Source organism: Arthrobacter sp. UYCu723 (assembly GCF_054059215.1).
In genome coordinates this window covers 689,954-802,056 of the sequence record NZ_JBSSBW010000001.1, presented here as the reverse complement: position 1 = coordinate 802,056, position 112,103 = coordinate 689,954, and the positions used below count along the sequence as shown (strand labels likewise).

Here is a 112,103-nt window from a genome sequence, read left to right as displayed (position 1 = left end):
CCAACGTCTGGGTGGGGGTGCTGCTGGCCCTGGCGGTCTCGCTGTCGATCGGCTTCATCAACGGCTGGATCCTGATCAAGACCAAACTGCCCAGCTTCATTGTGACGCTGGCAAGTTTCCTGATGCTGACGGGCCTGAACCTGGGCCTGACACGGCTCATCGGCGGCTCGGTCTCCTCCCCTTCGATTTCCACCATGGACGGCTTCAAATCGGCGCAGGCCATTTTCTCGTCCGCGGTCAACATCGGCGGCGTCGAGGTCAAGAACACCGTCTTCATCTGGATCGTCCTGGTGGCCGTGGCCTCGTGGGTACTGCTCCGGACCAAAGTGGGGAACTGGATCTTCGCCTCGGGCGGCGATGCCAATGCTGCCCGCGCTGTGGGGGTTCCGGTCACCAAGACCAAGATCGGCCTGTTTATGGCCGTTGGTTTCTGCGGCTGGATCCTGGGCATGCACAACCTGTTCGCCTTCGATGCCGTGCAGTCCGGTGAAGGCGTAGGCAACGAATTCCTCTACATCATCGCTGCCGTTATCGGTGGCTGCCTGCTCACCGGCGGCTACGGCTCGGCGGTGGGCGGGGCGATCGGCGCCTTCATCTTCGGTATGGCCAATAAGGGCATTGTGTACGCCCAGTGGAACCCGGACTGGTTCAAGTTCTTCCTGGGCCTGATGCTGCTGCTGGCCACCATAGTGAACCTGATCGTCAAGCGCCGCGCAGAACTCAAGTAAGGGGCTGAACCCATGAACTCCAAACAGATAGACCAGCAAACGCTGCTCAAGGATGAAAAAGACCCGCTGACCCACACACCCGTTCACCTGCTCTCCCTGGATCAGGTGGGCAAGCATTACGGCAACATCATCGCGCTGAGCGATGTGACCCTGGCGGTGGACAACGGCCGGGTGACCTGCGTCCTGGGCGACAACGGTGCCGGCAAGTCCACACTGATCAAGATCATTGCCGGCCTGCACCAGCATGATGAAGGCGTCTTCAAGATCCTGGGCGAGGAGCGGAAACTCAGCAGCCCCCGCGAGGCGCTGGATTCCGGCATTGCCACGGTTTACCAGGACCTTGCAGTGGTCCCCCTGATGCCGATCTGGCGCAATTTCTTCCTTGGCTCGGAAATCACTGTTGGCTGGGGGCCGTTCAAGCGCATGGATGTCCAGACGATGAAGGACATCACCAAAAAGGAACTGGCCGACATGGGCATAGACCTGCGCGATGTCGAACAGCCGATTGGCCAGCTGTCCGGCGGTGAGCGCCAGTGTGTGGCAATCGCCCGTGCCGTGCACTTCGGGGCGAAGGTCCTGATTCTGGACGAACCGACGGCCGCTCTTGGCGTGAAGCAGTCCGGCGTGGTGCTCCGTTACATCCTGCAGGCCCGCGACCGCGGGCTCGGCGTCGTCTTCATCACGCACAACCCGCACCATGCCTTCCCTGTCGGTGACCGGTTCCTGCTGCTCAAGCGCGGCAAATCGATCGGCTACTACGAGAAAAAGGACATCACCATCGAAGAACTGACGGCGCAGATGGCCGGCGGCGCCGAACTGGCAGAACTCGCCCACGAGCTCGAAGAGCTCGGCGGCCACGGCGAGGTCGTCAAGGAGGTAGAGGCCGAGTTGGCCGGAACCACCGGCCAACAGCCCGGCTAAGAATCCCGCAGAATCCCCGGCTGATGGCCCACCACCAGCCGGGGGTTTTCCTTTGACCGAAGATCGGACGGGCACTTGTCAATCAGGGTAGGTGTCATTGGCGCCGGAATCATGGGTGCCGACCGAATCCGGCCGGAACACGAACCTGCACAACTTCACGCCGACGACGGCGGCCTTGGTGGGTACCGCTGGGCTGTTCAACATGCCGGGCGGATTCAGCGTCCGCCTTCCGCACGGCAGGGAGCTTCGCTACGACGAGCCGGCAGGGGCCGCGGTGGTGCCGCCGATTTCCAGGAACGGAGGCACCAGCACGTGTTCGGCCGTGCCGCCGCCCAGCCGGGCGACGGCCGCACGGACGGCCGCCGCGGCCAGCTCCGGACCATTTTGGCCGATCGAGGTCAGGTTGATGTGCTCAAGCCGCGCCAGCCGGGAGTTGTCGTAACCCACCACGGAGATGTCCCGCGGGACGCTTAGCCCGGCCTTGCCGAAAACATCCAACACGCCCAGGGCGCAGCGGTCGTTGAAGACGACGACGGCGCTGGGCCGTGCGGCGCCGCCGGGCCGTCCGGCCGCGTCGAGCAGCTCGCGGGCGGCCCGGGACCCATCCGCCTCACTGGGGCCGCCCGTGAAGACCGAGGCATGCCCCGCGAGCCCGGCATCGGCCATATAGCCGAGGTAGGACCGGCGGCGGGCCGCAGAACCGATCGCGGTGCCGCCATCGATATGGGATATCCGGGAGTGCCCCAGCCCGCGAAGGTGCTCCATCGCGAGCCTGATTCCCGCATCCTCGTCGCTGGAGACACTGCCGGCCGCGTCGCCGCGAACCGGGCGGAGCATGGAAATCACCGGAAGTGGCAGCTGCGCAAGCCCTGCCGCCGGCGTCGAGGGGGCGATCAGGACCAGGGCCTCGGTGCCAAGGTCCAGCAGGGATTCAACGGCCCGCTGCTCGCTGCGCCGCGGACCTGCCGCGCTCAGGGTCACGCCGTAGCCGGCAGCCTCACCGGCCTCGTAAAGTAACTCAACGAGCTCGGCATGGTAGGGCTCGGTCACGTTGAAAACCACGCCAAGCAGGCGGGAACGGGTGCTGCGCAGAAGCCTGGCCCGCGTATCCGGACGGTAGCCGAGTTCCCGGGCGGTATTGAGGACCCTCTCTCGCGTGGCCAGGCTGGCGCCGGCCGCCCCACGGATCACGATCGAAACCAGCGCCCTTGAGACCCCAGCGGCCGCCGCGACGTCCGCCATGGTGGGGCGGGGGCTCGCTGTCATGGGGTCTCCTGAGTCGTCCGGAAAGTACTGGCCCCAGTCTACTAGATCGATCTAGATTTTCTGCCGATGCTGTGCAAAACTCATTAGCAGCACATCTTCTAGATCGATCTAGAAGATTTCAGCACGAGGAAAGGACGGGCCCATGGCCTACATTGAAAACCAGGCAGGGACACCCGCACGAGGCATCCGGCTGGGACTTATCGGCGCCGGCTGGATGGGGGCATTCCACGGGGAAAGCATTGTCCGGCGCATTCCCGGAGCCGTCCTTGAGGCCATCGCTGACCCAGCGCTGGACGCCGCCGCCGAGCTGGCCGGCCGGCTGGGCGTCGCCAAGGTGACAGCCGATGCTGCAGACTTGCTGGCCGATCCGGAGATCGACGGCGTCATCATCGCCAGCCCGGCCCGTTTCCATTCCGCACTGATCACCCAGGCGGCCCGCGCCGGTAAGCATATCTTCTGTGAAAAGCCGGCCGGGCTGACGCTTGCCGAACTTGATGCGGCCCTGGCAGAGGTGGACAAGGCCGGGGTGCACTTCCAGATCGGCTTCAACCGCCGTTACGCCCCTGATTTTGCTGCCGCGAAGCGCGACCTTGCCGCCGGTGTGGCCGGGCAGCCACAGCTCCTGCGCTCCCTGACCCGGGATCCCGGCACGGGCAGCATCGGCAACGCTGCCCGGATCCCCGCGTGGACCATCTTCCTGGAAACGCTGATCCATGACTTCGACACCCTGAACTGGTTCAACGAGGGCGCCGAGCCGGTGGAAGTCTACGCCGTGGCCGATGCCCTGGTGGAGCCAGATTTCAAGGAACACGGATTACTGGACACCGCCGTTGTGACCATCCGCTACAGCAACGGTGCGCTGGCAGTCGCGGAGGCGAACTTCAGTGCGCTCTACGGCTACGACGTCCGAGGCGAGGTGTTCGGGTCCAAGGGCATGGTCCAGGCGGGGCAGAGCACCGCGTCCTCGGCCCGCCGGTACACCGCGGACGGTGTTTCCGCCGACACACCGCGGCTGAATGTCGAACTTTTTCGCCAGGCCTACACTGATGAACTGGCCGACTTTGCTGACAATGTCCGGGCATGGCGCGACGGCGGGACGGCGCCGCAGGCCGGGTTCACGCTGACCCCGGGTGCCGCCGACGCCCGCCGGGCTCTGGCGATGGCGCTGGCCTGCATCGAGTCGGTCAAACTCGGTGCGCCTGTGGCTCTGCCCGGAGCTCTTCTGAAGGCAGCGACGAAGGCCGGCAACTGATGCGGCTCGCGGTCTGCGCCGAAATGGTGTTCACGGAGCTGCCGTTCATCGAACGGGTCCGGCGCATCCACAACGCCGGATTCGACGTCGAACTCTGGGACTCGCGCAGCAAGGACCTCGCGGCGCTTAAGGCAACCGGGGCGGTGTTCTCCTCGATGACCGGCTACACCGCCGGCAGCGTAGTTGACCCGGCGACGGCCGATGACGTGGTCCGGACAGCCGCGGAGCTCATCCCTACGGCTCTGGAACTGGGCATCAGCCGGATGGTGGTGCATTCGGCGGAACTGGTGGATGGCGCAGCCGCCCGCCCTGTCTTCCGCTCAACGGGCAGGATGTGGACCACTGGACTTCGCACTCTGCAACGGCTGGGGGACCTCGGCGAGAAGTATGGGGTGACATTCTGCCTCGAGAATCTCAACACCATTCTTGATCATCCCGGGATTCCGCTGGCGCGGGCCAAGGACACCCTGGCGCTCGTGGAGGCCGCCGGGCACCCGAACGTCAAGCTGATGCTGGATCTCTACCATGCGCAGCTGGGCGAGGGGAATCTGATCGGGCTGGTCCAATCGGCCCTGCCACACATCGGTGAAATCCAGGTGGCAGATGTGCCGGGCCGCTGCGAACCCGGCACAGGGGAGATCAACTACAGAGCCATCGCCGGCGCACTGGCCGATGCGGGCTATGACGGGACCGTGGGCATGGAAGCCTGGGCGAGTAACGACAGCGACGACGCCCTGGCCGCATTTCGCGATGCGTTCACTCTTCAGCGCTGAATTCCTGTCTGGGGGCTGAAGCTGCCGGATCACCTGTCCGGGGCGGCTGTGCTGCCCCGGACCTCCAGCACGGGCGGCAGTAGTTCGTCGCGAGGAAGTGCGGCGCCCGATTCCAGCCTCACAATCAGCAGCTCCGCTGCGCGCTGGCCGGCAGCGAAGCTTGCCGTGTCCACGGACGTCAGGCTGATCCTGCGAAGCCTGGCCAGCGGAGTGTTGTCGTAACCGGCAACGGAGAGATCAGCGGGCACGGAGAGCCCGCGTTCCTCCGCCGCTGACATGACTCCCAGGGCCGCCATGTCGTTGACCGCGAAGACCGCCGTTGGCCTGTCCGCACCGCTCAGCAATTCCAGGCCGGCGCTGTAGCCGGCTTCTTCCGTGAGATCCCCGGGCATTGTCCGGATGAAATCCGCAAGGCCGGCGGCCGCCATCTCCGCTGCGTAGCCGCGCTGCCGGGCGGCCCCGACTGCGGTGGCCGGTGCCCCAACATATGCAATATTCCTGTGGCCCAGAGACACCAGGTGTGCCACCGCGAGGCGGGCGCCGGCGTCGTCGTCGTTGGTCACGACTGTCACGTTCGGGCCGGGGCCTGACGGCGCGCCCAGGGCCACGGTTGGTACCTGTGCGGCGGCAGCGGTCAGCCCCGGACTGTCCGGCATGGTCCCCACCAGAACCAGTCCCTCGATGTTCATTTCGAGCAGTTTCTTCAGCAGGGACTCACCGCTGCGGCTGTCCAGCCGGAAGTCTCCCATGACCATCTGCAGGCCGTGTTCGTTGAACCGGCCGTTGAGTCCTTCCACCGCGCTGACAAACCAGGGATTCCGCATGTCATTGAGGACTACTCCCACGGTCCGGCTCCGGGACTCGCTGAGTGCCCGGGCGGCGGCGTTTGGCCGATAGCCGAGCTCAATCACGGCCCGCTCCACCGCTGCTCTTTTGGCTTCACTGACATACCCGGTGCCGCGCAGCACCAGCGAAACGACCGACTTGGACACTCCGGCTGCGGCGGCTACGTCGAGTATTGTGGCGGCGCGCTTTCGCATGGGATCGGACACGGCATCCTCCAGCTGTTGGGGCAGTTTGTTAATACAAAGTCTTGACCCGGAACGGTGATCTCCCATACTCTAGCAACCAGATGTTGGAGCGTTCCAACATTGCCAGCTTTCCTGTTCATTGCCCGGGGTCCGGGCTCGGTATTTTTGTAAAGGACACTATGAAGGATGTAACTCTCGGTCTGGTCGGGGTGGGGCGCATTGGCGTTATGCACGCCAACAACATTTCCGCTCTGAACGATGTGCTGAACCCGCAGGGGATCAATGTCCGGCTCAAGCTGACTGACGTTGCTGCGGACCATGCACGCAGCGTGGCGGCTGGGATCGGCGCCGAGTTCCTGCCATCGGTGCAGGAGCTGATTGCGTCCGGCGTGGACGGGCTGGTCATAGCCACCGGCACGGGCACGCATCCGGATCTGATCAGGACGGGCGTGGACGCCGGCATTCCGGTCTTCTGCGAGAAGCCTGTGGCCATGAATGTTGCGGACTCCGCGCCGGTGCTGGACTACATCCGGGACAACGGCGGAACCGTGCAGATCGGCCACCAGCGCCGCTTCGACGCCGGGTACCTGGAGGCTAAACGCTCTTTTGAAGCCGGTGAACTGGGCTGGATCCATTCACTGCGCGCCGTCACCTGCGACATGACACCCCCTCCCGTGGAGTTCCTGGCGGGCTCCGGCGGGCTGTTCCGAGACTGCTCCGTCCACGACTTTGACATCCTGCGCTGGCTGACCGGCCGCGAAATCGTGGAGGTCTACGCCAAGGGCTCCAACAACGGCGATCCCGCCATCGGGGAAGTGGGCGACGTGGACACGGCCCTGGCGCTGGTGACGTTCGACGACGGCACGCTGGGCACCGTCAGCGCCTCGCGCTACAACGGGGCCGGTCATGATGTCCGGCTCGAAATCCAGGGCTCGGCCGGCTCGCTCCTCGTGGGGCTCGATGAGAAGTCCGCCCTTGCATCGGCCGAGACGGGCGTTATGTTCCCGTCCGGGGAGTCCCACCGGACCTTCGCAGAGCGCTTCGACCAGGCCTACCGCTCCGAACTGGCGGCCTTCGTGGAGCTGATCCTGGGCGAGCGGGACAACCCGTGCACACCGGAGGACGCGGTGGCGGCCTCCCGGGTTGCCGACGCCGCCCAGGAATCACTCGAAACAGGGCTGCCGGTCAGTGTTGCCCTGGCAGCCCGGGACCACGGGAGCCGCAGCTAGCCCTGCTTCCGGACCCGGCACACTTCGACAAAGGCCCTGAAGGGCGCCGCCCGCTCCTCGGCGGACAGCTCCACGGCCTCGGGATGCCACTGGACGGATGCCACCCAGCGCTCCGGATCCTCCAGCGCCTCGATGGTTCCGTCCCCGGCCACGGCTGTCACCACGAGCCCCTTGGCTACCCTTGCCACGGCCTGGTGGTGGCCGGAGGCAATCTTGACCGTGACGCCGTCGGAGCTGTTCCCTGGGCCGCCGTTCCCTCCCCTGCTGTTCCCGCCGCCGTACAGCCCGGCAACCTGGGTTCCGCCCTGCACGTCGACCTCGTGCCAGGCCCAGGGGCCGGCCCCGTGCACCGGCGCGGGTTCGTGGTGCACCACCGTGCCGGGCGCCATGTCCTGGATCAGCGTTCCGCCGTAGAGGACGTTGAGCAGCTGGTGGCCCCGGCAGATTCCGAGCACCGGAATCCCCGCGTCGATCGACTGCCGCGCAACGGCCAGATCCAGCTCATCCTGGGCGTGGTTGACGTCGTAACACGCGCCGCCGGGCTCCTCGCCGTAGAGTCGCGGGTCCAGGTCGCCGCCGCCCGGAAGGACGACGCCGTCGAGCTCCTCGAGCGGCTCATCCGGTGCGGTGAGCAGTACCGGTTCGCCGCCGCCGTCGCGCACCAGATCCACGATGTAGTCGAACAGCTCGTTGGCCTCCGCCACCCGCGGATCCGCGTCCGTGGAGCTGCTGAGCCGTATGGGAATGCCGATACGGGGCCGGCTGCTGCGGGGGAGGGGCGGAGTCTGCATGCTTTATTCTGCAACACAACTTCCGTATCACAACGCAGGGCTAGGATTGCCGGATGACGAACAGATATCTCGTGTCCCGCAGCCGCTTCATCGCGGCCGCTCCGGAAGCCATTTTCGAGCTGCTCGCCACCCCGGCGCTGCACAGCGTGATCGATGGCTCGGGCACGGTCAAGGGCGCCCAGCCCCGCGGTCCCGAACGGCTGGCCCTCGGTGCGAAGTTCGGCATGGAGATGAACGTGCGGGTGGACTACAAGATCCTCAACACGGTCTGCGAGTTCGAGGAAGGCCGCCGGATCGCTTGGCGGCACTTCTACGGCCATGTCTGGCGCTACCTCCTGGAGCCCGCCACGGACGACGCCGGCAGGACCGGCACCATGGTCACCGAACAATGGGACGCCCGCCAGGTCCGCGGCAAGTTCTTCCTGCGCCTCGCGGGCTACCTGCGCCGGCACCCTGCCAACCTGGACAAGACCCTGGCCAAGCTTGAGGCCCACCTAGCGGCCTCCGGGCGGCGCGAAGCCGGCGACGCGGGGATTTCCTGATACTCGATGGCCAACGTGGGTAGGTGCCCGGCAATGCGGTCCTTGCAACCCTTCCGGCCCGGGGCGGCTCCCGCCCACTAGCGGGAATTCTGTAATGTGGATGGCACCGGGAGCAAAAGGCAAGACTGAAGGTGGGAAGCGCGATGGGCCGCAGGACACTCGTTGACGACCTCGTCGACGGCCTGCTCGACGACATCCTTGACGGCAAGCTGCAGCCCCACGAAGCCATTCCGCCGGAAGCCGACATCGCCAAGGCCTATGACGTCAGCCGGCTCACGGTGCGCGAGGCGCTGAAGGCCCTGCGGGCGCAGAACATCCTCTACGTGAAGGCCGGCCGCGGAACCTTCGTCAACCCAACTGACAACTGGACCGGGCTGGATGCGATCTTCAAGGCCGCTTCGCACGGCAACGGGGCGGAGCAGGTCGCAGTGGGGCTGATCGAGATGCGTCGCATGGTGGAAACCGGGGCGGCCGCGCTTGCCGCCAAACGCCATACTCCCGGGCATGCCGAACAGATGCGTGAGTGCATCGCGGACATGAAGCGCTTCCATGATTCGGGCGACCTGGATGGCTTCGTGGCAGCGGACATCGGCTTCCACGACGCAGTGCTGAAGGCCTCCGGCAATCCTTTTATCCGGGCACTGTTCGCCCAGCTGGGTCAGCTGCTTTACGTGAAGCGGCGCGAAACGTCCGCCGTCGAAGAGATCCAGCTGCACGCCATCGAGTACCACCAGAAAGTCATGGACGGCATCCTCAGCGGCGACGCGGAGCTGGCCCGCCGCGCCATGGACGAACACATGGACCAGACGTACCGGGACTACGAACGCTACGTGCACAACGCATCATCCTGACGTCACAGCGCGCACCAGCCAGGGCTTGACGTAATCCGCATCACTCTTCTATGCTTTTCCTCGTGTTCTTCAGTCAGATGTCTGACATCTGACTCAAACCGTATCGGACCCAGTTGCAGTTGGACTGGGCCTCCCAAATATCCCCACGGATTCCCGCCACCATCGCAGGTGGCCGGCTTCCGTTAGACAGAAGGTCGAAGATGACTTCACTCTCCTTAAAGTCCGCAGGACTCGGCGAGCTTGGCGAGCGTACGCTCCGCAAGGTCCGCCGCCGCGTTATGCCGCTGATCGTCCTGCTCTACTTCGTTGCCTACCTTGACCGCAACAACGTCGGCTTCGCCAAACTCACCATGAGCGAGGACATCGGCCTGAACGCCGCCGCCTACGGACTGGGTGCCGGCATCTTTTTCCTCGGCTACGCGCTCCTCGAGGTCCCGAGCAACGCCGGCATGTACCGGTTCGGCGCACGCAAGTGGCTGGCCCGGATCCTCATTACGTGGGGCATCTTCGCCACGGCCATGTGCCTGGTGAACGGTGAAACCACCTACTACATCATCCGTTTCCTGCTGGGTGCGGCAGAGGCTGGATTCTTCCCGGCCATCCTTTTCTACCTGACGCTCTGGTTCCCCGCCGCACAGCGTGTGTCGGTGCTCGGCATCTTCATTCTGGCCCAGCCGGTGTCCAATGCCCTTGGCGCTCCGGTCTCCGGGTTGCTCCTGCAGATGGACGGCGTCATGGGTCTTCAGGGCTGGCAGTGGCTGTACATCATCGAAGGCATTCCGGCCATCCTCCTGGGCTTGCTCACTCCCATCCTTATGACCGACCGCCCGCGGGACGCCAAATGGCTCAACCCGGACGAGCGCGAATGGCTTGCCAGCACCATGGACAAAGAACTGGCCGTCAAGTCCAGCTCCGGCAACCACAACTTCCTGGCCGGCCTGAAGGACAAGCGCACCCTGATCTACTCTGCCCTCTACTTCGGACTGGTCTGCGGCATCTATGGACTGGGCCTGTGGATGCCCACCATCGTCGCCGCCCTTGGCAAGTTCTCCACGGCCCAGATCGGCTTCATCGTCTGCGTCCCGTACACCGTGGCCGCCGTGTTTGTGTACTTCTGGAGCAAGCGCGCAGACCGGACCGGCAAGCGTGCCTGGCACACCGCCGTCAGCATGGTGCTGGCCGGTATGGGCCTGCTGGCCGCAGGATACCTGCTGCCCGTCAACCCGATTCTGGCCATGATCGGGCTGACGGCCTCGGCCATGGGTATCTACGGCGCCATCGCACCGTTCCTTTCCATGCCCTCTGCTGCACTGACGGGGGCGGCTGCTGCCGCCGGTTTGGCCCTGATCAACTCACTGGGCAACCTGGGCGGGTTCGTTGCCCCGTACGCAGTCGGACTCCTGAACGACGCCACGGGCAGCAACCAGAGCGGCCTGCTGTTCCTGTCCCTCTGCCTGTGCATCACCGCGGTGGCAACCTACCTCTACGCCCGCAAACGCCCCGAAGGCGACGCCGCGCTGGATCCCGCCGTTGCCGCGACTGCCGCAGAGACCCCTGACTCCACTGCCCCCGCCAAAATCTCCTAATCGCGAATTCCCTGAAGGAAAAACTCATGACTTCCAGCACCTTCCCCTCCGAACGCACAGTTGTCCTGACCGGCGCCGCGTCGGTTCGCGGCATCGGCCGCGCCGCCGCTGACCGTATGGCCAGCGAGGGATGGTCCATCGCCATCCTTGACATCAACGCGGAGGACGCCAAGGCTGCCGCCGCGGAGATCGGCTCCAACCGTGCCGTCAAGGCCATCGGCGTCGGAGCCGACGTGTCCGACGAGGCGTCCGTTGATCGCGCGATCACCGAGATCGAAGCCTCACTCCCGCCGATCGTTGCCCTCGCCAACCTCGCCGGGATCAGCTCGCCGACGACGTTCATGGAAACTACCGTGGCGGAGTGGGACAAGGTGTTCGCCATCAACATGCGCGGAACCTTCATCGTTTCCCAGCGGGTCCTCAAGGGCATGATCGAGCGCAAGCTCGGACGGATTGTGAGCATCTCGTCCATTTCCGCCCAGCGCGGCGGCGGCACGTTCTCGAAGGTTGCCTACAGCGCGACCAAGGCCGGAATCCTCGGATTCACCCGCGCCTTGGCCCGCGAAGTCGGCGAGTTCGGGATCACGGTCAATGCGATTGCCCCCGGCCCGATCGACACCGACATCATGGGTGGAACCCTCACCGATGAGCGCAAGGCCCAGATGTCCGAGGGCATCATGATGGGCCGGGTCGGCACCCGCGAGGAAGTAGCGGCCTTGATCTCCTTCCTGCTCGGCGAGGACTCCGGTTACATCACCGCCGCCACCTATGACATCAACGGTGGCCTCCAAGTCTCCTGACCGAGGTCTGGACCAGACAGGGGGTGCCTCCGCCGGTTTTCCGGCGGGGGCACCTTCGATTTACCGGCGGCCCAGCGCCTGCCGGGCGTCTGCGCATGCCGGGGCGGAGCCTAAGCCGCCGCCGTCTAGGCTGGCTCCATGAGCGCCGCCCGCAGCCTTCACCCCAGCCCCCGCACGTTGGAGGTCGAGAGCCTTGCGGGTTTCGACCGGCTGGTCGCCGCGGGGGCGCGCAGCATGCACGGTTGGCATGTCCAGTCCCTGGACCTGCGGGGCCGCCGGGCACAGCTAGAGGCACTGGAGGTCCAAGGCGCGGTCTTCCTCGGCTGCACCTTCGACGCCGGCGTGGAGGATTCGCTGCGCGGCCGCGGCGCCCTCATTTTCCCCCGGCTCCAGGCCGTGCCGTTCAACCCCTACCGCGGCCAGTTGTACACCCCGCAGGAGCTGTATGCAGGCATCTCTGATTCACGCTACGAGGACACCCTGGACGCGAAGGTGTACCAGTGGAGCATCCGGCCCGGCCAGCGCCATCGGCTGGACGCCACCCTGGCCGCCTCCCTGCATGACCACTCAATCGGCGACGCCCTCGACGAGCTGACCCGCTCGGAACCGTTCCTCGGACGCACCGTGGTGGGCGTTATGGGTGGCCATGCCGCGCGTCGCGGGTCTGCGGTCTTCGAGGAGGCCGCGCTGCTGGGGCGGCTGTTGGCGCGGAACGGAAGGGTGGTTGCCACCGGCGGCGGCCCCGGGACCATGGAGGGCGCGAATCTGGGCGCGTACCTCAACGAGATGCCGGACCAGCACTTCCGGCAGGTTCTGCAGGGGCTTGCCGCCGTCCCCGGCTTCCGCCCGTCGGTATCGGCGTGGGCGCGCGCGGCGGCCGCCGTCGTCGAACGCCATCCGGACGGCACGCCGTCCCTGGGCATCCCCACCTGGTTCCACGGGCACGAGCCACCCAACTTCTTCGCCACCCACATCGCAAAATATTTCGCCAACTCCATCCGCGAGGCCATCCTGTTGGAGCTGTGCCATGGCGGCATCATCTTCCTGCCAGGCTCCGGCGGTACGGTGCAGGAGATCTTCCAGGACGCCTGTGAGAATTACTACGGCGCCCCCGAGACCATCACCCCGATGGTGCTCGTGGGCCAGGAGCACTGGCTGCGCCGCTACCCGGCATGGCCACTGTTGCAGAGCCTGGCCGCTGGCCGGCGGATGGAAAGCAGGATCTTCCTGGTGGACACCGTGCAGGAAGCGCTCGCGGTCCTCGACGCGTAGCGCCGCTCTGGACGAATGACGGCGCCGGCCGCCGCGCCGGACGAATGACGGCGCCGTAGCGCCGCTCTGGATGAATGACGGCGCCGCCGGTCACTGACGCCTGCGCCTTAACCGCAGGGGACGGGGAACGGGCTACAAATCCTTGCGGCACTGGGCACGGCCCAGCTCGTGCAAGCCGTTCAGGTCGCCGTCGGCCAGGCCATCAGGGGTGCCGATCTCCGGGTACATGAGCTGCGCCGGGTCATCCACATGTTCCAGCCCCATGACATGGCCCAGTTCATGCAGGATCACGGCGGTGGCATAGGCAGCACCGGCCGGCCGGCGCAGGTCCTCGGTGATCTGCGGGGCGTCGAGTTCGAGGCTGCCGGTGACGAAGCTCTTGGGGCCGTCGCCGAAGCTGAAATGGGTACTGCCTCCCGTGCCGATGACGGGACCCTTGAGTTGCGGCGCCTGTTCCGGGGTGGTCCAGGCGATCAGCAGCGGGGCCCACCGCGCGCCGTAGACGTCCTTCTGATACGGCGCCCGCGACTGGGAGGGGGCCTCGGCCGTGGGGCCGTCGTTGATGAATTTGATGCCGGTCGCCCGGGACACCGTCCCGATCGCGTCCTCGACGAGGCGCTCCGCCCCTTCCGGTTCGAGTCCGGCGTTGACCACGTAGTGCAGCGGGCGGCACGGCGAATAGCCCACCGGCGTGCCATCCTCATTCGTGGCCAGGAATTCATAGGAATCGCTCGCGACGGCCGGTGTCCTTGGCCGCCCGAGCGGCTCGTCCTGTTCCTCCAACCCCGGTGGGGGAGCGTCGTTCCGCGTGCCCTCGGCGGGAACGCCCGGCTGCTGCCCGGGTTGTCCTGGTTGTCCGGTGCCCGGCTGGCCGGGTTGCCCTGATTGTCCTGTGTCCGGGGCCGCAGTCCGTCCGTTCAGCCCCGCGCCGCGGCTGACCTCGAACAGCCCCACGAAGCGGGGATCGCCATACACAAAGCCGGCGGCCAGGAAGGCGGCGCCGGCAATGACTGCGGCAGCGGCGAGGTTGCGGAAAACCCGCCCGGCGGTTCGGGAGCGGCTGTGCCGCGGTGTCCGGTCCCGGAACTCCGGACCGTCCACTAAGCGACCACGGCGCCGAACGCCAGCCCCAGCAGGTAGGTCACGCCGGCGGCGCCCATGCCGATGGCGAGCTGCCTGAACCCGCGGGATGTCGGGGACGTGCCGGACAGCAGCCCGACGATGCCGCCGGTGAGCAGGAGCGCCAGGCCCACCAGGACGGCGGAGACCACGAGGGCGGCGATCCCGGTCATGCCCAGGAGGAAGGGGATGATCGGCACGATCGCGCCGGAAGCGAAGAAGCAGAAGCTCGACGCCGCCGCGCCCCAGGCGGTGCCGACAGCCTCGTGCTGGTCCTGGCTCTCGGGCAGTTCGGGCCGCAGCGAGAGGCTGGGATCGCAGTCGCAGTCCAGCAGGCCCATCCGCTCGGCCACGCGGTGCTCGGCGGCGTCCCGGGACATGCCGCGGGCCAGGTACACGAGCAGGAGTTCATTGTGCTCGATGTCCAGGGCGGGTGCCGCGGCCAGGGTGATCTGGGTGGGGCGGGTCGCGGCCAGCAGCTCCCGCTGGGACCGCACAGAGATGAACTCGCCGGCGCCCATCGACAGTGCACCGGCCAGCAGCCCGGCGACGCCGCTGAGGAGAACCACCGAGCTTCCCACCCCGGAGGCGGCCATGCCCATGACGAGGGAGAGGTTGCTGACCAGTCCGTCGTTGGCCCCGAAGACGGCCGCCCGGAAGGTGCCGGCGAGGCGGTTGCGGCCCCGGGTGGCGAGTCCGCGGACCACCTCCTCGTGGATCTGTTCGTCGGCGACCATGGCCGGCGTGGCGGACGGGTCGGCGGCATACGGTGAGCGGCTTTCGGCGCGCTGGGCCAGGGCCAGGACAAACACCGAACCGAAGTGGCGCGCCAGGAATCCCAGGATCTGGCTGCGGACGGACGCCGGCCGGGACCGGCCGGCCTTCTCGCCCAGCAGTTGGAGCCAGTGTGCTTCATGGCGTCCCTCGGCCTCGGCCAGGGCGAGCAGGATCTCGCGTTCCTCGCCGCTGCGGTTCTGCGCCAGGTCACGGTAGACGGCGGCTTCGGCCCGCTCGTCGGCGAGGTACTGCCGCCACCTCTTGATGTCTGCAGCGCCAGGCGAGGATGCCGGCGCCTGGGCGGCTCGGCTGGTCCCGCCAGCGGCGGATTCAGGATGGTGGGGGTCAGGGTTGAGCGGGTCAGATGTGGCGTGCTGAGACACGGAATCTCCTGGGCTTGACGGGGCATGGTCCGGCCCCATTTGCGTACCCAGCCTACCCCGTCTTTCCGCGCATTTCCGGCTGGCAATCCTCAGTGGAAAGTTTAGGCAAACCGTAAATCCCCTGCCGCCGGAGTGCGTATCAGTCCCGGGTCTTTCCGGCTGCGCGCGGACCCTTGACCGGCCGGGTTCCCGGTGTTCGAATGAAACTCAGGGCGGGTTCCCCGGAGCCACTGCCGCCACCCCAGGCACACGGAGGTTGCACCATGTCCAACACCGGATCACATCCCATCCAGCCAGCCCGGGAGTCCCTCGAGTCCGATCCCGCTTATGACTACGCCGAGGATGCGCCCGTGAGTGATGCTGTGGAGACCGAGGAAGAGGAGCTGCTCGAAGAGGCCGATCGGCTCGTTCCCTTGGACGCGGAGGACTTCCTGGGCGACGAGAAGCCGGTAGTGCCCCTGGAAGGGGAAGAATTCCTTGAGCCTGAGGAAAATGAGTGATTCTCCCACCCGCTTCTAAGTTCCATAAAGGTCGACGGCGGCGCCCCCAGAAGGGGAGCGCCGCCGTCGACCTTTAACTCGCCGTCAGGACCCTAATGGGTCAGGGCCGGGCGCTGTTCTTCCTCGACGGCACCGCCGGCGACCCGCCGGCGCCAGTTCGCCATGACCGCGGGATCCGTCGGCTTGGTGAGCAACGACACCGCGATGTACACGGCTGCGGAGGCCACGAGGCCGTAGTAGATCGGCTCGTTGGCGTAGATGCCGTCCAGCGGAACCTCGGCGTTGATCTCCAGGACGATCATGGTGCCGAGCGTGATCACCGAGCCCACCGCCATGGAGGCCGCGGCGGCCACACCGGTGCCGCGCTTCCAGATCAGGCCGCCCAGGATGGCGACGAGGAGGCCACCGACGAGGATGTCGTAGGCGATGGTGAGGGCAGCGACGACGTCTTTGGTGATGATGGCGATGACGATCGCCACGATCCCCAGGCCCAGGACCCACATGCGGTTGGCCTTGATGTCGTGCTCCGGGTTGTCGGTGTCGTCGGTGTTGATGTCCTTGCCGAACCAGCTGGCGACGAACGGCAGGACGTCGGCGCGGGCCACCGTGGCTGCGGCGATCAGGGCGCCGGAGGCCGTGGACATCATTGCCGCGACGGCTGCGGCGAGCACGAGCCCGCCGATGCCGACCGGCAGGAGGTTGGTGGCGACCTCGGCGTAGACAACATCCTTGCCGAGCTTGGCGACGTCGATGTCCGGCAGGGCAACCCGGGCGCCGAGGCCGATCAAGGCACCGGCAGCACCGTAGAGGATGCAGTAGACGCCGGCGGTGGCGCCACCCCAGCGGGCGACGGTGGGGGTCTTGGCGGTGAAGACGCGCTGCCAGATGTCCTGGCCGATCAGCAGGCCCAGGGTGTAGACCACGAAGTAGGTGATGATGGTCTGGATCCCGATGCCGTCGATCTGGAAGAAGCTGGCGTCGACGCGGGCCCGGATCCCCTCGAAGCCGCCGGCGGCGTTGAGTGTGAAGGGCAGCATCAGCAGGAAGATGCCGATGGTTTTGATGACGAACTGGACCTGGTCCGCCAGGGTGATGGACCACATGCCGCCGATGGTCGAGTAGACCAGCACGATGGCGCCGCCGACGGCGATCGCGAGCGCGCGGTCCCAGCCGAAGAGCACCACGAAGATGGTGGCGTACGCACCGGTGGACGTGGCGCACAGCATCAGCGTGTACGCCAGCATCACGATGCCCGAGGTCTGGGTGGCCCGGCTGCCATAGCGAAGGGTCAGCATCTGGGAGACCGTGTAGATCTTCAGCTTCTGGATGGTGCCGGCGAAGAGCAGGCTCAGCAGCAGGACGCCGGATCCGATCGCGACCACGAGCCACATGCCGGAGATGCCGAACTTGTAACCGAGGCCGACGCCGCCGACGGTGGACGCGCCGCCGAGCACGACGGCGGCCATGGTTCCGGTGTAGAGGAACGGCCCGAGACGGCGGCCGGCGACCAGGAAGTCGCTATTGTTCTTGGTGCGGGATTTACCCCACCACCCGAACGCCAGCATGGCGACCAGGTACACCACCAATGGCGATGTTGAGAAAAGTTGCGTCCATAAAGGGGCTCCTTGGAGCTGTGCGGAGCAGGGCCGAACCCGCCGCAGCGCACGAGCACGAACGGTGATTCCGCTGCTTCTTAACGGATGATGTGGGAGATCCCTCTGGGGTCACGGTGCATGGAGTCGCACTACCTTGACTCGCATTGAATTGTTTCGGTGATTGCCAGGTGATTCCCTGGGGTGATTGCCCAATAGACAACACTTGTTGCCACAAGAGTAGGTTGTGAGCCCGGTAACAGTCAAGACGCAGTGCGTGCCGGTGCCGCTTCCCGCGTCACAGGACCTCTCGCCCGCTAGTATGGCTCCAATGATGGGGCCGAGCGGCCGGCCGTGAAAGGTTCCATAATGAAGGCTCTACCAGTAGAACCGAGCAATGTTCCTGTTGCTATCGGTTCCCGGATCCGTGCCGCGAGGCAGTCGCAGCGGCTCACCATCGAGCAGGTTGCGGATGCCACCGGCCTGACCAAGGGGTTCCTCAGCCGGGTGGAGCGGGACCTGACCTCGCCCTCCGTCGCCTCCCTCGTCACGCTGTGCCAGGTGCTCTCCATCTCGATCGGCGATCTCTTTGCCGCCCCGGAAACGCACCTCACCAAGCAGAATGAGGGACCAAGGATCTCCCTCGGCGGCGAGGGGATCGTGGAGCGGCTGCTCACTGCCCGCTCCGAGCGCCGCGTCCAGATCATCCAGGCCGTGATCGAGCCGCGCGGCCGCGGCGAATCCGAACTGTACGCCGTGGACTGCGACGTTGACGTGCTGCATGTGATCAAGGGCCGGATCCGGCTGATCCTCACCAACGAGGAGTTTGAGCTCCATGCCGGAGACACCGTGACGTTCCCCGGCAGGGAGCCGCACACCTGGGTGAACTCCACGGACGACGCCGTCGAAGTGCTCTGGGTGCTGGTCCCCGCCGCGAGCCGCTAGTGCCCCGCCGCGAGCCAGCCCAGCCAGCTGTCCGGCCCCGGCCCGACTGTCTTCAGCCCACCTTTTCAGACCACTGGGGGATCCAAATGAACAAGCGCAAGATCGTCTTCGTGTCGGTGGCACTTGCCGGGGCAATCGGCCTCAGCTCGTGCGGCGCCGCCACCGGGCAGAACTCAGGGCAGGCCGCCGGGCAGAATTCAGGCCAGAATTCGGGGCAGACAACCGCCGGGCAGACCACCGCACCGGCCGATGCGTCCAGCGCCGCGGCTGCAACCTCCTCCCCGAAACAGCCGGCCGCCCCGACGGCGTCTGCCCCGGCGTCGGCCGCCCCCTCGGCAGCCAAGCCGACGGAGACTGGCAGTCCGGATGCTGCGGCCGGACTGGCGTCGTTTACCTTCCCGGACGGGCACCTGTCCTTTGCCTACCCCAAGGATTGGACGGTCCGGGTGGTGAAATCAGACCCCGAGGCCGATGCGCCCGACGGCGTGGACCCGGTCCAGGCCGTCCTGGCGGACCAGACCGGCAACGAACTGCTCGTGATCACCAGCGGCGCCTACGGCGGCGGCGCGTCCGGGCCCGTGCTCCGCACCGTGCTGGATGCCGCCCCGGTGCCGGGGCTCATGGACACTGCCGGCGAGCAGCTCGACTTCGGTTTCGCCTTTGACTCCTTTGCCGGCCACCCGGAGTTCCACATGGGCATCCGGCGGAGCCGCGACTTTGAGCCCTCCCCGGAGGATTCCGGATCATCCCAGGTCAACCTGCCGCACGGGATCATGGAGACCCGCGTCGTCTTCGGCACTCCTGCCTTCGCCTCGATTGACTCCGCGAGGGCCTGGATGGCCACCGAGCAGTACCGCCAGCTGAAGCGGCTGTTGCTCAGCCTCAAGTACTCCTAAGTTCCGCTCCTCGGGCTGCGTTCCTGCCCGGTTACTGGGCCCCGGGCGGCCGCTGAGGCTCGGCGAACCCCGGAAATCCGCGGGCTGCGAGCCGTGGGTGACGAAGCAACTGGGCGGGAGCGTCGCGCGGGGCTAGCCCGCAACCCCTGGCCGCCGGCTCAGCGCGGCTCGTATCTCGGCGACGACACGCTCCGGCTCAAACCAGATGTGCTCGGGCATGTACCGGAGGACGGCAAAACCACTCAGTGTCGAGGCATTGTTCCTGCCCAGGTCCCGGCGCAGGGCCTCACGGCTGGAGTGGAACGCGAAGCCATCCACCTCAACGATCAGGTAACCCTCGATCAGGAAGTCCACCCGGCCAATTCCTGGAAGCTGGACCTGGGTCTCGAAGCCGATGCCGTTGGCGTTGAAGACGTATTGGGCGTCGACCTCCACGATCGACTCAGCCCGCAGATCGAGCTGATTCAGCGCCTTCAGGGCCGGGCCGGACCGGTCGCCGGCCAGCTGGTCCTTCAGTAACTCCAGGGGCACGCCGTACAGGCGTATCGCCGACGTTGCGAGCGCCGTCGACGTGGGCGGTGCCAGGCAGGACATAGCATGCAGCACCACGTCCTCGATCGCGGCCAGCGGCAGCGAAGGATGGCCTTCGAATCTGACCGTCCGGTGACGGATGAAGCCGGTTCCGTGGCCGTGGTTGCAGGCGAGATGGTGTTGCCCTGGCGGTTCCCGGAGCCACAGGCCGTAGTGCCCGGCCGCGCTGGCGCACGTAATGCGGGCGTTGTGTCGGATCGCAGCCGCGAGATCGGGGCGGCAGTCCGGAAGCATGAAGATGCCGCGCCGGGGCTGCTTCACTGCATTGTTGGCCAGATGCGCGATATCCGTCCGGGAAAAGCCGGCGGCCAATAATTGCGCGGTCCGCGCAACGCCGCCCAGCTGGACCAGATAGTTGATGGGCTCCATGTTGCCAGTTGATATCCGAAGCCGTGCCGGGGAAACGGGGCCGGCCGCCCATGTGGGAAAGCATCCTGGGAATTCTCGCTGGACTCTGGCCGCGCTCCTTCCCAGTTGCCCGCGGCGGCACCGCACCTGGCCTGCCTCTGCACGCCGGATTTTCGCGGTTCTGCAGGGCGTTGGCCCGCTGCTTGGGAAAGCAAATGGGCTGGAACGCCGGGAACCACCCGCACTGGCCATTTCTTGTAAACAAATGATGCGCATTGCGAAACTTCAAGTGTATGATGGCTGTCACACCCGTCGGTCAATCCTCGAAGGAGAGGCTTCTTTTGGAAGAGCTGCGCATCGAGGCCAATGGCAACCTTGGCCCCATCGATTCATCCCGCATCCCCCGTTACGCGGGAGCCGCCACCTATGCGCGCCTGCCGCGGCTGGACCAGGTGGCCAGGGCCGACGTCACGGTGGTCGGCGTGCCCTTCGACTCCGGCGTCTCCTACCGCCCCGGTGCCCGCTTCGGGTCCAACCACATCCGCGAAGCCAGCCGCCTGCTGCGCCCGTACAACCCGGCGTGGGACGTCAGCCCCTTCGAGAACATCCAGGTGGCCGACGCCGGGGACATGGCCGTCAACCCCTTCAACATCAATGACGCCATCGAGACCATCCAGCAGAACGCGCTGGACCTGACGGCCTCCGGCAGCAAGCTGCTGACCCTCGGCGGGGACCACACGATCGCGCTGCCCCTGCTGCGTGCCGCCGCGGAACGCGCCGGCGCGCCTGTCGCCATGCTCCACTTCGACGCGCACCTGGACACGTGGGACACCTACTTCGGCGCCGAATACACCCACGGCACGCCCTTCCGCCGCGCCGTCGAGGAAGGCATCCTGGACACCGAGGCGATCAGCCACATCGGCACGCGCGGCCCGCTCTACGGCAAGAAGGACCTCGACGACGACCACCGCTTCGGCTTCGGCATCGTCACCTCCGCCGACGTCTACTACCAGGGCGTGCTGGAAACCGTCGCCAAGGTCCGCGACCGGATCGGCAACCGCCCCCTCTACATCTCGGTGGACATCGACGTCCTGGACCCGGCGCATGCACCGGGCACCGGAACGCCCGAGGCCGGCGGCATCACGAGCCGCGAGCTGCTGGAAATCATCCGCGGCTTCCGCGGCATGAACCTCGTGGGCGCCGACGTCGTCGAGGTAGCCCCCGCGTACGACCACGCGGACATCACCGGCGTCGCCGCCAGCCACGTTGCCTATGAACTCGTCACGCTGATGGCGGACCGCGCCGTGCCGGGGGACAGGCACGGCGCGGTCAGCGGCTACGCGGCCCAGGCCCTGGGCCAGGAATCCCGCCGGCCGGCCGGCTTTGCCGCCCCGGTGGCCACCCAGTGAGCGGCGTGCGCAACGGCGGGGACCTCGTCGTCGAAACCCTTGAGGCCCTTGGTGCAAAAACCGTCTTCGGCATCCCGGGCCAGCACGCGCTGGGACTTTTCGACGCGATGGGCCGCGGGAACCTGCACTTCGTCTCCTCCCGGGTGGAAAACAATTCGGCTTTCGCCGCGGACGGCTACTCCCGCGCCACCGGCGAGGTCGGCGTCCTCTTCCTGTCCACCGGTCCGGGCGCCCTGACCTCCCTGGCCGGGCTGCAGGAGGCCTACGCCACGGGTGTGCCGATGGTGGTCATCGCGAGCCAGATCCCGCTCGAGGGACTCGGCGCGCGCCGGAAGGGCATGCTGCACCAGCTCGATGACCAGAAGGCCTCGGCCGCGAACGTCACCAAGAGCCAGCGGCTGATCCAGCACGCCTCGGGCATCCCCTCGGCCATCCAGGACGCCTGGACCGAGGCCATTTCCTCACCGCAGGGCCCCGTGTGGCTGGAAATCCCGCAAAACGTCCTGCTGGACCCCATCATGGTGCCACCCGTGGAGGATGCCCTCGCCGAAGCGGCGGACAACCCGCCCCGCGTGGAACTGGTCCGCGAAGCCGTGAAATGGCTCTCGACGGCGGAACGTCCGGCGATCATCGCCGGCGGCGGCACGCGCCGCGGCCGGGCCGAGAAAGCGCTGCTCTCCATCGCGGAGAAGCTGCGCGCCCCGGTCATCAGCACCCCCGGCGGCAACGGGGCGTTCCCGTGGAACCACGAGCTCTCGCTCCAGTCCTGGATCGAGGACCAGTACATGACGGAGCTGCTCGAGGACGCCGATGTGCTGATCGTCATCGGCTCCTCGCTCGGCGAAGTCACCTCGAACTACTTCACCTTCGAGCCCCGCGGCCGGATCATCCAGATCGACGCCGAACCCCGCGTCCTTGAGTCCAACCGTCCGGGCCTTGGCATCCGAGCGGACGCCGGGCAGGCGCTCGCCGCCCTCGACTCCGCCCTGGATGCTGCCCTGACCGGGACGCCAGGCCAGCGCGCGGACTGGCACGGCACCTCACCCGAGGCCCTGGTCAAGGAAACCCTGGCCAAGGTCAAGGCCCGCCTCGAATCCCAGGATCTGGCCAAGGAACAGACGTTCATGGCGGATATCCGCGAGGCCGTTCCCGCGGCCATGCAGACGTTCTGGGACATGACAATCTCCTCCTACTGGGCCTGGAGCTGCTGGGATGCCCGCGAGGGCCAGTTCCACTCCGCCCAGGGCGCCGGCGGGCTGGGCTTCGGCTTCCCCGCGGCCATCGGCGGTGCCGTCGGCCTCGAAACCGCCGGCACGCCCGGCGGTTCGGCCCGCGTGCTGGCCGTCTCCGGCGACGGCTCCGCGATGTACTCGATTTCCGAACTGGCCACGGCCAAGCAGCACAACGTACCGGTCACCTGGCTGATCGTGGACGACGGCGGCTACGGCATCCTGCGCGAATACATGGTGGGAGCCTTCGGCAAGGCGACCGCCACCGAACTCGCCCGCCCCGACTTCGTCAAACTGGCCGAGGCCTTCGGCGTCCCCGCCGTCCGGGTGGCGCCGGAGGATGTGGGGGACGCGCTGAAGGCGGGCTTCGCCGCGGACGGCCCGAACGTCGTCGTCGTCGAAACCCTGCTCCAGATGTTCGCCCCGACCCATCTGGACGTCTAAGCACACCCGGCCCCGTCCCGCCCACCCCTCCCGCAACCCTTAGCGCGCTCTCGCAACCCTTAACGCGCTCCCGCAACCCTTAGCGCGAACGTACACTTAAGGCCCTGAATCCCTCGGATTCGGGGCCTGACGTGTACGTTCGCGCTTCCTTTGTGGGGGAGGGGAGTGCGGGGGAGGGGAGCCTCTCCGATGTTCCTTCCCCGCCTGCTTAGTTTCCCAAAGCAATCAATTTAGCGTATTGTTGCCTAAGGCAAGCAAAAAGGGGTCACCATGTCAGTTGCACCGAACACCGCAGCCAAACTCGTCTACCAGATCTTCGATCTCCAGCGCGCCGTCCGTTGCGTCGCCGCGATCAATACCCGAGGCCAGGACACCGGAGCGGCGTTGCAGGGAGTCCTGCGCTTCGTGGGGGAGGGCGAGTCGCGGGCCACGCACCTGGCCGAGCGCCTCGGCGTCAGCGCCCCCGTCCTCAGTCGGCACATCGCCGAGCTGGAGGAGCAGGGCTATGTGGTCCGCCGCCCGGACCCCGGGGACGGGCGGGCCCAGCTGGTGGCGCTGTCCCCGTCGGGCGTCGAGAAATTGCGCTCCATCGAGCACCACCGCACCGCCACCCTGCAGGGGCTCCTGCAGGACTGGACCGAGGACGACGCCGAAGACGCCGCGCGGACCCTGAACAAACTTGCTGAGTCCCTCCGGACCACAGCCCGGGCGAAGACGGCCGGATCCACCACTACGACCACCGTTGCTGAGGAGTAAACACATGGCAAGCCACGCTGCCGCCACCGGGCCGTCGCCGGCCCCGTTGCCGGCCCCCACACCACATTCGCAACCCGCTCCCGCGGCAGCAATGACCCACCGCCAGATCATGGAGGCCCTCACCGGACTGCTCGCCGCGTTCTTCACCGCGATCCTGAGCAGCACCATTGTGGCCAACGCGCTGCCGACCATCATGGCCGAGCTCAAGGGCACGCAGACGGACTTCGCCTGGGTCATCACCGCGGCGCTGCTCGCCAACGCCGCGACCACGCCGATCTGGGGCAAGCTGGCGGACCTTTTCGACAAGAAGGTCCTCGTCCAGCTGAGCATCGTGATCTTTGTGGCCGGCTCCGTCATGGCCGGCCTGTCCGAGACCATCCCGCTGCTGCTCACCGCGCGCGTCATCCAGGGTATCGCCATGGGCGGACTGACCGCCCTGGCCCAGGCCATCATCGGATCCATCATCCCGCCACGTGACCGCGGAAAGTACTCCGGCTACATGGGCGGCGTCATGGCTGTCGGTACTGCGGGCGGCCCGCTGCTTGGCGGCTTCATCGTGGACAGCCCGCTGGGCTGGCGCTGGACCTTCTTCGTCTGCGTCCCTCTCGCCGTCGTCGCGCTCATCCTGCTGCAGATCACGCTGAAGATTCCGCACATCAAGCGACCGGCCCGGATCGACTGGCTTGGTTCCATCCTGCTGACCTCCGGCGTGAGCCTGCTCCTGATCTGGGTTTCCTTCGCCGGCAACCCCGACTATTACGACTGGTGGTCGTGGCAGACCGCCGCCATGGTGGGCGGCGGCGTCGTGCTCCTGGCCCTGCTCGTCGTGGTGGAATCCCGGGTGGCGCAGCCCATCATTTCGCTGAAGATCATCTCGCAGCGGACCACCGCCCTGGCCGTCCTGGCCTCGGTTGCCGTCGGCGTGGGCATGTTCGGTTCTTCCGCGTTCCTGGGCCAGTACTTCCAGGTGGCCCGCGGTGCTTCCCCCACCGAAGCCGGGTTGCTGACCCTGCCCATGATCGCCGGCAACCTCATCGGCTCGGTCCTGTCCGGTCAGCTCATCAGCCGCACCGGAAAGTGGAAGCGCTACCTCGTTGCCGGCGCGGTCCTGCTGATCGGCGGCCTCGGCCTGGCCGGAACCATCGACCACACCACCGAACTGTGGCTCACCGGCCTCTACACCGGCATCCTGGGCCTCGGCCTGGGCCTGCTCATGCAGAACCTGGTCCTGGCCGTACAGAACACGGTCCGGGCAACCGACATCGGCACAGCCAGTGCCTCGGTGGCGTTCTTCCGCTCGGTCGGCGGCGCCATCGGGGTTTCGGTCCTCGGCGCCATCCTCGGCAACCGGGTCAAGGAACTTGCCACTGAGGGGCTCGCCGCGGCCGGGATCCCCGCGTCCGGCGGATCCGCCGGGGCAAGCATGGACCTCACGGACATGCCGGCTCCGGTCCGCGACATCATGCGGGCAGCGTACGGTGACGCGACGGCGGAGATCTTCCTGATCTCGGCAATCATCGGCATCGTGGCGCTGGTTGCGATCCTCTTCATCAAGGAACAGCCGCTGCGGCGCACCGTGGACATCCAGCCCGAGGCTACCGCCGCCGTGACCGGTTCCGGTGCGGACAACGACGCCGGCGCTGCCGCACTGGCCGCCAGCGGGACGGTCGACACCCGCGGCAACAGGGTCGACGCCGCGGCGCCGGCTGGTGGTTCGACGGCGGGTGGTTCGCCGGCGGGTGGTTCGACGGCGGGTGGCGCCGGGAATTCCGGCGATGTCCCGGTGCCGGGAACCGGCATCGTCGATCTGGACCGGGAGTTCATCGAGGTCCTCAGCCGCCAGCGCGCCGCCGAGACCCGGGCACCCGAGACCCGGACACCCGACCGCGACGGTGTCCGGCTTCGGGCGCGCACCATGCTGGCGGAAGCTCGAACCGAAACGGCCGACGTCGTTCCCGTGCTGCTTGAGACCCAGAAGCTGCTCGCCGAACAACAGCTCCAGCTATCTGTTGCACTGCGGGCGGTCCACCAGCAGGCAGAAGTGCAGCGGGAAATCGCCGCCGAGCAGGCCAGGGTCAGTGCCGAGCTGACCACCCTGCGCCGGCAGCTGGGGAAAGAACGGAAGCTGCAGCGTGCTGCGGCCGATTACATTGCAACGCACGGCCGGCACCGCGGCGCATAGGGGCCGCGGCGCGTAGAGGCCGCGGGCCTGGCTGGCGTCAAGCCTGAAGTCTGTACACCGTTTGGATGATTTTTGGTGTCGGTGTTCCCGGCCTGCAAGGGATTTCGTAGAGTTGGATGGCTAAGGCTGTCAGACCCATCTGCTAATACTGGGAGCATCACTTCGAAGTTCCCTCTTCAGTCTTCTCTCCAGCCTCATTTATTCGGTATTCCTAAGGACTCGTGGGCATGCTCGTCACCCTCATACGGCGCTATTCCAAACCGTATCTGCCGTATATCGCGGCAGTCATCATCTTCCAGCTGGCCTCGACCATCGCGGCCCTGTACCTCCCCAGCCTCAATGCGCAGATCATCGACGAGGGCGTCTCCCGCGGCGACACCGACTACATCTGGCGTACCGGCGGGCTCATGCTCGTCGTCGCCCTGGTCCAGGTCGCCACCGCGATCGCCGGGGTGTACTTCGGCTCCAAGGCTGCGATGGCGTTCGGCCGGGACCTGCGCCGGGGCGTGTTCCGCAAGGTCAGCAGCTTCTCCGCCAAGGACGTCAACGTCTTCGGCGCGCCCACGCTGATCACCCGCGGCACCAACGATGTCCAGCAGGTCCAGATGCTCATGCTGATGGGGCTGAACTTCATGGTGGCCACCCCCATCATGTGCATCGGCGGCATCTTCATGGCCCTGCGCGAGGACCTCAGCCTTTCCTGGCTGGTCTGGGTTTCAGTGCCCGTGCTGGTGGTTGTGGTGGGCTACCTCGTGGTCCGGCTCATGCCGCTCTTCCGCTCCATGCAGACGAAGATTGACAGGATCAACGCCGTCCTCCGCGAGCAGATCATCGGCATCCGCGTGGTCCGTGCCTTCGTGCGCGAACCCCACGAAACGGAACGGTTCGGCGCCGCGAACAAGGAACTGACGGACGTCTCGCTGAAGATCGGCGCCCTGTTCGTGCTGATGTTCCCCGCCATCGGCATGATCCTGCACGTCTCCACCGCGGCCGTGCTGTGGTTCGGCGGCCAGCGGGTCGACGCCGGGGACATGCAGGTGGGCTCGCTGACGGCGTTCCTGCAGTACCTGCTGCAGATCCTGATGGCCGTCATGATGGGCACGTTCATGGCGATGATGATTCCGCGCGCCTCCGTCTGTGCGGACCGCATCGGTGAGGTGCTCGACGTCGAACCCTCCATCCACGAGCCGCTCACGCCCGTGGCCCCGGCCCGGAATGCCGGCCGGGTGGAGTTCCGGAACGTGTCCTTCGCCTACCCGGGCGCCGAGGCGCCGGTGCTGAGCGACATCAGCTTCACAGCCGAACCCGGCCAGACCGTGGCGATCATCGGCTCCACCGGTGCCGGCAAGACGAGCCTGCTGGCCCTGCTTCCGAGGCTTTACGACGCCGCCTCGGGTGAGGTGCTGCTCGACGGCGTTCCCGTCACCAAGCTTGACCGCTCGGAGATCACCCAGCGCGTCGCCATGGTGCCACAGCGTGCCTACCTGTTTTCCGGGACCATCGCGCACAACCTCCGCTTCGGCAGCCCCGAGGCCACGGACGAGGAACTGTGGGACGCCCTGACCGTGGCACAGGCCGCGGACTTCGTGCGGGACAAGCAGAACGGACTCGGTTCACGCATCGCCCAGGGCGGCACCAATGTCTCCGGTGGCCAGCGGCAACGGCTCTGCATCGCGCGGGCGCTCGTCACCGAACCCAAGGTGTTCCTGTTCGACGACTCGTTCTCGGCCCTCGACGTCGCCACCGATGCCAGGCTCCGACGCGCACTGAAGGCAAAAACCGTGGACGCCACAGTCATCATCGTCGGCCAGCGCGTTTCCACCATCGCCGACGCGGACCAGATCCTGGTGCTGGACAAGGGACGGATCGTTGACCGCGGCACCCATGAAGAACTCCTGGAGAGCTCCAGCACCTACCAGGAAATCGTCGAATCCCAGCTGAGCGCGGAGGCAGTGGCATGAGCACCAACGAAAAGATCGCCACCCAAACCACCGACGCCGCTCCCGACGACGATTTCCATGAGGAGGAATTCACTCCCGGCGAGGCCGACGGCGGCATGTTCGGCGCCATGCCGGCCAAGAAGGCCCAGCATTTCTGGCCCTCGGCGAAGCGCCTCATGGGCCTGCTGAAACCCGAGCGGGCAGGAATCGTCCTGGTGCTCGGGATGGTGACGGTCGCCGTCGTCCTCAACGTCATCGCGCCCCGGATCCTAGGGCAGGCCATGGACGTGATCTTCGGCGGAGTGGTGGGCAAACAACTGCCCGCCGGGATCACCAAGGATGAGTTCGTCGAGGGCCTGCGGGCCCAGGGCGAGAACAACTTTGCCGACATGCTCTCCAAGATGGAACTCATCCCCGGCGTCGGCATCGACTTCCAGAAACTCGCCTACCTCATCAGCGTGGTGCTGGTGATGTACTTCGTGGCCAATATCTTCCTCTGGCTGCAGGGCTACGTCCTGAACGTCCTCGTCATGCGCGTGGTCCGCCAGCTGCGCGATGACACCGAGAAGAAGCTGAACAAGCTGCCGCTGAACTACTTCGATACGAGGCAGCGCGGCGACATCCTCTCCCGGGTCACGAACGATGTGGACAACATCCAGCAGGCGCTCCAGCAGGCCTTCGCGCAGCTGGTGAACTCGGCACTGACCGTGATCGGCATCGTGATCATGATGTTCATCGTGTCCTGGCAGCTGGCCCTGATCGCCCTGATCGCGCTGCCGCTCTCCGGCGTCGCCGCCGGCATCATCGGCTCCCGCAGCCAGAAGCTCTTCGCCTCCCAGTGGAAGAACACCGGCGAGCTCAACGGCCAGATCGAGGAGTCCTTCTCCGGGCACGACCTCGTCCGGGTCTTCGGCCGCGACGCGGACATGCTGGCCCGCTTCGACGAACGCAACGAAGCCCTCTACAAGGCAAGCTTCGGTGCGCAGTTCGTCTCCGGCATGATCATGCCGGTCATGCAGTTTGTGTCCTACCTCAGCTACGTGGGCATCGCCGTCGTCGGCGGCCTGCGAGTCGCCTCCGGCGGCATGAGCCTAGGCGACGCCACCGCGTTCATCCAGTACTCCCGCGAGTTCACCCAGCCGCTGGGCCAGATGGCAGGCATGGCCAACATGCTGCAGTCCGGCGTCGCCTCCGCGGAGCGGGTCTTCGAATTCCTCGACGCCGAGGAACAGGATGCCGAGACCGCCACCGAGCACCTCCCGGCCAAGACGGACGGCCATGTCGACTTCCGGCACGTCACGTTCAGCTACACCCCGGACAAGCCGCTGATCGAGGACCTCTCCTTCACCGCCGAGCCCGGGCACACCGTGGCCATCGTCGGGCCCACCGGCGCGGGCAAGACCACCCTGGTGAACCTCGTGATGCGTTTCTACGAACTCCAGGGCGGCAGCATCACCCTGGACGGCGTGGACATCACCCAGCTGAGCCGCGCGGAACTGCGCGCCAAGGTGGGCATGGTCCTGCAGGACGCCTGGCTGTTCGGCGGCACCATCTACGAGAACATCCGCTACGGCAAGCTGGACGCCACCGAGGATCAGGTGATGCAGGCTGCGAAGGCCACCTTCGTGGACCGCTTCGTCCGTGCCCTCCCCGACGGCTACAACACGATCATCGACGAGGAAGGCAACAACGTCAGCGCCGGCGAGAAGCAGCTGATCACCATCGCCCGGGCCTTCGTGGCGAACCCCTCGCTGCTAATCCTGGACGAGGCCACGAGCTCGGTGGATACCCGCACCGAGGTGCTCGTGCAGAAAGCCATGGCGGCGCTGCGGACCGACCGCACCAGCTTCGTGATCGCCCACCGCCTCTCCACCGTCCGCGACGCCGACACCATCCTGGTGATGGAGGCCGGCCGCATCGTGGAGCAGGGCAGGCACGCGGAACTGCTGGAACTGAAGGGCGCCTACTACCACCTGTACATGTCCCAGTTCGCCGGTGAGGACGCCGAGGCGGCCTTTTCGGAGAACACGGCAGACGATGCCACGGCGGTGCACAGCTGAGCGCCGCCGGGCCGGCCGCGCGCGCCGCGGCCGCCGAGCCGTCATCCGCCGCCGGGCCGTCCGCGTCCGCGCCTGGAGCAGCTGCAGAGGAGCCGCGGCGCATCGAAGTGCAGGTGCCGATGCGCTGGGGCGACATGGACGCCTACGGCCACATCAACAACGTGCAGATCGTCCGCATCTTGGAGGAAGCCCGCATCGCGGCGTTCGGCCCGCCCCGCGGGGCCGGCCTGCCCGGGATCGAGCCGCCGGTGCCGCTGTTCAGCGAGATCCCGGAGGGCACCCTGGCCTTGGTGGTGGAGCACAAGATCCGCTACGTCAGGACGCTCGAATACCGCAACGTGCCGGCGCCGGTCCAGCTCTGGATCGGCGCCGTGAAGGGCGCGAGCTTCGACATCCATTATCTGCTGCGGGATCCCGTGACCCGGGAGGACTGTGTCCGCGCCACGAGCCACCTGGCCTTCGTGGAAGAGGCCACCGGGCGGGTGCTGCGGCTGACCCCGGAGCAGAAAGTGAAGCTCGCGCAATTCACTCCTGCCCACACGGGCTCAGGCCACCCGGCCCCATAGCCTCTATCTCGGCCCACGGATCGCCCCTAGAATGAACCACCCCGAAGGCAGTCAGCCCCGGAAGCAAGGAGCTCAGATCATGGTGAACAAGAGCAAGAAGAAGAACGCCCGAAAGAAGGCCTGGAAGGAACTCTCGCCGATGGCGAAGTTCGGAACCATCACGGCGGCAGTCGTCCAGCTCTCGCTCCTGATCGCGGCCCAGCGGGATATTTCGCGGCGCCCAGCCGAGCAGATCCGCGGCAGCAAGGCACTGTGGCGGGTGGCCACCCTGGTCAACTTCGTCGGCCCGGGCAGCTATTTCACCTTTGGCGTCAAGCGCCGTCCCGCGGTCAAGTAACCGCGGCCAGCTAGCCAATCGGGCCACCCCCTAGCACTTACTTGGCAGTAGCTTCGGGGCGCCCCATGATGCGGGCGTTCAGCTTAACCCTGTAAATTGAAGGCATGACCCCATCCCCAAAGCCTGCCATGCACCGCGCCCTCGGCATCTCCAAGGAGATTGAGGACGCTGCGTGGTTTGTCTTGGGGCCGGGGCTGCTAGGCAAAGCGTCGGCGCTGGACGGCCGCACCAAAACCTGGTCGGTGCAGGCTGCCGCGGAGTTGCTGGAACGCCTTGAGCGCGGCGTTGCGGACCCCAAAGCGCCCATGATGACAAACCTCCGGGAGAACCTGGCGGATGCCTCGCGGGGAGCCAAGCAACTGGCAGTTGAACTGCTGTTTCTCCAGTCCCTGCCGCTGGCGCACGAGGTGAAATCCCTCAAGGTCAAACGCGCCCGGGTGGCCGAGGCGGCATCCTGGCTCGAACCGCCCCTGGAGCTCCCGGGCGAGCTGTACGCGGGCATGACGGACCACGGCGTGATCCGGGACCGCACAGCGGAATTCAACTGGACCATCTGGGATCACCTGAAATGGCTCTGCCGCTTTGTCCAGCACGTTGCCCGGCGGCCTGCAGGCGTGGTCTCGGCTGCCGTCAGGGATCCGCTGGCATTCCACCAGTTGGTTGCGGGCACCCCCGACGACCAGCCGGCAATCCGCCGCAGCATCGAATTCCTCGTCTGGCCTAGCTACTTCGAGCCCGTCGTAGCCGACGTCGAACGCCAGGAAATCCGTGACGCCTTTGCCTCCCTCGTGGGCGGGGCCAAAGGGGACAGCGACGAGGAAATCTCGGCGGACATCCACCGCATCCGCCTGCACCTTGACGAGCAGGCGGGCCAGCGGATCGACTGGTACTCCAGGCAGCTCGTCAGCCAGTGGCGAAAGGTGGGGGACCCCGGCCGCCGCGCGTGGCTGCTGCGTACCCACCAGGACAACGCCGACCTGCTTGGCACCTGGCAGACCAAGGAAACAGTGACGCTCGACGTCGAACACCTCCGCCTGCTTGATCCGGGCGTCACTGCCGGGCTGGTCCAGCACGCAGTGGACGAGGACTACAAGCACCTCGGCTATGTGGAACGTGAGGACACCAAGACCGCCGTCTTCGCGTTCCTGACCGTGATGAAGCCCGGCGACCTGACCCTGTACCAGCACTCCGGCACCGTCCGGGTGGGAGTGGTCCTGGGGGAACCGGAGCACCACGAGAACAACCGCCGGCTGGCCCGCAAGGTCCGCTGGTTCGATGAAACCCACAACATGACGGAGCTGCCCCGGCACGTGCAGCGCCAGCTGGCCACCTCCGGCATCATTGTGGACATCACCCGCGTCATCCAGGCGCTCGAGGCGCTCCTGCCGACCGAAGCGGAAGCCGACGCCGGCGACGGCACCGAACCGGACGCCGTCGTCGAACCCGCCTGTGAGGGTTTCCGCCCCCTGACGCCGGACTTCGCCGCCTCCCTGCACATGGACCTGGATCCGCTCCAGGAGATCGCCGAACTGCTGGAGGAGAACCGGCAGGTGGTGCTTTACGGCCCGCCCGGTACGGGCAAGACCTACCTCGCCAAGCACCTGGCGGCCCAGCTGGCTGGGGACACCACGGACGAGCGCGTCAAGCTTGTGCAGTTCCACCCCTCGTACGCCTATGAGGACTTCTTCGAGGGGTTCCGCCCGGACAAGACGGATGAGGGCCAGGTGTCCTTCAAGCTCGTGGCCGGTCCGTTGCGCCGGATCGCCGAGGAGGCCGCCAAGCCCGGCAACGAGAGCAAGCCGTATTTCCTGATCATCGATGAGATGAACCGGGCGAACCTCGCGAAGGTCTTCGGTGAGCTGTACTTCCTGCTCGAATACCGTGACGACAGGATCTACCTTCAGTACAGTCCCAACGAGCCGTTCACGCTGCCGGACAATCTGTACATCATCGGCACCATGAACACCGCGGACCGGTCCATCGCGATGATGGACGCGGCCATCCGCCGGCGCTTTTCCTTCATTGAGCTGCACCCGAAGACCGAACCGGTAAAGGGCTCGCTGCTGCGGTTCCTGCAGGCCCGCGAGCTGGACACGACGCCGGCCCTGCTGATGGACGCACTCAACGACGCGATTGACGAGTGGGACCGCGACCTCATGATCGGGCCGTCCTACTTCATGAAGAAGTCTGCCCAGACGCCCAAGGGCCTGCGCCGGATCTGGAAGTACGAGCTGATGCCGCTGCTCGAGGAGCACTATCACGGTCAGCTCAACCGGGCCCAGCTGGAGGAACGGTTCGGACTGGACCAACTGCTCTCCCGCCTTGCGCACGCCTAGCCCGGGTGCGGCCAGGAAGCGGACTCCGGGCCCGGGTCCGGGCGCCGTGCCGGGCGCCGTGCCGCTGCGCCGCATCGTGCTGGATGAGCTCTCCGTCGGCGTGGCGGAGCGGCTCGACCCGCCAAGCGCCGCCTACATCAACGGAAGCGGCCTGGCGAAAGCCTCGCCGATGGGCATGGGCCTGTACCGGATCGAACCCGTCGGAAGGGTGGGTTCCGTGCGCACCCCGACGGTGCAATTGGAGGTACGGCCCAAGGAGCGGCTCGGTCTGGGACGGCTGCTGTTCATGCTCGGCTACGCGGGGGACCAAGGTTTCCGCGAAGATTCCGTCGCCGCCGTCGAGGACACGGATCTGTGGAGTGCACTGGCAGAATCGCTGGCGCAACTCGCGAACCGCGCTCTCAGCCGAGGGGTGCTGCAGGGCTACCTGAACGTGGACGAATCACTCCGGACGGTCAAGGGCAGGATCCGCATCTCGGACCAGATCTCCCGCCGGCCCGGCATGCTGGTTCCGCTCGAGGTTTCCTATGACGAGTTCACCGAAGACATCGCGGAAAACCGCATCCTGCGGGCCGCTTTGGAGCGGATGTCCCAGGTGCCGGGTGTCCGGCCGGCAGTACTCAGCCGGCTGCGCCAGCTGAAGGGAAAGCTGGCGGCCGTGACCCGGTTGCAGTCCGGTGCGCCGCTGCCGGCATGGCGGGCCAGCCGGATGAACACCCGCTACCACGCAGCCCTGCGCCTCGCCGAGCTGATCCTGCGCAACGCCTCCGCGGAAGCCGGCGACGGAAAGCAACAGTCGGCGTCGTTTGTGGTGGACATGTCCAAGGTGTTCGAGGACTTCGTCGGCACGGCGCTGCGGGAGGCCATGGCGGCCTTCCCCGGTGAGATGCGCCTGCGGTACAACGCTTTGCTCAACGAGGCTGTCCGGGACTCGGACCGGATCGTGGTGCAGCCGGGTGCCGTGCACCTGTTGGGCGGGCGGCCGGTGATGGTCTATGACGCCAGGTATCAGGCGGCGGCCGACGTCGGCGCCTCACTCTCCGGCGACCATTACCGGATGCTGGCCTACTGCACCTCACTGCGGGTTCCGACGGCGTGGCTCATTTACCCCGGCGCCGGCGAAATCAAGTTGCGTCGGATCCTGAACACTGACATCGACATTGTGGAGTTTCCGGTGGATCTGTCCAAGCCGCCGTCGGAGATCCTGGCATCGGTGGCGGACCTCGCGCAACAGTCCTGGGGCGAAGTCGTGCGACAGGCAACCATCAGCCGCTGACGGTGACGGTGGCGTGTGCCGCACCTGACTCTTGTGCGCGCGGCAATTGACTGTGTCCGAACGCCACTGCACGCCAGGTGCTAGTTGCGGGCGGAAGTTACCCCGCTGCCTCCCGCCGGGCTGACATTGAAAGCAAGTGGCCCATGAGCGCCTTCTCCGGCCTACCGGGATTGCGGGCGACATGCCAGCGAAGTTTTTCTCGTACCTCCGCCTCTTCCGGCGTGTTATCAGCGAGAATCGCATCAATGATCGTCGACACCTGCCTGCGCAGGGGTTCAAGATCAGGGTCGACCTCGTGGGCCCGCCGGTAGTCCTCCAGCCGGGTGGGGGAGGACGGCACGGAGCGTGGCGCGTCGGTACCGGGCAATTCATTCGACGTCAGCAAGTGCGGCATCTGGCGCTCTCCCGTGGGTGTAGTAGTAGGAACAAGTACGGTCTGAATCCCCCAAAATCCCCCCGGACTCGAATTTTACCCGAGACAGACCATTCTGTCTCGCAACCCGCTAGAATATTTTTTGATGTCTCTTTCAACGAATCCCGCTGCGATATCGCCTCCGCCTGTTGTGGCGAACGGCGACGCGCTGCCCGTATCCGGAGTGCGCGAACGGATTCTCGACGCTGCCTATGACTTATTCTCCCGGCGGGGAGTCCGCGATGTCGGCGTTAACGAACTGATCAGCCGTTCCGGAGTGGCCAAGGCAAGCTTTTACCGTCATTTCGCGTCCAAGGACCAGCTGGTGCTGGCCTTCCTGGAACGCCGGGACCAGCAATGGACCGTTGACCAGGTCGTCTCCGAGGCCCGGCGCCGGGGTGAGACCCCGGAAGAGCGGCTGCTCTCCATCTTCGACGTCTTTGCCGACTGGTTTGCGCGCGATGACTTCGAGGCTTGCTCCTTCGTCAACATCCTGCTCGAAATGGGGCCAGGCCATCCTCTCGGCCAGGCCAGCATCGACTACCTCGCCAAGATCCGTGGCCATGTGGAGCAACTGGCCGAGGAGGCTGGACTGCGAGACCCGGAGAACTTCTCCCGTTCCTGGCACATCCTCATGAAGGGATCAATCGTTTCGGCAGCGGAGGGGGACCGTGCCGCCGCAGGCCGCGCCCGCGAAATGGCCGGTTGGCTGACTGCCCAGTACCGCGGCTAGTTTCCTGGCCGGCTTTCTGTTGCTTGGGCCAGCAGGAATGCATCCAACTGCCGCTCCAGCGTGGACGGATTCTTGAGCTCGCACTCCCAGACGGTAAGCACCTTCCAGCCTAGGCTTTCAAGCTGTCGAAGCTGCTCGGCGTCGCGGTTCCGGGTGCGCGTACGCTTGGTTTCCCAGAACTCGGCGTTGGCTTTGGGTGCGTGTTGCCCCACCCGGCAGTCGTGGAAATGCCAGAAACAGCCGTTGACAAAGATGACTTTGTGGCGGCTGGCGAAGACCAGGTCCGGGCTGCCGGGGAGTCTGCCTCCGCGGGCCGTGCCGTGCAGCCGGTAGCGGTAGCCCTTGGAATGCAGCAACTTTCGAACCAGCAATTCAGGTTTGGTGTTCTTCCCCCGGATGCGGGACATGTTCCAGCTGCGCCGCTCCGGTGTCAGCTTGTCCGCCATGGTTTAAGTCTAGGCGGCGGCTGAGGTTGCTCTGATTAGAGTTCCCGCTCCGGGTGTTCGGCGAACTGGAAGTGGCGGCCGGTGACCGACGTCGGCTCGATCTCAACGTAGAAGTCCTTCAGCGTGGGAACCCAGGGGTTGAGCCCCAACGATTCCGCCGCGGCGATGTCCGCGGACTGCTCCAGCACGCGCGCGGTGCCGCGCAGGACCACGGACCAGGCCTCCGCTGACAGGATGCCGTCGGTTTCGAACAGCACCTTGGGGTTGATGGTCAATTCGGCCAGTTTGTTGCCAGGCGCGGTGCGGAGGTACAGCATCCTGCCACTGACCACGTAGTTCACCGGGAAGATGTCTGGCTCCCCGGCCACGGTGACAACCAGCCTGCCGTGCTGAGTACCGTCAATCAGTTTCCAGCTCTGGTCATCGTCCAGATTGAGGATGGGGTTACCGTCGGCATGTTCGAACATCATGGCTTCATTGTTCTGTCGCCGGCAGGCAAACGCTAGAGGCCAAGGGGTCTGTCTGCACGCAGGGAGTGGGAGCTTCCGCCTGTGGACAACCCTGACGAGCAAAATGTGACGTCAGTTACCCTTAAGCCATTGTTTGGCTTAATGCGTCTTGATTTTCTATCGGGGGAGTAGCTGACCATGACATCCCGCACTTCGATCTCCACCAGCAGGCGAATTCGCGCGGCCGCCCTCGTTGCCGCGCTCCTGATGTCCGTCACTGCCTGTAATGGGGGAGGGGCCGAGCCGAACGCATCGCCGTCCGCTGGAAACCAGAGCCAGTCGGTGTCGACCACGCCCAGTGCCACCCCGAGCCCCATCGCCAGTTACAAACCGGCCGACGCCTCAGGGAGAGCCCAGAACGTCCCGGTTCCGGTGCTACCCGAGGCCGCGAAGCTGGAGACGAAGGAAGGGGCTGTAGCTTTCGCCTCTTATTGGTTTAGCTTGCTCAGCTACGGGTACGAGACTGGAGATCTGGCGCCATTGGATAGTGTCACCTCACCCGCATGTGCCCCTTGCATTACGGCCAAAAAGGTCATAGCCGCGTGGCACCAAGAAGGGCGGTGGCTCATCGGCGGTCAGATCACCACGCCTGCAGTAGAAACTACATTTTCAATTGGCGCCGACGGAACCTACAAAGTGGCGGTTCAGGCCCACCAAGTTCCATTGACCTATTTGAGGGCCGACGGGAGCGTCGCCCAGAAGGGTAATCAAGAAGACGATACTGGCAATCTTCTCCTCATCGCTTACCGCAATCATGCTTGGCACGTCGATGATGTCGGAAACATAGTCGGCTAGATAATGAGAATCCTTCGAGATAGCGTGTTTAGGCGAATACTCCTCACGGTTGGCGTGCTGATATGTGTATCCGTGTCCCCGGCCCTAGCGGACGGAGCTGTGGACCCACCTATTTCCGGCGGATGGGGACCCAAAGACGTGCACGTCGGAGGGTGGGATTGGGACCCGGCATTAAATGACTTCGTTCGGGCTCAGCCTGGAGTTCCAAATCACGACCCCTTCCAATATAAGTACGAGCTCCAATGTCACTTGGGCGGAGGTGACTTCGACACCGACTGTCTGGCAGTCCTTGTCGATTGCAAGAACGGGCCAGACGGCAAAGAGGGGATTCCTGTCGTTTGGCTAAAGGCACCAGTCGGAATGGCGAACCCCTCGTGGACCTTCCATTCCGGCCCTACCTGCCTCTTTGATGCCAGGCCAGAAGACTTGCTGCCTCGAATCGCGGCCATGATCCAAACCGAGTTCCAGCGACTTCCCATCGCGGCAGGAACCGTGACGGCCCAGCCAAGCCCGCACACCCTACGGGGAGCGGAGACCAACTTCTTCGGGGATGCGGCGGAACAGCAGTTCGATGTCACCATTCTGGCTCAGAGGGTGCACGTCGTGGCAAAGCCCGTGGAATACACCTGGACCTACGGCGATGGTGGTTCGCTCGGTCCCCAAGCGGCGGCGGGCGGCCCGTTGCCGCAGGAGCGATGGGGAGAAAAGACCCTCACCAGCCACGCGTACACCCAGACCGGGGACTTCTCAGTGGTGCTGACCACGCATTTCCGCGGCACCTACTCCGTGAATGGCGGCCCGCCCCTGCCCATCCCGGGTCAAGGCTCCTTCAGCTCGCCGCCGCAGCTTGTCAGCGTGTGGCGGTCCATTACCAAGAATTACGCGGACGATTGTCTCCGGAACCCCCAAGGCCAAGGGTGCCCAGGCGGCTCTCCGCCCAATCCCTAGTGTGGAGTTCCACTCGCAGTGATCCGAGTCTCACATGGAATAGTTGCAAACGCTGCGCAGTTACCGCCAATGAACCAATCCATTGTGAAAGGAACTGCGCATGCTGTTTTCCCCGATGACCCTCGGCGAGCTGGAACTGCCCAACCGACTCGTGATGGCGCCGCTCACCCGCGTCCGCTCCGGCAACGAAGGAGTCCCCGGCCCGCTGGTGGTCGAGCACTACCGCCAGCGCGCCTCGCTCGGCCTGATCGTCAGCGAGGGCACGTACCCCAGCCACGCAGGCCGAGGCTTCCCGGGCCAGCCCGGGCTCGTGACCGACGAGCAGCTCGCGGGCTGGGCCAACGTCACAGCCGCGGTTCATGCTGAGGGCGGCCGGATCTTCGCCCAGGTCATGCACGCCGGCCGGGTTACCCACCAGGACACCACCGGTGGCTACGAGGTAGTCGCACCCAGTGCCATTGCCATCGACGGCGAGACCCGCACGTACGAGGGCAAGAAGGCGTTCCCCGTACCGCACGCCCTGACCACAGGGGAACTGCCGGGCATCGTCCAGGAATTCGTGACGGCCTCCCGCAACGCGGTAGAGGCAGGCTTCGACGGCGTTGAGCTGCACTCCGCCAACGGTTACCTGCTGCACGAATTCCTTGCTCCGTCCGCCAACCAGCGCGACGACATCTACGGCGGCTCCCCGGAGAACCGGGCGCGTTTCGTCATTGAAGTGACCCGAGCCGTCGTGGATGACCTTGGCGCAGACCGCGTCGGCATCCGTATTTCGCCCGAGCACAACGTCCAGGGCACAACCGAAGTTGACGCAGCAGATGTCCAGGAAACCTACGCCCACCTCGTGGATGCCTTGGCACCCCTGAAGCTCGCCTACCTGAGTGTCCTGCACAAGGAGCCCACCAGCGAGCTGGTGCAGGGTCTGCGCGCCCGCTTCGGCGGAACCTTCCTACTGAACACGGGCTTCGGCGTCATCACCACCAGTGAGGAAGCCAAAGCGCTGATCGCGGACGGCCACGCTGACGCCGTCGTCGTCGGACGCCCCGCCATTGCCAACCCGGACCTGGTCCGCCGCTGGCGTGAAGGACTCCCGGTCAACGAGCCGGACCAGTCCACCTTCTACAGCGACGGCGCACAGGGCTACACCGACTACCCGGCCTACCAGAACTAGGACTCCCGGAACTCACCAACCGCCGCTGGACATGTCCAGCCGCAGCCGCGAACAGTGGGCAGAACACGATTCTGCCCACTGTTCGCGTTTAAGAATGGGCATGTCCCGCGGGCCGGGAACTTAAGAATGGGCATGTCCCGCGGGCTGGGAATTAGAGAAACGGGCATGTCCCGCGGGTCTTGCCCGAGAGCTCCACGGCAGCCCGTCCTATAGGATCTGAACATGCAACTAGCTTCCCCCGGGAGTCGCCCTGAGGGCCACTACGCGGGCCGTCCCGTCAGCCGCCAGGTCCTCGCTGACCACGTCTACGAAGAGCTGCTGGCGTCGCTGATGGACGGTCGGCTGGCACCTGGAACCGCGGTAAGTATTGACGGGACCGCCAGGGAACTGGATGTGTCCCCGACGCCGGTACGGGAAGCGCTCGCGCGTCTGGAGCACACCGGAATGGTGCGCCGCGTGGCGCTCAAGGGTTACCGGGTTGCGCCGGTCTTCACCCGGGAGGATTTTGCCGAACTCATGGAAGCGCGCCTCGCGATCGAGCCCGTGAATGCCCGGCTCGCGTGCGCGCGGCTGACGCCGGAGCACCTTGCCGAGCTGGGGCAGGCAGTCGTCGATCTCAGGAAGGCGCCAAGGGGCCCGTCGTTCGCCGAATACCGTGACTATCTGGAGGCAGACGAGAGGTTCCACCGGCTGATCGCGGAACAGACCGGCAACCAGTTCATGGTTGCCGCCTACGCCGCCCTCGGCGGACAGGTCCAGCGCTTCCGCTTGTTTGGGGGAGTGGGCATCACCGACGCGGAGCATGCCATCGCCGAGCATCAGTCCGTGCTGGACGCATTCTCGTCCGGCGATCCGGAGAAAGCGGCCGAGGCCATGGCCGAGCACGTGCAGAATGTCCGCGGCCGAGCCATCGCGGACGCACCGGCAGAGTAGATTCACCCCGGCTCGCAGCCTTAATACAGACCCGTAATAACTTTCTTGTGACCCCCTTCACAAGCACATCAAACACCCTATAGGATCTTCGATTGTGGCGGTTGTGTGCCGGCATCGGGAATCACAAGGGAGTGAAGTGTGCAGACAGATACTTTGGCCGCTGGGCCCAAGGAATCAGCGACACGCCGCACCATCAAGAATCTGCGGTGGTGGATCCTCGGCTGGGCGCTGGCCGCCGGCATCATCAACTACATGGACCGCAGTGCGATCTCCATCGCCGCTCCGCAGCTGATCAAAGAATTCGGCATGACCCGGACAGACATTGGGCTCCTGGGCACCGTGTTTTCCTGGACCTACGCCTTTTGCCAGTTGCCCGCCGGCTGGCTCGTGGACAAACTCGGCGCCCGCCGGATGTACTTCCTCGCCATCGCCGGCTGGAGCATTGCTACCGCGCTGATGGCCATGGGCGGCAAGATGTGGCAGTTTGTCACCTTCCGATTCCTGCTCGGCGTCACCGAAGCACCCAACGGACCGGCATCGGCCAGGCTCACCGCTGACTGGTTCCCCCGTGCGGAGCGCGGACAGGCCACCGCGATCTGGGACAGCGGATCCAAGTGGGGACCCGCCATCGCGCCGCCCGTCCTGACTGCCATCATGCTCGCCTTCGGCTGGCAGGCCATCTTCCTCTTCCTCGGCGTCGCCGGCCTGGTGCTCGCCGTTGCCTTATTCCTCTACTACCGCGCTCCGGAAGAACACAAACGCATCAGCGCGAAAGAACTGGAATACATCGAAAGCCAGCGCGCCACCCAGCTCCTGGCTGCCAAGAAAGTCTCCTGGCTGGGCCTCTTCAAGCACCGCCAGATCTGGGGAATGATGGCCGGGTTCTTCTGCGTCATCTGGATCTGGAACATCTTCATCGTCTTCCTGCCGCTCTACCTGCAGGAAGAGCGCGGCGCGAGCATCGCAACCTCCGGGTGGCTGGCGGCCGTCCCGTACCTCGGCGCAGCCATCCTCGGCATCACCGGCGGCTGGGTCATGACGCGCTACTCAAAGAAGGCAGGCCGCGATCCGCTCCTGGCCAAGCGCCACGTCATGTCGGTCGCCGCCGTTGCCGCCGGTATCCTGATCTGCCTCATCCCGTTCGTGGATTCCCTCCCGCTCGCCATCGCTGTGATGACCGTGGCACTGGGCTTCGTCGCCACCATGCAGGCAGCGGCCTGGGCCATGCCCGGTGACATCGTGGACAACTCCCAGGTCGCATCCGTCGGAGCCATCCAGAACTTCGGCGGCTACTTCGGCGGCGCCTTTGCCCCGCTGCTGACCGGCGTGATCGCCGACGCAACCGGCTCCTACGCGCCGTCGTTCGTCATCGGCGGCGTCATCGCGGCTCTCGCCGCCGTGGCCTACACCGTCCTGGTCCGCGAGCCCATCAGGGACAAGACGACCGCAGACCGGCCGGAGAACGGAGTCGACGCATGAGCACAGCCACCAATGAATTGACGACGACGGCGGCCGCCACCCGCCCGCCGTTCACCGTGGCGGTCACGGCCGACGCTGCAAGGCCTGACGGAAGCTCCATCCACGGGGATCTGGGGCTGCAGCGGCTCAGTGAGAAGGGCATCAGCTGGAGCGTTCTGCCCAGCTACACGGACCCGGTCCCGGTAGCGGATCTCGCCGGGGTCCAGGCCGTTCTGTCACTGGGGCACATAGCCTTCGATTCGCGCACCGTGGACCACGCCCCGGAGCTGCGGCTGATCGCCCGGTTCGGGGCAGGGTACGAAACCATTGACTTGGACGCCTGCACCCGCGCCGGCGTCGTTGTCACCAACACTCCGGATGCCATCCGGCGGCCGTTGGCGGTAGCCGGGCTGACCCTCCTCCTGGCCCTCTCGCACAAGCTCCTGGCCAAGGACAGGCTGACGCGCACGTCCGACTGGGCGAAGCGCGAACACTACCGGGGCGCGCCGCTGGTGGGGCAGACGGTCGGCATCGTGGGCTTCGGCAGCGTCGGCGCGGAGCGCGCGCGGCTGCTGGCTCCCCTTGGGATGAAGGTGGTGGGCAACAACCGCAGCGGCCGCCATACGGAGGCCGCCGAACTCGGCGTCGAGTTGCTGGGCCTCAACGAGCTGTTGGAACGCTCGGACTACGTTGTGCTCTGCGCCGCTCTGACGCCGGCGACGGAAAAGCTGATCGACGCCGTGGCGTTGGCCCGGATGAAGGCAAGCGCCTATCTGATCAACATCGGCCGCGGAAAGCTCGTGGACACGGATGCCCTTCGGGATGCGCTGCGGGATGGCCGCATCGCCGGCGCCGGGCTGGACGTCTTTGCGCCGGAACCGTTGCTTCCCGACGACGAGCTGCTGACCTTCGACAACGTGCTGCTTTCCCCGCATTCGCTGTGCTGGACCGAAGATTTCACCCTGGATGTGGCGGCCAGCGCCATCGCCTCGATCCTGGCGGTGGCGGCGGGGGAGCGCCCTGCCCATGTCCTGAATCCGGAGGTCTTCGCAACAGCGGCCTTCGCCGCGAAGCAGGCGTAACCCGTCCATGTGATCTTGACAACACCACCTCAGATAGTAGATCCTATAGGAAACAGGATTCCACGAAGGAGTGAATACCCATGGCTTACACAGCTGAAAACTGGCCCATCACCGCGGCGCTGCTGCAGTTCCCCGGCGTCGACGCGCAGGGCAAGCACATCAACGACGCGTCCGCTTCCGCCTGGGCCGAGGTCTTCACCGAGGTCAGGGAAGCCGGCTTTGCCGACGCCGACCTCACGGACAGCTGGGTCCGTCCCGGCGACCTGAGCTCTGCCCGGCTCGCCGAGTTCAAGGAAACCGCGGAGAACGTCGGCATCGGCATCCCCGTCATCTCGGCCATCCGGCGCAGCGTCATCGAGGCCGAGAACTGGGAAGCCAACCTGGCCTACAGCCACCGCACCATCGACGCGGCGGCCGAGCTTGGCTGCGAGGTGGTCTCCTTCGGGCTGCACCAGGCGCTCACCGCCGAGCAGCAGAAGCAGCTGTGGTTCTGGACCGTCGAAGGGCACAAGGACCCGGTGGGGGACAAGGAGACCTGGGGCAAGGCCGTTACCAGGCTCCGCGAGCTCGGCCGCCACGCAGCGGATGCCGGCATCCTGCTTTCGCTGGAAATGTACGAGGACACCTACCTGGGCACCGCGGATTCTTCCGTGCAGCTGGTTCAGGACATCGGCCTGGACAACGTCGGCCTGAACCCGGACCTCGGCAACCTGATCCGGGTGCACCGCCCGATCGAGGACTGGCGCGAGATGGTCGCCAAGACCCTGCCGTACTCGAACTACTGGCACATGAAGAACTACATCCGCGATGAAGACGTGGCCCGTGACAGCTACGTCGCCATGCCCGCGCCGATGGAAAGCGGCCTCATCAACTACCGCGAGGCATTCAAGATTGCCCTGTCCGTCGGCTTCGAGGGAATCCTGTGCACCGAGCACTACGGCGGCGACGGACTCAGCGTCACGGCCAGCAACCAGGACTACCTGCGCCGCCACGTCCTGCCGAAGACCGACGGTTATGCCCTCGGCCGGAGCCAGGTGGCCCAGGGCCGGCAGCAGCCGGCAACCTCGGAACTCGCCGGCGTCTGACCTCGCCGACGTCTGACTCAGCCCAGCACGACTTCTCCAACACGGACTCAATGAGGAACCATGACCCAGATCTTCGACAACCCCGCTGACTTTGCGGATGAGGCACTGGACGGCTTCGTCGCGGCCAACCGCGGCTACGTCGCCCGGGTGGACGGCGGCGTGGTCCGCTCCACCGAGGTCCCTGCCGGGCAGGTGGCCCTGGTGGTGGGCGGCGGATCGGGGCACTACCCCGCCTTCGCAGGCTTGGTGGGCCCGGGCCTGGCCGCGGGATCGGCCTGCGGCAACATGTTCGCTTCCCCCGCGGCGGGGCAGGTTTACCGGGTGGCCAAGGCCGCCAACGCGGGCGGCGGGGTGCTGCTCAGCTACGGCAACTACGCGGGCGACGTCCTGCACTTCGGCCAGGCCCAGCTGCGCCTCAACGCGGAAGGCATTGAAACCCGCACCGTTTTGGTCACCGACGACATCGCCAGCGCCCCGCTGGAGCAGATCGGGAAGCGCCGCGGGATCGCAGGAGACCTGACGGTCTTCAAGATCGCCGGCGCCGCCGCAGAGGCCGGGTTGAACCTCGACGACGTCGAACGGCTGGCCATCAGGACCAACCACCGCACCCGTTCGCTCGGCGTGGCGTTCGGCGGCTGCACGCTGCCGGGCGCCAGCGAACCCCTCTTCCACGTCCCGGCGGGCCAGATGTCCCTGGGCCTGGGCATCCACGGGGAACCGGGGATATCCGAACACCCGATGCCCACCGCCTCCGAACTCGCCGAACTGCTGGTTTCCAAGCTGCTCGCCGACAAGCCTGACCAGGCCGGAGACCGCGTGGTCGCCATCGTCAACGGGCTCGGCACGGTCAAGTACGACGAGCTGTTCCTGCTCTTCGGCAAGATCGAAAAGCGCCTCGTCGCCGCGGGACTCACCGTGGTGGAGCCGGAATGCGGCGAGCTGGTCACCAGCCTGGACATGTCTGGGCTCTCCCTCACCCTGCTGTGGCTGGACGAGGAACTCGAACAGTACTGGGCAGCTCCGGTGGACACCCCGGCCTTCCGCAAGGGCAACCTGGCACCCCGCGCCCGCCGCGAACTGGCCGGTCCGGAAGCCGCCGAATCAGCCGAGGTCGAACGACCCACTCCGGCAGCGGCGGACCTCGGGCGGCAGGCAGTCGGAGTGCTCGCCCAGGTGCGGGACGTCGTCGTCGAGCACGAAGAGGAACTGGGCCGCCTGGACGCCATCGCCGGCGACGGCGACCACGGGATCGGCATGCGGCGCGGCGTGGACGCGGCAGTCGCCGCCGCTCAGCAGGCGGCGGCGAACGACGGCGGCGCCTCGGCGTCGCGGGTCCTGACCGCAGCGGGGGAGGCCTGGAGCGAACGCGCGGGCGGCACCTCGGGGGCACTCTGGGGTTCAGCGCTCATCGCCGCCGGACTCGCCCTGGGAAACCAGGACAGCTACAGCGGTGAGGACGCAGCCGCCGCGGTCACGGCCTTTGTCGACGCCATCACCGAGCTCGGCAAGGCGGAGCTGGGGGACAAGACCATGGTGGACGCGCTGCTGCCCTTCCGGGACGCCTTCCTCACAGCGTCCGACGGCGGCGCCCCGGTAGGTACTTCGCTCGCCGCGGCTGCGGCCGCCGCCCAGGCCGCCGCAGACAAGACCGCGGGACTGCGTCCCCTCAAGGGCCGCGCCCGTCCGCTGGCCGAAAAGAGCCTCGGACACCCGGACCCCGGCGCGGTTTCGTTTGCACTGATCGCAGCACGGATCTCAACCCACCTCGAAACTGCACACACCGACGCCAGGCTCGCGAACCCCGAACTGGCGAACCCCGAACTGGCAAAGCAAGGAGTACAGGCATGAGCACAACAACAGGCTGGCGCGTCGTCGTCGGCAACGATGAGGCGGGCGTCGAATACAAAAACGCCCTGAAGGCACTCCTCGAAGCGGATCCCCGCGTGGCCTCGGTGCAGGACGTGGGGGTCGGCGCCAACGACTCCACCGCCTACCCCCACGTGGCCGTTGACGCCGCGCGGAAAGTGGCCGAGGGCAAAGCCGACCGGGCGCTGCTGATCTGCGGCACGGGCCTGGGCGTGGCCATCGCGGCGAACAAGGTCCCCGGCATCCGTGCGGTCACCGCGCACGACAGCTACTCGGTGGAACGCTCGGTCCTGAGCAACAACGCCCAAGTGCTCACCATGGGGCAGCGCGTCATCGGACTGGAACTCGCCAAGAAGCTCGTCGGCGAATGGCTCAGCCACCGCTTCGATGAAAACTCCTCCTCCGCCGCCAAGGTGGAGGCCATCTGCTCGTACGAACCCGAATACACGAAGGCAGTCTGAACATGACCGAATCAACAGATACCGCAGCCGCCATCAACGCCGCCCGCAAGATCGCCGTCGTCGGCTCCGGCTACATGGGCGGCGGCATCGCCCAGGTCCTGGCGCTCGGCGGAGCCCGGGTTGCGCTGGCCGATGTGTCCGCCGAAGTGGCGCAGAAGAACTACGAGCGGCTCCTCACGGAATCCGACGAATTCGTGGCCGCGGGTCTCTTCCCCGAAGGCTCCACCGCCATCCTGAAGGAAAACCTCTGGGCCGCCCAGAACATCGAGGAAGCCGTGGCCGACGCCGACTTCATCGAAGAAGCCGTCCCCGAAGTCATCGCGATCAAGCACCAGACGCTGGCCCGGATCAGCGCCGCAGCCCGGCCAGACGCCATCATCGGCTCCAACACGTCCACGATCTCCATCGCGGACCTGTCCGAGCCCGTCACCAACCCGGGGCGGTTCCTGGGCGTGCACTTCTCCAACCCGTCACCGTTCATTCCCGGCGTCGAAATCATTCCTCACGCCGGCACCTCGGCGGCCACGGTCGGCGCCGTCCGCGAGCTAGTCCACGCCGCCGGCAAGCAGACCGCCGTCGTCAAGGACGTCACCGGATTCGTGCTCAACCGCCTCCAGTACGCGCTGTTCCACGAGGCCGCCCAGCTCGTGGAGCAGGAGATCGCGACGGCGGAGGACGTGGACACGCTGGTCCGCACCACGTTCGGCTTCCGGCTGCCGTTCTTCGGACCGTTCGCCATCGCGGACATGGCCGGGCTCGATGTTTACAACTTCTGCTACAAGTCCCTCCAGACGGACTTCCCGGAGCGCTTCGCCACCCCGAAAATCCTCACCGACCTGGTGGAGGCGGGCAAGCTGGGTACCAAGACCGGAGCCGGCTTCCTCAACGTCCCGGCGGAGCGCACGCCGGAGCTGATCGCGTACCGGAACAAGGCGTACGTGGCCATGCAGAAGCTCATCGACGAGCTCGGCCCCGCCCCCATCAACTGAGTCCGCACCTTCCACCTTTCAGGAGCATTCCCATGAGCACTTTCCCCGCAGGACGCACGGCGATCATCACCGGCGCCGTGTCCGAGCGAGGCATCGGCCGCGCCACCGCCAACTACCTGGCGGCGCAGGGCTGGAACATCGGCATCATCGATCTCGATGACGCCCTGTGCAAGTCCGCAGCCAAGGAACTCGCCGCCGAACACGGCGTCAAGGCCTTCGGCGCCGGCGCCAACGTTTCCGACGAAGGCTCGGTCCGTGCAGCGATCGATGCGATCGAGGCCGAACTGCCGCAGATCGTGGCGCTCGCCAACGTGGCCGGCGTCAGCTCCCCGGTTCCCTACCTTGAGCTCGACGCCGCCGAATGGGACCGCGTGCTGAACATCAACCTCAACGGGGTCCACTACGCCACCCGCCGTGTCGCAGAATCCATGGTGAAGAACAGGATCGGGCGCATCGTGAACATCTCCTCCGTCTCCGCCCAGCGCGGCGGCGGCACGTTCTCCAAGACGCCGTACTCGGTGGCGAAAGCGGGCGTGATCGGCCTGACCCGTGCAACGGCCCGCGAACTGGGCGAGTACGACATCACCGTCAACGCCATCTCGCCGGGCCCCATCGACACCGACATCATGGGCGGCACCCTCAGCGAGGAACGCAAGGACGAACTCACCAAAGACCTCGTGGTCAACCGCGTTGGCTCCACCCGGGACATCGCAGCAGCCATCGCCTTCCTCATCAGCGAGGACGCCGGGTACATCTCCGGCCAGACGCTGAATGTGGATGGCGGACTCTACATGCACTAAGGAAGAAGAATCGTGGCCCAACACACCCAACCGCCCGCTGCCTCCGGCTTCGCGTCGTGGAGCAAGGGACGGAAGATCTACCTCGCCGTCGGGATCCTGGCCTGCCTGGCCGGGATAATGATCATCGCTTTTTCACGCTAGAGAAAATCACTGCCTGTTCAACGCACCTGTCCTACCCACCCGTTCTGCCCCACCTGATCTACTCACCTGATTCACTCAATGAGGAGTTTTGATGTCCGTAGCAACAACGTCCACCAGGGACCTCCTGGATACGCCGGTACTGAAATCGGCCATATCCAAGGCATCCCGCCGGCTTATGCCCATGCTGGTGATCCTCTATGTGGTGGCCTTCCTGGACCGCACCAATGTGGGCTTCGCCGAAGCGGCCCTGGGAGTGGACAAGGGCATCACCGCCGGCGCCTACGCCCTGGGCGCCGGGATCTTCTTCATCGGCTACGCCCTGTTCGAGATCCCCAGCAACCTGCTGCTGACCAAGTTCGGCGCAAAGGTGTGGCTGGCCCGCATCGCCATCACCTGGGGCATCGTGTCCGCGTGCTTCGCCTTCGTCCAGGGCGAGACGTCGTTCATCATCCTGCGGTTCCTGCTGGGTGTCACCGAGGCCGGGCTGTTCCCGGGCGTCATCATGTTCCTTGCCGCCTGGTTCCCCAACAAGGTCCGCGTCAAGATGTTCGCCATCTTCTACCTGGCCCAGCCGTTCTCCCAGATGATGGGCGCCCCGCTGTCCGGCTGGCTGATCAACATCGGCGACCAGGTGCCCGGAGTCCAGGGCTGGCAGGTCATGTTCTTCGTTGAAGGCATGCTGGCGGTCGTCGCCGGTGTTGCCGCGTACTTCTTCCTGATCAACAGCCCGCAGGACGCCAAGTTCCTGAGCAAGGACGAGAAGAACGCACTCCTGGAGGTCATGGCACTGGAGGACACCGTCAAGGAAGAGTCCGGCCCGCGCGGCGTGCTCGCCGCCATGAAGAACGGCAAGGTCTGGTACTTCACCGTCATCTACTTCTGCCTCCAGATCGCCGTCTACGGCGTCACGTTCTACCTGCCGCAGCAGGTGGCCCAGCTGACCGGCCAGAAGGTGGGCTTCGCCGTCGGCCTGATGGCAGCCATCCCGTGGTTCTTCGGCATCTTCGCCTGCTACTTCATCGGCAAGGCCGCCAACACCGTGGTCCGCCGCCGGGTCTGGGGCACCGGGCTGTTCATCTCCACCGGGCTCTGCATCTTCGGCTCCGCCTGGGCCGGCGCGAACCACATCCCGGCACTCGGCATCATTTTCATCACCCTCGCCGTGTGTAGCTTCCTCTCCATCGGCCCCATCGCCTGGTCCTACCCGACGGCGTTCCTCACCGGTACGGCCGCGGCTGCGGGCATCGGCCTGATCAACTCGCTCGGCAACCTGGGCGGTTTTGTGGCCCCGATCCTGCGGACGTCCGTGAATCAGATGACCGCATCCGATACCGGTACCATGGGCGTCTACGCGCTGGGCGTGCTCCCGTTCCTGGCCGCGGCCATGATGTTCGCCACCCGCCGGTTCAAGAACAAGGCCGACGAACTCCTGGAGCAGTAACCCAACCCGTCAGGCCCACGGGCTGCCCGATAGCTCAGCCCAGCAGTCCAGCAGAAAGCACCAACAATGCAGCAGACTCCAGCCAGCCATACCCCCAGCACCCGCATCCTTGTGGGGGTCAGCACCAAGATGTACCTGGGCTACCGGGACAGTCTGGACTGGCTGGAGCGGCTGCGGCACGAAGTGGACACCCGTCCGGCCCTCGCGGCCGGGCGGGTTGTCCCGTTTGTCATCCCGTCCTTCCCCGTCCTGCCCGCGGCGGCCCGGCTCCTGGGAGATTCGCCGCTGCTGCTCGGCGCCCAGAACTGCGGCTGGGCGGACGGCCCGTGGACCGGGGAGGTGGCCCCGTCGATGCTCGCGGAACTCGGGGTCCGGCTCGTGGAAATCGGCCACGCCGAACGCCGGCGGCACTTCGGCGAAGACGATGCCATGGTTGCCCTCAAGGTCCGGGCGGCGGATGACGCCGGGCTCACGCCGCTGCTGTGCGTGGGGGAGCGCGACGGCGGGCAGCCGGCGGCCGCCGCGGACTTTGTGTACCGCCAGATCGAGTTGGCCGTCGACGGCGACTGGGACCTCGCCGGCCGGCTCACCATCGCCTACGAACCCGTCTGGGCCATCGGTGCGGCGGAACCCGCCGGCGCGGCGTACGTGTCCGACGTCGTCCAACGGCTCCGCGGACAGCTCGCCGCCGCCGGGCTGCGGGAGCTGCCGGTCATCTACGGCGGTTCGGCCAAGCCTGGACTGCTGCCGACCCTCGAGGGTGTCTCCGGCCTGTTCCTGGGCCGTTTTGCGCACGACCCCGCGAACTTCGGCACAGTGCTGGACGAGGCACTCCTGATTGCAGCCGCCAACCAGAACTAGGGCCAGCCGCCAGGCCTTCATGGCTGGCGCCGTCACCACTGGACATGTCCAGCCGCGGCCGGGAACAGTGGGCAGAACGCCATTTTGCCCACCGTCCGCGTTTAAGAATGGGCATGTCCCACGGGCCGGATGGCCACAGACCGCTGGCACAGCCCGATGAAGCCGCCCAGCTGTTCCAGGCCTTCCGGGTGCGTGGGGAGGTAGTTGGTCAGTTCCCGGGCACGGATTATTACGGCGCGCCACTGCCCGCGGGACACCGCCACGTTGATCCGGTTGCGCGAGAGCAGGAACTCCATGCCGCGCGGGGCCTCGGCCACCGCTGAACAGGCCATGGACACAATCACCACCACCGCCTCCTGTCCCTGGAACTTGTCCACGGTCCCGACACGAACCGCCGCATGGCCCGCGCCGTCCAGGGCATCACGGATCAGGTTCACTTGCGCGTTGTAGGCGGCCACCACCAGGATGTCCTGTGCCCCCAGCGGACGGTTCCCGGATTCGTCGTGCCATGCAAGCCCCAGGTGCCTGTTGACCTGGTGCACCACTTCGGCTGCCTCCTCGGGGGAGGACCTGATGTTGCCGCGGTGCTCCACCAGGACGGTTTCTATGCCGGCAGGAACTCCGTCCAGGCGGCGCAGGTCCGCGGCGGGGGCTGACCGCAGCCTGCCCTCATAGGAGAGCTCGGAAACGGCCCGGCACAGTTCGGAGGTCATGCGCCACGAGTCAGCCAGGAAATACCCGAGCTCGGGCGGAAGCGTGGCGTGGCCGGCGGAGATCCAGCCCAGGGCGGACTCATTGACGGGTTCGGGATGCGTGCCCTGGCTGACCTGAGGAAGTTGCTGCGGATCGCCGAGCAGCAGCAGCCGCGGGCTGGCTTGGGCCACAGCCAGCGTGTTGGCCAAAGAGAACTGGCCGGCCTCGTCAATCACGAGCAGATCCAGCGCGCCGGGAGGCACAGTGGCACCGGTCATGGTCCAGGCTGTGCCGCCCACCAGGGCGCCGCCCGGAGTGCTGAGCAGCCGGTCGACGTCGGCGGCAGCGCGGTGATCCCACGGCAGGGATTCGTTGTGCTTCACATCCTTGGCGACCCGGCGCGGATCCACGCCCGCCTTGGCCACCGCAGTCCGAAGCAGGTTCTCCACTACCGCGTGGGACTGGGCCACGACGCCGACCTTCCAGCCCCGGTCCACGAGCCTCGCAATGACATGCGAACCAACGTGCGTCTTGCCGGTACCTGGCGGTCCCTGGACCGCCAGGTATGAGTGATCCAGGGCTTCGACGGCTGCTGTGATGGCGTCAATGAAGCGGTCCGGGCGGTCGTCCGGGACGGGGAGGGAAGCGCCCGTCAGCAGCCGAGGCGGAATCCGGCGGACAAGATCCAGCGCCGGATGCTTACTGAAGGTCGGTTTTCCTGGCGAGCCTGACGTTCCGCCGGGCAGCCCCGCAGCAACCTCGTCAGCCAGCACCGCCAGCGCCTGCTCGAGGCTCTTGGTCGGGATGGGCTGGTCCTCGGTGAGGGCAATGGGAAGGTGGTCATACGGCTCGATGTTTCGGCGGAGCTTGTCCCGGATGACCACGGTGTCCTTGCCATCCTCGTGGTCGAGTTCCAGGATTTCCGTGCCGAACCATCCGTTGCGTCCGGTGCCGTCCTTGCCCGTGCCCTCCAGCCCTTCCGGAAGCGGGCGGTCATACATCCGGAACCACGTACTGCCCTCGCGGAGGTCCGAGCCGGCGCTCACAGCCCCGGTCAGCCGTACCTTCCGCTCCGAAAGCTTGGCGCCGTCCTTCCACCAGTCCTCCAGGATCCTGGCCTCCTCCACCAGAAAGACGTTGCGGTCCTGCTGGTGAGTGTCGGGTCCGTTTTCACAGCGGTCAAAGTGGGCCCACCAAAAGGCCTTGCGCTCGCGACGGTGGTAGTTCACGGCCGCGTCCACCATCGCGACGGCCTGTATGTCGGGATCCGGGCCGACGGCGTCGCCCGGATCCCGGGCCGCTTGGGCTGCAGTACGGGACTCTGCCGCACGGTGCAGAAAAGCCCTGATGACGCGTTCGGACGGTCGGACCGGGGCACTTTCCTCCCGTTCGGCTGGCACACCCCGCAGATTTTGTGGCGCCCCGCCCGTCCCCTCGCCGTGCCGTCCTTGACCGGGCCCGGTCCCGATGCCGCGCTCGTCCGCCAGCCGGAGCAGCCAGTCCCGGAGCTCGAGCGTGGAAAGGCAGTCGTACTCGTTGTAATCGGAGATTCCGGCGAGGATGGCCGCTGCGTCCTCGGCCAGCCCGGCGTCGCGGGCCTCGCAGTAATCGGCGTAGGCAACCACAGAGGCACCGGCGTCTTTCACATCACCGGAACGGAGATTGCTGCCCATGTACAGAGGTTCGAGCTTCTTGATGCTGTAGGAGTTCTCGGAGATTCGGATGCTGTTCCGCACGGTCTGGTAGAGGTCCACCAGAACGCCTTCGCGCAACCACTGGTCCACGGTGTCCTCGCCCGCCACATGCATGACAGACAGTTTCCGGAGGGCAGTTTTCTCGTAGGCGGCGTAGTGGTACACGTGCATGTCCGGGTACCGGCGCCTTCGGTCCTGCACGTAGTCCAGGAAATCGAGGAAGGCCTGTTTCTCCGCGTCCCGGCTGTGTGCCCAGAAGGGCCTGAACACGGTGTGCCCGCCACGTTGAAGCGGGGGCTCAATGACTCCGAACAGGTACTCGATTCCCCAGGTTCCGGTGGAACTTTCCTGCCACAGCGGATCACCTTCGAAGTCGAAGAAGATGTCGCCTTCGCTGGGCGTGGGGAGTTCTGCCAAGGTATTTTCCGCAATGACCCGGTAGCTGATGCTGTGCTGTTCGCCGTCCTTGACGTAGCTGACGGACCACTCGGCGGCGCCTGCGCCGCTTTGCATCCGGGCCTGGTCCTGCATCCGCAGAAGTGATGCGTTGGCCCAGGGCAGGCTGGCGTCAGCCAACTGCTTGACCGTGAAGATGCCTTGCGCGTGGAGTTTCTTGCGCTGAGCGGAGTTCATCCGTGCCACGAGCAGGAGGTCGTCGGTCGCCTTCACCTGCTCCTTGCAGTAGTCACACCGACCGCAGGCCATGACGCCGGACGCGCCCCAGCTCACCGTGTCGGCCTGATCGCGGTCGGCTGCCGTCAGCGCGAGGAACCGGTCCCGCCGCTCCCGGAACACCGGCAGGATGTCCGCGAGTTTATGGCTGCTCCTGACGTAATCGAAGCCGCCGCCAGCCACAGCCAACGTGGCACCGAGGATGAGCGTCACCTCCGGGTCCGGGGTGATGCCGGCCTGCAGCAGCTGGTCGCCATACGCAGCCAGCTGGAGCAGCGCGGTCACCTTTGCATGCCGGGCCAGTTTGGCGTCGTACACGGCGTAGCTGCCGTCATCCTGCTTGACGAGGAAATCGGAACGCCCGTGGAAACGGCCGTCAAAGAAGGCCGCCTGGAACACGACGTCGGCTCCGGCGCGCAGCGCCTCGATGGATTCCGCATGTTTCGCCAACAGCGTGGCCCGGTCCATGTCAGCAGCCGCAGGGACGTCGTACACGCCACGGCCCGTAGCTGGATTCCAGGCACCGAACTGGCCCAGGAACTTGTCCAGGACCTTGTGCTCGTGGATATCGCCGAGCTTGGCTGTGCGTACCAGCATCTCGTCGGTATCGAATTCGGCCTTGGGGGACCGGCCCAGTTTTTCGTCGAGCTTCCGCAGCAGCTGGTACTCACACGTGGCCGCAATGACGAGATCGCTCGCGGAAAAGACCAGATCCTGTGCCAGGTCCGGAACTTCCGGTTCAAGAAGAAACACTGTGCCCCCGTTGTTTTGGCCCGCGTTGTTTTGGCCCCCGTTGTTTTGGCCCGCGTTGTTTTGGCCCGCGGCGCCGTTGAAGTCCTATTGCCAAGCTATCAAAGCCCGCCGACAATTTGACCGCCGGCCGTGCTCCGACTCCAGGCGTGCGCAGGGCGCACAGACGCGCAGGCATGGGCAGGGGCTCAAGCAGGGATGCGGACAGACGCGGAGGTAGGGGCGGCGGGATGGCTCGCACGGGAGCCGTGCCGGGCCCGTCAGGGAAGCCCGCAATCCTGACATCTCGGTGTATTGCGCATGGCCATGTATAGGTGCATCGTAATACTCAAGGTTGTCCTGTGCACAACCCAAGAACAGGTTTTCGTGATGTGGATCGGCGAGGCCGACAGGGCATTTATCCGGGGCAATTTCACTGCGCTTAAGGAACCCGAAATCGGGGGCGTCGCTGCTCAACGTATTCCGGAAGTCATTCAATCCGTTTCCGAAATGCTCGCGGACATCGAGAAGAACGGCATGGACGCCGTTCTTAAATACTCGCGGATGCTGGACGGCTGGGCGGGCACCGACGTCGAGATCAGCCAGGCTGAATTGGCTCAAACCGGTGACCAGCTCCCCCCTGCACTCCGTGAAGCACTCGGCGCCAGCGCGGAGCGCACCCGACTGTTTGCGCTCGAGCAACGAAAACACCTGACGGACTTCGAGACGGAAGTCCTGCCGGGCGTCGTGGCAGGTCAGAAGTACATCCCTGTTCCCCGGGTTGGCGCCTACCTTCCTGCCGGGCGCTTCCCCATCCTCGCAAGCGCCTTCATGACCGTGGGTGTCGCCAAAGCGGCGGGCGTTCCCAGCGTCATCGCGTGCACTCCGCCCACCAGTCCAACCGGCGGGCACCCCGCTGTTCTGCACGCCGCCTACCTTGCACGGGTTGACAGGGCATTCGCCATCGGCGGCGTGCAGGCACTGGCCGCCATGGCATTTGGACTGCTCGGCGGGCAACCCGTGGACATCCTCGTCGGAGCCGGTAACGCCTACGTTACGGAGGCCAAGCGCCAGCTCTTCGGCAGGGTGGGCATCGATCTTCTCGCAGGGCCGTCCGAGGTCGCCGTAATCGCTGACGAATCCGCGGATCCGGAACTCGTTGCAGCAGACCTGCTGGGCCAGGCCGAACATGGTCCGCAGTCACCGGCATCCCTGGTCACCACATCGGCGTCCCTGGGTCGGGAAGTCATCAGCCACATCGAAAAGCAACTGGAAACGCTGGCCACCCGGGACATCGCCGGTCCGGCTTGGCGCGATTTTGGAACGGTATACGTTGCCGACGATCGGGAAACGGCCGTGGAAATCATGGATCTGCTGGCTCCGGAGCATCTGGAAATCCAGACCGTCGATGACAACTATTACCACGAGAACCTCAAGAACTATGGCTCCATTTTCCTAGGGCCATGGTCCACCGTCGCGTACTCGGACAAGGGCATCTCCGGCACCAACCACGTGCTGCCCACCGGTGGCGGCGCACGGTCCTCGGCCGGTCTATCCGTAGCCAGGTTTCTCAAGCCGCTGACGTTCCAGCGGGTCGAGAGGGAGGCTACTCCGCAACTGGCCCAGTACGTTTCAGAGATTTCCGCTTTCGAGGGCATGGAAGCCCACAAAGCCACGGCGACGCTCTGACTCAATCGTTTCAACCGCTAGTACCGTCCCCCTCTATCAAAGGCACCAAGATGAAAAGTTCGATCAAACTGAGCAAGCGCCTCAGGGCTCTGCTACCCATGGGCGTCGTGGCTGTCCTGGCGCTGTCGGCGTGTGGCTCCGGTTCATCCACCGGCGGGGGCGGCGGCGGGGAACAGAAGACGGTCACCATCGCCACGTCCAATGACGCCCCCTTCTCGTTTACCGATCAGGCAACCGGGGAACTCAAGGGAATTGACGGCGAGATGATGAACGAAATTGCCGCCAGCAAGGGATGGAAGGTCAAAGTCTTCACGTCCGAGTTCGCCACGCTGATCGCCGCACTTTCAGCGAAGAAAGCCGACGCCATCGTCGATGCCATGTACATCACGGATGACCGAAAGAAACAGATTGATTTCACTGACCCCTGGTACACCGAGGGCGAGGCAATGGTGGTTCCGGCGGATTCCACTCTCGCCTCCCGGGATGACGTCAAGGGGAAGGTGCTCGGCGCCCAGACCGGTACCGTGTTCAAGGACCTCGTCGACAGCCTCGGCGGAAGCCAGGTGAAGCTCTTCGATTCCCAGGCGGCTTTGCTTGCAGCGGTTGAGAACAAGCAGGTTGACGCTGTATTCACGGACAGTGCAGTTATTGGGTACAGTCTCGTGCAGAAACCGAATCCGAAGCTGAAGCTTGTGACGCCGTACACGCCGTTCTACCCAGGCATCATCGGTGCCGGAGTCCGCAAGGACGATACCCAGTTGCTGAAAGACCTCAATTCCGGACTGGCAGACCTGAAGAAATCACCGAAGTACCTTGAGATCCTCAAGAAGTACGGCCTGACCGAAGCCAACGCGGCCAAGTAGATCCACGCACAGCCGGCGGCCAGTCTGACGGAATAACGACGCCGACAGCCGCCGCCGGCCATGCCCGCCCCGAAGCTAGGGATCCCGTCATGGACTTCATAAATAACACCCTCGCCGTATTCCCGGCACTACTTGTCGCTGTACCCGTTGTTGTGCAATTGGCGCTTGGAGCCATGTTGCTGGCCCTTGTCTTGGGACTGCTGATCGCCCTGGCGCGAATCTCAAGCATTAAAATCCTTCGCGGCATCGCCACCTTCTACCTCGAGGTCATCAGGGGAACCCCTCTGCTGGTGCAGTTGGTTTACATCTTCTTCGTGCTGCCGAGTGTCGGAATCGAAATCGAGCCGGTCCCGGCCGGCATCCTGGGCCTCGGGCTCAACTATGCGGCCTATCTGTCGGAGGTGTTCCGGTCTGCCATCCTGTCGGTGGAGCACGGCCAGACCGAGGCCGCGCTGTCGCTCGGATACACGCCAACCAAGACACTGTGGAAGGTCGTGATTCCCCAGTCGTTCGTCGTCTCCATGGGACCGATCGGAAATTACTTCATCGCCATGATCAAGGACACTGCCCTCACCTCGGTAATCGCAGTTACGGAAATCCTGAAGACGGCCAATATCCTCAACAGCCAGACGTTTCAAACCACGGCCATTTACACCGCCGCGGCCATTCTGTATCTGATAATTAGCCTCCCACTCTCGCGCGTCGTGGTAGTGCTTGAACGAAAGGCGCGCTCCAGTGGTTGACGACACCATCATCAACGTTCGCGACGTACACAAAACCTTCGTTTCCGAAACGAAGCCTTCACTGTGGAGCCGACTTACCGGCCGGGCCCACGTGCAGAAACGAGTCGAGGTACTCAAGGGCGTCGATCTAACAGTCCACCGCGGCGAAACCGTCGCCATTCTTGGCTCCAGCGGATCAGGCAAGAGCACGCTTTTACGCTGCATCAACAAGCTCGAAACCATCGAGGCCGGGAGAATCTATGTCAACGGACACCTCATCGGCTACGAGGAGAAGGACGGGGAACTGATCAGCGAGAAAGCGTCCATCACCGCGAAAAAGCGCACCGATATCGGAATGGTCTTCCAGCAGTTCAACCTGTTCCTGAACAAGACCGCACTCGGCAACGTCATGGCTCCGCTCCGCGACGTCAAGAAAATGTCGGCGGCGGAAGCCCGGGAAATCGCCATACCCACGTTGGAATTGGTGGGGCTCGGAGACAAGATGGAAAACTATCCGAGCAAGCTTTCCGGCGGTCAAAAGCAGCGCGTCGCCATTGCGCGTGCCCTGGCCATGGAGCCCAGCGTCATGCTCTTCGACGAACCGACGTCCGCGCTGGACCCCGAGCTGGTGGGGGAGGTCCTTGCGGTGATCAAGAAAATCGCACAGCAGGGAACAACCATGGTCATCGTCACCCATGAAATGCAGTTCGCCAGGGAAATTGCGGACCGTATCGTGGTGATGGACCAGGGCGTTATCGTCGAGCAGGGGCCGCCGGAAGCCATCTTCACCCACCCGCAACATGCCAAGACCAAGGCTCTCCTCAGCCGCTCGGGAATGATCCCCAGGGAGTCTACGGACAGCTGACCCAAGACGAACGACGGCCTACTGGGCTGCCACTGCATCACTTATGTCGCGGGCTTGGTAGACCCAATTGGTGGCCGGCCATGCAGCCGTCGGCGGCCCGGTGAGGCAAAATGTTGTGGGTGACTCAAAACCCGCAGCGCCCTCACACTTCCCCAGCAACCCCGGATTCAGCGATCCACACACAGATCGCAGCCGAGCTCGGCGTCAAGGCCTGGCAGGTGAAGGCGGCCGTTGACCTGCTCGACGCCGGGTCCACCGTGCCCTTCATCGCCCGGTACCGCAAGGAAGCCACCGGCACGCTGGATGACACGCAACTCCGCGAGCTCGAGGAGCGGCTGCGCTACCTGCGCGAACTCGAGGACCGCCGCGGGACCATTCTCGAAGCGATCGCCGCGCAGGGCCAGCTGACCCCGGAGCTGCAGGCCGCCGTCGTCGGCGCCGACACCAAATCCCGACTCGAGGACATCTACCTCCCGTTCAAGACCAAGCGGCGTACCAAGGCCCAGATCGCCCGCGAGGCCGGGTTGGAGCCGCTCGCCGACGCCCTGCTGAAGCGGCCCGAACTGGATCCGGAGCGCGAAGCGGCCAAGTACCTCAACGCCGAACATTCGATCGGGGACCCGGCTGCGGCGCTCGCGGGTGCCCGTTCCATCCTGGTGGAACGGGTCGCGCAGGATGCCGACCTGGCCGCGACCCTGCGGGAGCGGCTCTGGACACAGGGCCGGATGGTGTCCCGGGTCAAGAAGGGCAAGGACGCCGAGGGCCAGAAGTTCAAGGACTACTTCGAGTTCTCCCAGTCGCCCTCCGGGATGCCCTCGCACCGGGTTCTAGCGCTGTTGCGCGGCGAGAAGGATGGCGTGCTGGAGCTGGACCTCGCCGAAGCCGAACCGAACGACGACGCCGCCCTCACCGCCGCGCGCGGCCGGTACGAGGCCGCCGTGGCCAGGTGCCTCGGGGTTGCCGACCGCGGCCGGCCCGCCGACGCTTGGCTGTTGCAGACCGCGCAGCTGGCCTGGCGCTCACGGGTGCTGGCCCGGCTGACTGCTGATCTGCGCAGCCGGATGTTTGCCGCCGCAGAGGACGAGGCCGTGCGCGTGTTCGCCGCCAACCTGCGCGACGTTCTGCTGGCGGCCCCCGCCGGGAACCGTGCCACCCTGGGCCTCGACCCGGGACTGCGGACCGGAGTGAAGGTCGCCGTGGTGGACGGCACCGGCAAAGTGGTCGCGACGGACACCGTCTACCCGCACGCCCCGGCCCGGAAATGGGACGAGGCGCTGCGGACCCTCGTCGGCCTGGCCAAGAAGCACGGCGTCGAACTCGTGGCGATCGGCAACGGCACGGCCTCCCGGGAGACGGACAAGCTCGCCGCCGAGCTGCTGAAACAGCTCGGCACGGGATCGGACTCCGCCAACCTGGGCGCCAAACCGCAGAAAATCGTGGTGTCCGAGGCCGGCGCCTCGGTGTATTCGGCGTCGGCGCTCGCCGCCGCGGAACTGCCCGGCATGGACGTGTCCCTGCGCGGTGCCGTCTCGATCGCCCGGCGCCTGCAGGACCCGCTCGCGGAGCTCGTGAAGATCGAGCCGAAATCGATCGGCGTCGGGCAGTACCAGCACGACGTCACGGCCGCGAAGCTGGACCGCAGCCTCGACGCCGTGGTCGAGGACTGCGTGAACGCCGTGGGTGTGGACGTCAACACCGCGTCGCCCGCGCTGCTGAGCCGCGTGGCCGGCGTCGGACCCTTGCTGAGCGAGAACATCGTGGCGTACCGGAACGAGCACGGCCCCTTCAACAAGCGCAGCGAGCTGAAGAAGGTGCCTCGGCTCGGCGCCAAGGCGTTCGAGCAGTGCGCCGGCTTCCTGCGGATCAGCGGGGGAGCGGAGCCGCTGGACGCCTCCAGCGTGCACCCGGAGGCCTACCCGGTGGCCCGGAAGATCAAAGCCGCGGCAAAGAACCGCCCCCTGGGGGAGAAATACGCGGCGCTGAACCCGCAGGACTTCGTGGACGGCACCTTCGGGCTGCCCACCGTGCAGGACATCATCGCCGAGCTCGAGAAGCCGGGCCGGGACCCGCGTCCGGCTTTCGCGGCCGCAACGTTCTCGGAAGGGATCGAGAAGATCTCCGACCTCAGGCCCGGCATGGTGCTGGAGGGCACGGTGACCAACGTGGCGGCATTCGGCGCGTTTGTCGACGTCGGCGTGCACCAGGACGGGCTGGTGCATGTGTCCGCGCTGGCCAACCGCTTCGTCTCCGACCCCCGCGAGGTGGTCAAGTCCGGGCAGGTGGTACGGGTCAAGGTGCTGGAGGCGGATCCGGAACGGAAGCGCATCTCGCTGACCTTGAGGCTCGACGACGAACCGGCAGCTTCCGGCGGCACCGCACCTTCTACCGGAGGCAGCGCACCTTCTTCGGGGGGCCGCGCGAGCGGGCGGCCGCAGGCGCCCGCCAAACAGCAGACGCCCGCCAAGCAGCAGGCGCCCGCCAAGCAGCAGGCGGCAGCCAGGCAGACTCGGCCCGCACCGGCTTCGGCCAACACGGCGATGGCAGAGGCTCTCCGGAAGGCGGGACTCGGCAAGTAGAACCGCATATCGCCGAAAAGCTACCGCTTGGCGCATAACTAGTACGTTTGCTGACGATCTGCACCATGCTTGCCGGAGGCGAACGGCCCAAATACAGGCCGTTCGCCTCTGTGTCGCTGGACATCGATGTCGTTGACGAGCAAGGGGAACAATTATGGGCTGGCTGGATCGCGAACGAACTATCGCCCCACCGGGATTCAACCGGTGGCTGGTGCCTCCCGCAGCGCTCGCTGTGCATCTGTGCATCGGCCAGGCGTACGCGACGAGTGTGTACAAGACGGCGCTGGTGAAGCACTTCGGCGCCAGCCTGACGGAGATCGGCGTGATCTTTTCCATCGCGATCGTGATGTTGGGCCTTTCGGCTGCCATCATGGGCACCTGGGTGGATAGGAAAGGCCCGCGCCAGGCGATGTTCACCTCGGCCGTGTTCTGGGCGAGCGGCTTCCTGATCGGCTCCTTCGGCATCTTCAGCGGCCAGCTCTGGCTCGTCTACCTCGGTTACGGCTTCGTCGGCGGGATCGGCCTGGGCATCGGCTACATTTCCCCGGTTTCGACCCTGATCAAATGGTTCCCCGACCGTCCAGGACTGGCCACGGGCATGGCCATCATGGGCTTCGGTGGCGGCGCGCTGATCGCCAGCCCGGTCTCTACGGCACTGCTCAAGATGTACGATCCCAACTCCGGCGCCAAGGGCTGGGTGGCCAGCGGCGACTCGGTGGGCAAGCTCTTCCTGACCCTCGCCGCCGTCTATTTGGCCTACATGCTCTTCGGCGCCTTCACCATCAAGGTCCCCGCCGAGGGCTGGAAACCGGCCGGCTTCGACCAGTCCAGGGTCAAGGCCTCCAAACTCGTCACCACGGACAACGTCTCGGCCAAGAACGCGGTCAAGACCAAGCAGTTCTGGCTCGTCTGGATCGCCTTGTTCTGCAACGTCACGGCGGGAATCGGCATCCTGGAACAGGCCGCGCCGATGATCCAGGACTTCTTCCGCCAGTCCGACGGCGTGTCCCTGGTCAGCGCCGGCGTCGCCGCCGGCTTCGTCGGGCTGCTCTCCATCGGCAACATGGCCGGCCGCTTCGCCTGGTCCGCGACCTCGGACGCGACCGGCCGCAAGCGCATCTACATGGTGTACCTCGGCGTCGGTGCCGTGCTCTACACCGTGCTGGCGCTGGCCGGGTCCACAACCACGGCCCTCTACGTGCTCCTGGCGTTTGTGATCATCTCCTTCTACGGCGGCGGCTTCTCGACCGTCCCGGCCTACCTGCGCGACCTCTTCGGCACCTTCCAGGTGGGGGCCATCCACGGCCGGCTCCTGACGGCCTGGTCCGCGGCCGGTATCGCCGGACCACTGATCGTAAACGCTTTCCTGGACGCCCAGGGCAAGCCGGGGCAGTTGAACGCCGCGTCCTACCAGCCCGCACTGTTGACCATGGTGGGGCTGCTGGTGATCGGCTTCGTGGCCAACCTCCTGGTCAAGCCGGTGGATGCGGGCTTCCACGAACCCCGTCCCGACCGCGTCCGGTCCGAAGAACCCGCCCTGGAGGCTTGAGATGAGTGCAGCAAACGAATCACCCGGAAAACCGTCCACCGGAAAGTTGACCACCGCGTGGGCCCTGGTAGGGGTGCCGCTCGCCTACGGCGTGTACGAGACGCTCACCCGGGTGGCAGCCTTGGTTGGCTGACACCGTGGTGACAGGTGTCCTTGGCCGCTCGCGCCGCCCGGCTCCTGTGCCGTTCACGCGCCCGGAGCCGTTCACCACCCGTCCCACGCTGCAAGGCACGTTCGGGATGAGCGCGTCCACGCGATGGGTTCGCCCGGCGGCGACCAGCAGGACCAAAGGCAATTGCCGCACCTGCTGCGCACCATCGTGGGCGGGTACTCGCCACAGCAGGCGATCGACGCACCGACGTTCCATACGACGTCGATGCCCGGCTCGTTCTGGCCGCCCGCCTGGGAACCAGGCGGCGCCGTCGTCGAGGACCGGCTCGGTGAGGACGTCATCGCGGGGCTGGAGCGCCGCGGGCACGTTGTGACCCGGGCTGGCGACTGGGCGCTCGGGCGGCTCTCCGCCGTCTTGCGGGATCCCGAAACCGGGGTCCTGCAGGCAGCCGCCAATCCGAGGGGCGCGCAGGGGTACGCCGCGGGGCGGTAGCCGGCTGGAAGCGCCCGACCGTACCAGGACGCTCAGCCAATGAACTCGTTGAGCGCAATCAGGTTGCCTTCCGGATCTTTCAGGAAGGCCGACTTGGCCTGGCCGAAGTCCATGACGTCTCCGACCGCCTTCCCCTCCACGCCGGCGAAGCTGGCGGCTGAGAGCGGCTGAAACGTCGCGCCCCGGGCCTTCAGCGACTCAACGAGCTCCTCGATGCCGGTGACCATAAAGCTGCCCACAGGGTATGGCGGCGGAACGCGGTCCGGCATCTCGCTGAGGGCGATGCTCGAGCCTCCCGCGGCGCCGAACACCATGGGGTCGTCCGTGGGGCCAGTGAGAAGATCCACGCCGAGGACGTCACGGTAGAAGCTCCGGGCGCGGTCTCCGTCCTTTGCCGGGAGGATCGGATTGACGTAATAGCGGTTGAGCATGTTCGGCCTCCTCGTTCGCAGCGTGTTTGCGGGTAGTTAGATCGTGGCAGATTCCGCTGCAGGTTTGGAGGCTCGCTGGGGCGCTGCCGGGGCCCGCCGCACCGGGTCAGGAGGCACCGCTGTCATGCGGCCGTGCCTGGCTCTGCGGGACGGAAATAGTGGTTGCGGCGGGGGCGTTAACGGGGGTCCAGGTGTGGTGGCGGGATGAACCAGGGAATCCCGGTCGTGAGCCGAATGGTCCATTGTTCCTTGTGGATCAGATGGTGGTGGTGGGAACAGAGCAGGACCCCGTTTTCTGTTCCCGTGGTCCCGCCACGGGACCAGTAGCTGATGTGGTGGGCCTCGCACCAGGGTGCGGGGATGGTGCAGCCGGGGAAGGCGCAACCCTGGTCGCGGGCGGTGAGGGCTTTGCGGATGTGCGGCGGGAAGATCCTGGAAGCCCGGCCGATGTCCAGGATCCGGCCGTCGCCGCCGAGCAGGACCGGGATGATGTCCGCGTCGCAGGCGATCTTGCGGACGGTGGAGGCGGTGACGGGCCCGGTGAACAGCAGCGACCCGGTGCCCGCCCCCGGCTGTCCGGTGTCTGCCGAGGCGCATGTGGAGTCCTGAAGCCGGGTGAGCAGGTCCCGGTAGTCGATGGTGACCATGACCTGGGGGCGGAGCCCACCGGCGGCGGGCAGCGATCCGGCGGCGAGTGCGACCTTGCAGGCACCGACCAGGCCGTCGAGCAGCTTCTGCGGCCGCGAGCGGAGGTCCAGGCCCGGCAGCGCGGGGTCCTCTACCGGACCGGCGGCTGCGGGGGCATCCCCAGGGACACCGGCAGCCGCCGAAACACCAGCAGTCCCAGCACCGGCCGCCGAAACACCCCCGGCAGCTCCAGCGCCGGCAGCACTCGAACCACGGTCGGTCTCACCTGCGGCAGGGCTGAGCCCGGACTCCTCACCGTCTGCCGCGGACGCGACATCCGTTCCGGCGGAAGCCGGGGCGGTGGCGGTGGTGCGGGGGTTGGTGGCGGTGTTCATGACGGTGAGGAGGTGTTCGAACTGTTCGGTGGTCGCGAAGATCTCGAGGTGCTGGAGGCCGTGACGGGGCGGGCGGATGAAGGCGCCCTGGAGCTGGCGGAGGAGTTCCTCGGAGGGCTCGGCGCCGTCCTGGTCCAGGGCCTCGGTCCAGCCCCGGGCGACGCGGACCAGGAAGTCCGGATCGTGCTCTGCCGCGGTGCGGGTCAGGGCGTGTTCCATCCGGCCGGCGGCCTCGGCGTCGCAGAGGTGCCGGACCCGGTCCTGGGCCGCGGTGATGATGCTCGCGGACCGGGACGCGATCTCTCCGGCGGCGACGGCGGCGCCGAGCTCCGCGTGGACCGGGGGCTGGGGCAGGCCGGTGAGTCCCTGGCGGGGCAGCAGTCCCCGGGCGAGGCAGAGCCGGCGCCGGGCCTCGGACGCCCCGATCCGCAGCCTGGCCCGCAGGAACTCCTCGGTATTCTTGTAAACGTCATCCACCGCCGCCACGGCTGACGCGTCATCCGCGGCCGCCGCAGCCGACGCGGGCACTTCCGTGGTCCCGGCAGGATCCGCGGCCACGGAGGTCTCCGTGGTCTCCCAGCCGCCGGGGCTGTCCCGCCAGCCGGTGGTCCACGAGCCGCCGACAGTGACGGCCGAGGCCGCGGCGGCGGCCTGTTTCCGGGTCCGGTCCACGGCGGCGGCGGCCACGAGCTGCAGATACTCCACCGTCCGCGAGAGTTCCTCCACCCGGCCGGCGAAATCCGACGCGGCCTGGAATCCCCAGGCCGCCGCGTCCTGCACCGCCGTCGAACCCACGTCCTGCAGCATCGCCAGGGCGCCGTCCACGCCGGGCCGCGGGACCGGGGCTGCGCCCCGGTCCGCGTCCTGGAAAGGAATGAAATCCCTGACGGCTTCCATAACCCAACTCAACCAAGGGGGTACGACATTATTAGCCCCGCTCATGGGTGGCGGCCGGTGCGGCCGCCCATTCCTTGCCGTCCGGCAGAATTCAGGAAGCAGAATTCAGGAGGCAGAAGTCAGGAGGCAGTATTCAGGACGCGCGATCCAAGACCCGCGGCGGGCCAAACTGTGTGCGGACCCCCGGCGAATACAACACCGACTCCGGTGGTCCTGCGACATTGAGGCCAGCAGCGCCCACCAGCTCGTCCCCAAGCAGAGTCACTTGCGCCCGGTACAGCGTCCACGGACTGTGCGCGTTGGGGACATATAGGGTCCGGCCCCTGAACCGGGTATGCAGTCCGAACCGGGCCGTGAGATGGATCGACAGCGGATCGGCGGCTTCGACGTCGAGCTCTGCGGCTACCGCGAAATCGCTCCGGGCGCCGCCCCGGAACCGGCGCACCGAATACCCAGCCGACCGAGCGGTACCGGCCGACCCAGCGGTCGTTTTGGGCTCGGCAGACCCGGCGGACCCGGCGGACCCTTCGGCTCCGGCGGTCCCGGCGACGGCGGTGCGGCCATTGGGATCCAATGAATCCGCACCAAGGAAGCTCGCACGCGACCACACATAGGGAATCCCGGCCGCCCGCGCGGCCAGCACCACAGCCAAGCGCGAAGCATCCAGGCTCAGGAAAACTACACCACGGGTGCCGTCCGGCTCCCGGGAGTAGAGGCGCACGTTGATCTCGTTGAAGCTCCCGAAATACGGGATACCAGGACCGCGACCAAGTCCAGCACCCTGCATGCGGAAGCCGATCAGCCCCACCCAGGCGGATCCGTCGAAGACGTCCGGCACGACGCCCTGCGGCATGAACGACGCCGCCACGGCCTCAGGGATGCGCCAATGCAGGAAGACGGCGTCCATCCACCGCTGGTACATGATGATGGGCGTCGGAAGTTCGGGTGCATCCGGCCAAGGATCTACGCCAATTCGGATCATCCCGCTTCGGTCGGCATGGTGAGAAGGCTCCGGGAGCCCAATAGACGCGGAGTCCATTGGTTTCGGAGCCCTCGCCCGTCAGTTCAGCGGCCGGGTTCCTTCCGGCAGGGCCCCGCCGGCCAGCAGCTCCGCCGTGGCATCGGCCAAGGCGGTCAGCGCCACGCGCTGGGTCCATGGGCCGTATGAAATGCGGGCCACACCAAGTTCCTGAAGTTTTGCCGGGGCCAGGGAACCGGGCCCGTTGATGACCGAAATCTTGTTCCAGCCGATACCCTCCACCAGTGCGGTGACGGTGGCCTCGTCCAACAGACCCGGCACAAACACGGTCGTCGCCCCTACGTCGAGGAAGGCACGGCCCCGCTCAATGGCATCGGCAAGCACCGCGGAGGGGTCCCGGTCCTTGCCCTTCAAGAAGGCGTCGGTGCGGGCGTTGAGCACGAAGTCGATGCCCTCGGCTTCGGCTGCGCGGGCCGCGGCCCGCATCTGCTCCACGGCATCGCCGGGCGGACGCATCTGGTCCTCGATGTTGGCGCCGACAATGCCAACTCCAATCGCTTTGCGCACCGTCTCGCCAGGGTTCCCGTAGCCCGATTCGAGGTCGGCACTGACCGGCAGCGACGTCGAGGCCGCGATCCGCCGGACGGCGTCGATCATTTCTGTGACCGGAATTTTCTCGCCGTCCGGATAGCCGCGCGAAGCGGCGATCGAATGGCTGGCCGTGGCCAGGGCAGCGATGCCTGGCACGTCGGCGACCACCTTCGTGGAAATGGCGTCCCAGACGTTGATGACCTGCAGGATTTCGGGTGCTTGGTGGAGGCGGAGCAATTCAGTGGCTTTGGCGGCAAGGGAATTGGCGTTTTCAGTCATTTCCCGAGCCTAGCCGGAGCCTGCGACACCCGAAAGGGTTCTCAGCCCGCAGCTGACGCGGCGGAGGAACCCGCGGGCTGCTTCTGCCACGGCCAACGCCCCGTGATTTCCAGCTCGAGCGAGAAGCTCAGGAACGTCCGGATGAGCACGATAATGGCGAGCACCCCCACGCTCTCGAACGTTGGCGTGACGGCGACGGTCCGGATGATGTCGGCCGCGACCAGCAGCTCCAGCCCCAGCAGGATCGAGCGGCCCAGCAGCTGTCGGTAGGAGCGGTAGATGGAGAGCGGTTCGGATCCAGCAGGCAGGCGCCGTGGCTGGAACCCGCGCAACGCCATCGGGATGGACACGACAGCGCCGACCACCATAACGGCCACGCCGGCGAAGTCCATGAAGCGTCCGACCGTCTCAATAATGTGCTGAAAATCCATGGGTCCCCCGGAGAAGTAGGCAGTGATGTCCAACGCAGGTCTTAGGGGTGCCGCACACCGACGCCGGCGAGAACGTCCCGGTAGCCTTCGCGGAAACTCGGGTACCGGAATTCGAAACCGGTGGCCCGGAGCAGCGCATTGCTGCAGCGTTTGTTGCCGCCGCGCGATGGCTCTCCGCCGGGGTCAGCAGAGGACGACGCCGGCCGGAGGAGTCCCAGCTCGGCCGCCAGGAAGCTCAGCACCTCTCCCAGCTCGGCTGGTTCGTTGTCGACGCCCAGATACACAGGCCCGGGAACTGCGTCCATGGTGCACAGCTGGACGATTGCGGCGGCGGCGTCGTCGCGGTGGATGCGGTTGGTGAAGCGCGGTTCGGCCGGAATCACGGCCGCTCCGCCGCGCACCTGGTCGATCAGCCGGGTCCGGCCCGGCCCGTAGATCCCGCCAAGCCGCAGCACCACGGGGGTGACGCCGGTGCCGCGCAGGCGGCGGTAGAGCAGTTCCTCCGCCTCGCGGAGGGTTCGACCCGAGAACCCGCCGGGTTCCGGCGTCGTGCGTTCATCAATCCAGCCGCCGCCAGCGTCGCCGTAGACCGCGGTGGAGGAGACAAACAGGACCCGGCGGATGCCGGCCCCGGAGGCCAGCACCGCGTCGAGCACGTTCGACAGCCCGCCCACATAGGCGGCCCGGTAGGCATCCTCCGTGGGGGAGTCCGCCGCAATCGCGACGACGACGGCGGTGGTATCCGCCGGGATGGGCGGCAGTACGCCGGAGCTCAAGTCAGCCGCGGCGCCTTCGATCTCCGCCGGCAGTTTCTCCGGCGAGCGCCGCCAGCCCACCACGCGGTGGCCGGCCGCTGCAAAAAGCAACCCGGCCTCGGTCCCCAGATCGCCGCAACCGGCCAGCAGAACAGTCATAGGCCCAGTCTGCCAGTGTTTGAGAAGCACCACTGGCGGGCTTGAGCGAATCTTGAAGTGATCTTGTCTTCCACCGGGGTGCTGCCTTGCCTCCGCCGCACTCCTCGCCGCAGCCGGCCGCCCGACGTTGGATCTGGGGCCTGACGCCCGACGCCGGACCGGCGTCGGGCGTTCTTGTGCTGGTTACCTTGCGGGAATCGGGAAGAAGGCCCGCGGATCCTGCAGCAGAGCCGGGTAGTCAAAGGCCGAGCGGTCCAGGATCTCGTCGACCTGGAAGTTGCGTGCGAACTGGCCGTCCACGGTGATCGGACGGCCCAGGACCTTGCCTATCGCGAAGGAACTGCCGCCATGGACCGGGATGGCGACCACGGAGTTGCCCGGGAGGGTCTTGAACGCCTCTTCCTGTTGCTGCCGCTTGCGCGTGGGCTTCTTGACGAGCTGCTTCGGCGGCAGCTTGCGTACCTTGGCCGGGCGGCGGGCGCCCGAGTCCGCGTACACGAACTGGTAGTCCTCCTCCTCGGAGGTAGTCTTCGCACGTCCCACCGGCGGCAGGCTGACGGTCTTCAGCTGCTCGGGCGCGGTGTCGCCGAGCGGCAGTCGGAGTACCCAGATACGCTCGCCGGAAGGATCCTCCGGCAGCAGCTCGAGCTTCGGCTCGGGCCAGACGTACTCCAGGTCCGCTTCCGTACCGGGGAACAAGGGCGTGTAGAAGCGCGGATCCTTGGCGATCAGCTTGGAGCGGTGGCTCAGGTGCAGCTCGGGATCGCCGAGCCACTGCGGCATGGGGATCTTGGCGGCGTAGTCGGGGTGGGCTGCCTGGGGCGCGAACTCCATGATCTTGTCCCGGGTGGTGTCCTCGCCGCCGCGGGCCGTCCATTCGTCCACCACTGACAGGCCGTAGAGCGTCAGCGCCGGAACGTACCCCATCCACATCCGGATGGCCGGGTGCGACTGCCAGCCATACTCCGGGATCACCAGCGCACGCAGGATCTGCAACGCTTCGATGCGCTGCTTGCCGAGCCGCTCGCGGTCCAGTACCGCGGCGCTCTGCTGGAAATCCGGGAAGGGGAGAAAGGTCTGCATCTCTCCAGTTTGAGGCCCCGGACCAAATGCACCAATTGCAGAGGCTTCCTGGTGAGCGTGTTCACATTTCGGAACCGGACAGGCGGCTCTCAGCTTCGGCGCGTAAACTAGCACGAAACACCCCTGCCGCCCGGGAGGCACGCCCCATGTCGAACAAATCAATAACTACATCTGCGGCGCTGATAGCGCCCAAGTACGGACAACTGCTCAGCCCGGACGCCAACGGGATTCTGGTGCTGGAAGAGTTCACGATCGACCCGGAGGCTGCCCGCAAAGAGCAGCACGGTTTCCGGGCGGCTATCGCTTCCGTGGCACTCACCATGCGTCGCCTGCTGGCGCTCCGCCTCTTCATCGCCGTTGTAGCGATCGCCAACCTGCCGCTGTTCCTGCTCTCCAGCGGTTGGGAGATCTACGTCATCTCGCTGACGCTCGTGGTGGCGGTCCACGCCGCGGTGTCCTGGCTCAACCGCCACGAACCACGGATCCGGCAGCGCCGGATGCTGGAATTGCACCTGCACCGGGAACAGAGCGCCAACTACCGCAAGGTCCGCGACGCCGTGAAGTACGTCATTGACGCGCCGGCCCGGATGAACGAAAACCTCTACCTCGAACTCCTTGGTGCCAAGCGGGTGGCTCTCCACCTCGCCATGGGCACCGTGGCCCTGCTGGATACCAGCGACGACGCCGCCTGGAAGGTCCGGATCGTCCGCGAAATTCCGCGCGCCGCCTGAGCCGGTCCAACCAAGAAGGCGAACCGACGCGGGGGCCCGCCCGCAAGGGCGCGCTCCGGCGTCGTCGTTTCTGCGGGTTGTCAGCCGCCCGCCTGATGCCGCCCGCCTTTGCTGGGCAAATCGGCAGCATGCTGTTCACTTTGCATTGGTCCGACTCTGTCCGCCCCACAGGGTTGCGCTGGGCATATCCTTGCCGGATGGAACCTTACGACGGCGGCGCGGACGCCGGCACTGATGCGGCCGCGACAGACCCCGACAGCGGAGCGGCGCCTGAGCCGGTCGAAGTCCCCGAGGGGGTCAACGGCGTGCTTCCGGTCGCGGAGCTGCACGTGCACATTGAGGGAACGCTGGAGCCCGAGCTGATTTTCGCGCTGGCCGAGCGCAACGGGATCCAGCTGCCGTATGCGGACCTGGACGAGCTGCGCTCGCGCTATGAGTTCACGGACCTGCAGTCCTTCCTGGACCTCTACTACGCCAACATGGCGGTGCTGCAGACCGAGCAGGACTTCGCCGACATGACCCGGGCGTACCTGGCCCGGGCGGGGCTCGCCGGGGTGAGGCATGCCGAGATCATGCTGGACCCGCAGGCGCACCTGTCCCGCGGGATTTCGCTGGAGACCTGCGTCAACGGAGTGGCATCGGTGCTGTCGACCTCCCGCGAGGAGTTCGGCGTCTCCACCTTGCTGATCGCGGCCTTCCTGCGCGACCTCGCCGAGGAATCCGCCCTGGAGGTGCTGGAGCAGCTGCTCGCCATGGGAGCCCCGATCGCCGGAATCGGCCTGGATTCCGCCGAGGTGGGCAACCCGCCGGCGAAGTTCGAGCGGCTTTTTGCCCGTGCCAGGGAGGCCGGCCTGCACCGGATTGCGCACGCCGGCGAGGAGGGCCCGCCGTCGTACATCATCGACGCGCTGGACATCCTGGGTGTGGAACGGATCGACCACGGCATCCGGTGCATGGAGGACCCCGAGCTGGTGGAGCGGCTGGTGAACGAGCTCATGCCGCTGACCGTGTGCCCGCTGTCCAACGTCCGGCTCAGGGCGGTGGACACCCTGGCTGCGCACCCGCTGCCGGCGATGCTCGCGGCCGGGCTGAACGTGAGCGTGAACTCGGACGATCCGGCGTATTTCGGCGGGTACGTGGACGACAACTTCGCGCAGCTGAAGTCGGTGATCGGGCTGTCCGAGTTCGACTTCGTGCGAATGGCGGCGAACTCGATCCGTTCCTCCTTCGCGAGCGAGGAACGGAAGACGGAACTGCTGGCCGAGCTGGCGGCGTCCGGGCACTAAATCTGGGCTGAGGATAGGCATGCACAGGCGCCGGACGGGCAGCACTACCTGGTGCGGACCGGCTCCATTGAAGGAACAGACCCTGAACTGACGGACGATATTGTTCAAGGCCTGCTCGACTTCCTTGATGTTCAGAGCCGCTGATGAATTGTACGGGCACCACGAACTCGAAGAACCGCTGATCGCCAGGAATTCCGGATAGCCTGGCCTCATGCAGATGGGGGAAATCGGGAAACCATGGACGGACGCTGAGATTGCACTGACTGTCGAGAGCTACTTCAGCATGTTGAGGGAAGAGTTGCTCGGCCGCGGATTCAACAAGAGCGCAGAGAATAAGAAGCTCCAGGCCTCGATCGGTCGGAGTAAGGGTTCCATTGAATTCAAGCATGCAAACATCAGCGCGGTCTTGGAATCCATGAATTCGTTTTATATCGACGGCTACAAGCCGCGGCGTAACGTCCAGGAATCCCTTCGCCGGGAAGTAATCCGCCGCCGCTTGGAAGAGACGGACCTTGATGCGCTAATGCTCCAGAAGTTGGACGAGCCGTTGCCGGCGGCGATTGACCTACTGCTGCATCTCGAGCCGGCCCCCGACGTGGAATTCGAGGAAAAGGTCTTCCATCGCAGGGCCGGAAGGGTGAATTTTGTCCGTCTGGAGGCGGATAAGAGGGAGCTGGGACTGGCGGGTGAGCTTGCCGTCGTCGGCTATGAAACGCGCAGATTGGAATTGGCAGGTAAACCAAAACTGGCTGCCAAAATCGACCATGTCTCCCAGAGCCAGGGCGACGGCATGGGGTACGACGTGCTCTCCTTCGATGAAAATGGCCGAGAACGCTTCATCGAAGTCAAGACCACCCGTAGACGAAAAGAGTGGCCGTTCCTTGTGACCCGGAATGAACTCGACTTCAGCCAGGAAGCTGCCGGGCAGTTCCACCTGTACCGGGTCTTCCAGTTTGGCCAGAACCGGCCAGGCCTTTACTCCCTGGCGGGTCAACTTGACGCCACGTGCCGCCTCGAACCCACTGTCTATGAAGGACTACCCAAGCACGCCGTCGTAGGTCTGTAACCGGAAGCACCCCGGGGCGAAGGGCCCGTCGCCTTCTCACGATCGAAGCTACTCACGGGTACCGGTGCGTTGATCCCCCGCGCACTCCGGTTTGGGCTGTCATAGTGGGTCACGACACGCAGAGTTAACCGCATCCACTCGCGAAAACTCCCACATCCTTGGCAAAATGCAGGTGGATCAATTGCTTCTAAAGGAGACCCATGGGCGCGAACACCGCGGAAAACACCAACCTTCGGCTGAAAGCCGTGCTGGATGTCCTGACAGAGGGGGTGTGGACGGGCGAGAAGCTGAACGCCGGAGGCGTGCTGGGCGAGGCAATCGCGCGGGAGCCGCTCAACGATCATGAACGCGAACTCCTGAGCGGCGGCATTCCACGTGGCCACAAGACGCTGACCACCGCCACCGCGAAGCTGGTCAAGGCCGGCTGGCTGGTCAAGGGCCGTTCCGGCTGGTCCATCACCGACGACGGCCAGCGCGCCACGGTCGCTTTCGCCGAGCCTGCCTCTTTCGCCGCAGCGCTCGACGCCGGCACTCCGGTTCCGGCCGACACGCCGCTGCCGTCCGCTCCCGCCGGGAAGCCGTCTGCTCCCGCAGGAAAGGCCGCCGCGCCAGCCGAGAAAGCGCCGTCGAAAGCCGCTAAGGTGGCCGGCAAGGCTGCCAAGCTGGTCGAAGAGGCGGTCGCCCCTGTCGCCAAGGCGGTGCGGAAGCGCAAGGCCGCGGACAAGGCCCCCGCGGCCGCAGTTGCCAAGGTCGCGGCCCCGGCAGCTCCCGCAACGCCGGCTGTCAGCACCGAAACCATCGAGCAGCCGGAAGCCGTCGCGGTTGCCGGTGACTTCAACATCCTGCTGGGTGCGCCCGCCAATTGGGCGCCGCAGTACGACGAGTCCCAGATGGAACTGGACCAGGTGGACCAGCTGTGGAAGATCGCCGCCGACATCCCGGCCGGATCCTACACCTTCAAGATCGCCCTGAACCGTTCCTGGGACGAAAACTACGGTGCGTTCGGGACCTTCGACGGACCCAACCACGAGGTGCACCACGGCGGCGGCGTCCTGGTCATCCACTACGATCACCGGACCCGCGACATCATCCTGCCGTAGGGCTGGAGGCCGCCCTAAACTGGGCTGATGGACGCCGTCGAGGTTGCGGGGCTACGAATCGGGTACCAGCGCGCGGGCCACGGTCCGCCGCTGGTCCTGCTGCATGGTGCCTACGAGGACAGCCGCGTCTGGCGCCGCCAGCTCGAGTCGTTGTCCGATGAATTCACCGTCATCGCCTGGGACGCCCCGGGGTGCGGGCGCTCTGACGACCCGCCGCCGGACTTCTCCGGTAAGGACCTGGGCGACGCCCTGACCGGTTTCCTCCGGGCAGCCGTGCCGGGCAAACCGCACGTCCTGGGACTTTCCATGGGCTCCGGGATTGCGTTGGAGATGTACCGGGCTCACCCGGAAGTCCCCGCTTCGCTGCTGCTGGCCTCGGCCTACGCCGGCTGGGCCGGCTCGTTGCCGCCGGAGGAAGTCGAACGCCGCTACGCTCAGGTGCTGGCCGAACTCGAGCGGCCACCGGAACAGTTCATCCCGGTCTGGCTGCCCACCCTGTTGACCAGCCGCGCCGATCCGTCGTCGGTCGGGGAAATCGCCGCCATCATGGCCGACTTCCACCCGAAGGGCATGCGCGCCCTGCTAAATGCGAGCGGCCGCGCCGACTACCGAGAGGTCTTGCCTACCATCACGGTGCCCACGCTCTTGCTGTACGGCGCCGAGGATGTCAGGTCACCACTGAGCGTCGCCCGGGACATGCACCAGCACATCCCTGGTTCCACGCTCGTGGTCATTCCCGACGTCGGGCACCTGGCTGCGGTCGAGGCGCCGGAAGCCTTCAACGCGGAGGTGCGCCATTTCCTGCATGGGATTGCCGGCGGTTGAGCGCGATTAGAACCGGGTCGGGTCCGGCCGTGGCGGCACCGGTCCGGGGTCCGGAATCGGGAGGGGACTCGGCGTCGGGAACGGGCCCGGAGTCGGTGCAGGCCCAGGCTCCGGGATCGGCGGCGGGGGCGTGACCGGGCCGGGTTCCGGCGGGAACGGATCCCCGGGCTCGGGCGGCGGAGTCGTGGGACCGGGATCCGGAAACGGATCAGGTTCGTGTGGCGGTGGAATAGTCATGCGGGGCTCCCTCACTCTGTTGACGATCCGGGTCTGTTTGTCAGACGGTTTGTTGATCGGGCGGGTCGGTTGGTTAGGCGCGGCGGCGTCGGCGCTGGACCCGCAGCTCCCACGGCCTGAGACGTAACGGGCCGGACGCAGAAGCCCCGGCCGCAGAAGCAGCGTCGGACGCATCGCCGTCGGACGGGTAGTTCGCCAACACCAGTTCCGCGTCCCCCCAACTCTCATCGCCGAGTTCCATGCCGTGTTCCTCGCCGGAGAAGTTGCCCAGCACCAGCAGCTCCGTGAAGTCTGGGGCGCTTTCTGAGGGACCGCTCAGCGACCGCGTGAAGGCGTAGACGTGCTCGTCGTCGGGCAGCAGCATGCTGAAGTTCCCGTGCGAGACCACCGGCTCCGCATGCCGCAGCTCGATCACCTTGCGGTAGAAGCTGTAGACCGAATCCGGATCGTCCACCTGGGCGGCGGCGTTGATGTGGTTGGTATTCGGGTTGACCGCGATCCAAGGCGCTCCGGTTGTGAAGCCGGCATGCCGGGAGGCGTCCCACTGGACCGGGGTCCGCGCGTTGTCCCGGTTCAGCGGCGCGAGCGCGGCGAGCACCTCGGCGTCGGTGTGGCCGAGGTGGGTGGTGGCTTCGCGGTGGTGGTTGAGGACCTCGATGTCGCGGTAATCGCTGATCGCCCCGAACGTCATGTTGGTCATGCCGAGTTCCTCGCCCTGGTAGACGTAGGGCGTGCCGCGGTGCAGGTGCAGGATGCCGGCGAGCATCTTGGCCGAGAGTTCGCGGTAGTGGCGGTCGTCGCCGAAGCGCGACACGGCGCGGGCCTGGTCGTGGTTGCCCCAGTACAGGCTGTTCCAGCCCTTCTCGGCCAGGCCTTCCTGCCAGCGCCCCAGGGTCTGCTTCAGCTCCGTGAGCTTGAGCTTCTTGGGCCGCCACTTGTTGCCGCTCTCCTGGTCCAGGGCCACGTGCTCGAACTGGAACACCATGTCCACCTCGGCCCGTGCGGGATCGGTGAAGAGGATGGCCTCCTCGACCGTCACGCCCGGCATTTCGCCGACGGTGAGCAGTTGACCGGTGCGGCCGGCGAAGACTTCGCGGTGCATCTCCTGCAGAAACTCGTGGATGCGGGGGCCGTTGATGTAGGACGGTGTGCCGTCGCCGTGGAGCATGCCCTCGGCGATCGGCCCGTCCGGCAGGGAAGTGTCCTTGGAGATGAAGTTGATGACATCCATCCGGAAGCCGTCCACGCCCCGGTCCAGCCACCAGTTCATCATGTCGTAGACGGCGGCGCGGACTTCCGGGTTCTCCCAGTTCAGGTCCGGCTGCTTCTTCGAGAAGATGTGGAGGTAGTACTCGCCGGTGGCCTGGTCGAAATCCCACGCAGGCCCGGAGAACGCCGAGCCCCAGTTATTGGGCTCCGCACCATCCCGCGGTGGCCGCCACCAGTACCAGTCGCGCTTCGGGTTGTCCTTCGCGGAGCGGGATTCCACGAACCACGGGTGCTCGTCCGAGGTGTGGTTGACCACGAGGTCCATGACCAGCTTCATGCCGCGCGCGTGCAGGCCGTTGGTCAGTTCCTGCAGGTCCTCGAGCGTGCCGAAGAGCGGGTCCACGTTGCGGTAGTCGCTGATGTCGTAGCCGTTGTCGTCCTGCGGCGAGGTGTAGATCGGGGACAGCCAGACGACGTCGACGCCAAGCCGCTGCAGGTAGTCCAGCTTGCTGATGATGCCGCGCAGGTCGCCGATGCCGTCGCCGTCGGAATCGGCGAAGCTGCGCGGATAGATCTGATAGACGACGGCGCCCTGGAACCAGTCGCTGGCAGGTGCCTCCAGCGATTCCGCAGGTGCTTGTTCGACCGTCATTTGGGACTCCTCGGCTGGTCCGGCACGTTGTGGCGGGCAGCGTTGCCGCGGTGCCGCCAACGTCTGATTATCGACCCGTTAGCGCAGGCTGGGAAGACCCTTCTAGTTCTGCGAGGCTAAGGGTCACGCCGTGGCGTCTCCGCGGCGCCTCGATCTGCCGGGCCGGCGCAAGGGGTCCAAAGGCCCTGTTTTTCGCGCCCGGAAAAACGAGAATTGTCGAACTACTTGCATCCCAGGGGGAGGGCGACATGCGCCGAGTTGGATCATCTTGCAGGGCTGCTTCGGCGGCATTCTGTGTAGCCGTTCTGCTGGCGGCCTGTTCTCCTCCCGCCACAGCCCCAAGTACCAGCTCGCCGTCTGCGAGCTCCGCGCCTGCGAGCTCTGAGGCGGCGACGCCGGACACGTCCGGGACGGCAGCCCCGGCATCACCCTCGGCGTCGTCGTCGGCCTGGACGAGCTTCACGACGTCGGACGGCCAGCTGATGTTCGACTACCCGTCAGCGTGGACGCTCAAGGACCGGGCAGCTGAGGCGGCGCCAGGCGGCGTCTTTGTGGAGGTCCTGAATAAGGCGGGAAAATCGATGGCTACTTTGCGGACCAATATGGTCACCGGGTCGGAATGCACTGAGAAGCATCCGTATTCCCTCATCGATTCCGAGGAACTGCCGGCACTGGCTCAGGGTGACGCGATTCCGCGGTTCGTTTTTGAGGGCCGGGCCAACCCCAACGATGCGGATCCGGCGAAGGCGAATGTCCTGGCCTATGGGATCACCTCCGCGCCCGAACCGTCCGGCCCCACCGCCTGCCCCATCTTCCATTTCTTCACGTGGCCGCCAAGCGGGGCGATGTTCGGCGGCGTCTACAATCCCCTCGATACGACTCCCGGGAACCCGCCCAACGTGGACACCCCGGAGGCCTATGTAGACACGAACGAGTACCAGGACATCCGCCAGATGATCACGTCCCTCCGGCCGGCGGGGAAGTAGCGGCGCGGCGAAACGCCGGGCTGAAACGAGGCGCACGGATGGAGGCCAGGAGGCCCGGGGTCACCATCGCGGCCACGTTCTGCGGCGCCTTGCTGCTGTCCTGCTGCTCGCCGCCCGGGCCGCCACCCGTTTCGACGGCACTGCCGCCCGCAACGACCTCGACCTCGGGCAGCACGCCGCCGTCGGGCAGTGCGACGCCAACCACGCCGCCGGCGTCGGACTGGAAGACCTTCACGACGTCCGACGGCGGGCTGTCCTTCGACTTTCCCAGCCGCTGGAGCGTCCGGGATCCCGCCGGGGAGATGCCTCTCGGCGGTGAGTTCGTGGACGTGCTCAATCAGGCGGGAAGGCCGATGGCCAGCCTGCGGACCAACATCGTCACCGGTGCGGACTGCACGCAGAGGTACCCGTTCGAGGTGTTCGACTCCGAGCCGATGCAGGCGCTCGCAGAGGATGGGGCGGCCGACGCGCCGGTGCCCCGCTACGTCTTCGAGGCCCGGGGCGACGCCACAGCTCCAAAGGCGGCACCGCCCACCATTGCCGGCTACGGAATCACCATGGTCCCGGAAGAAACCGGCAGCACGGCCTGCCCGATGTTCCTTCTGTTCCTCTGGCCGCCCAGCGGCGCCTTGTTCGGGGCAGCGTACAACCCGGAGAACAACACGACGCCGGGCGACCCGTCCATGCCGTACCTGGCGAAGGCGAAGCTCTACGCGACGACCCCGGAGTACCAGGACATCCGGAAGATGATTACCTCGCTGCGGCCGGCGGGGAAGGACGCGGGGAAGTAGCAGGCACCGATCCCGCCAAACTCTTCGTTCCGGCACCGCCAAAGTCACTGAAACGCGAGCCCCTGCAAGGCAAGTCACTGAAACGCAGGTCACTGAAACGCACGTCACTGAAACGCGAGCCGCTGAAAGGCACACCATGGGGTTCATTCCTCGTCGCAGAAACGCTTCCTCGACGGATCTCACTGCGGATCCCACTGCGGATCCGACTAACCGTCCGCCCCGGCGGCGGCGCCGACGAGTGCTCCGCATCCTCGCCATCGTGGCTCTCGTCGCGGTGGGGCTGGGGCTGGTCTCGACGGCGGTCAATCTGCTCCTCGAGCGGCAGGAACGGGGCAGCATTGCCCCTTATGGCGAGCGGGTGGAGATCGCCGGCGGAGCGCTCAATGTCTACCGGAGCGGCCGGTCCGGTCCGCCGATCGTGCTCCTCGGCGGCCTGGGCACGGCCGCACCAGCCCTGGACTTTGCCCCGTTGATCCGGGAGTTGGGCGAATTCAACGTCATCGTCGTGGAGGGATTCGGCTATGGCTACAGCGACCTCAGCGCCAGCGAGCGGACCAACAAGAACATCAGCACTGAACTCCACGAGGTACTCGCTAAGCTCAACATCACTCGGCCGTATGTCCTGGCCGGGCACTCGATCGCCGGCTTCTACATGCTCGACTACGCCAACCGGTACCCCGCGGAAGTTTCGGCCGTGATTGGGATCGACCCCACGGTGCCGACGGCGAAGGAGGGGCCCGTGGAGCTGCCGCTGGAAGGGGCGGGGTTGGTGCGGATGCTGTCGGTCACGGGAGTGGTCCGCGCAGTACTGGCCGTGGCCCCCGCGCTCGTGGAGCCCGACGGCGACGCGTTTACGGCCGATGAGCGTGAACGCATGCGCTTGATGCTCAGCTGGAACCTGGGCAACCAGGCCGTCGCCGACGAGACCGCACGGATTAGCAACAACGCAGCCGAACTTAGGGGAGTCACGTATCCCGACGCGCTGCCGGTGCTGGCATTTGTCTCCGGCGCCGGATCCCCCGGGGAACCGGCCAAGGCTGAGGCGGCTGAGAACCTCCTGAAGAACGTCAAACGCCATGAAATCGTCCCGCTCGCTGGCGGCCACTACCTGCATTGGACCCAGGCCAAGCTGATGGCCGAGGCGATCAGGAAGTTCCTCGGGAGCGGGCAGGCGGACCGGTAGACGGACCGCCGTCGTCGAACCGGCTGTACGGGACCGCAACTCACCGGACCCGCGTCAGGGGCCCGGCGTCGTCGGTGCCGCGTCAGAGGCGGCGTGCCTCGATCCTGCCCGGAGCGCGGTGCGGATGTTGACCTTCGAGGTGTAAGAGATCGAGCCGTACTGGAAGAGCCGCACGGCGAGGCGGAGCATGATGGCGGCCCCCACATAGAGGATCACGATCACGATTGCGGCTTCGAGCAGGTTCAGTGAGCCGAAGCCGTTGCGCAGCAGCGCGGTGACCGGGGCGGAGAACGGGAAGTAGGTGAAGATCTGCACGATCACGGAGTGCGGGTCCGAGACCACCAGGGCCACGGCGTAGAACGGCACGAAGATCAGCGCCATCATGACGCCCATGAAATTTCCGGCTTCCTTCGCGGTCGGCATCACCGCGCCAATGGCCACGAGGGTGGTGGTGAACAGCGCGAAGCCGCCGACCAGGATCAGGAAGCCGACGGTCATCCGGACCGGGTCGAAAATCAGCCGGGGCACGTCCAGCGCCGCCGGGTTCAGCTGTTCGGGGAGGAGCAGCCGGGCGATGAGGATGGGGGAGAGGAACACGATCATCTGCACCAGGCCGATCGCGAACAGCGCAATCACCTTGCCCGCGATGAGGGTGGTGGGTTTGAGCGTGGTCAGGATCATCTCCGTCACGCGGTTTTCCTTCTCCTCCAGGGTGGAGTTGAGCATCTGCCCGGCGAGGAGCACGATCAGTCCGTAGAAGATGACCAGGAAGATCAGCGGCGGAATGACGGATCCCGGCCCGCCGGCTTCCTGCGCGCCGTCGTAGGTGACGGTCTCGATCTTCGCCTTGCCGGCCGCGAGCGTGGACAGTTGCGGGGAGCCGATCCTCTGATCGACGGCGCGGCCCAGCATGGCCTGCGCGACGGCGGCGTACTTGCCGTTCTCGAAGATCCCCCTGTCGGCACCGTAGACGCGCACGGCGGTGGTCTCGGGGTTCGCCGGGAAGTCGAAGTAGGCGTCCACGGTCCTGGACTGCACGGCCCGGAGCCCGGCGTCCGGGGACCCCGCAGGGCGGGCGCCGAAGAGGGCCGCGTTCTCGGCGGTGATCAGCCCCGAGGCATCCGTGTAGGCGATGCTGAGCTGCGCGCTCTTCTGGGCCTCCGACGCAGTGTCCGTGGTGCTGTTGCTCAGGAAGATCAGCCCGAACACCACGGCCATGATGACGGGGACGGCCAGGGTGCCGATCCAGAACCGCCGCTTGGTCACGGTGCGGACGAATTCGAAGCCGATGACGGTTCCGAGATTGTGCTGGGCCACGGCCTTACACCTCTTCCCTCACGAGGGCGGTGGCGGCGGGCGCCGGTGCGGCTCCGGAGGCGCCGGGCCGGTTCTGGTCGCCGTAGACGCGGATGAAGATGTCCTCGAGCGAGACTTTGGTGGTGGTGAAACTGCGGACGGTCACGCCGACCTCGATCAGGTCCTTGAGGATGGCGGCTTCATCGGTGGCGTCGGTGATGCTCAGCTCGGCGTAATTGGTTTCCTCGAGCATCACGTCGTAGTGGGGCGAGCGCGGGATGGTGCCGCCGTACTTGATCCGGATGATTCTGCCGCCGTATTTGTTCTGCACCTCGTCGATGGTCCCGTAGGCCTCGGCGGTGCCGTTCTTCAGCAGGATGACGCGGTCGCACAGGCGTTCCACCTCTTCCATCTGGTGGGTCACCATGACCACCGTGGCGCCGGATTGTTTCTGCTCGGCGATGACGTCAATCAGCAAGCGCCGGTTGACCGGGTCGAAGCCCTTGGTCGGTTCGTCCAGGATGAGCAGTTCCGGGCGGTTCATGATGGTGACGCCGAGTTGGACCTTCTGCTGCTGGCCGCTGGAGAGCTTGTCCAGCAGCGAACCGGCCTTGTCCGCCAGGGCCACCCGTTCGAGGTACTCGAGGGACCACCCCCTGGCGGCGCGCTTCTCCATCCCTTTGAGCCGGCCGAAGTAGGTCATGATGTCGATGACCTTTTCCTTCTTATACAAGCCGCGTTCCTCCGGGAGGTAGCCCAGCCTGTCCCCGTGCTCGGGCTTGAACTCCCGCCCGTTGATATGCAGGATTCCGGCGGTGGGCTCGTAGATCCCCAGCAAGGCACGGATCGTCGTCGTCTTCCCGGAGCCGTTGCTGCCCAGGAAGCCGAAGGTCTCGCCGGCGTGCACATCGAAGGACAGGTCCCGGATGACGGTGGTGTCACCGAAGTCCATGCGGAAGCCGCTGATGTGGACCCGTGCTTCGCCCATGGCTGCTCCTGTGCCGGGCCGCCCCCTTTTGCAGCCCGTGCCTCTACTCGATCGGCCTGTCGAGACCCCTGTCCAAACTGCTTGCCCAGGCCCCTTTCCCGGACCCCGTGCCTGAACCCCGCTAGACGGCGGGGGAGTGCCGGTGGCGGCGGTTCGAGGGGGTCGGCAGGCCAGCCCGGGTCCGGCCGGTCCCGCCCCAGGCGTTCGAGCGGGCCTCCTTGATCAGGCCGGTGCCGGCGCACTCGCGGACATCCATGATGCCGTCCGCAGCCGAGCGTTTGTCCGCATAGGCCCTGGAAATGGCCAATACCGTTCCGTCCGCCCCAAGCAGGCGGAACCGGACGTTCGCCTCCGCGTCCGTGAAGATCTCGAAATGTCCTGCCATGGTCATGTCCTTTCGGGCCACCTAGGCACCCCGGGCCGTACACGTCCCTGTGCTGATGCCGTTTGTTCGACAGGGCGCCGCGGTGCTCTGACAAGACTGACCCGTGGGGACTAAGCGGGTAAGGGGCGAAAGTCCCAATGTCCCGGTGAGGCGGGGCACTACATTGGAAGAATGGCTGAGTTTCAGGAGGGCGAATCCGGGGAGCGTGTCCGGCTGACGGCGAGGGTGGGCGGCACAGTGCAGGCCGTCGGCTTCCGGTACTGGACGGTGCGGAAGGCCGAGGAGCTCGGGCTGACGGGCAGTGTCCGGAACAACGACGACGGTTCGGTCGGCATCGTGGCGGAGGGACCACAGATGGCGGTACTTGAGTTCCGGCGCTGGCTGCGCTCGCCGCAAGCGCCCGGACGCGTGGAAAACGTGGAGGAACAGATCTCCCGGGACACCGGGGAGTTCAACAACTTCGGGGTGGTGTACTGAGGCCGTGTTCGAGCGTGCCCATTCTTGGGGCAAAGGGCACTCGGCACGGGACCCGATTGTGGGTACGGTGGCCCCATGCAGAAAATATCGATCGACGCCCTGGCCCGTCAGCAAATCGCGGCAGCCCTCGTGGCAGCCAGCGGCCGGGCCGCTGACACGGTGTTCGGCGGGCACGAGAAGGTCCTCCGCCAGACCGTCATGGCGTTTAGGGCCGGCACGAAGTTGAGCGAGCACCAGAACCCCGGCGAAGCCACCGTCTTTGTGCTCCGGGGCTGCGTCCGGCTGCAGGCTGGCAAGGAATCCTGGCAGGGGAAAGCCGGCGATCTCCTGATCGTGCCCGAGGGGCTGCACAGCCTGGAAGCGGAAGAAGACTCCGCGATCCTGATGACCGTGGCAAAAATCCACGCCTGAGAGAAGCAACACCTGAACCGCGGGGACTTCTAGTTGTGCCGTGCCCACAGCTGCAACCATACGAGCAGTCGCGTTTCGGGGTCCTCTAGGTCTATTCCGAAAAGGGGTTCAACGCGGGACAAGCGGTACCGGACCGTGTTGACGTGCACGTCCAGAGCCTTTGCGGCATCAATCGCGTTTCCGCCGCAGCTCAGGTAGGCGTGGAGGGTCTCCTCGAACGACTTCTTATGCTGTTCGTCGTATTCGGCGATCCTCAGGGCGTGGGCCCCGGGGAGCTGGCCCGACGTCGTCAGCGACGAGACGATCTGGCGCAGCTGAAGGCGTGAGCCGAGGGAGTCGTCGTCGGCGACGATCTCATCGGAATCTGCCGCTATCCGCCCTTCGGCGACGTTACGCACCAGCTCGGACAGGACGAGTTCCGCGTTGACCCGGGACTCCGCTAGGCGGTCGATCGTGGCCGCCACCCCCAGTGCGGCCAGGACCGGGCGGGAGAGAAGCCGCCGCGCGTTCTGCACAATTTTCAGGATCGCGCTGCGTTGAAATTGCCGTGAAGATTCGGTGGTCTGCGGCAGGACGATGTAGACGATGTTGTCCGAGAGCCCACAGACCGCCGAGGGCAGCCGGATGGCGCAGGCGGTCCGGATCGTATCGAAGAGCCGGAGGCGGGACTGCAGCGTTTCGGCTGCGATGGCATCGGACGGCCAGATGCCCAGGGCCGCAACCCGAACGGACGCCGCCGGGATCCCCAGCCGGATCGCGGCCAGCTCGGCGCGTTTGGGCTCGAAGAGCAGCGGCTGGACCAGATCTATTTGGCGGGTCAGGTTCGAGACGTAGGTGGTGCGCTTGTGCAGGATGTGGAGCGCCGCAACGTTGGCAGCTTCACGCAGGATCCGGTTCGCGTCCTCGTTGTGGTGTTCCGCCAGTTCGAGGAGCCAGAGCGAGCCAAGGACGGAGTCGCCAGCCCGGATGGCGATGGCCGTGCGCCGGAGCAGCGGGTCCTCCGTCGCCACGTTCAACGCATTGCTGGCTGCATGGACGCGGCGGTAGTCCCTGTCCGTTTGAACGGAGTGCGGCACGTGCAGCCGCAGGATGGAACTCCGGCGCGTCTCGTCGATGGGCTGGTCCGGAAGGGTCGAATACGCCAGAATCGTCTGCTCCGGATCGGCGATCGCGATGGCACCGCCGGCTTGGGCCGCCACGGTGTTCGCCAGGTCGAACAAATCTCCGGGACGGATGTCCACCAGCGTGCGCCCCGATTGCCGGTGCGGGATGACGGCGGCGTCCATGATCTCCGCGAGCTGGTTCCACGGTACCGAATCAGAGGCCCGGAAAAGAGCCATCCCAGTGTCCCGCACGGCCGCCCGCAGTGCCTCGTCCGAGGTGCCGTTGGCTTTGTAGACTACTGCCACGTAGCCGGCGTCGCTGAGCTCCCGGATTTTCACGCCCAGCCGCTTGCCGGACAGCGACAAACCGATGGCAAGGGCGACGGCGCCGGGAAACTTCGCAGGACGGGCCATCGAGTCATAGAGAACAGAGCCTGCGACAATCTGCTGGTCGTCGGCCGGCATTTCGACGAGGCTGACAATTTCCGAACCGGCCGAGCGGGCGACGTCCGCCAGGGTGGGCAGCGCATGCCTCTCCGCCGCCGGGAGCGCCGTCATTGTTTCACCGAAGGAACTGTTTGGTAGTCGCTGCTAATGACGTGCCCTTCAATTTGTCGCTATCTCCATAGTGGCGCGGAGTTCCACTTCCTACGCTGAACCATAACGCAGCACCGCAAAAAGGAAGGCCCTCATTGAAAATCAGCGAAGCCAGGCAGCTCATCCAGGTCAAGGCCCCCGTGTTCTCCCGGCAGCGCCGGGTGCTGGCCAACGCTTTCAATGTGGAGGAATACCGGCAATCGGCACGGAAAGTCTTGCCGGCAGGGATTTTCGACTACCTGGACGGCGGATCTGAAGACGAGGTGACGCTCCGCCGCAATCGGGCCGTCTTCGACTCCTGGGCGCTCATGCCCAACTGGGGCCCGGTGTCCGGACCGGACACCAGTACCAGTTTGCTCGGAAAAGACAGCGCCCTGCCGCTCACCTTGACCCCCACCGGGGCCACCCGGCTGTTCCATCCCGAGGGCGAGCTGGCCGTCGCGGCTGCCGCGGACCGGGCCCGCATCCCCTACGGGCTGGCCGGACTGAGCACCGTGCCGATGGAAACGATCGCGGAGCGCCACCCGGCCCTGGACCGCTGGTTCAACTTCGGGCTCACCTCCGACGCCCAGGCGCTGCAGGCCAAACTGTCGCGCTGCGAGGCCGCCGGATTCAGCACCCTGATTGTAGGAGTGGACACGCGGGCGCTGGGCTCGAGAGAAAGGGATCTCCACAACGGCTTCACCGCCCCTCCCGCGCTGACTCTTTCAACCATCGCGGACATCGCCCGGCACCCCTCCTGGTGGGTGAATTTCCTGAAGTCGGACGGCATCAGTTTCCCGAACCTGGATCCGCGCAGTCCGGCGGCCACCGCAGTGGTCACGCCCTCCATGTGGCAGCACATCCTGGGCCACTCGGATGCGACCAGCGGATGGAACGAACTCGTTGCCTTGCGGCAGGCCTGGCACGGCAAGATCGTGCTCAAGGGCTGCGTCAACCCGGCCGACGTCGCAAAGGCCGCGGGCATTGGCCTGGACGCCGTCCAGTTGAGCAATCACGGCGGCCGCCAACTGGACCACATGCTGAGCCCGATGGACGTCCTGCAGGAATCCCGGCAGCGGGTAGGCGATTCGATCGAGATCTACGTGGACTCCGGCATCCGCCGGGGGAGCGACATCCTCAAGGCCTTGGCGCTGGGAGCCGACGCCTGTTCGATCGGCCGGGCCTACCTGTACGGGCTGGTGGCGGCCGGCTCGCCGGGTGTCGGACGCATCATTGACATCTTCGCGGACGAACTCCGGCGTACGATGACGCTGGTGGGCGTTTCCAGCATTCCCGAATTGAAGGCACGGGGCGGGGAAATTCTTCGCGACATCCGTCATTCCCCCGAAGTCCTCGAACCAACAGCCTCAAGCTCCACGCATTAATAAGCTCCGAACAATTCGGCTCAGCTCCGAACAATTCGGCACGCCGTGCCTTCCCGCAGCGTTGCGGGAGGCCCAAGAATCCCTGAACAGCTAAGGAAACCATGCGCACTCGATACCTACTTCCCGTTCTCACCGTCATCACGGCAATGTCGCTGACAGGCTGCGTCAACAACAGCGAACCAGCAGCCACGGCTGCCACGTCCGGCGCACCCGGACCGGCTGACGCCGTCGCGGTGAAGAAGAACGACTCCCTTGCGGCGTCGCTCCCGGAGAAGATCAAGTCCGCCGGTGTCCTCAACGTCGGCATGGCGAACAACTACCCGCCCAACGAGTTCAAGGACGGCAATGGTGCGCCGGCCGGCTGGGCCGTGGACCTGACGAAGGCGCTGGGTGACGTCCTGGGCCTGAAGGTCAACTTCGACATCGGCACCTTTGACAATATTCTTCCGGCCGTGAAGGCCGGAAAGGACGACATGGGCGTGTCCTCCTTCACCGACACACTGGAACGCGAAAAGCAGGTGGATTTCGTGAACTACTACTCCGCCGGCATCCAGTGGGCCGCCCCTAAGGGCAAGACCGTGGACCCGGCCAACGCCTGCGGACTCAAGGTCGCCGTCCAGGCAACCACCTACCAAGACACACACGAGGTGCCCGCGAAGTCCAAGGCCTGCACGGACGCCGGCAAGGCGGCCATCACCATCTTCAAATACGACGCGCAGGACCAGGCGACCAACGCCCTCGTGGTGGGGCAGGTCGACGCCATGAGCGCCGATTCGCCCGTTACCCTGTACGCGATCTCCAAGACCAAGGACAAGCTGCAGACCGCTGGCGACGCCTTTGAGGTGGCACCCTACGGGATGCCCGTGGCCAAGGACAGCGCCTTCACGCCGGTCCTGCAGAAGGCGCTCCAGACTCTGATCGACGACGGCACGTACAACAAGATTCTGGCCAAGTGGGGAGTGGAATCCGGCGGGGTCAAGACGGCGGCGCTCAACGTGGCAGCCAAGGGGTGATCACGAATGAGCGAGCCGGAGTCCGGCAGGATGACTGAGCCGCTGCCCGGCCAGCGGCCCCGGGCCGGCGGCACCGCCCCCGGCCCGGGCGGCACGGGCCCGGGAACGGGCGGTGGCAAGGGTGCCGGCGTCGGCGTCTCGGACCGCGATGGCGAGCCGACGACGATCGTCGCCGTCCCGCTGCGCCACCCGTGGCGGATCCTCGTGGCTGTGGTCCTCGTCCTCATGCTGGCGGTCTTCGTGCTGGACGCCGCCCAACGACCGGACTACGGCTGGGCCGACGTCGGCAAGTACATCTTCGACCGCCGGATCAGCCAGGCCGCGTGGGTCACGTTGTCGCTGACCATCTACGCCATGGTGGGCGCGATAGTTCTGGGCCTTCTGCTGGCCATCATGCGGCTCTCACCGAACCCCGTGTTGAAGAGTGTGGCGTGGCTCTACATCTGGATCTTCCGGGGAACGCCTGTCTACGTGCAGCTGGTCTTCTGGGGCATCGTGTCCCTGATCTATCCGGTGTTCACGCTGGGCATTCCGTTCATGACGCCCTGGGCCACCATCCCGAACGAGATCTTCACCAACCTGTTCATCACCGCCGTGATCGGGCTGGCCCTGAATGAGGCCGCCTACATGTCCGAGATCGTGCGCGCCGGGCTGCTGTCCGTGGATCAGGGCCAGGAGGAAGCCTCGACAGCCCTGGCCATGTCCTGGGGGCAGACCATGCGCTATGTGGTGGTTCCGCAGGCCATGAAAATCATCATTCCGCCCACCGGCAATGAGGTGATCTCGATGCTCAAGACCACCTCGCTGGTGGCCGCGATTCCGTTGAGCATTGACCTCTACGGGGTGTCCCGGGGTATTTCAGCGGTGACGTTTACTCCGGTGCCGCTGCTGATTGTGGCGTCGCTCTGGTACCTGCTTTTCACTTCCGCCCTGATGGTGGGCCAGCACTTCATCGAGAAGCGATTCTCGCGCGGAACCGGCCGCCTCAAGACGGGCAAGGAACCGGCGTCGCCGGAGCCGGGACCGACGGCGGCGCCAGGCGCACCGGGCGTACCGCTCGGCACAGACTTTGGAGGAAAGGGATGACGGGCATGCCAATGGTCCTTGCAGACCGGGTTTCTAAGAACTTCGGCACCAACAGGGTGCTGCGCGGGATCAGCCTGGAGGTGAAGCCGGGCGAGGTGCTCTGCATCGTGGGTCCCAGCGGTTCAGGCAAATCCACGTTCCTGCGCTGCATCAATCACCTCGAACGGGTGGACGCGGGCAGGCTCTCGGTCGACGGACAGCTGGTTGGATACCGTCAAAAAGGAGACAGGCTCCACGAACTGAGGCTCACGGAAGCGGCCCTGCAACGCCAGGAAATCGGCATGGTCTTCCAGCGGTTCAACCTGTTTCCGCACCTGACGGCGGTGGAAAACATCATCCTGGCTCCCATGCGGGTGAAACGGCTTTCCAAGGCCAAAGCCACCGCCCGGGCCAAGGAACTGCTGGAGCGTGTGGGCCTGGGGGACAAAGGTGACCACTACCCGGCGCACCTCTCGGGCGGGCAGCAACAGCGGGTGGCCATCGCCCGCGCGCTGGCCATGGACCCCAAGCTGATGCTCTTCGATGAGCCCACAAGCGCCCTGGACCCCGAGCTGGTGGGCGAGGTCCTGGACGTGATGAAGGAACTGGCCCTTACCGGCATGACCATGATTGTGGTGACGCACGAGATGGGGTTCGCCCGCGAGGTGGCGGACACCCTGGTCTTTATGGATGAAGGCGTGGTGGTGGAAGCCGGACCACCACGGCAGATCCTCAGCGACCCGCAGCATGCCCGGACCAAGGCGTTCCTTTCCAAGGTGCTCTGACGGCGGGGTCCGGCTCAGCCCAGAGCTGTGGCCCCGCCGCCGCACGGGTGGAACACTGATCCTGTGGAAGGCCTTGCCGGGAGCAGGACCTGGACGGACTACAACGCCGCCCAGGCCGCACGTTCCGTGCGCCCGCTTTGCCTCGACGCCATGCTCTTGGCCGGTCCCGGCAACGGCCGCCGCGCCATCGATCTGGGCTGCGGGGCCGGGAAGGAAACGCTGGCCCTCCTGGACGGCGGCTGGCGGGTGCATGCCGTCGATTCGCTTGCCGACACCGGCGAGCGGCTGTGGGCGACCGTGCCGGCGGAACTGGCGGAAAAACTCAGTGTCGAAATGCGTCCGTTCGAGGAGCTGATGAATCTTCCCGACGCCGATCTCATCCTGGCCAGCTATTCGCTGCCCTTCATCCATCCAGGGGACTTCGGCCGCGTCTGGCAGATGCTGCTCGGGTCGCTCAGGCCCTCGGGTGTCATCGCCGTGAACCTCTTCGGCGAGCGGGATTCCTGGGCCGGCATCGCCGAATGGAACTTCCATACGGAGGCGGACGTCAGGAGGCTGTTCGACGGGCTCGAAATCCTCAAGTTCGAGGTGTTTGAGGACGCGGGGCAGTCCTTCCGGGGCCCTAAGCACTGGCACATCTTTGACGTGATCGCCCGCCGGCCGTGAGCCACTCTCCCCGGAGCGGCCTTGCCGTCGCTGGACTCAGCCTCGGCACGGCGCTGAACCCGCTGAACTCCTCGATGATCGCCGTCGCCCTGGTGGTGCTGCGCGCGGATTTCGGGCTCGACGTCGCCACGGTCACCTGGGTGATCACCGCGTTCTACCTCACCTCCGCGGCGGGCCAGCCGCTGATGGGCCGGCTGGCGGACCGCTTCGGGCCGCGCCGCTTGTTCATGTTCGGCATGGCCGTGGTTGCCGTGACCTGTGCCGTGGCACCCTTCGCGCCGAACTTTGCGGTGCTGTGCGTTGCCCGCGCCTTCATGGCGCTGGGCACGGCGGCCGCCTACCCGAGCGCCGTCGTCATGGTGGGGGCGCTGGCCACGCTGGCCAGGACGAAATCCACGCGGCCGCTGGGCAGCATCCAGATGGCCAACACCTCCGCTGCCGCCGTCGGCCCGGTGATGGGCGGGCTGCTGGTGAGCCTGGTCGGGTGGCAGGCGCTGTTCCTGATCAACGTCCCGCTTTCGCTCGCGGCCATCCTTCTGGTCCGGAGGTTCGCTCCGGCCGACGAGGGGCGTGAACGCGGTCGGGCCTCCGAGCTGCTGCGGGACTCGGACATTCCCGGCATCCTCGCGTTCCTGGCTGCCATGGTCCTGGTGATGATGTCGCTGCTGAACGTGCTGCCGGAATACCGATGGTGGCTGCTGGGCGGCGGGACGCTGCTGGCCGGGCTGTTCGTGTGGCGCGAGCTGCGCTTCGCCCCGCCGTTCCTGGACCTTCGGCTGCTGGGCGGGAACCGGCCGCTGCTGCTGGTCTACCTGGGTTTTGCCCTGTTCAACGGCGTCTACTACTTCGCGTTCTTCGGGCTCCCGCAGCTGCTGCAGGAGGCCGCGGGATACGATCCGGGCGTTGTGGGGCTGCTGATGTTGCCGCTGGCCGCCATGTCGGTGGTGGTGACGCCGTTCGCGGTCCGCGCGATCGACCGTTTCGGCGTCAAGCGGGTGCTGATCGTCGGCGTCGTACTGCTCGTGGCGGCGTCCTGGATGATGTGGCTGCTGACGGCGTCGTTCGCGATCCCGCTGGTCATTGCCCTGACCGCCCTGATGGGGGTGCCGTACGGGGTGGTAAGCATCGCCTCCAGCCAGGGCATGTACCTCTCCACCCGGCCGGAGGAGCGCGGGGTGGCCGCCGGGATCTACCAGACCTGCCGCTACCTCGGCGCGATCATCGCGACGGTGCTGATCGGCATCTTCTACGGAACCGGCGTCAACCAGGCCAACTGGGGCCTCATGGTGGTCGTCATGCTGGGACTCGGCGCGGTGGTGATTGTGGTTTCGCTGATGTGGCGGGAACGGCCATAACACCAGCAGCTTGACACGCCCAACGGGCCGGATTAGCGTCGGCCTTAACGAGGCATTTCGCCCGTTTCTTAATATTTTTTCACAGTATTTTCGGCGCTCAGTCAGGGTTGCTTGTGCTTGGCCATGGCGCCAGCAAGGAGAGTCCTGATGTCCACTTGGGAAATGTCCGGAAAGTATGTGGGCAACTGCAATTGTCAGCTGATTTGTCCGTGCCCCGTCGACGGGGTCCCCACCGGCCCGAATGGCGAGTGCCGCGGTGTGAATGTGTTCCATGTTGCCAGCGGAAACCTCGATGACACCGATCTGTCCGGGGTCGACTTCGCGTTCTGCAACTGGTTCCCGTCGCATCTCACCGCGGGTGGCTGGAAGGTGGGGGTCGTCGTCGATGAAGGAGCGTCGGAAGCGCAGGCGACAGCCTTGGAAAGCATCCTCCATGGCGAGGCCGGCGGCCCGTTCGCCGAATTTGCGGCGTTGTACGGGGAATGGCTCGGCGTAGAACGTGCGAGTGTCACGTTCTCGGACGGCGACACACCATCCGGTGCTGTGGCCGGGCGCGTGAACTTCACCTTTGAGCCCCTGCCGGGACCCGACGGCGGCGTCACCACCGTCAGGAACGCGATGTTCGGCTTCGCCCCCGAATTCCAGATCGGCAAGGCACCGGGCCACTCCGACCTCTTCGGCCTGGACTTCGACGGCGTATATGGCGAGACCGCGGACTTCACCTTCTCGAGCGAGATGGCTGAGAACGCCCCAAAGGCGCGGGCCTGAGCGCCGGCACCTGATGCTTCGCCGGAAGCAGTTGACACGAGAGGGCGACCGCCGTATCCCGCGCGTCACCGTTACACCTGCCGCAGGTTCAGTGGCAGCGGCGTACCGCCTCGATCCGCGGGAGGCCGGACTCCTCGCGGTCCTCCTCGGGCTCGCCGCAACGAGCTGGATCTTCATGTCCGCCCAGATGAACGGGATGGACATGGGCCGCTGGACGGACCCGGGACCGCTGGGATTCTTCGCCACGACGTGGGTCGTCATGCTGGCGGCCATGATGTTTCCGTCCGTGGCGCCGATGGTTGTCGCCTACGCCCGGATCCACCGCCGCCGACGCGAGCTGGGGCGTCAGGCTCCGCCGGCCTGCACCGCAGTGTTCGTGGCGGGCTACCTGCTCACGTGGACCGTCTTCGGAATCCTGGCCTATTCGCTGTACGCCGCCGTGGCAACGCTGGTTCCGGGTCTTTTCGCCTCGGATCAAGGCGGCCGCTACCTGGCAGCCGGAGTGATCCTGGTGGCGGCCGCCTACCAACTCACCCCCGCCAAGAACATCTGCTTGATGAAATGTCGTACGCCCATGGACTTTGTCCTCCGCCGCATGCGCTACGGGTACGGTGGTGCGCTACGCATGGGGATGGAGCACGGCGCCTGGTGCGTGGGCTGTTGCTGGGCCCTGATGGTGGCACTGTTCGCTCTGGGAGTGATGAGTATCGGGTGGATGGCAGTCGTCGGGGCGTTCATCGCCGTCGAGAAGATGCTGCCGTGGAAGCAGTTGGCTAACCGCGCAGTAGCGGCAGCCCTGGCTGCAATTGCACTCAGTATCGCCCTGGCGCCCTGGGCGATGCCTGGAATGGTGGCCTGACAACGCAGGTCTGCGCGTCGCACCTGCGGCGGCGCAGCGCGAGTTGTTGATGCGCCATGACGCGAGTGGGAAAATTGTGGTGCGGTCTCATCCACTTTAAGGAGTCGAAAATGGCTGACGGGACTGGATTGATCAAGCGTTTCTACACGGAGGTGATCGAGGGCGGAAACCTCGATCTCATCGAGGAACTGGTGAGTGATGACTTTGTCGATCACGATCCCCTACCCGGACAATCGCCCGCTAAGGACGGCGTTGGGTTCTTCGTCAACACGATGCGGGCGGCATTCCCGGATCTCAAGGCCAAGACCAACGAGCCGGCGTTGGTAGATGGAAATCTGGAGGCGCAATACGTGGTGTTGACCGGAACGCATCAGGGAGAACTGATGGGCGTTGCCCCCACCGGGCGCAGCGTCGAATTCAGCGGCGTTGACATCATCCGAATCGATAACGGCAAAGTCGTTGAGCATTGGGGAGCCACGGACACGATGACCCTCATGCAACAGATCGGCGCGGTACCTCAATGACGCGGAAACTACGCGGAGCAAACGGGGGTTCTTCCTCTTGGGAAGGGCCACCCGGCGCGGATGTTCGATGTAGTCGACACCGATTTTGTCCACCTGCCCCCGGTGCGCGATGGTCGCGATCGCCTTTGCCGCGGCTACCTCGATAGTCATGTCTTGGGTTCCCATGGAGACCCTCCCTGTTGACCGGCGAAGGGGTCTGCCCAAGGTAGATCTTCGCCGGTATTCGCAGGCTATCTAGCGGCTGCGACATTCTTCGCGTGGACCTGAAAATGTCAGTGCCTTGACTGAATATGGTCCTGTAAATGACCTACGAAAGGGGCGAGGGATGCTGGAAACTTTTGCGTTGCCAGATCCACAGCTTGAACTGATGCTCGGCGTCCAGCCGGAGGAATCGCTGGAGTGGCAGGCCCAGCGGAATCGGCACTATACAGGCTGGCATGACGTGGAGTCCACAGAACAGCTCGTCGCAATCGTTCAATCGATTACCCACGAGAACGACTGGTTCACGGTGCAGACGAAAGATCTGCATGGCCAACCATTAGGACGGTACGCGCATGCGGCCAATACCGGCCACGGCTATCTGGTGGAGGTTGCCCAGATCAACGGCCAAACCACGCACAACTGGCGCATCGGCCGGGGCGCGGCGGCCGATGACGCTGGAAACAAACCACACAAAAGTCTCAAAGCCAGCCAGATTCTCAGCCTTGCCGCAATGGAAGGACTGGTGTCCTGGCGGCACGGGCAGGGGCTGCCCTTGGGATACGGAGCTGCGCTGCGGATCTACCGGAGCGCTTGACGTCACCAGCCGGCGTGGATCGTGACCAACTGGATTGATGGTGAAGAGCCGTCCACGTTCCCCCGGAGAAGACGTGGACGGCCCCGATGCGAAGGACTCAGCGGCGCAGCACCCAGGCGGCGTAGTCCGGCTGCAGCCAGCCCTCCTCGGCTCAGGCCTGAGGTGAGTACGCCTTGGGAAGCTTCATCCCGCGCTCGTCCATGACCGTGCGCAGGCGGGTGGGGTAGTCGGTGATGATGCCGTCCACGCCGAGGTCTAGCTGGCGTTCCATGTCCGCCGTGGTGTTCACCGTCCAGGGGAGCACCGGCAGACCGAGCTCGTGCGCTTCGGTGATCATCTGCGGTGTGACGGAGCGGAAGGTGGGGGAGATCATGTTGTAGCCCTGGGCTGCCGCTGCCTTGGCGAGGGACCCGCCGTAGGTATCAATATCGATGCCGCCGAGGTTGGGGCTGGCGCCGGGCTGGCCGATCTCGAGCCAGGCGTCGCCACTGGACAGGGCCACGAGCGGAAGCTCCGGGGCGATCTTCTTGGTCAGGTTCAGCGAGGACCAGTCGAACGACTGCACAGTGCTGCGCTCCGCCATGCCGGCCGTGTGGATCTCCGCGACCACAGCCTTGGTCAGGGCCACCATGCCCTCGCCACCGGACTTCCCGTCCTCTACCTTGGTCTCGATGTTGAAGCGGACCTTCTTGGCGTCGGCGTCACGCACAAGCGCGAACACGTCCTTGAGCTCGGCGATCCGGTTGCCCCCGATCACTTCCTGCTCCGGAAACCCTAACAGAGGCGTAAACCCGCAGTCCAGCGTCTTGATCTGGCCGAGCGACAGTTCGGCGACCCGGTCACCGACATACGGGAATTCGGCGTCGCCAGGAACGGCCGGCGCGGTGTCGCGGCACTTGTCCGACTGGATGGTGTCGTCATGCCAGACGATGATCTTGCCGTCGTCGGTCAGGTGGGTGTCCAGCTCCAGGGTGGCCACCCCGAGCTTCAGCGAGTTGGCGAACGCGGCCAGGGATTCCTCGGTCCACTCGCCGCGGCCTCCGCGGTGGGACTGCAGGTCAAAGGAACCGTTGCTCTCGTTGGTTTTGATTTCGGAACTTGCGGTTCCGGTAGCGTTCGACGACGGCGCGGAGCCTACTTCCGGGTTGGAAGCGGCGACGGCGGGGCTCGCCATAGAGGCGATGAGCGTGGCGGCGGCGGCCGCGGCAGTCAGGGGTGTGCGCATGGTGATGGTTCCTCCTGGATGACGGTTGCCGGCGCTGCGCCGGCAACTCGACCACCGTAGGGAGGCGAGATGGACTGTCGTGTTCGGGGAGTTGGACCTGGGGTGAACAAAGAGGCCGTACGAAGTGTCCGACTTACAAAAATTCATTAGCCGCTGTGAATTTTTGTAACGCTCGTTACTTGCTCCCTGGCCAGTTTTACAAAACTTTAGGTTGGATCGATCTCCTGTTGGAGGCACCGGCCGGATACGACCTGCCCGAGTGCGGAATTGCAGTAGGTCCACGGAGCGCGGTCCAGATACAAGCCAAACAAAACGTTCACATCGTCCCCCTGGACGTCTTGGACGACAGATCCTCGATCATACTTGCTCCTCCGGCGCGGATTCCGGCGCCATCTCCTTGCCGATTGAGGGCTCCTCGACGAATGAGCTCTCGCGGTCAAAGTGATACTGCCGCAGGACGTTGGACCGGGACGGGTGTTTGAGCTTCTTCATGGCCGTGACCTCGATCTGGCGTATGCGTTCGCGGGTCATGCCGTACAGTTTCCCAACCGCGTCCAAGGATTTCCCGTCACCGCCCGTCATGCCGAAGCGCAGCGTAATGACTCGTGCCTCCCGCTCCTCGAGCGTGCCGAGTACGGCATGCACCTGCTTCTTCAGCTGTTGATGGAAGAGCCGATCAGCCGCGTCGAGATCCGAGGGATCCAACAGCTGTTCGGCCAGCGCTTCGGTTCCGCCTTTGCCGTCGGGCACTTGACTGTCCAGCGAATAGATCGGCTTGTCCAGGGTCAGCAGATATTCAACCTTTCCGATCGAATTGTCCGTCAGCCGGCCAAGATCTTCCGTGCTGCAGACGGTCCCCGCCATTGCGGCCGTCCGTTGTGCTGACCGGAGACTCTGCACCTGCTCGACGACGTTTACCGGCAGCCGGATCAGACGGCCTTGATCAGCCAGCGCCCGGGTGATGCCATTCCGAATGCTCCACGTGGCGCAGGTGGAGAATTTGAAACCCTTGGTGAAGTCGAATTTGTAGACGGCCCTGTGCAGTCCCAGGTTCCCTTCCTGGATCAAGTCCAGGAAGTCGAGGCCCCTGTAGGTGTAGTGCTTGGCAATCGACACTACGAGCCGAAGATTGGCGTTGAGCAGCGCGTCGGCGGCACGCTCGCCCAGAAGGACGATGGTCCGAAGCTCACTTATGTCCCGTCCGGGCCGCGATGTTCCGTCCGCCAGGAGCTGTTCCGCGAAAAGTCCTGCCTCGATCTGCTGGGCCAGTTCCACTTCCTGCTCCGCAGTGAGCACGTCGTATTGGCGCAGCCGGCGCAGGTAGTCCGCGACGGGGTCGTCGGTGACCCGCTCGCTAGCTGCCAGTAATTCCGGCCAGCCGGCGTCCTCCAGCTCGAATGATCCAGGGACCGAGGCAGCTGCTGCAGGCCCGGAGACCGGCCAATTGATTGCCTCGTGGCTCAGGTCAGCCATTTCATCCTCCGTTGGACGGTTCAAGCTCGTGAAGGCAGACTACGTGGCCGGTGTGACAATATCCGCAATCCGGTTGGACCCGGACCTTAATGCCGCGCTCTCCAGGCGGGCGGAGCAAGAGCATTCAACGCTCAGCGACGTAGTCCGCCAAGCACTCCAGGCATGGCTCAAGTCCGGATAGGTCCCCGCCCAGATAGAGTCGCCCGCAGGGACTCCGAAACGACCCCGCCGGGCATATCAGCGAGCGTTTCCACTGACGCCGCCGCCCGTGTCCTGGTTGAGGTCAACCGGTTCCCTCCCGCCTTGAAAGCGGCGGTGGGCGTGCGTCAGCCGTCGAACAAACCCCGCACGTCCTCCGCTGACAGCGCCGAGGAAAACATCGCGTCGTCGTCCAGTACGGCGGTAAACAGCTTGGCCTTCTTTTCCTTGAGCGCCATGACTTTCTCCTCGATGGTGTCCCTGGCCACCAGCCGATAGACCATGACGTTTCGGGTCTGGCCGATCCTGTGGGTGCGGTCGACGGCCTGCGCCTCTGAAGCGGGATTCCACCACGGGTCCAAGAGGAATACGTAGTCCGCCTCGGTCAGGTTCAGTCCAAATCCGCCGGCTTTGAGGCTGATGAGGAACACCGGTGCGCTTCCGGACTTGAACTGCTCGATCACCTCGCCGCGCCGGCGGGTCTTGCCGTCCAGATAGGCGTACTGGATGCCTTCCGCGTCAAGCCGTGCCGCGGCCTTGCCCAGGAACCCGGTGAACTGGCTGAAGATCAGGGCGCGGTGTCCCTCGGCCACGATGTCGCCGAGCTGCTCCAACAGGGCGTCGAGCTTGCTGGACGGGACGGACGCGTATTTCTCGTCCACGAGGGACGCGTCCAGGCTGAGCCTCCGCAACGTCGTGAGGGACTTGAAGATCGCGAAGCGGTTCTTGTCCATGTCCTCCAGCAGTCCCAAGACCTTCTGCCGTTCGCGCTGTAAATGCCGCTGGTAGATGGTGCGGTGCCGGGGCGCCAGATCCAGCTCAAGCACCTGTTCCTGTTTGGCGGGCAGATCCTTGGCGACAACTTCCTTGGTGCGCCGCATCATCAGAGGCCGGATCCGCCGTCGTAATTGCGCCAGTTTCTCCGCGTCCCCCTCTTTCTCCACCGGCTTCTGGTAATAGTCGGCGAAATTCTTCGACGACGGGAACAACCCGGGAGCGGTGATCGCGAACATGGACCACAGCTCCATCAGGTTGTTCTCCATGGGCGTGCCCGTGATGGCGAGCTTGAACGGGGCCGGGAAGCGGCGGGCATTCTGGCTGGCCTTGGTGGCCGGATTCTTCACAAACTGTGCCTCGTCCAGCACCAGCCCGGCCCACTGCTGCGCGGCGTAGGACTCATAGTCGAGCCGGAAGAGCGTATACGAAACAACCACGACGTCGGACCCGGCGGTGAGTGCCGCCAGATCCGTCCCGCTGCGCTGCAGCGTGTCCGTGACGGCGGAGACGCGCAACCCGGGGGCGAAACGTGCGATTTCCGCGGCCCAGTTGGGCACCACGGACGTTGGGGCGACCACCAGGAAGGGGTGGCGCGCAGTTTCGTCCCGGTCCGGAGCACCGATGCCGTTCTTGGCGTGGCAGATCAGGGCGATGGCTTGCAGGGTTTTGCCCAGGCCCATGTCGTCCGCGAGCACGCCGCCCAGGCCCTGCTCCCACAGGAAGGCCAGCCAGTTGAAGCCGTCCTGCTGGTAGGGGCGCAGTGCTGCGTTGAGTCCGGCCGGCAGCGGCACGTCAAGAAGCTCCGTGAACCGCAGGAGTCCACCGACGCTCCGTCGCCAGGAATCGGCTTGTTTGGCCGTTGCAGCCAGTTCCTCGAGCTCGTCCCAGAGCCCGGCCTGGTACCGGCTGATCCGCAGGGGCCCTTCGTGGTCCTGCAGGGCCCTGGCTTCCTCGATCAGCAGGCGCAGCTGGAGGAACTCGGGCTGGGTCGAGCCGGAAGTAGTTGCCGTTGGAGAGCATCAGGTGTTCTTCGCCTGCCGCCAGGGCGCGAAAGAGCTGGTCGAAGGGGACATCTTCCCCGCTGAGGGTGACGGTGACGCCCAGATCAAACCAGTCGCCGTCGTCCGTTCCCTTGGTGCTGACGGCGATGAGCGGGCTGTCCGTCAGCTCGCTGTAGTCCGGCACCGGGCCCGTGGTGATTACCCGCAGGTGCTCGAGCTGTTCCAGCACGGGGAGTGCCTCGGCAGTGTACCGGGCGGCGGCGACGTTTCTGAGCACCGCCGGCACGGTGCTGCCCGGGTGGCCGGAGGGTTGGTCCGGGAACTGCTCCTGCCAGGCAGCCGGAAACGGGTCCAGGGCCCCGGCCACCCGGGCCAGGAGCTGCGCTTCGAACGCGCGGTCGCGGTAGCCGGTGCCGGCGTCGGGCAGCGGCTGGCGGGTGACGGTGCCCGCGGAAGCGTACTCCCAGTGCCATTGAAGCTGCAGCGCGCCGGGATCCTGCTGCGCTCCTGCGGCGGGGCGGCGCTGGGTCCGGTCGGACGGCGCCCGGTCTGCTGTGGCTTCATGCGGGACGTGGGCGGCTGTCAGCACCAGCTCTGGCGGCAGGATCTGTGGCAACTCCACGGAGGCGTCGCTGCAGATGACGTCGGCGGCCTGCGCCAGTTGCGGGAAGATGGCGCCCAGGAAGGAATCGCGGGCAGCGGCCGGAACCGCCAGTGCCGTGCGGTGGCGGATCAGCGGACGGATGGCGTCCGGAACGGGCGCTTGGCTCGGGGCCAGATGGAAATCACGGGGCGCCGTGGTGGTGCCCGGGCCTGTGGCGGGGTCCCACCAAAACAGCCCGTGGCCAGACTGGCCGATCACGCCCATCGCGGTGTGATCCGCGGAACTACCGCCGACTCCGACGTGCGGCGCCAGCCGCAGCCCGCCGTCGTGAGCGCGGATGTCCAGTGAAAGGGTGACCGGCTCGTGAATCACGACGGCGTCGCCGGACTTTGCGGCCACCAGCGCCACGCCGATTTCGCTTGCTTGGGCGAGGAGCTGCCAGAGCAGTGGGCTATCGAAGCGTTCCAGGGGCAGGTGCGTGTACGGCACCGGCGTGCCCTCGGCAGCGTAGAGCGTGGCAAAGGTGCGCATCCAACGAATCTGTTCCGGACTGAATTCCTCGAGTTGGTATCCGTAGTGCGAACGCCCGAAGGTATCCCAGCGCAGTTGGCCCACCACCCACTTGCCCTTGGCATTCTGCCTCACCGGCCTGGCGGTCAGGCTGATCGGCGGGGCGGACTGATTTTGCCACGGGTCACTGCGGCCACGCTGGTACCAGGCGGGCTGGCTGGAACTGGATTCGTGCAGTTCCAGCTGCACACCGAGCCTCAGTGTTGGCCGGCTGGGGCTTCGAATGGCCCGTCCGCCAGCGAAACCCGGGTACCGTGAAGCCGACTCCGGGTGAAGAAGGGAATGGATCTGCTCCTGCCAGGGAGCAGGAGGTGCCTGTTTCTGGACAGTTTTCTGAACAGCGGGTTTCTGAACAGGCTTCTGAACGGCGGGCGCGGGCTGCTTTCTTGGCGCGGCTTGCTTCGGCGCTGCCGGCTGCATCGGAGCGTGAGCGCTCGCCGGGGCCGGCGGAATGTCCAGGAGCGCCGGCTGCTCCACGATGGGCCCGCTACTGATGTCCAGGAGTAAAGCGGCGACATGCTTGCAGTTGGAGCGCATAGGGCAGGAGCAATCGCCCCATTCAAGAGCCAAACCGCTCTTTCCCCCTTTGAAGGAGACCTTGGTCCGGTAGGGGGCGCCGCGGTTGCCTTGGACCTTGGCCTTCAACTCCAGGGATTTGGGATACCACTCGACGCTTGAGACCGCGCCCTTGCGCGCGTAGGTGCGGCCGCGACTGAGGGAGGTTCTTCCCACTAGCGAAGCGATCACGGTGTCGGCGAGCTGGGGAGGCGGCGGTAAAGTCACGGCTTAACGGTACCGGTTGGCAGGCGAGCCGTACTTCGACTGCGTAGAGTCGCCAGCCCTGTAGCGCTCAGGCGGTGTGGCCGGGGGGCTGTTCCTGGGCGAGGGCCTTGACCCATTCAGGGGTCACCTTGCCCAGCCGGCGGTCCGTGACTTCCCGGAGTTGGGCCGCCGCGATCTGCATGGCGCGGTCATCTTCGTCGAAGACTTCTTCCGGTTCGACGTGTGAGGGCGCGGCGTGTGCGCCGTGCTTGACCGGGTGGGTTGCCGTGCTCATCGTGCTCCTCCTTCAGGTTCGCCGGGTTTGTGGTCGTCTCCATTGTCGCGCGGTGCGGGTTCGTCGTCCACCCCGGCGCCCGACTGCGTGGGGTGCGCTCCCGTGGAGACCTGTGGCGGTTGCGCTTCGGCCGTTGCGCGGGCCGTACGGGCTTGGGCCGCCTGGTCGAGAGGCCTCTCCGAGGCGGCTTCCAGGACGGCGAGCTCTCCGCGGCCGGCCAATTCGCTTTCACCCAGGACTTTGAGGACTTTCAGCCCTATGGTGCCGCGCTTCTTGTCCCCGGAGTAGACGGCGTCCAGGGCCCACTGGGTCCGCTTCCACCATTCGGCGCGGTTGTCCGCTTCAGCTTTCTGCTTCAGGGTCCGCCAGCCGATGACCCCAGCGACGACGGCACCGAGGAGCACCGCCAGCGGCCCCAGAGCGGCAAGAACCTGCCACCACTCGGCGGGGCCGGAGTGCACGAAGACCTCGATCGGTGTCGGAGGCGGAGTCGGTGGCATGCGACCAGCCTAAGCCGCAGCTCGGACGGTCACCGGCGCTCCGGCCAGCGCGGCGTGTTCCCTGTGCGCGCGGGCGATCTCGGCGGGATCTCTGTTTAGATTTCAACCATGAAATCTAAACAACGCGAGGGTTGGTGCTGGTTGGGGCCTCCACGATCCCGGGAGTAGTCCGACGCCGGCGGGCAGCGGCATTGCCTGCCCTCCCGAGGGAGAGATCGACGACACTTTTCACGGTCATCGGCAGTGGGTTCCTCCCAGGCGAATGTGTAGACAAGGCGCCACGGCGGGTCGATCTCCAGGAACTCGCCGGAGAGGTGGAATGGCTCGCCATCGGGCGGCTTCATGGCGAAGCGGTAGCTGCCGCCCACCACGAGGTTGAGTTCCGCCTCGGGGATGGTGAAGCCGTGCGGGCCCCACCATTTCACCAATTCGCTTGGCTCGGTCAACATCCTGAAAATGCGTTCACGGGGCGCATTGAGCGTGCATTCCAGGTTCAGGACCAGCCCGCCGGGCTGCTCGTTCATTCTCCAACTCTGGCACCCGGTGGACGCCAGAGGAAGTGGACCGGAGGGCAGCAGACTGGGCAGGGGAGTACGACGGCGGCGCCCGGCTTTGCGGCGCCCGGCCGCCTTAGGTGTACATGAGGGAGCCGGGCGTGGTGAGGAGCTCGCCGGTTTCCAGCCACGTCTTCAGGCCGGAGAGGATCATCGGCCAACCGCCGTAAAGCTGTTCGTTGGCGCCTTCGCGGAGCTGGTCGTGCGTGACGGTGAGGTGGCAGGAATCGTCGCCCACCGGCTCGATCTCCCACATGATCCGTGAGGTGCCTTCGGCCTTGACGTCCTCGCCCCACAGCGCCCGCATGGACTGGACGAGCTTCCGGGGCGGGTCCACCTCGATGTTCTCGCCCTCGCCCAGGAGATCCCCGCCGTTGGGCGCCATCTCGAACCGGCCGCCCGGCGTCCAGTCCGAGCTGATGTTCATCCCGAACTGGTACTTGCTGCGGATCTCGCTGTCCGTAATGGCTTCCCAGAGCCGTTCCGGGGTGGTCTTGATATAGATTTCGAAGATCTTTTCCATGGGACTTTCCAATCTGGTTTTGAGGTCGCTGAGGTCAGCGGCCCATGGTTCTGCATATTTGCTGACCCAGCGGTCGTGGACCAGCCGGATGGGCACCGGATTCAGGAAGTGGAGTTTCTCGCGGCCCCGACGGCGGGTCACCACCAAACCGGCTTCCTCCAGCAGCTTGAGGTGCTTCATGACGCCGTAGCGGGTCATATCGAAGCGTGCCTCGAGCGCGTGGAGAGTCTGCCCGTCTTCCCTGAAGAGTTCGTCAAGGAGATCACGGCGGGTGGGGTCGGCGAGGGCCTTGAATACGGCGTCCACAGCTCCAGAATAGGTGACCAATTGGTCACATGTCTAGGGCTTTTTCGGGCAGTAACTGGCGCCTCCGCCCAGCAGAACCGGAGAAGCGTCGCATTTCATTGATGTGCCGGGGCAGCGGTGCGAAAATGGTCGGAGCACCGTGAGTCCAACGCCCAAGATGGCGCCATTTGGGGATGACGCGTGACCTCCCGTGGAGGAATGAAAATGCTTCAGAGCCAGTGCCGGGGCCAGATGAACGTCGAAGCGGGAGGGCCGCGGCCATGACCGTTCAGCCCCCGAAAAAGCGCCGCCTCCGTTTCTCGGACGTCAATGTTGTCCACCATCCCACGCTGAGGAAGGCGCTGGGTGGCACCATCGTCGGCAACACCATGGAGTGGTACGACGTCGGTGTGTTCGGCTATTTGATCACCACCATGGGTCCGGTGTTCCTGCCCGAGGCCGACAAAGCGGTGCAGAACCTGTTCCTGCTGGGAACCTTCGGCGCCACGTTTATCGCCCGCCCCTTGGGCGGCATCTTCTTCGGCTGGCTGGGGGACAAGATTGGCCGCCAGAAGGTGCTGGCCATGACCCTGATGCTCATGGCGGCGGCGACCTTCGCCGTCGGACTGCTCCCGGGCTACGCCGTGCTGGGCATCTGGGCCGCGGTGCTGCTGGTGGTAACGAAGCTGGTCCAGGGCTTTTCCACCGGCGGCGAGTACGCCGGCGCTACCACGTTCGTTTGCGAGCATTCGCCGGATAGGCGCCGTGGCTTCTTCGCCAGCTTCCTCGACATGGGCAGCTACCTGGGATTCGCGATTGGCGCGGGTCTTGTCTCCGTGCTTCAGCTGACCATGGGCCAGGAGCAGATGGAGGCATGGGGCTGGCGCATCCCGTTCCTGATCGCCGGTCCGCTCGGCATCATCGCCATTTACTTCCGGATGAAGATCGAGGAATCACCGGTGTTCCAGGCAACCCTGGAAGCGGAAGAGGAATCGGCCCGGCACCCAGAGACAGGCGAGGTGCTCGGTGCCATGGGCCCGGTGGGGATCTTCAGGGCCCATTGGCGCAGGATCGTGCTCGCGATGATTCTCGTGGCGGCTGCCAACACGGTGGGCTACGCCCTCACGTCTTACATGCCCACGTACCTGACCAGCAACAAGGGATACGACGAGATCCACGGGACTCTCCTGACCATCCCGGTCCTGGTGATCATGTCCTTGTGCATCCCGCTGACCGGTCATCTCTCGGACCGGATCGGGCGGCGTCCCGTGCTGTGGATAGGTGCCGTCAGCACGGTGGTGCTGTCGTTCCCCGCCTTCCTTTTGATCTCCATCGGAACCGTCCCGGCCACGCTCACTGGCCTTGCCCTGATCGCCTTCCCGGTGACGTTCTACGTGGCCAATCTCGCGTCGGCGCTGCCGGCGCTGTTCCCAACGGCCCACCGCTACGGAGCCATGGGCATTGCCTACAACTTCGCCGTGGCAATCTTCGGCGGCACAACCCCCTTCATCATTGCCTCCCTCATTCAGGCGACAGGGAACGACATGATGCCCGCCTATTACCTGATGGCCACCTCGGCGATCGCCGCAGTCACCATCTACTTCCTGCCGGAATCCGCCCAGCGGCACCTGCCCGGGTCAATGCCCAGCGTGGACTCGGACGAAGCGGCCCGCGAACTGGTGGCGACGCAGGACGAGAACCCCCTGCTGGACATGGACACGCTGCCGTTCGACAGCAGCTATGAGGCCGCGAGGGCGGCGCATGTGGGGCGTGCAGGGTCGACGCCCGGTAGTTGAGCGCGCACAAGATGCGGCACGAAGCGGCGTCCGTCACCCTTGGCGTCAGCACTATTTCCGTAGCCATGAATCGGTTCCATGATGGCCCCATAAGCTTCGGGGACCCTCGCGCCGATGATGGCTGGCGGGGCGTAGCAGAGTCCCAGGTGGCCGCCCCGGTACTTGGCGGAACGGGCGGCCACGCGGCCACGGGACAAAAGACGTTCCGGAACCGCTACCGGGGGAGAGCATCGCCATCAACGAGAGAACAATGCACAAAGGAATTCATCATGCTCACGGATTCAGACATCATGGCTGTCCTTCCCGCGAAGGACATCAAGAGGGCGAAGGATTTCTACCGGGACAAGCTGGGGCTGGAACCTTCCGAGTCCGCGGAGGAGGACAGCCTGATGTACCGCGGCGGCCACGGAACGGGCTTCCTCGTTTATCAGACAGAGAATGCAGGGACGGCGAAGAACACCCAGATGGGCTGGACCACGGATAACCTCGAACGCGAAATGGAGGAGCTGCGGGGCCGCGGCGTCGTCTTTGAGGATTACGACCAGCCCGGGTTGAAGACGGAGAACGGCATTGCCACCGCGGAATGGGGGAAGTCCGCCTGGTTCCTGGACAGCGAGGGCAACATTCTCAACATCCTCCAGCGGGCGTAACCCGGAACAGACGCGGAGCAGTGCGGCGAGCACCACTAAAGCTGGGATGCGGCGTTCAGAAAGACAAAGCACGACGCCGGTGCTCGCCGCCCGCAGCCCCCTCACCGTTGTACAGTCCTTAAGTGGATGATGCCGGGGGGCTCTCAATACCGAAGTGCCACAGCGCAGCGTCTAGGTCCTCAGCGCGCCATCCTCGTGAGTCGGCAGCAGCGCGGATCACGGCCGACATGTTGGCGTAAGAGATGTCCTCGATACCGGCGGCCTCTGCCACTCTCCGTATCCGCACATCAGTAGTCACCCCCGTTGAGAGTCCACTGAGAATGTCGATGTAGTCCAGCGTCTTAGCCTGAATCCACCGGTCGGCTGTCGCTGATGGCCGGATTCTGATTCAGTCTTGTTTTCGGGCCGGGGGCAGGGTGGATGGCAGGACCTCGCTGTCCGGTGGTGTTCCACTGTTTCTTTCGGTTGCGCCGTATCGGCTGGATTGACAGGGTTCAGGCCGGTTTGGGCGGCGGGAAGATCGTGTCGAAGAGCTTTTCCCAACCGTCCTGCCACGGCCAGTTTTCGGGCAGATGCAGTCTGATACGCCGGGCCGAAGATGCGGTCCGGGCGGCGACGTTGATGATTTTGGTCCGGATCGTCACGGTGGTGGCTTTGGCGAAATGCCCTCCGGCGAGGGTGCCCGCGGCGCGGGTGAGGTTGAACGCCATGGCCGCGGCGGCGAGCCAGGCGGCGTTGGCGTTGAACTTTCCTGAGGGTAGGTGGGCCAGCGGACCGGCGCGCAGATCGGAATGGACCTGCTCGATCACCGCGTGGGCGCGGTGGGTCTTATCCGCCTTGACGGTGTCCAGGACGTCTGCGGCGACGGTGGTGAAGAACGCGTGAAACCGGTGGGTGTCGAACAGGGTTTCCTGACCCGTGACGGCCTTGGGGTTCAGTTCCGGAACCCTGCGGACCACCAGCCTGCCGGCAACGCGGTCTTCCTTTTTCTTGGAAATGAACGCGGTGAACCCGATTTCGGCGACCTCGGCATCGGAGATCCAGGTGTTGGATTCCTCGTCGAAGATCGCATTGGTGTATTTGATCTTCTCCCACGCGGAGTCCGGGATCTTCGCGATGGCTTTCTTCACGTGCGGGTCCATCCGGGCCGTGATCGAGACTTTCGCGCCGGCCCGTGCCGCGGCGGTGACAACCGCGTGGTTGTAGAACGCGCTGTCCGCGCGCAGCAGCACCATGCCGTCCGCGTCCGCCGAACGCAGCCGATTCACGGTGGCGAGGGTGTCGGCCACGAATTTGCCGGCCCCGCGCGCCGAACTGGTGGCGCCTTTGCGCAGCCGCGCCCCGGTGATGACCGGTGCGGCCTCGTTGGTGGTGACGGTCCCGATCAGCGCGTTCAGGCCCTTGACGCCGTTGTACCCGTAACCGGCGCCCTGCTTCTGATAGCCGTAGGTCGCCTTGACCGTGTCGTCGATATCGACCAGTGCCAGAGCGTCGATCCCGGCCGTGACCGGGGCGGCCCTGGCCAATGCGGGCAGCCAGCGGGAGGCGACCGCGTCGAGCTGGCGGACATGGCCGAAAGTGAACGTCCGCAGAAACGAGCCCAGCGTCGAAGGCGCGTAGGCGCCCTTGAACAGTTTCCCCATCCCACCGTGGCGCAGCAGTCCCATATCATCGATGGAATCGGCGCCGGCAACCATCCCGGCGACCAGGGCCGTGACCTTCAACCCCGCGTTGGCACCGAAATAGTCCGGCAGTTTCAGATGCTCATCGACCAGTTCCCCGAGCCCGGTTTTCCCGGCCAGACCCATGACCGGGACCAGCCCCGCGGCCGACACGAGATTCGGATCATCAAAAGCGCTGGAAATAGCCGACGGGGTATGGAAAAGTTGCATCTACGGAATGCTCCTCTGCAAGGCGAAAACGGAACTCTAGACAAGTCCTATTTTCCCTGATCAGAAGGGCATTTCCGGTTTAAAACGCCGGACCGGCCCAAACCCAACCGGTGGATTCAGGCTTAGGGCTCACATGGCGTACAGCTGCGAGGGCATCACGAAGAACCGGCCTTCTTGCTGGGTCGGTGAGTCTGGCTCGGAGTTCCTCTACAGTTTCGATGCCCTGATCCTCGAACACACAGGTTAAGTCGTCTATCTGAGCAAGGCGGCCCGGCGACGGCCAATCGATGACTTCCGAGAGGGTTCCCGTAGCAAGACGTTTCCGGAACCCACTTGTGGTTCTGGCGTCTGGCCATGCGACAAGAAGAGCGTCAACGCGCGGCTTCACGGTCGCCTGGTAATTTTGCCGTCGCTGCAAGGAGGCATCGACGATAATCGCTCCGATGGAAGCCCAACCACGGCTAACCTCAGTCGAGGCGTCGATGCCGTGGGAGTCCATGAAGGCTAGGAGTTTGGCGGTGTCGCCATCGATAGTCATAAGTGAATACTTGCACGTGAGATCCGCCGTCGTGCATCAGGCAGGCGCCGACGTGGCGCCGTCCGTCAGGCCCATGAACATCGTCCGGTGCAGGATGTCCACGTGCTTGCGCGAGACCTCCACGGCTTCCTGGCCATCGCCGGCACGCAGGGCAGCCACCAATGCGACGTGGTCGCAGTTTGATTTGTGCAGCAGCTCGATCGGGTAGGGGATGAAGTAGGCATAGAGCTCTGCCAGGGTCTCGTGGTAGGCCTCGACGGCGGTACCCAGCCCGGACGCGGTGCCCACCAGCTGATGGAACTGCTCGTCTGCCTGGTGGTAGTCGGACCAGTCCGTGGATTCGGCCATGGCGTGGGTCAGCCGGTCGAGCTCGTCCAGCTGTTCAGTCGTGGCGTTGAGCGCCGCGTAGTGCGTCACGGCGCATTCGAAGAGCAGCCTCCGGTCCACCAGCCGGTTCACGGCCCGGGATTCGGCTGGTGATGCCGAGAGTTCGGCCAGCACGCTCCGCGGGGGCTCGTCGGCCACGAACGTTCCGCCGCCCCTGCCGCGGCGGCGGACCACCACGCCCTGTTCCGCCAGGCTCGCCAGCGCGCGGCGGGCGGTGATCGGGCTGACCGACAGGCCCAGGGCCACGTCCTCCTGGTCGGGCAGGCGCTCGCCGGGTTTCAGCAGCCCCAGTGAAATTGCCATGCCGATCCGCAGCCGGACGGCGTCGATGGCGCTTCGGCGGTCGATTCCGGCCAGCCTGCCGGCGCCGATGGGCGAAGTGTCGGCGGTGTCCTCCAACTGACGGGTCATATCCGCTACTTTACGGCCCAATCCCACCTCTTCCCATAATTGGATCATTCTGATCTAATATAGTGCAGATCACATCCTCAACGTGGAGAACACCATGCAACGCACGCTTCCCCTCATCGCTGCCCAGGCCCGGCCCCGGCTCATCGGTGAACCCGTCTCGGCGTTCGCGGACGAGGTCACGGCCGCCCTCGCCGTCCAGCCCCACAGCAGGCTGGTGGTCTTTCCGGAGCTGCACCTGTTCGGGGATTCCCACCCCGACCAGCAGCGCACGGAAGTGCTCCAAGCCTCCGCCGAACCGCTGGACGGCCCCCGGGTCAAGGAGCTCCGGCAGCTCGCCCGGGACCTGGGCATCTGGCTGGTGCCGGGCAGCGTGTGCGAGCGCGGCCCGGAAGGGCAGCTGTTCAACACCCAGCTGGTCCTGTCCCCGGAGGGAGAGCTTGCCGGCTATTACCGGAAGGTTTTCCCCTGGCGCCCGTTCGAGCCCTACGACCCCGGCGACCGGTTCACCACCGTGGACCTGGCTGGCGTCGGAAGGGTGGGCCTGAACATCTGTTACGACGCCTGGTTCCCGGAGGTGTCACGCCAGCTCGCTTGGATGGGCGCCGAGGTCATCCTCAACGTCGTGAAAACCACGACGCCGGACCGCCGGCAGGAACTGGTGCTGGCAAAGGCGAACGCCATTGTGAACCAGGTCTTCGTGGTCAGCGTCAACTGCGCCGGCCCAACAGGCAAGGGCATGAGCCTCATCGTCGACCCGGAGGGAAACACCCTGGCCGAGGCCGCCGACGACGCTCCGGTGCTGCTCACGGCGGACCTGGACCTTGCCGCCGTCGAACACGTCCGTACCCACGGGACCGAGAACCTCAACCGCCCCTGGTCCCAGTTCCGCGACGGCGAGGCCGCCGTCGAACTGCCCGTTTATCAGGGCCGGATCAATCCGGTGACCTGGACGCCCCAGTCCTTCAATTCCTAAGGAAGCTTTCGTGACAACACAACCCACCCTGACCCGCACGCTGAAGCTGCCCTCGCTGGTGCTGTTCGGCCTGGCGTACCTGACCCCGCTGATCGTCCTGGCCATCTTCGGCCTCATCGCCGAAACCACGGGCGGGGCGACGCCGTCGGCCTACCTGGTGGCGATGGCGGCCATGCTGTTCACGGCCCACAGCTACGGCCGGATGGCCATCGCCTATCCCGTGGCCGGCTCCGCCTACACCTATGTGCGCCGGTCCATCGATCCCCGGGTGGGGTTCCTGGTGGGCTGGGCCATCCTGCTGGACTACCTCTTCCTGCCCATGGTGATCTGGCTTATCGGCGGCTCCTACCTGAGCGCGCAGTTTCCCGGCGTCCCCATCGGGCTCTGGATAGTGGGCTTCATCCTCATCACCACCGTCCTTAACATCCTCGGCATCAAGGTGGCGGACAAGGCCAACTACGTCCTGATGGCGTTCCAGCTGCTGGTGATCGTGTTCTTCGTGGCCCTGGCCATCGGCAACGTGGTGTCCACCTCCGGCGCAGCCGGCCTGGCCAGCACGCAGCCGTTCTTCAACGACACGTCCAGCTTCGCCACCATCTCGGCCGGTGCCGCCATCGCCGCCTACTCGTTCCTCGGTTTCGACGCCGTCACCACGCTCACCGAAGAGACCATCGAACCGCGCAAGAACATGCCCCGCGCCATCATGCTCATCGCGCTGATCGGCGGCGGCATCTTCGTGGCCGTGTCCTACGTGACCCAGCTGGTCCACCCCGGCGGGGTCTTCGAGGACTCGGCCTCCGCGGCCAGCTCCATTGCGCTGCAGATCGGTGGACAGCTGTTCGGGGCGGTCTTCCTCGCCGGGCTGGTGGTGGCGCAGTTCGCCTCCGGCCTCGCAGCGCAGGCCAGCGCCTCCCGACTGATGTACGCCATGGGCCGCGACTCCGTCCTGCCCAAGGCGGTCTTCGGCCGGCTGAGTGCGAAGTTCCACACTCCGGTCGTGAACCTCGTCATCACCGGCACCGTTGGGCTGATCGCGATCTTCCTGGACGTGGCCACGTCGACGTCGTTCATCAACTTCGGTGCCTTCACCGCCTTTACGCTGGTCAACGTTTCCGTGGTCTTCCACTACGTGCGCCAGCGCCGGGCCGGAAACCGCCTGAACACCGTCTCCTACGTGGCGGTCCCGGCCGTCGGAGCCATCGTCTGCGCATACCTGCTCTCCCAGCTGGACAGCAACGCCATTACGCTGGGAGTGTCGTGGCTTGCACTGGGCGTCATAGTTCTAGCGCTGATCACCCGCGGTTTCAAAGCGGCGCCGCCGGAAATGGCAGCCACGGAGAAGGCGACAGTCGAGGCGGCCGTCTAAGGCGGCCCGTTCTCCTGGAACTGAAGCCAACAAGCCGGAAGGAACAGATGTGAGGATAGCGCTCGGGCAGCTGGAGTCCGGCACAGACATCAAGGCCAATCTTGCCGCGATCGACCGCTTCACTGCGGCGGCTGCGCGCGACGGCGCCACGCTGGTTGCCTTCCCGGAGTACGCCACGTACGAAAAGAAAGTCGTGGACGCCTCCTTTCCCGAAGTCGCCGAGCCGCTGGACGGCCCCATCTGCCGGGAGCTCGCGTCCACCGCCGCCCGCCACGGCATAGCGCTGGTGGCGGGCGTCGTGGAAGCATCCGGCAAGCCGGATCAGGCCTACAACACCCTGGTGGCCTTCGGTCCGGACGGAAACCAACTCGCCGCGTACCGGAAGATCCACCTCTTCGACGCCCAGGGGTTCGGGGAATCGCGGTTCATCAAGCCAGGCCCTTCCACCAGCCCGGTGGTGTTCGAGTCGGGAGGAGCGCGGTTCGGCCTCATGACCTGCTATGACCTGCGGTTCCCGGAACTGGCCAGGTCGCTGGCCGACGCCGGCGCCCAGGTGCTTCTGGTTTGCTCGTCGTGGGTGCCGGGCACCCACAAGACCGAGCAATGGCTGGCGTTGAATACTGCGCGCGCCATCGAGAACAGTGTGTATGTGGCAGGGGT

Annotated in this window: 106 protein-coding genes and 3 pseudogenes (2 of these 109 running past the window's edge); 72 read left to right on the top strand and 37 right to left on the bottom strand. The window is 65.7% G+C overall.

What is annotated here, in order from left to right:
• A protein-coding gene (locus ACVWZ8_RS03555) for an ABC transporter permease (RefSeq protein WP_456503814.1) crosses the window boundary here: on the top strand, positions 1–728 show its 3' portion. The gene continues 322 nt to the left of window position 1, outside the view; 728 of the gene's 1,050 nt are visible here — the last part of the coding sequence; the start codon falls outside the window, past its left edge; it ends in the stop codon at positions 726–728.
• 12 nt (positions 729–740) lie between these two features.
• Positions 741–1,649, top strand: coding sequence for an ATP-binding cassette domain-containing protein (locus tag ACVWZ8_RS03550; RefSeq protein ID WP_456503813.1), 909 nt, complete (start codon positions 741–743; stop codon positions 1,647–1,649).
• 78 nt (positions 1,650–1,727) lie between these two features.
• Here the strand turns inward: ACVWZ8_RS03550 and ACVWZ8_RS03545 are convergent, their stop codons facing one another.
• Positions 1,728–1,853 (bottom strand): hypothetical protein, encoded by a 126-nt coding sequence (locus ACVWZ8_RS03545; RefSeq protein WP_456503812.1) that lies wholly within the window; start codon positions 1,851–1,853, stop codon positions 1,728–1,730.
• A 45-nt stretch (positions 1,854–1,898) separates the two neighbouring features.
• Entirely contained in the window at positions 1,899–2,915 is a 1,017-nt protein-coding gene (locus tag ACVWZ8_RS03540; protein ID WP_456503811.1) for a LacI family DNA-binding transcriptional regulator, read from the bottom strand.
• A 142-nt stretch (positions 2,916–3,057) separates the two neighbouring features.
• Between ACVWZ8_RS03540 and ACVWZ8_RS03535 the strand changes: the two genes are divergently transcribed.
• Positions 3,058–4,167, top strand: coding sequence for a Gfo/Idh/MocA family oxidoreductase (locus tag ACVWZ8_RS03535; protein WP_456503810.1), 1,110 nt, complete (start codon positions 3,058–3,060; stop codon positions 4,165–4,167).
• Entirely contained in the window at positions 4,167–4,940 is a 774-nt protein-coding gene (locus ACVWZ8_RS03530; RefSeq protein WP_426976233.1) for a TIM barrel protein, read from the top strand. The genes ACVWZ8_RS03535 and ACVWZ8_RS03530 overlap by 1 nt, the downstream gene beginning before the upstream one ends.
• A 29-nt stretch (positions 4,941–4,969) precedes the next feature.
• On the opposite strand, the gene ACVWZ8_RS03525 is transcribed toward ACVWZ8_RS03530, so the two are convergent.
• The gene (locus ACVWZ8_RS03525) at positions 4,970–5,992 is read right to left on the bottom strand and encodes a LacI family DNA-binding transcriptional regulator (RefSeq protein ID WP_456503809.1); all 1,023 of its coding nucleotides are present in this window, start codon (positions 5,990–5,992) and stop codon (positions 4,970–4,972) included.
• Between the two features lie 158 nt (positions 5,993–6,150).
• Here ACVWZ8_RS03525 and ACVWZ8_RS03520 point away from each other — a divergent pair, with 158 nt between their 5' ends.
• Positions 6,151–7,200: a Gfo/Idh/MocA family oxidoreductase gene (locus tag ACVWZ8_RS03520; RefSeq protein ID WP_426976235.1), complete on the top strand. Its 1,050-nt coding sequence runs from the start codon at positions 6,151–6,153 to the stop codon at positions 7,198–7,200.
• Here ACVWZ8_RS03520 and ACVWZ8_RS03515 read toward each other — a convergent pair.
• A complete protein-coding gene (locus tag ACVWZ8_RS03515) occupies positions 7,197–7,991 on the bottom strand; it encodes a gamma-glutamyl-gamma-aminobutyrate hydrolase family protein (protein ID WP_426976236.1) in 795 nt (264 codons plus the stop codon). The genes ACVWZ8_RS03520 and ACVWZ8_RS03515 overlap by 4 nt on opposite strands.
• Positions 7,992–8,044: 53 nt before the next feature.
• Between ACVWZ8_RS03515 and ACVWZ8_RS03510 the strand changes: the two genes are divergently transcribed.
• The 5 genes from ACVWZ8_RS03510 to ACVWZ8_RS03490 all read left to right on the top strand — a co-directional run bounded on the left by ACVWZ8_RS03510 (position 8,045) and on the right by ACVWZ8_RS03490 (position 13,042).
• The gene (locus ACVWZ8_RS03510; RefSeq protein WP_426976237.1) at positions 8,045–8,533 is read left to right on the top strand and encodes an SRPBCC family protein; all 489 of its coding nucleotides are present in this window, start codon (positions 8,045–8,047) and stop codon (positions 8,531–8,533) included.
• Between the two features lie 143 nt (positions 8,534–8,676).
• Entirely contained in the window at positions 8,677–9,384 is a 708-nt protein-coding gene (locus ACVWZ8_RS03505) for a FadR/GntR family transcriptional regulator (protein ID WP_426976238.1), read from the top strand.
• 200 nt (positions 9,385–9,584) lie between these two features.
• Complete coding sequence (locus ACVWZ8_RS03500) at positions 9,585–10,970, top strand: MFS transporter (protein ID WP_426976239.1); 1,386 nt, start codon at positions 9,585–9,587, stop codon at positions 10,968–10,970.
• 26 nt (positions 10,971–10,996) lie between these two features.
• A complete protein-coding gene (locus ACVWZ8_RS03495; protein WP_426976240.1) occupies positions 10,997–11,770 on the top strand; it encodes an SDR family NAD(P)-dependent oxidoreductase in 774 nt (257 codons plus the stop codon).
• A gap of 138 nt (positions 11,771–11,908) precedes the next feature.
• Entirely contained in the window at positions 11,909–13,042 is a 1,134-nt protein-coding gene (locus ACVWZ8_RS03490; protein WP_426976241.1) for an LOG family protein, read from the top strand.
• Positions 13,043–13,174: 132 nt separating this feature from the next.
• On the opposite strand, the gene ACVWZ8_RS03485 is transcribed toward ACVWZ8_RS03490, so the two are convergent.
• Together ACVWZ8_RS03485 and ACVWZ8_RS03480 are read right to left on the bottom strand one after the other, a co-directional pair.
• Complete coding sequence (locus ACVWZ8_RS03485; RefSeq protein WP_426976242.1) at positions 13,175–14,143, bottom strand: matrixin family metalloprotease; 969 nt, start codon at positions 14,141–14,143, stop codon at positions 13,175–13,177.
• Positions 14,143–15,321 carry a VIT1/CCC1 transporter family protein gene (locus ACVWZ8_RS03480; RefSeq protein WP_426976243.1) on the bottom strand — a complete coding sequence of 393 codons (1,179 nt, stop codon included), beginning with the start codon at positions 15,319–15,321 and terminating at the stop codon, positions 14,143–14,145. The genes ACVWZ8_RS03485 and ACVWZ8_RS03480 overlap by 1 nt, the downstream gene beginning before the upstream one ends.
• Positions 15,322–15,584: 263 nt before the next feature.
• Between ACVWZ8_RS03480 and ACVWZ8_RS03475 the strand changes: the two genes are divergently transcribed.
• Positions 15,585–15,821 carry a hypothetical protein gene (locus tag ACVWZ8_RS03475; protein ID WP_456503808.1) on the top strand — a complete coding sequence of 79 codons (237 nt, stop codon included), beginning with the start codon at positions 15,585–15,587 and terminating at the stop codon, positions 15,819–15,821.
• A gap of 92 nt (positions 15,822–15,913) precedes the next feature.
• Here ACVWZ8_RS03475 and ACVWZ8_RS03470 read toward each other — a convergent pair.
• Positions 15,914–17,435 (bottom strand): annotated as a pseudogene (locus ACVWZ8_RS03470) (sodium:solute symporter).
• Between the two features lie 347 nt (positions 17,436–17,782).
• On the opposite strand from ACVWZ8_RS03470, the gene ACVWZ8_RS03465 reads away from it, so the two are divergent.
• Both ACVWZ8_RS03465 and ACVWZ8_RS03460 read left to right on the top strand, forming a co-directional pair.
• The gene (locus ACVWZ8_RS03465; protein WP_456503807.1) at positions 17,783–18,358 is read left to right on the top strand and encodes a helix-turn-helix domain-containing protein; all 576 of its coding nucleotides are present in this window, start codon (positions 17,783–17,785) and stop codon (positions 18,356–18,358) included.
• Positions 18,359–18,444: 86 nt separating this feature from the next.
• Entirely contained in the window at positions 18,445–19,254 is an 810-nt protein-coding gene (locus ACVWZ8_RS03460; RefSeq protein ID WP_456503806.1) for a hypothetical protein, read from the top strand.
• Positions 19,255–19,386: 132 nt separating this feature from the next.
• Here ACVWZ8_RS03460 and ACVWZ8_RS03455 read toward each other — a convergent pair whose 3' ends face one another.
• Positions 19,387–20,214, bottom strand: coding sequence for a DUF559 domain-containing protein (locus ACVWZ8_RS03455; protein ID WP_456503805.1), 828 nt, complete (start codon positions 20,212–20,214; stop codon positions 19,387–19,389).
• A 320-nt stretch (positions 20,215–20,534) separates the two neighbouring features.
• Between ACVWZ8_RS03455 and speB the strand changes: the two genes are divergently transcribed.
• From speB to ACVWZ8_RS03405, 10 genes are all read left to right on the top strand, one after another.
• Positions 20,535–21,602, top strand: coding sequence for an agmatinase (gene speB / locus ACVWZ8_RS03450; RefSeq protein WP_456503804.1), 1,068 nt, complete (start codon positions 20,535–20,537; stop codon positions 21,600–21,602).
• Complete coding sequence (locus ACVWZ8_RS03445) at positions 21,599–23,275, top strand: thiamine pyrophosphate-binding protein (RefSeq protein WP_456503803.1); 1,677 nt, start codon at positions 21,599–21,601, stop codon at positions 23,273–23,275. Before speB ends, ACVWZ8_RS03445 begins: the two co-directional genes overlap by 4 nt.
• Before the next feature lie 270 nt (positions 23,276–23,545).
• Positions 23,546–24,031 carry a MarR family winged helix-turn-helix transcriptional regulator gene (locus ACVWZ8_RS03440; RefSeq protein WP_456503802.1) on the top strand — a complete coding sequence of 162 codons (486 nt, stop codon included), beginning with the start codon at positions 23,546–23,548 and terminating at the stop codon, positions 24,029–24,031.
• 4 nt (positions 24,032–24,035) lie between these two features.
• On the top strand, positions 24,036–26,213 hold the full coding sequence (locus ACVWZ8_RS03435; RefSeq protein WP_456503801.1) for an MFS transporter: 2,178 nt from the start codon (positions 24,036–24,038) through the stop codon (positions 26,211–26,213).
• Between the two features lie 227 nt (positions 26,214–26,440).
• Positions 26,441–28,174 carry an ABC transporter ATP-binding protein gene (locus ACVWZ8_RS03430; RefSeq protein ID WP_456503800.1) on the top strand — a complete coding sequence of 578 codons (1,734 nt, stop codon included), beginning with the start codon at positions 26,441–26,443 and terminating at the stop codon, positions 28,172–28,174.
• Entirely contained in the window at positions 28,171–30,213 is a 2,043-nt protein-coding gene (locus tag ACVWZ8_RS03425; protein WP_456503799.1) for an ABC transporter ATP-binding protein, read from the top strand. The genes ACVWZ8_RS03430 and ACVWZ8_RS03425 overlap by 4 nt, the downstream gene beginning before the upstream one ends.
• A 119-nt stretch (positions 30,214–30,332) precedes the next feature.
• The gene (locus tag ACVWZ8_RS03420) at positions 30,333–30,779 is read left to right on the top strand and encodes an acyl-CoA thioesterase (RefSeq protein ID WP_456503798.1); all 447 of its coding nucleotides are present in this window, start codon (positions 30,333–30,335) and stop codon (positions 30,777–30,779) included.
• 79 nt (positions 30,780–30,858) lie between these two features.
• A complete protein-coding gene (locus tag ACVWZ8_RS03415) occupies positions 30,859–31,116 on the top strand; it encodes a hypothetical protein (RefSeq protein ID WP_456503797.1) in 258 nt (85 codons plus the stop codon).
• A gap of 104 nt (positions 31,117–31,220) precedes the next feature.
• Positions 31,221–33,452 (top strand): McrB family protein, encoded by a 2,232-nt coding sequence (locus tag ACVWZ8_RS03410; protein ID WP_456503796.1) that lies wholly within the window; start codon positions 31,221–31,223, stop codon positions 33,450–33,452.
• Positions 33,453–33,498: 46 nt separating this feature from the next.
• The gene (locus tag ACVWZ8_RS03405; protein WP_456505898.1) at positions 33,499–34,728 is read left to right on the top strand and encodes a 5-methylcytosine restriction system specificity protein McrC; all 1,230 of its coding nucleotides are present in this window, start codon (positions 33,499–33,501) and stop codon (positions 34,726–34,728) included.
• A gap of 97 nt (positions 34,729–34,825) precedes the next feature.
• Here the strand turns inward: ACVWZ8_RS03405 and ACVWZ8_RS03400 are convergent, their stop codons facing one another.
• Positions 34,826–35,122 (bottom strand): hypothetical protein, encoded by a 297-nt coding sequence (locus tag ACVWZ8_RS03400; RefSeq protein ID WP_426976256.1) that lies wholly within the window; start codon positions 35,120–35,122, stop codon positions 34,826–34,828.
• Between the two features lie 124 nt (positions 35,123–35,246).
• Between ACVWZ8_RS03400 and ACVWZ8_RS03395 the strand changes: the two genes are divergently transcribed.
• Positions 35,247–35,873, top strand: coding sequence for a TetR/AcrR family transcriptional regulator (locus ACVWZ8_RS03395; RefSeq protein WP_456503795.1), 627 nt, complete (start codon positions 35,247–35,249; stop codon positions 35,871–35,873).
• Here ACVWZ8_RS03395 and ACVWZ8_RS03390 read toward each other — a convergent pair.
• Both ACVWZ8_RS03390 and ACVWZ8_RS03385 read right to left on the bottom strand, forming a co-directional pair.
• On the bottom strand, positions 35,870–36,319 hold the full coding sequence (locus ACVWZ8_RS03390; protein WP_456503794.1) for a very short patch repair endonuclease: 450 nt from the start codon (positions 36,317–36,319) through the stop codon (positions 35,870–35,872). The genes ACVWZ8_RS03395 and ACVWZ8_RS03390 overlap by 4 nt on opposite strands.
• A 35-nt stretch (positions 36,320–36,354) precedes the next feature.
• Positions 36,355–36,789, bottom strand: coding sequence for a pyridoxamine 5'-phosphate oxidase family protein (locus tag ACVWZ8_RS03385; protein WP_426976259.1), 435 nt, complete (start codon positions 36,787–36,789; stop codon positions 36,355–36,357).
• 177 nt (positions 36,790–36,966) lie between these two features.
• Between ACVWZ8_RS03385 and ACVWZ8_RS03380 the strand changes: the two genes are divergently transcribed.
• From ACVWZ8_RS03380 to ACVWZ8_RS03315, 14 genes are all read left to right on the top strand, one after another.
• The gene (locus ACVWZ8_RS03380; protein ID WP_456503793.1) at positions 36,967–37,623 is read left to right on the top strand and encodes a DUF6318 family protein; all 657 of its coding nucleotides are present in this window, start codon (positions 36,967–36,969) and stop codon (positions 37,621–37,623) included.
• Positions 37,624–38,070: 447 nt separating this feature from the next.
• Positions 38,071–38,571: a hypothetical protein gene (locus ACVWZ8_RS03375; RefSeq protein ID WP_426976260.1), complete on the top strand. Its 501-nt coding sequence runs from the start codon at positions 38,071–38,073 to the stop codon at positions 38,569–38,571.
• A gap of 100 nt (positions 38,572–38,671) precedes the next feature.
• Positions 38,672–39,742: an alkene reductase gene (locus ACVWZ8_RS03370; protein ID WP_456503792.1), complete on the top strand. Its 1,071-nt coding sequence runs from the start codon at positions 38,672–38,674 to the stop codon at positions 39,740–39,742.
• Positions 39,743–39,964: 222 nt separating this feature from the next.
• A complete protein-coding gene (locus ACVWZ8_RS03365) occupies positions 39,965–40,675 on the top strand; it encodes a GntR family transcriptional regulator (protein WP_456503791.1) in 711 nt (236 codons plus the stop codon).
• 138 nt (positions 40,676–40,813) lie between these two features.
• Positions 40,814–42,154 (top strand): MFS transporter, encoded by a 1,341-nt coding sequence (locus ACVWZ8_RS03360; protein ID WP_456503790.1) that lies wholly within the window; start codon positions 40,814–40,816, stop codon positions 42,152–42,154.
• Entirely contained in the window at positions 42,151–43,215 is a 1,065-nt protein-coding gene (locus tag ACVWZ8_RS03355) for a 2-hydroxyacid dehydrogenase (RefSeq protein ID WP_456503789.1), read from the top strand. The genes ACVWZ8_RS03360 and ACVWZ8_RS03355 overlap by 4 nt, the downstream gene beginning before the upstream one ends.
• 80 nt (positions 43,216–43,295) lie before the next feature.
• A complete protein-coding gene (locus ACVWZ8_RS03350; RefSeq protein WP_426976265.1) occupies positions 43,296–44,300 on the top strand; it encodes a sugar phosphate isomerase/epimerase family protein in 1,005 nt (334 codons plus the stop codon).
• A 60-nt stretch (positions 44,301–44,360) separates the two neighbouring features.
• Positions 44,361–46,148, top strand: a complete 1,788-nt coding sequence (gene dhaL, locus ACVWZ8_RS03345) for a dihydroxyacetone kinase subunit DhaL (RefSeq protein ID WP_456503788.1) — start codon at positions 44,361–44,363, stop codon at positions 46,146–46,148.
• Positions 46,145–46,627, top strand: a complete 483-nt coding sequence (locus ACVWZ8_RS03340; protein WP_456503787.1) for a ribose-5-phosphate isomerase — start codon at positions 46,145–46,147, stop codon at positions 46,625–46,627. Before dhaL ends, ACVWZ8_RS03340 begins: the two co-directional genes overlap by 4 nt.
• A 2-nt stretch (positions 46,628–46,629) precedes the next feature.
• A complete protein-coding gene (locus ACVWZ8_RS03335) occupies positions 46,630–47,616 on the top strand; it encodes a 3-hydroxyacyl-CoA dehydrogenase family protein (protein ID WP_456503786.1) in 987 nt (328 codons plus the stop codon).
• Positions 47,617–47,648: 32 nt separating this feature from the next.
• Positions 47,649–48,416, top strand: coding sequence for an SDR family NAD(P)-dependent oxidoreductase (locus ACVWZ8_RS03330; protein WP_456503785.1), 768 nt, complete (start codon positions 47,649–47,651; stop codon positions 48,414–48,416).
• A 12-nt stretch (positions 48,417–48,428) separates the two neighbouring features.
• Positions 48,429–48,557, top strand: a complete 129-nt coding sequence (locus ACVWZ8_RS03325) for a hypothetical protein (protein WP_456503784.1) — start codon at positions 48,429–48,431, stop codon at positions 48,555–48,557.
• 91 nt (positions 48,558–48,648) lie between these two features.
• Entirely contained in the window at positions 48,649–49,998 is a 1,350-nt protein-coding gene (locus tag ACVWZ8_RS03320) for an MFS transporter (protein ID WP_426976271.1), read from the top strand.
• Between the two features lie 66 nt (positions 49,999–50,064).
• Positions 50,065–50,859, top strand: a complete 795-nt coding sequence (locus ACVWZ8_RS03315; protein WP_456503783.1) for a triose-phosphate isomerase family protein — start codon at positions 50,065–50,067, stop codon at positions 50,857–50,859.
• Between the two features lie 101 nt (positions 50,860–50,960).
• Here ACVWZ8_RS03315 and ACVWZ8_RS03310 read toward each other — a convergent pair whose 3' ends face one another.
• Positions 50,961–54,671 carry a TM0106 family RecB-like putative nuclease gene (locus ACVWZ8_RS03310; RefSeq protein WP_456503782.1) on the bottom strand — a complete coding sequence of 1,237 codons (3,711 nt, stop codon included), beginning with the start codon at positions 54,669–54,671 and terminating at the stop codon, positions 50,961–50,963.
• Between the two features lie 303 nt (positions 54,672–54,974).
• On the opposite strand from ACVWZ8_RS03310, the gene hisD reads away from it, so the two are divergent.
• From hisD to ACVWZ8_RS03270, 8 genes and pseudogenes are all read left to right on the top strand, one after another.
• On the top strand, positions 54,975–56,336 hold the full coding sequence (gene hisD, locus ACVWZ8_RS03305; RefSeq protein WP_456503781.1) for a histidinol dehydrogenase: 1,362 nt from the start codon (positions 54,975–54,977) through the stop codon (positions 56,334–56,336).
• 50 nt (positions 56,337–56,386) lie between these two features.
• The gene (locus ACVWZ8_RS03300; protein WP_426976276.1) at positions 56,387–57,199 is read left to right on the top strand and encodes an ABC transporter substrate-binding protein; all 813 of its coding nucleotides are present in this window, start codon (positions 56,387–56,389) and stop codon (positions 57,197–57,199) included.
• A gap of 89 nt (positions 57,200–57,288) precedes the next feature.
• Positions 57,289–57,942, top strand: coding sequence for an amino acid ABC transporter permease (locus ACVWZ8_RS03295; RefSeq protein ID WP_426976277.1), 654 nt, complete (start codon positions 57,289–57,291; stop codon positions 57,940–57,942).
• Positions 57,935–58,786, top strand: a complete 852-nt coding sequence (locus tag ACVWZ8_RS03290) for an amino acid ABC transporter ATP-binding protein (protein ID WP_426976278.1) — start codon at positions 57,935–57,937, stop codon at positions 58,784–58,786. Before ACVWZ8_RS03295 ends, ACVWZ8_RS03290 begins: the two co-directional genes overlap by 8 nt.
• Before the next feature lie 110 nt (positions 58,787–58,896).
• The gene (locus ACVWZ8_RS03285) at positions 58,897–61,362 is read left to right on the top strand and encodes a Tex family protein (protein WP_456503780.1); all 2,466 of its coding nucleotides are present in this window, start codon (positions 58,897–58,899) and stop codon (positions 61,360–61,362) included.
• Between the two features lie 154 nt (positions 61,363–61,516).
• Positions 61,517–62,911 carry an OFA family MFS transporter gene (locus ACVWZ8_RS03280; RefSeq protein ID WP_426976280.1) on the top strand — a complete coding sequence of 465 codons (1,395 nt, stop codon included), beginning with the start codon at positions 61,517–61,519 and terminating at the stop codon, positions 62,909–62,911.
• Between the two features lies 1 nt (position 62,912).
• Positions 62,913–63,044, top strand: a complete 132-nt coding sequence (locus ACVWZ8_RS03275; RefSeq protein WP_456503779.1) for an MFS transporter small subunit — start codon at positions 62,913–62,915, stop codon at positions 63,042–63,044.
• A gap of 114 nt (positions 63,045–63,158) precedes the next feature.
• Positions 63,159–63,515 (top strand): annotated as a pseudogene (locus ACVWZ8_RS03270) (gamma-glutamyltransferase); the annotation flags it as partial.
• 32 nt (positions 63,516–63,547) lie between these two features.
• Here ACVWZ8_RS03270 and ACVWZ8_RS03265 read toward each other — a convergent pair.
• The 7 genes from ACVWZ8_RS03265 to ACVWZ8_RS03235 form a co-directional block, all read right to left on the bottom strand.
• On the bottom strand, positions 63,548–63,946 hold the full coding sequence (locus ACVWZ8_RS03265; RefSeq protein WP_456503778.1) for a VOC family protein: 399 nt from the start codon (positions 63,944–63,946) through the stop codon (positions 63,548–63,550).
• A 176-nt stretch (positions 63,947–64,122) separates the two neighbouring features.
• Positions 64,123–65,865 carry a DUF222 domain-containing protein gene (locus tag ACVWZ8_RS03260; protein WP_456503777.1) on the bottom strand — a complete coding sequence of 581 codons (1,743 nt, stop codon included), beginning with the start codon at positions 65,863–65,865 and terminating at the stop codon, positions 64,123–64,125.
• Between the two features lie 133 nt (positions 65,866–65,998).
• Complete coding sequence (locus ACVWZ8_RS03255) at positions 65,999–66,847, bottom strand: YqjF family protein (protein ID WP_456503776.1); 849 nt, start codon at positions 66,845–66,847, stop codon at positions 65,999–66,001.
• 78 nt (positions 66,848–66,925) lie between these two features.
• A complete protein-coding gene (locus ACVWZ8_RS03250) occupies positions 66,926–67,714 on the bottom strand; it encodes an isocitrate lyase/PEP mutase family protein (RefSeq protein ID WP_426976285.1) in 789 nt (262 codons plus the stop codon).
• 41 nt (positions 67,715–67,755) lie between these two features.
• Positions 67,756–68,145 (bottom strand): DUF1622 domain-containing protein, encoded by a 390-nt coding sequence (locus tag ACVWZ8_RS03245; protein ID WP_426979817.1) that lies wholly within the window; start codon positions 68,143–68,145, stop codon positions 67,756–67,758.
• A 41-nt stretch (positions 68,146–68,186) separates the two neighbouring features.
• The gene (locus tag ACVWZ8_RS03240) at positions 68,187–69,059 is read right to left on the bottom strand and encodes an SDR family oxidoreductase (RefSeq protein ID WP_456503775.1); all 873 of its coding nucleotides are present in this window, start codon (positions 69,057–69,059) and stop codon (positions 68,187–68,189) included.
• 183 nt (positions 69,060–69,242) lie between these two features.
• Complete coding sequence (locus ACVWZ8_RS03235; protein WP_426976287.1) at positions 69,243–70,142, bottom strand: MSMEG_6728 family protein; 900 nt, start codon at positions 70,140–70,142, stop codon at positions 69,243–69,245.
• A gap of 146 nt (positions 70,143–70,288) precedes the next feature.
• Here ACVWZ8_RS03235 and ACVWZ8_RS03230 point away from each other — a divergent pair, with 146 nt between their 5' ends.
• The 5 genes from ACVWZ8_RS03230 to ACVWZ8_RS03210 all read left to right on the top strand — a co-directional run bounded on the left by ACVWZ8_RS03230 (position 70,289) and on the right by ACVWZ8_RS03210 (position 75,150).
• Positions 70,289–70,873 carry a hypothetical protein gene (locus ACVWZ8_RS03230; protein ID WP_426976288.1) on the top strand — a complete coding sequence of 195 codons (585 nt, stop codon included), beginning with the start codon at positions 70,289–70,291 and terminating at the stop codon, positions 70,871–70,873.
• A 197-nt stretch (positions 70,874–71,070) separates the two neighbouring features.
• Complete coding sequence (locus ACVWZ8_RS03225; RefSeq protein WP_456503774.1) at positions 71,071–72,159, top strand: adenosine deaminase; 1,089 nt, start codon at positions 71,071–71,073, stop codon at positions 72,157–72,159.
• Positions 72,160–72,370: 211 nt separating this feature from the next.
• Positions 72,371–73,225, top strand: coding sequence for a DUF3883 domain-containing protein (locus ACVWZ8_RS03220; protein ID WP_426976290.1), 855 nt, complete (start codon positions 72,371–72,373; stop codon positions 73,223–73,225).
• Positions 73,226–73,425: 200 nt separating this feature from the next.
• Positions 73,426–74,325, top strand: coding sequence for a pullulanase X25 domain-containing protein (locus ACVWZ8_RS03215; RefSeq protein WP_426976291.1), 900 nt, complete (start codon positions 73,426–73,428; stop codon positions 74,323–74,325).
• Between the two features lie 27 nt (positions 74,326–74,352).
• Positions 74,353–75,150, top strand: a complete 798-nt coding sequence (locus ACVWZ8_RS03210) for an alpha/beta fold hydrolase (protein ID WP_456503773.1) — start codon at positions 74,353–74,355, stop codon at positions 75,148–75,150.
• A 310-nt stretch (positions 75,151–75,460) separates the two neighbouring features.
• Here ACVWZ8_RS03210 and ACVWZ8_RS03205 read toward each other — a convergent pair whose 3' ends face one another.
• Entirely contained in the window at positions 75,461–77,248 is a 1,788-nt protein-coding gene (locus ACVWZ8_RS03205; protein ID WP_456503772.1) for an alpha-glucosidase, read from the bottom strand.
• Between the two features lie 482 nt (positions 77,249–77,730).
• Here ACVWZ8_RS03205 and ACVWZ8_RS03200 point away from each other — a divergent pair, with 482 nt between their 5' ends.
• Positions 77,731–78,234, top strand: a complete 504-nt coding sequence (locus tag ACVWZ8_RS03200; protein ID WP_426976294.1) for a hypothetical protein — start codon at positions 77,731–77,733, stop codon at positions 78,232–78,234.
• On the opposite strand, the gene ACVWZ8_RS03195 is transcribed toward ACVWZ8_RS03200, so the two are convergent.
• On the bottom strand, positions 78,206–78,571 hold the full coding sequence (locus ACVWZ8_RS03195) for a hypothetical protein (RefSeq protein ID WP_456503771.1): 366 nt from the start codon (positions 78,569–78,571) through the stop codon (positions 78,206–78,208). The genes ACVWZ8_RS03200 and ACVWZ8_RS03195 overlap by 29 nt on opposite strands.
• Positions 78,572–78,587: 16 nt before the next feature.
• Between ACVWZ8_RS03195 and ACVWZ8_RS03190 the strand changes: the two genes are divergently transcribed.
• Positions 78,588–79,025, top strand: a complete 438-nt coding sequence (locus ACVWZ8_RS03190) for a hypothetical protein (protein ID WP_456503770.1) — start codon at positions 78,588–78,590, stop codon at positions 79,023–79,025.
• A gap of 238 nt (positions 79,026–79,263) precedes the next feature.
• Positions 79,264–80,208: an alpha/beta fold hydrolase gene (locus ACVWZ8_RS03185; protein WP_426976296.1), complete on the top strand. Its 945-nt coding sequence runs from the start codon at positions 79,264–79,266 to the stop codon at positions 80,206–80,208.
• Between the two features lie 54 nt (positions 80,209–80,262).
• On the opposite strand, the gene ACVWZ8_RS03180 is transcribed toward ACVWZ8_RS03185, so the two are convergent.
• From ACVWZ8_RS03180 to ACVWZ8_RS03170, 3 genes are all read right to left on the bottom strand, one after another.
• Positions 80,263–81,525 carry an ABC transporter permease gene (locus ACVWZ8_RS03180; RefSeq protein ID WP_426976297.1) on the bottom strand — a complete coding sequence of 421 codons (1,263 nt, stop codon included), beginning with the start codon at positions 81,523–81,525 and terminating at the stop codon, positions 80,263–80,265.
• A 4-nt stretch (positions 81,526–81,529) separates the two neighbouring features.
• Positions 81,530–82,492, bottom strand: a complete 963-nt coding sequence (locus ACVWZ8_RS03175) for an ABC transporter ATP-binding protein (protein ID WP_426976298.1) — start codon at positions 82,490–82,492, stop codon at positions 81,530–81,532.
• Positions 82,493–82,613: 121 nt separating this feature from the next.
• The gene (locus tag ACVWZ8_RS03170) at positions 82,614–82,877 is read right to left on the bottom strand and encodes a YegP family protein (protein WP_426976299.1); all 264 of its coding nucleotides are present in this window, start codon (positions 82,875–82,877) and stop codon (positions 82,614–82,616) included.
• 171 nt (positions 82,878–83,048) lie between these two features.
• Here ACVWZ8_RS03170 and ACVWZ8_RS03165 point away from each other — a divergent pair, with 171 nt between their 5' ends.
• Entirely contained in the window at positions 83,049–83,354 is a 306-nt protein-coding gene (locus tag ACVWZ8_RS03165; protein WP_426976300.1) for an acylphosphatase, read from the top strand.
• A 75-nt stretch (positions 83,355–83,429) separates the two neighbouring features.
• Positions 83,430–83,765 (top strand): cupin domain-containing protein, encoded by a 336-nt coding sequence (locus tag ACVWZ8_RS03160; protein ID WP_426976301.1) that lies wholly within the window; start codon positions 83,430–83,432, stop codon positions 83,763–83,765.
• A gap of 29 nt (positions 83,766–83,794) precedes the next feature.
• On the opposite strand, the gene ACVWZ8_RS03155 is transcribed toward ACVWZ8_RS03160, so the two are convergent.
• Positions 83,795–85,426, bottom strand: a complete 1,632-nt coding sequence (locus ACVWZ8_RS03155; protein WP_456503769.1) for a PucR family transcriptional regulator — start codon at positions 85,424–85,426, stop codon at positions 83,795–83,797.
• A gap of 134 nt (positions 85,427–85,560) precedes the next feature.
• Between ACVWZ8_RS03155 and ACVWZ8_RS03150 the strand changes: the two genes are divergently transcribed.
• From ACVWZ8_RS03150 to ACVWZ8_RS03105, 10 genes are all read left to right on the top strand, one after another.
• Positions 85,561–86,832 (top strand): alpha-hydroxy acid oxidase, encoded by a 1,272-nt coding sequence (locus ACVWZ8_RS03150; protein WP_426976303.1) that lies wholly within the window; start codon positions 85,561–85,563, stop codon positions 86,830–86,832.
• A 101-nt stretch (positions 86,833–86,933) separates the two neighbouring features.
• Positions 86,934–87,845, top strand: a complete 912-nt coding sequence (locus ACVWZ8_RS03145; protein ID WP_426976304.1) for an ABC transporter substrate-binding protein — start codon at positions 86,934–86,936, stop codon at positions 87,843–87,845.
• A gap of 6 nt (positions 87,846–87,851) precedes the next feature.
• Positions 87,852–88,931, top strand: coding sequence for an amino acid ABC transporter permease (locus ACVWZ8_RS03140; RefSeq protein ID WP_456503768.1), 1,080 nt, complete (start codon positions 87,852–87,854; stop codon positions 88,929–88,931).
• A complete protein-coding gene (locus ACVWZ8_RS03135) occupies positions 88,928–89,695 on the top strand; it encodes an amino acid ABC transporter ATP-binding protein (protein WP_456503767.1) in 768 nt (255 codons plus the stop codon). Before ACVWZ8_RS03140 ends, ACVWZ8_RS03135 begins: the two co-directional genes overlap by 4 nt.
• Positions 89,696–89,758: 63 nt before the next feature.
• Entirely contained in the window at positions 89,759–90,361 is a 603-nt protein-coding gene (locus ACVWZ8_RS03130) for a class I SAM-dependent methyltransferase (protein ID WP_456503766.1), read from the top strand.
• Positions 90,358–91,716, top strand: coding sequence for an MFS transporter (locus ACVWZ8_RS03125; protein WP_456503765.1), 1,359 nt, complete (start codon positions 90,358–90,360; stop codon positions 91,714–91,716). The genes ACVWZ8_RS03130 and ACVWZ8_RS03125 overlap by 4 nt, the downstream gene beginning before the upstream one ends.
• A 147-nt stretch (positions 91,717–91,863) precedes the next feature.
• Entirely contained in the window at positions 91,864–92,484 is a 621-nt protein-coding gene (locus ACVWZ8_RS03120; RefSeq protein WP_456503764.1) for a DUF1326 domain-containing protein, read from the top strand.
• Positions 92,485–92,575: 91 nt separating this feature from the next.
• Complete coding sequence (locus tag ACVWZ8_RS03115; protein ID WP_426976309.1) at positions 92,576–93,343, top strand: DUF2182 domain-containing protein; 768 nt, start codon at positions 92,576–92,578, stop codon at positions 93,341–93,343.
• Between the two features lie 110 nt (positions 93,344–93,453).
• Positions 93,454–93,867, top strand: a complete 414-nt coding sequence (locus ACVWZ8_RS03110; RefSeq protein ID WP_456503763.1) for an ester cyclase — start codon at positions 93,454–93,456, stop codon at positions 93,865–93,867.
• 325 nt (positions 93,868–94,192) lie between these two features.
• Entirely contained in the window at positions 94,193–94,663 is a 471-nt protein-coding gene (locus ACVWZ8_RS03105; protein WP_456503762.1) for a hypothetical protein, read from the top strand.
• Positions 94,664–94,814: 151 nt separating this feature from the next.
• Here ACVWZ8_RS03105 and ACVWZ8_RS03100 read toward each other — a convergent pair whose 3' ends face one another.
• Together ACVWZ8_RS03100 and ACVWZ8_RS03095 are read right to left on the bottom strand one after the other, a co-directional pair.
• Positions 94,815–95,888, bottom strand: a complete 1,074-nt coding sequence (locus ACVWZ8_RS03100) for a glycerophosphodiester phosphodiesterase family protein (protein WP_456503761.1) — start codon at positions 95,886–95,888, stop codon at positions 94,815–94,817.
• A gap of 357 nt (positions 95,889–96,245) precedes the next feature.
• Complete coding sequence (locus ACVWZ8_RS03095; RefSeq protein WP_456503760.1) at positions 96,246–97,361, bottom strand: sigma-70 family RNA polymerase sigma factor; 1,116 nt, start codon at positions 97,359–97,361, stop codon at positions 96,246–96,248.
• A gap of 28 nt (positions 97,362–97,389) precedes the next feature.
• Between ACVWZ8_RS03095 and ACVWZ8_RS03090 the strand changes: the two genes are divergently transcribed.
• A complete protein-coding gene (locus ACVWZ8_RS03090; protein ID WP_456503759.1) occupies positions 97,390–97,542 on the top strand; it encodes a ribbon-helix-helix protein, CopG family in 153 nt (50 codons plus the stop codon).
• 145 nt (positions 97,543–97,687) lie between these two features.
• On the opposite strand, the gene ACVWZ8_RS03085 is transcribed toward ACVWZ8_RS03090, so the two are convergent.
• The 7 genes and pseudogenes from ACVWZ8_RS03085 to ACVWZ8_RS03055 form a co-directional block, all read right to left on the bottom strand.
• Complete coding sequence (locus ACVWZ8_RS03085) at positions 97,688–99,127, bottom strand: DEAD/DEAH box helicase (protein ID WP_456503758.1); 1,440 nt, start codon at positions 99,125–99,127, stop codon at positions 97,688–97,690.
• A gap of 1 nt (position 99,128) precedes the next feature.
• Entirely contained in the window at positions 99,129–100,700 is a 1,572-nt protein-coding gene (locus ACVWZ8_RS03080) for a hypothetical protein (protein WP_456506003.1), read from the bottom strand.
• Positions 100,701–101,006: 306 nt separating this feature from the next.
• A pseudogene (locus ACVWZ8_RS03075) lies at positions 101,007–101,243 on the bottom strand (SWIM zinc finger family protein); the annotation flags it as partial.
• A 118-nt stretch (positions 101,244–101,361) separates the two neighbouring features.
• Positions 101,362–101,568, bottom strand: coding sequence for a hypothetical protein (locus tag ACVWZ8_RS03070; RefSeq protein ID WP_456503757.1), 207 nt, complete (start codon positions 101,566–101,568; stop codon positions 101,362–101,364).
• The gene (locus tag ACVWZ8_RS03065) at positions 101,565–102,068 is read right to left on the bottom strand and encodes a hypothetical protein (RefSeq protein ID WP_456503756.1); all 504 of its coding nucleotides are present in this window, start codon (positions 102,066–102,068) and stop codon (positions 101,565–101,567) included. Before ACVWZ8_RS03065 ends, ACVWZ8_RS03070 begins: the two co-directional genes overlap by 4 nt.
• Positions 102,069–102,163: 95 nt before the next feature.
• Positions 102,164–102,592 (bottom strand): SRPBCC family protein, encoded by a 429-nt coding sequence (locus ACVWZ8_RS03060; protein WP_456503755.1) that lies wholly within the window; start codon positions 102,590–102,592, stop codon positions 102,164–102,166.
• A gap of 106 nt (positions 102,593–102,698) precedes the next feature.
• Positions 102,699–103,451, bottom strand: coding sequence for an ArsR/SmtB family transcription factor (locus ACVWZ8_RS03055; RefSeq protein ID WP_456503754.1), 753 nt, complete (start codon positions 103,449–103,451; stop codon positions 102,699–102,701).
• A gap of 260 nt (positions 103,452–103,711) precedes the next feature.
• On the opposite strand from ACVWZ8_RS03055, the gene ACVWZ8_RS03050 reads away from it, so the two are divergent.
• Together ACVWZ8_RS03050 and ACVWZ8_RS03045 are read left to right on the top strand one after the other, a co-directional pair.
• Entirely contained in the window at positions 103,712–105,226 is a 1,515-nt protein-coding gene (locus ACVWZ8_RS03050) for an MFS transporter (RefSeq protein ID WP_426976333.1), read from the top strand.
• Between the two features lie 269 nt (positions 105,227–105,495).
• Entirely contained in the window at positions 105,496–105,876 is a 381-nt protein-coding gene (locus tag ACVWZ8_RS03045; RefSeq protein ID WP_426976334.1) for a VOC family protein, read from the top strand.
• 494 nt (positions 105,877–106,370) lie between these two features.
• On the opposite strand, the gene ACVWZ8_RS03040 is transcribed toward ACVWZ8_RS03045, so the two are convergent.
• From ACVWZ8_RS03040 to ACVWZ8_RS03030, 3 genes are all read right to left on the bottom strand, one after another.
• Positions 106,371–107,768, bottom strand: coding sequence for an IS1380 family transposase (locus ACVWZ8_RS03040; RefSeq protein ID WP_456503753.1), 1,398 nt, complete (start codon positions 107,766–107,768; stop codon positions 106,371–106,373).
• Between the two features lie 79 nt (positions 107,769–107,847).
• Positions 107,848–108,306: a hypothetical protein gene (locus ACVWZ8_RS03035; protein WP_456503752.1), complete on the bottom strand. Its 459-nt coding sequence runs from the start codon at positions 108,304–108,306 to the stop codon at positions 107,848–107,850.
• Between the two features lie 36 nt (positions 108,307–108,342).
• The gene (locus tag ACVWZ8_RS03030; protein WP_426976336.1) at positions 108,343–109,104 is read right to left on the bottom strand and encodes a FadR/GntR family transcriptional regulator; all 762 of its coding nucleotides are present in this window, start codon (positions 109,102–109,104) and stop codon (positions 108,343–108,345) included.
• 94 nt (positions 109,105–109,198) lie between these two features.
• On the opposite strand from ACVWZ8_RS03030, the gene ACVWZ8_RS03025 reads away from it, so the two are divergent.
• The 3 genes in view from ACVWZ8_RS03025 to ACVWZ8_RS03015 are tightly spaced (at most 49 nt apart) and all read left to right on the top strand, a layout consistent with a single transcriptional unit that may run on beyond the window.
• On the top strand, positions 109,199–110,077 hold the full coding sequence (locus ACVWZ8_RS03025) for a carbon-nitrogen hydrolase family protein (RefSeq protein WP_456503751.1): 879 nt from the start codon (positions 109,199–109,201) through the stop codon (positions 110,075–110,077).
• 10 nt (positions 110,078–110,087) lie between these two features.
• Positions 110,088–111,443, top strand: a complete 1,356-nt coding sequence (locus tag ACVWZ8_RS03020; RefSeq protein ID WP_456503750.1) for an APC family permease — start codon at positions 110,088–110,090, stop codon at positions 111,441–111,443.
• Between the two features lie 49 nt (positions 111,444–111,492).
• Positions 111,493–112,103 carry the 5' portion of a carbon-nitrogen hydrolase family protein gene (locus ACVWZ8_RS03015; protein WP_456503749.1) on the top strand. 172 nt of this gene lie beyond the right edge of the window, so 611 of the gene's 783 nt are visible here — the first part of the coding sequence; it begins with the start codon at positions 111,493–111,495; its stop codon lies off the right edge, out of view.

Coding starts and splice junctions, on each gene's coding strand:
- ACVWZ8_RS03390 (WP_456503794.1), bottom strand. CDS start 36,319: ATGGCGGACAAGCTGACACCGGAGCGGCGCAGCTGGAACATGTCCCGC.
- ACVWZ8_RS03380 (WP_456503793.1), top strand. CDS start 36,967: ATGACATCCCGCACTTCGATCTCCACCAGCAGGCGAATTCGCGCGGCC.
- ACVWZ8_RS03050 (WP_426976333.1), top strand. CDS start 103,712: ATGACCGTTCAGCCCCCGAAAAAGCGCCGCCTCCGTTTCTCGGACGTC.
- ACVWZ8_RS03490 (WP_426976241.1), top strand. CDS start 11,909: ATGAGCGCCGCCCGCAGCCTTCACCCCAGCCCCCGCACGTTGGAGGTC.
- ACVWZ8_RS03220 (WP_426976290.1), top strand. CDS start 72,371: ATGCAGATGGGGGAAATCGGGAAACCATGGACGGACGCTGAGATTGCA.
- ACVWZ8_RS03465 (WP_456503807.1), top strand. CDS start 17,783: ATGAAGGCTCTACCAGTAGAACCGAGCAATGTTCCTGTTGCTATCGGT.
- ACVWZ8_RS03425 (WP_456503799.1), top strand. CDS start 28,171: ATGAGCACCAACGAAAAGATCGCCACCCAAACCACCGACGCCGCTCCC.
- ACVWZ8_RS03120 (WP_456503764.1), top strand. CDS start 91,864: ATGTCCACTTGGGAAATGTCCGGAAAGTATGTGGGCAACTGCAATTGT.
- ACVWZ8_RS03245 (WP_426979817.1), bottom strand. CDS start 68,145: ATGGATTTTCAGCACATTATTGAGACGGTCGGACGCTTCATGGACTTC.
- ACVWZ8_RS03330 (WP_456503785.1), top strand. CDS start 47,649: ATGAGCACTTTCCCCGCAGGACGCACGGCGATCATCACCGGCGCCGTG.
- ACVWZ8_RS03455 (WP_456503805.1), bottom strand. CDS start 20,214: ATGGAGCCCATCAACTATCTGGTCCAGCTGGGCGGCGTTGCGCGGACC.
- ACVWZ8_RS03285 (WP_456503780.1), top strand. CDS start 58,897: ATGTTGTGGGTGACTCAAAACCCGCAGCGCCCTCACACTTCCCCAGCA.
- ACVWZ8_RS03400 (WP_426976256.1), bottom strand. CDS start 35,122: ATGCCGCACTTGCTGACGTCGAATGAATTGCCCGGTACCGACGCGCCA.
- ACVWZ8_RS03230 (WP_426976288.1), top strand. CDS start 70,289: ATGTCGAACAAATCAATAACTACATCTGCGGCGCTGATAGCGCCCAAG.
- ACVWZ8_RS03495 (WP_426976240.1), top strand. CDS start 10,997: ATGACTTCCAGCACCTTCCCCTCCGAACGCACAGTTGTCCTGACCGGC.
- ACVWZ8_RS03135 (WP_456503767.1), top strand. CDS start 88,928: ATGACGGGCATGCCAATGGTCCTTGCAGACCGGGTTTCTAAGAACTTC.
- ACVWZ8_RS03175 (WP_426976298.1), bottom strand. CDS start 82,492: ATGGGCGAAGCACGGGTCCACATCAGCGGCTTCCGCATGGACTTCGGT.
- ACVWZ8_RS03275 (WP_456503779.1), top strand. CDS start 62,913: ATGAGTGCAGCAAACGAATCACCCGGAAAACCGTCCACCGGAAAGTTG.
- ACVWZ8_RS03550 (WP_456503813.1), top strand. CDS start 741: ATGAACTCCAAACAGATAGACCAGCAAACGCTGCTCAAGGATGAAAAA.
- ACVWZ8_RS03280 (WP_426976280.1), top strand. CDS start 61,517: ATGGGCTGGCTGGATCGCGAACGAACTATCGCCCCACCGGGATTCAAC.
- ACVWZ8_RS03340 (WP_456503787.1), top strand. CDS start 46,145: ATGAGCACAACAACAGGCTGGCGCGTCGTCGTCGGCAACGATGAGGCG.
- ACVWZ8_RS03505 (WP_426976238.1), top strand. CDS start 8,677: ATGGGCCGCAGGACACTCGTTGACGACCTCGTCGACGGCCTGCTCGAC.
- ACVWZ8_RS03240 (WP_456503775.1), bottom strand. CDS start 69,059: ATGACTGTTCTGCTGGCCGGTTGCGGCGATCTGGGGACCGAGGCCGGG.
- ACVWZ8_RS03035 (WP_456503752.1), bottom strand. CDS start 108,306: ATGACTATCGATGGCGACACCGCCAAACTCCTAGCCTTCATGGACTCC.
- ACVWZ8_RS03385 (WP_426976259.1), bottom strand. CDS start 36,789: ATGATGTTCGAACATGCCGACGGTAACCCCATCCTCAATCTGGACGAT.
- ACVWZ8_RS03160 (WP_426976301.1), top strand. CDS start 83,430: ATGCAGAAAATATCGATCGACGCCCTGGCCCGTCAGCAAATCGCGGCA.
- ACVWZ8_RS03435 (WP_456503801.1), top strand. CDS start 24,036: ATGGCAAGCCACGCTGCCGCCACCGGGCCGTCGCCGGCCCCGTTGCCG.
- ACVWZ8_RS03475 (WP_456503808.1), top strand. CDS start 15,585: ATGTCCAACACCGGATCACATCCCATCCAGCCAGCCCGGGAGTCCCTC.
- ACVWZ8_RS03415 (WP_456503797.1), top strand. CDS start 30,859: ATGGTGAACAAGAGCAAGAAGAAGAACGCCCGAAAGAAGGCCTGGAAG.
- ACVWZ8_RS03170 (WP_426976299.1), bottom strand. CDS start 82,877: ATGGCAGGACATTTCGAGATCTTCACGGACGCGGAGGCGAACGTCCGG.
- ACVWZ8_RS03460 (WP_456503806.1), top strand. CDS start 18,445: ATGAACAAGCGCAAGATCGTCTTCGTGTCGGTGGCACTTGCCGGGGCA.
- ACVWZ8_RS03320 (WP_426976271.1), top strand. CDS start 48,649: ATGTCCGTAGCAACAACGTCCACCAGGGACCTCCTGGATACGCCGGTA.
- ACVWZ8_RS03060 (WP_456503755.1), bottom strand. CDS start 102,592: ATGAACGAGCAGCCCGGCGGGCTGGTCCTGAACCTGGAATGCACGCTC.
- ACVWZ8_RS03300 (WP_426976276.1), top strand. CDS start 56,387: ATGAAAAGTTCGATCAAACTGAGCAAGCGCCTCAGGGCTCTGCTACCC.
- ACVWZ8_RS03110 (WP_456503763.1), top strand. CDS start 93,454: ATGGCTGACGGGACTGGATTGATCAAGCGTTTCTACACGGAGGTGATC.
- ACVWZ8_RS03395 (WP_456503795.1), top strand. CDS start 35,247: ATGTCTCTTTCAACGAATCCCGCTGCGATATCGCCTCCGCCTGTTGTG.
- ACVWZ8_RS03365 (WP_456503791.1), top strand. CDS start 39,965: ATGCAACTAGCTTCCCCCGGGAGTCGCCCTGAGGGCCACTACGCGGGC.
- ACVWZ8_RS03535 (WP_456503810.1), top strand. CDS start 3,058: ATGGCCTACATTGAAAACCAGGCAGGGACACCCGCACGAGGCATCCGG.
- ACVWZ8_RS03265 (WP_456503778.1), bottom strand. CDS start 63,946: ATGCTCAACCGCTATTACGTCAATCCGATCCTCCCGGCAAAGGACGGA.
- hisD (WP_456503781.1), top strand. CDS start 54,975: ATGTATAGGTGCATCGTAATACTCAAGGTTGTCCTGTGCACAACCCAA.
- ACVWZ8_RS03155 (WP_456503769.1), bottom strand. CDS start 85,426: ATGACGGCGCTCCCGGCGGCGGAGAGGCATGCGCTGCCCACCCTGGCG.
- ACVWZ8_RS03070 (WP_456503757.1), bottom strand. CDS start 101,568: ATGAGCACGGCAACCCACCCGGTCAAGCACGGCGCACACGCCGCGCCC.
- ACVWZ8_RS03255 (WP_456503776.1), bottom strand. CDS start 66,847: ATGATCCGAATTGGCGTAGATCCTTGGCCGGATGCACCCGAACTTCCG.
- ACVWZ8_RS03520 (WP_426976235.1), top strand. CDS start 6,151: ATGAAGGATGTAACTCTCGGTCTGGTCGGGGTGGGGCGCATTGGCGTT.
- ACVWZ8_RS03065 (WP_456503756.1), bottom strand. CDS start 102,068: ATGCCACCGACTCCGCCTCCGACACCGATCGAGGTCTTCGTGCACTCC.
- ACVWZ8_RS03040 (WP_456503753.1), bottom strand. CDS start 107,768: ATGCAACTTTTCCATACCCCGTCGGCTATTTCCAGCGCTTTTGATGAT.
- dhaL (WP_456503788.1), top strand. CDS start 44,361: ATGACCCAGATCTTCGACAACCCCGCTGACTTTGCGGATGAGGCACTG.
- ACVWZ8_RS03235 (WP_426976287.1), bottom strand. CDS start 70,142: ATGCAGACCTTTCTCCCCTTCCCGGATTTCCAGCAGAGCGCCGCGGTA.
- ACVWZ8_RS03250 (WP_426976285.1), bottom strand. CDS start 67,714: ATGACTGAAAACGCCAATTCCCTTGCCGCCAAAGCCACTGAATTGCTC.
- ACVWZ8_RS03355 (WP_456503789.1), top strand. CDS start 42,151: ATGAGCACAGCCACCAATGAATTGACGACGACGGCGGCCGCCACCCGC.
- ACVWZ8_RS03140 (WP_456503768.1), top strand. CDS start 87,852: ATGAGCGAGCCGGAGTCCGGCAGGATGACTGAGCCGCTGCCCGGCCAG.
- ACVWZ8_RS03545 (WP_456503812.1), bottom strand. CDS start 1,853: ATGTTGAACAGCCCAGCGGTACCCACCAAGGCCGCCGTCGTCGGCGTG.
- ACVWZ8_RS03095 (WP_456503760.1), bottom strand. CDS start 97,361: ATGGCTGACCTGAGCCACGAGGCAATCAATTGGCCGGTCTCCGGGCCT.
- ACVWZ8_RS03210 (WP_456503773.1), top strand. CDS start 74,353: ATGGACGCCGTCGAGGTTGCGGGGCTACGAATCGGGTACCAGCGCGCG.
- ACVWZ8_RS03500 (WP_426976239.1), top strand. CDS start 9,585: ATGACTTCACTCTCCTTAAAGTCCGCAGGACTCGGCGAGCTTGGCGAG.
- ACVWZ8_RS03225 (WP_456503774.1), top strand. CDS start 71,071: ATGGAACCTTACGACGGCGGCGCGGACGCCGGCACTGATGCGGCCGCG.
- ACVWZ8_RS03420 (WP_456503798.1), top strand. CDS start 30,333: ATGCGCTGGGGCGACATGGACGCCTACGGCCACATCAACAACGTGCAG.
- ACVWZ8_RS03105 (WP_456503762.1), top strand. CDS start 94,193: ATGCTGGAAACTTTTGCGTTGCCAGATCCACAGCTTGAACTGATGCTC.
- ACVWZ8_RS03165 (WP_426976300.1), top strand. CDS start 83,049: ATGGCTGAGTTTCAGGAGGGCGAATCCGGGGAGCGTGTCCGGCTGACG.
- ACVWZ8_RS03315 (WP_456503783.1), top strand. CDS start 50,065: ATGCAGCAGACTCCAGCCAGCCATACCCCCAGCACCCGCATCCTTGTG.
- ACVWZ8_RS03200 (WP_426976294.1), top strand. CDS start 77,731: ATGTTCGACTACCCGTCAGCGTGGACGCTCAAGGACCGGGCAGCTGAG.
- ACVWZ8_RS03030 (WP_426976336.1), bottom strand. CDS start 109,104: ATGACCCGTCAGTTGGAGGACACCGCCGACACTTCGCCCATCGGCGCC.
- ACVWZ8_RS03025 (WP_456503751.1), top strand. CDS start 109,199: ATGCAACGCACGCTTCCCCTCATCGCTGCCCAGGCCCGGCCCCGGCTC.
- ACVWZ8_RS03100 (WP_456503761.1), bottom strand. CDS start 95,888: ATGCGCACACCCCTGACTGCCGCGGCCGCCGCCGCCACGCTCATCGCC.
- ACVWZ8_RS03045 (WP_426976334.1), top strand. CDS start 105,496: ATGCTCACGGATTCAGACATCATGGCTGTCCTTCCCGCGAAGGACATC.
- ACVWZ8_RS03510 (WP_426976237.1), top strand. CDS start 8,045: ATGACGAACAGATATCTCGTGTCCCGCAGCCGCTTCATCGCGGCCGCT.
- ACVWZ8_RS03440 (WP_456503802.1), top strand. CDS start 23,546: ATGTCAGTTGCACCGAACACCGCAGCCAAACTCGTCTACCAGATCTTC.
- ACVWZ8_RS03370 (WP_456503792.1), top strand. CDS start 38,672: ATGCTGTTTTCCCCGATGACCCTCGGCGAGCTGGAACTGCCCAACCGA.
- ACVWZ8_RS03375 (WP_426976260.1), top strand. CDS start 38,071: ATGATCCAAACCGAGTTCCAGCGACTTCCCATCGCGGCAGGAACCGTG.
- ACVWZ8_RS03190 (WP_456503770.1), top strand. CDS start 78,588: ATGGCCAGCCTGCGGACCAACATCGTCACCGGTGCGGACTGCACGCAG.
- ACVWZ8_RS03530 (WP_426976233.1), top strand. CDS start 4,167: ATGCGGCTCGCGGTCTGCGCCGAAATGGTGTTCACGGAGCTGCCGTTC.
- ACVWZ8_RS03515 (WP_426976236.1), bottom strand. CDS start 7,991: ATGCAGACTCCGCCCCTCCCCCGCAGCAGCCGGCCCCGTATCGGCATT.
- ACVWZ8_RS03145 (WP_426976304.1), top strand. CDS start 86,934: ATGCGCACTCGATACCTACTTCCCGTTCTCACCGTCATCACGGCAATG.
- ACVWZ8_RS03295 (WP_426976277.1), top strand. CDS start 57,289: ATGGACTTCATAAATAACACCCTCGCCGTATTCCCGGCACTACTTGTC.
- ACVWZ8_RS03335 (WP_456503786.1), top strand. CDS start 46,630: ATGACCGAATCAACAGATACCGCAGCCGCCATCAACGCCGCCCGCAAG.
- ACVWZ8_RS03410 (WP_456503796.1), top strand. CDS start 31,221: ATGACCCCATCCCCAAAGCCTGCCATGCACCGCGCCCTCGGCATCTCC.
- ACVWZ8_RS03205 (WP_456503772.1), bottom strand. CDS start 77,248: ATGACGGTCGAACAAGCACCTGCGGAATCGCTGGAGGCACCTGCCAGC.
- ACVWZ8_RS03215 (WP_426976291.1), top strand. CDS start 73,426: ATGGGCGCGAACACCGCGGAAAACACCAACCTTCGGCTGAAAGCCGTG.
- ACVWZ8_RS03430 (WP_456503800.1), top strand. CDS start 26,441: ATGCTCGTCACCCTCATACGGCGCTATTCCAAACCGTATCTGCCGTAT.
- ACVWZ8_RS03260 (WP_456503777.1), bottom strand. CDS start 65,865: ATGGAAGCCGTCAGGGATTTCATTCCTTTCCAGGACGCGGACCGGGGC.
- ACVWZ8_RS03350 (WP_426976265.1), top strand. CDS start 43,296: ATGGCTTACACAGCTGAAAACTGGCCCATCACCGCGGCGCTGCTGCAG.
- ACVWZ8_RS03540 (WP_456503811.1), bottom strand. CDS start 2,915: ATGACAGCGAGCCCCCGCCCCACCATGGCGGACGTCGCGGCGGCCGCT.